The organism is Pasteurella sp. P03HT, assembly GCF_054052285.1.
This window is the reverse complement of record NZ_JBSIUM010000001.1, coordinates 345,638-456,891: the sequence shown is the minus strand read 5'-3', so window position 1 is coordinate 456,891 and position 111,254 is coordinate 345,638. Positions and strand designations below refer to the sequence as shown.

Below are 111,254 nucleotides of genomic sequence, written 5' to 3'. Positions count from 1 at the left end.
TGTGTAAGTGTAGTGATACATTGAGCTAACCAGTACTAATTGCCCGAGAGGCTTAACTATACAACGCTCAAGTATTTTTGTGGGTGTTGGATAAACGGAATTGATACGAAGACGAAGGAAACGAAAGGATAATCAGGCAGCTTGTTTCGAATTAAAGAATGAAGAGAATAAGAGAACATCAACGGAATATCTTGGCGGCGAGAGTGCAGTGGACCCACCTAAATCCATGCCGAACTTAGAAGTGAAACGCTGTTTACGCCGATGGTAGTGTGGGGTTTCCCCATGTGAGAGTAGGGCACCGCCAGGTTTTTTATTTTGTTAGTTTATTTTAAATTAAGTAAGCTAACAAAATAAAAATTTTTTGGTAGCAATAGTGCAGCAGAACCACCTGAATCCATGCCGAACTCAGAAGTGAAATGTTGTAACGCCGATGGTAGTGTGGGGCTTCCCCATGTGAGAGTAGGTCACTACCAAATATCAATTTTGCGGAGCGGTAGTTCAGCTGGTTAGAATACCTGCCTGTCACGCAGGGGGTCGCGGGTTCGAGTCCCGTCCGTTCCGCCAATTATTTGAGCGAATTAAGTTTCGCTTTCTTTCTAGGGGCGTAGTTCAATTGGTAGAGCACCGGTCTCCAAAACCGGGTGTTGGGAGTTCGAGCCTCTCCGCCCCTGCCATTATTTTCTTTTTCCCATCTGTTTTTCTTTAAAGACTTTTGTTAGAAGATGCTTTTCTTTGGATAAGTAAGTAAATACGTTCTAATTTAAAATCAGTACTCTGTTTTTGATGTTTCTGTTAACTAGATTTGTTTTACAATCCTAGAGCTTGTTTCATTAGTTCTGTTTTTACAAACCCTAATTGATTTGTCGTGCTTAGGCCGATACCTCGAATCAATTTTTTTACTGGGTTTTCTCCTGCAAAAAGATCTTTTAAACCTTGCATGGCGATGAGCATTTTGATTGCCTCGGTTTTTTGTTTTCGTTCATAACTACGCAAGTAACGATATGCTCCAATATCTACTCCAAGGGACAAATTATGCTCGATACTCTGTGTGAGTGTCATGACATCTTGAAAACCGAGATTTATTCCCAAACCAGCTAAGGGGTGAATGGTGTGTGCGGCATCACCTATTAAGGCAATACGATTTTGAGCAAAATCACGCGCATAGCGTGCAGTGAGTGGGATTGTTTGACGTTCGCTTTGTAACTTACATAAACCAAGTCGCATGTCGAAAGCGACGGATAGGGTTCGATTAAATTCTTCTTCATCACATTTGCTCAGATAGCTAGCTTGTTCAGCAGGCAGGGACCAGACAATTGAGTTTAAATGTGTTCTATGTAAGGGGAGGAAGGCAAGAATACTATCTTTTGCGAAAATTTGTCGTGCACATTGTTGATGTGGTTCAGCTGTTTCTACATTGCAGACTAAAGCATGATGCCCATAATCACGAAAAATGAGAGGAATATCTGTTTGTTTTCGTACCCAAGAATTTGCGCCATCTGCACCGACAATCAGTTTTGTGGAAAGAAGTTGACCATTATTTAAGGTGATAATGGCATTACTCTCAGTGATGCCTAAGTGTTGTGGAAGTGCGGTTAAGATTTCAACATTTTTTTGTTGTTTCACTTTTTCCCATAAACAATGTTGAATCAGATGATTTTCGACAATATGGCCTAAATGTGAGATTCCTAAACCTTGTGTATTAAATTGGATATTCGCAAAGCTATCTTTTTCCCACACAGACATTGAATGGTATTCTGTTGCTCGTAGTTGGATAAGTGATTGCCAGACATTAAGCGAAGTCAGTAGCTTTTCACTGGCGAGATTTAATGCGCTCACGCGGTTTGTCACTGTATTGATATCCGTTTCTATTGGAAATCCTTCAATGATGACAAGGCGCAGTGGTTGTTTTTCTAAACTGGCTGCGAGAGCTAAGCCTGCCATTCCACCGCCAATAATCGCAAGATCAAATGTTTTCATGTTATTTCCATCCTAATGTTGGTTTGGCAAAATGTTGGCGTAATAAACTTGATTGTGAAAGTGCCAGTAACCCAAGTGTTCGTCCCAGTTGAAAAGGAAGTAAATTATTCGCAAAAATAGATAATAAACTGTCAGTTAGATTTATCATGCGCTGTTGGTCTTGTTGTCTTTCGCGTTCGTATTGTTGTAAGTTTTGGTAATGACCAATATCATCTTGCTGTAAATAGTGTTTGGCGACGACTTTAGCCAATTGCATTACGTCACAAATACCAAGATTAAACCCTTGTCCTGCAATTGGGTGAAGGGTTTGAGCGGCATTGCCGATTAAAGCAATACGATGCTGTATATGTTGTTCTGCCTGATATAAATGTAATGGATAAGAGGCGCGGTGTCCGCATTGCTGTAATTTCCCCAATCGCCAACCAAAACGATCTTGTAGTTGAGTAAGAAAGTGTTGTTGACTACATTGCATTAAGGATTCAGGATTGTGAACGCACCAAACCAATGACATCAGGTTATGTTGCATTGGTAATAAGGCAAGCGGTCCTTCATCAGTAAAACGTTCAAATGCACGGTATTGATGGGGCTGCTGTGGCAAGACATTTGTGATAATTGCGGTTTGTTGATAATCACGCAGCAAATATTGTGAAATCTTTGCTGCGTTTGCGACCAAAGACTGTGAGCCATCGGCTCCTACGAGTAATTGTGCAGTGAATGTGCGGTCATGTTTCAATGTTACTTTTACTTGCGTTTCATGACGCGTAATTTGTGTAATGTCGACAGGGGCGTAATAATCAACATTAGGATAATGTTTGAGTGAGTCTAATAGAATTTGTCCAACTAAGTGCAGTTCAATGACTGCACCAAGCTGAGTGAGATTAAATTCTTCCGCCTTGAATTGTGTTAATCCACTATGCCCTTTATCAGAAACATGGATCGTTTTGATAGGGGTAATGATGGGATGTAGACATTGCCATAATGTTTGTCTATTAGGTAGTCTAATTTGGTCGAAACGTCGACAACTACCATCAGATAAGGCAATGCAGCGAGCATCAAAACCGTGTTGTTGGTGATGCTGTGTTTGCTGTTTTTCTAATACAGCAATCTTGATACGACCTGCAGTTTGGCTACTGAGTGCTAGGGCGAGTGTGACACCCGTCATGGCACCACCAACAATGATTACATCGTAGTCTGTTTTTTGCCGCATTGCATTATCCTATTACTTACTTGCCATTAATCGCTCGATCTCTTCAATTTCTTTCGGTACAGCGCTGGTGAGGTTTTTATTGCCATATTCTGTCATGAGTAAGTTATCTTCAATGCGTACGCCGATTCCTTTGTATTGCTCTGGCACATCAGATTTTTCTGAAATATAGAGACCTGGTTCGACTGTGAGGACCATACCTACTTCAAGTGGACGATCTCGAACTTTACTATTACGGTTGTTATTGTTTTCACCTTTACTATAACTGCCTACATCATGTACATCTAGTCCTAACCAATGTCCTAAGCCGTGCATATAAAACTCGCGATAGGCCTCTGTTTTAATCAGTTCCTCAACATCACCTTTTAAAATCCCTAATCGGACTAATCCTTCTACTTTAATTCGCACCACTTCATCATTTGCTTGTTGAATTGATTGACCTGGTACTAACAATTCAATTGCTCTTTTTTGTGCGCGTAATACGATGTCATAGATGTCTTTTTGTGCTTGGCTAAATTTCCCATTGACTGGAAAAGTACGAGTAATATCCCCCGCATACATTGCAAACTCGCATCCTGCATCAATAAGAACTAAATCCCCGTCTTTAAGTGGCATATCATTTTCAGTGTAGTGAAGAATGCAGGCATTTTCACCTCCTGCAATAATGGAGTTATAAGAAGGGCTACGTGCACCAAAACGACTAAATTCATGCAAAATTTCATGCTCAATTTCATATTCTAAACGGTTTGGACGCGTTTTCTGCATCGCTCGGATATGAGCAAGTGCACTAATCTGCCCTGCTTGTTGTAATAAGGCAATTTCATTTTCCGATTTGAACAAGCGCATTTCGTCTAGGATGGGTTTCCAAGATAATACTGTTGATAAATCTACCGCACTTTCAGTTAAAAGTGCGTCACCCCAAGGGTGTAAGTCTGTGACGTGATAGAGGGCGGTCGTATTTTCTAAAATATGAGTGAATGTTGATGTAAAATCCTCGATCGAAAATGCGTGATCTAAGGCCAATTTAGCTGGTGCATTTTGCACACCTAAACGACGTCCATCCCATGTTTCTCGTAAAGGATCAGAAGGACGAACAAAAATAAACGTTTCTGCTTTCCCCGCTTTCTTGGTTAACAAAAATACCGAGTTTGGTTCATTAAATCCCGTTAAATACCAAAAATAGCTATCTTGACGAAATGGATAAGTACAGTCATTACTACGACGTTTTTCAATTTCTGAAAAAACGATTAATGCGGTATTATCCTGCATTTGTGCGAATAATTGATGACGACGTTGTGCAAATTCTTCTTGGGGAAGGGCGGCCATATAAGCTAAATCCATCTTTGTTCTCCTTATAATCGGATTAGTGTAATACGGGTTTGTGTTCTGTTTGTTGGGGTTGGAAATGTGTGAATAATAAGCAAGCGATAGTGCGGACATATTCAATAATTTCTTCTAAGGCTTCGCTGAGCTCTTCTTTATCCTCATTTTCATCATACCCTAGTTGACAGATGTCATGTAAATCGTCTAATGCCTCGCCAATATCGCCTTTTTCTTTATCGAGTTTAGGTTGCGCTAAACCAAGTCCCAAGAGGAAGTGATTTGCCCATTCAGATAAGCTATCCGCGCGTGCAAAAATATCTTCTTCATCTTCAGGTAGCAAAAGAGCAAAATCAAAGCCATCAATATCGGCGAGTTTTTCACTAATTTGTTGATATAACTGCGTCACTTGTTGTAAAAGTGCGGTAGGATAAGCGTGATTTTCATTGGTGAATTGAAATAACAATGGTTGCCAACTTTGATCGGTGATCCCTCCACACACTAATCCACTTAAAAAACCGTGTAATTCAGCAGGTGAAAGGGCAATATTGGCTGTTTTGAGTTGTTGTGAAACGTCGCTGTAAGACAACATCGATTTTGTCCTTTTTAATCTAGTTAAATGTTTGCAAGCAGTTTACCACTCTCACGTCACGCAACCAATAATTAGACGGATTTTTTTAGCTATGGCATAATAATACATAAAATAATTAAGCTGAATGGAGGCGAGATGTCGTCTAAAAGTATTGAATTGCCTGTGCTTGGACAGGTTTTGCGTTTGAATTGTCCAGAAGAGCAGCATGATTCTTTAAGACAGGCTGCAAAGGCGCTTGATTTACGTGTATCAGAGATGAAAGAACGCACTGGTATTTTACAGTTAGAGCGTGTTTTATCGATTGTTGCATTAAATTTGAGCTATGAGCTATTACAAGAACAGCAGAAAAATACTTCAATTGAGGATTTACTTAAAACACGCATTCAGCAACTTGATCATTCACTTGATCATATTTTGGCACAAAAATCGAACAATTAGGGGATAGTTCGCTGAGTCTGTAATCAGAATGGCGAATTATCGCTAGTCAATAGGGCTAAATTACGTTAGTATAAAATAAAGATTACCTGGGGTGTTTGCCAGTGGGTTATGTCCCTGAGCCGATACTTTTATATTATGAATTAGTTTCTAATTGTTGGTGAGCATGCTTAGTTTTACTAAGAAGCCTAAAGATGATTACAACTGATTCCCTTGAACCGTTGGGTTCAAGGACTGGCGCCTACAGCGGCATCTCGGGTTCTCTTTCTTAGCATTTCAATGGATACACTTTCTTTTTCTCGTCAACACATTCGTCGCCAAATCCGACAGGCTCGTCAAAAACTTACCGCACTTGAACAAGCTCAAGCGGAACAAGCGATTACAAAGCAAGCATTGCAATTAATTGAAACACAACACGCTCAAAATATTGCGTTGTATTTGTCTTTTGATGGTGAGATCTCTACAACATTATTGATTAAACAATTGTGGTTACAAGGCAAGCGGGTTTATTTACCTGTGTTACACCCATTTTGTTCAGGACATTTACTGTTTTTGGCTTATCAGGCAGATACTGCTATGGAACAGAATACATTTGGGATTTGGCAACCCAAATTAAATGTTCAGCGGGTATTGCCTCTTGATGAATTGGATATTATTTTTACACCATTAGTTGCCTTTGATCTACAGGGAAATCGGCTTGGTATGGGGGGCGGATTTTATGATCGTACTTTGCAGAATTGGCAACAGAAACATTTTATCCCTGTTGGGCTAGCACATAAATGTCAACAAGTTGAGTCCTTACCTTGTGAGAGCTGGGACATTCCATTAGAACGGATCTTAGTTGGTTAAGTGTGGTGTAAAGGAAGAGAATAAAAAAAGAGGGCGAATAAAATTCGTCCTCTTTTTTTTGTTTTTAGGTGCTATTATTGTTTTAAGAGCCCATCGGGTTCAGCAGGTTTTTCAATTTCAGTAAATGTCCGACCTTTGTTTGCTTCGATAATTGCAGCCGTTTGTGCAGCTAACTCTTTTAAGTTCATTTTTTCATAAGCTTCTTGCATGAGTGGAAGGGCTTCATAAGTTGCTTGCGCATCTGGATATTGTTGTAACATGCCAACAACGCGATTTGCAACAGCGACATGAGCATCACGTTTAGCATAGAATTTCGCAATAGCTAGTTCATGTCTTGCTAAACTTGCTTTAATGTATGCCATACGTGCTAACGCATCTTGAGCATAAGGGCTGTTTGGAAAATGTTGTACTAAAGTTTGGAAATTAGCAAAAGCTGCTTTGATCGAGGTGCTTTCACGTGTCGCACGATCAACACGGAATAAATCTTGGATATAATTATCACTTAATGCGGAATTTGTGAGACCAGCCATATAGAGTGCATAATCTAAATCGCTACTCGTTGGATAAAGTTGTAAAAAACGATCAACTAAAGTAAGCGTTTGAGTGTAATCTTGCGTTTTGTAATTCGCGTAGATTAAATTTAATAAGGTTTGCTCACTATAATGGCTTCCTGGAAAACGCGTATGAACAGCATTCAAATAACGAATAGCTTGTGAATAATCACCATCTTGTAAGTAAGTTTGACCAGCATTATAAAGCTCTTGTTCAGGGCGTTGTTCAACATCTTTAGAGCCTGAACATGCTGTCACAGCAAATGCAGTTAAAGCAATAAGCGTGAACGATTTTAATTTACGCATTGGATAATCCTTATTTTTACGAGCAATGATAAATGAGTTACAATGACTCAATATTGTATATAACATTATTAAATAAGCAAACTTCATTAACGGATTTTTTTATTTATGGCACAAATTACCCTGTCGGCTGAAGTTCAGCTATCTCAAATGGGACAACGCTTAGACCAAACTTTAGCTGAATTGTTCCCTGACTATTCTCGTTCTCGTTTAAAAACGTGGATTGAAGACGGATTGGTGTGCGTCAATGGGCAAGTGGAAGCTGTGCCACGCATAAAAGTCTATGGTGGAGAACAAATTGATATTACTGTTGAGCTTGAGGATGACACTCGATTTGAGCCAGAAAACTTACCGCTCAATATTGTTTATGAGGATGAGGATATTTTAGTGATCAACAAGCCAAAGGATTTTGTTGTTCATCCAGGCGCAGGGAATACATCGGGTACAGTATTAAATGCCCTTTTATATCACTATCCGTCTATTGCTGAAGTGCCTCGCGCGGGAATTGTCCATCGCTTAGATAAGGATACGACAGGACTCATGGTTGTTGCGAAAACAATTCCTGCACAGACTAAATTAGTACGAGATCTGCAAAAACGCAAAATTACCCGTGAATATGAAGCGATTGCCTGCGGGATTATGACCAAAGGGGGCGTTGTGGATCAGCCAATGGCTCGTCATCCAACAAAACGTACGCATATGGCGGTGCATCCAATGGGTAAACCCGCGGTCACACATTATCGGATCATGGAGCGTTTTCGTAATTATACTCGTTTACGGTTACGTCTTGAAACAGGGCGTACTCATCAAATTCGTGTGCATATGGCACATCTTGCTCATCCATTATTAGGTGATCAGACGTATGGTGGTCGCCCTCGTCCGCCTAAAAATGCCAGTGAAGAATTGATGACGGTGTTACGTGAATTTAAACGCCAAGCATTGCATGCGATTATGCTTCGATTAGCCCATCCGATTACTGGTGAGTTAATGGAATGGCAGGCCCCATTACCCGAAGATTTTGTTGAACTTGTTGAGGCGCTGAAAATTGATTATCAATTACATAAAGACGAACTTGATTATTAAGTAGGCAATACGATGAATGTCATTAAACCTAATTGGTGTGTACCAAAGCATGTTTTTGCGTATAGTACGTTAAGACAGGGCGGAGTCAGTGCGGCACCTTATGAGAGCTTCAATTTGGGTGATCATGTTGGAGATGATGAAAAGGCAGTCAATAAGAACCGCACATTATTAGTTGAAGCATTATCGTTACCCCAAATGCCCACATTTTTAAACCAAGTCCATGGTACGTACGTGGCGACCCTACCTGTAGAAGACAAACGAGTTGAAGCTGATGCGGTATATACTGATCGGGCGAACCAAGTCTGTTTAGTGATGACCGCAGATTGTTTACCTGTGCTCTTTACTAGCCAACAAGGCAATGAGGTCGCGGCTGCACATGCAGGTTGGCGAGGTTTGTGTGAGGGGATTTTGGAACAGACTGTTGCAAAATTTCGTTGTCCAACTGAACAGATTAATGTGTGGTTAGGTCCAGCCATTGGTCCCACTCAGTTTCAGGTGGGGCGAGAAGTAGTGGAACAATTTTGTTTACAAGATGAACAGGCTGCGTTGGCTTTCACACCTGATCTTAGCGCACCCGATAAATATTTGGCTAATTTGTATTTATTAGCGACACAACGTTTAAACAAGCTGGGGATTTCGCAGATTACAGGCGGAGAACACTGTACTTTTCTCGAACAAGATAAGTTTTTTTCTTATCGGCGAGAGAAGCAAACAGGACGAATGGCGACGTTAGTTTGGTTTACAGAATAAGATTGAGAAAAAGCGCGGCAGATAGTGTAAATTTTCTACCGCGCTTTTTTATTGATGAGTCAGCTTTTGATTAGAAAAGTACTTTGATTCCTAAATTAAGCTGATTTTCTTTAAAGTCATGTTGACCACGACGGTGGGTCGTATCTAGCCAGAATTGAACGTAATGGCTTACTTGTGATTCTAAACCTGCTTTATATTCCATCAAGTTATGGGTGCCTTGAATGTAGTTTTCGATGCCATTCATTGATGCCCCATAAGCATTACTGTTATGTAACCAGTTGAATTCAAAGTAAGGTTTAATATTGAATTGTTGAGTACTTAAGTGGCTATCTAAGCTTAACTTGATGCCTAAGCGTGTTTGTACATTGTTGTTACCTAAGCTCTCAACAAGGGTGCCTTGTTGATCTCGATGCTGTTTTGCACGAACTCCTTGCCACATCAGTTGTGCTTGCGGTTGAATCGTGAAACGATGTTCCCAATCGTTTACACGGTACTGGCTGACAGGATAAGTATAACCTGTTTCAATTGATGCATTAAAACCACGAGAATGGTAGTTTTCCTGAGTTAATACAGGATTAATGACTTGGTTTTTAAGCCATTGATGTTGTAGCCAACCATCAACATAGAAGCCCGTATCTTGTTCTATATTTTGATACCAAGTGGCGTAAATTCCCGCTGCATAACCTTGTACTTTGGCACGAGAAACATTCGCGTATCGTGCTTGGATCTTAGTATTTTGTTTTCCATAGCCAAACATTACACCTAGTTTGTAATGAGGCGCAGTGATGATATCTTTACCGAGTTGAATCATATATTTACGCGCTTCAGCTTTATTCTGCAGATCTGCCATTTGATTGCGTGTTGTTCCTTTTACTAAACGTAACCAAAAAGTTTGCTCTGGTGCTTGAGACAGGAAATTATGACGCATTAAACGATCTTCAAGTCTTAAATTGAACAGATGATTCGCTGCATATAAGTTATTGGCATATCCCGCCATTTCTGGTCGATAATTGAGGGCTTGGTGGATGTAATTCGTTAAATACCAATTCTCTTGATGATTTTCCTGACGTTTTTCTAGGTTATAAAGCCATGCGTCTTTGACAAGATAGCGATCGAGCATAAATGCTTGAGGTGCGGAATTCGTTGTTTCAATCACTTTAACATCTACGATTGGTGTTTCCTCATGACTTTCAAGCTGGTCAATGACAACTTGTGTTGAGCCCGTTGCCTTACCTTTAATCAGTAATCTGTCTGTTTCATTCGTACCATTACCTAAAGTTGTAAGGAGGTGAAGTGACCCATCTTGTCCTTGATAGTCGCCTTGAATCGTAACGGTTTTGAACGTTAACGTTGGATCTTGATGGACAAAATTGAAGGAGCCTTGGTTTTCAACATGACCTTTTAACACGTAGTCTGTTGTGAAATCCAATGCGGTATTTTCTTGTAATAATAGGTTTGGTGCAGTTAGACTTCCATCTTTTAAAATGAGCTTGCCTGTCGCAATATTGATCATACGGCTAAATTCAAAGGCATCAGACAATGTCCAAATGTCACCACGCATGATAAGGTGATTAAAGTTGGCAAATTTGCTTTGATCATGAATGGTGCCATTTTCTTCGCCACTCTTTTCTAAAATCAGATGGCTATTATTGGGATTCGCTTTTACGATACCGCCAATTTTTGATCCTGTACTGAGCGTCAAGTTTGATTCTTTACTGCCATTCAAAGTGAGAGCTCGGTTACGTTTTGTAGTGTCTTCACGAGTAAAAAGTAGCTCTCCTTTGTTGGTAAAAGAAACGTGATCACCATGCAATAAAACGAGGGTTTTATCTGGATTACCACTTTCTAGTCTTCCCGTGTTATGCACATCAATTTGCGTTGTATTATGAATAAGTAAAGCTTGATTATCACTTGATTTGATTGTGCCACGATTTTCTACATAAGCTTGGGCTGTATAGTTAATATCTATTACAGCTTCTTTTAAACTTTTAGAGACAATCATCCCTTCGTTGTAGATTTGTGCAGATTTACCATTTTCTAACCATATCGTCGATCCCTGATTAGCAGAGATTACCCCTGTATTACCGAGATTATTGATTTCATAAATCACTTCTGTTGGTGTTTTGATCGTATTACCTGCTGGGCTACGTTTAAAGTAACGTGAACAGATAGCACACTCGTTCCCGCCTTCGCCTTCTGTACGGATTTCACCAGAATTAGTGACCTGCAATTTTTCAAGAATATTTCCCCATTGTGCATCAATACTGCTAGTTGGGTCTGTTCCTTCTGCAACGAGTTTTCCTGTATTGAAAACTTCAATATTTAACGCATTTCGTCCTTCTGCTACGTAAATATTATAGGCGTTAGTTCTGTGGATATTGGCGTGGTTGATAATTTTATAATTTTGAGCAATTTTTGAGCCCATTATATCGATGTCGTATTTCTTATCACGATTACCATGTATTGTAATCTGGCTTGTGTTTTTGGTGGTATCAAAGATTTCTTCTTTAGTACATCCATCGCCACAGCTGGTTGCACTGTCAGTAGAGAAAGCCGAGGTTGTATAGAGCGAACTTAATATCGCTATTGAGATAAGAGAGAGAGTATTTTTCATCATATTTATTTTATTAAAAGTGAAACATTAAAAATGAAATAAGTCTTTATTTTACATAGCCTTATTAATAGGCTGAATAATTTTAAGCCTTTTTGTTTGAAAAATAAACATAAAAGAGAAAAAAGTATGATATTACGTGTGATACGGGATGGAGGTTGGCAATAAATAGGATGAATTCAAAAAATATTGTAGAATTGCATTTCATTATTTAGCACATTCAGTGCGGTCATTTTTATCAGGATTTTGTATGACAGAACACATTCAGCTTGAATTAGAAAAATTGCGTCACATCTTACGCCATCATGAATATCAATATCATGTATTAGATACTCCCCAAATTCCCGATGCAGAATATGATCGCTTGTTTCAGCAGCTAAAACAGCTCGAGAACCAATATCCCCACTTGATTACCGCGGATTCGCCCACAAGACGAGTTGGTGCAAAACCATTGGCAGGTTTTGCGGAAGTCAAACATGAAATCCCAATGCTATCGTTAGATAATGCGTTTTCTGATGAAGAGTTTAAAGCTTTTGTGAAACGTATTGAGGATCGTTTAGTTTTTTCACCAGAACAACTGACGTTTTGCTGTGAACCCAAATTGGATGGATTAGCCGTCAGTATTTTGTATGTAGACGGTAAGCTGGTTCAAGCCGCGACGCGCGGTGATGGCACGACTGGGGAAGATATTACGTTGAATATTCGCACGATTCGGAATATTCCTCTCCAGTTGTTAATGGAGAATCCTCCTGCGCGTTTAGAGGTTCGTGGGGAAGTGTTTATGCCACAAGCAGGATTTGATGCTTTAAATGAGAAAGCATTAGCAAAAGGCGAAAAAACGTTTGCCAATCCACGTAATGCGGCGGCAGGTTCTCTACGTCAACTTGATCCTCGTATTACTAGTCAACGCCCATTAGTGTTAAACGCCTATGGCATCGGTATTGCAGAAGGTGTGGAATTGCCTACAACTCATTTTGCTCGTTTGCAATGGCTAAAATCTATTGGTATTCCAGTGAATAATGAAATTCAGCTTTGTGATGGCATTGAAAATGTCCTGAATTTCTATCGTACGATGATGCAAAAACGCAGCCACTTAGGTTATGACATTGATGGAACGGTCATTAAAGTGAATGATATTGCGTTGCAAGAAGAGCTTGGTTTTATTTCTAAAGCGCCACGTTGGGCGATTGCGTATAAGTTTCCTGCGCAGGAAGAGTTAACGATCTTAAAAGGTGTGGAGTTTCAAGTAGGCAGAACAGGAGCGATTACGCCTGTTGCAAAACTTGAGCCAGTCTTTGTGGCGGGAGTGACGGTGAGCAATGCGACGTTGCATAATGGTGATGAAATTGCGCGCTTAGATATTGCGATCGGTGATACAGTGATCATTCGTCGTGCAGGTGATGTGATCCCACAAATTATTGGTGTGGTACATGATAAGCGTCCAATAGATGCGCAAAGAATTGAATTTCCACCGACTTGCCCAGTGTGCGATTCTGTCATTGTACGTATCGAAGGGGAAGCAGTTGCGCGTTGTACAGGGGGGTTATTCTGTGCAGCACAACGTAAAGAGGCGTTAAAACATTTTGTTTCACGTAAAGCGATGGATATTGACGGAGTCGGAGCAAAATTAATCGAGCAGTTAGTAGATCGTGAGCAAATTCATACACCAGCGGATTTATTTAAACTGGATCTCACCACATTAATGCGTTTAGAGCGAATGGGACCAAAATCAGCACAAAATGCCTTAGACAGTTTAGAAAAAGCGAAAAAAACCACGTTAGCGCGTTTTATTTTTGCTTTAGGCATTCGAGAAGTGGGAGAAGCTACAGCATTAAATCTTGCGAATCATTTTAGAACTCTTGAGGCATTACAAGCGGCCAGTTTAGCACAGTTGCAAGCGGTGCAAGATGTTGGTGAAGTGGTTGCTAATCGTATTTTTGTATTTTGGCGTGAGCCACATAATGTGGCAGTGGTGGAGGACTTATTGGCACAAGGCATTCATTGGGAAACCGTTGAAGTGAAAGCAGTGGGGGATAATCCTTTTAAAGAAAAAACTGTCGTGTTAACAGGAACGCTAACCCAAATGGGACGCACAGAGGCAAAAGCGTTATTACAAAGTTTGGGGGCGAAAGTCAGTGGTAGTGTATCGGCAAAAACGGATTTGGTGGTGGCAGGTGACAGTGCGGGTTCAAAACTGAGTAAAGCGAATGAGTTAGGGGTGCAAGTCATTGATGAACAAACCTTTCTAGCTTGGGCACAACCTTATCTTTAAGACAAATAAAAAACCGCTGAAGTTATGAACTAAAGCGGTTTTTGCTTATTAAACTGCACCGACAGCTGTCAAGTGCGGTCGATTTTAAGCAAATTAAGAAAGGTATTTAGCTTTTAATTCTTTTGCAAATGCCACTTTTTCTGGGCTTAATTCTTTTGTCATTGGTTCACGACAGTAGCCAGACTCAACGCCATCTAGTTTTAATAACTCTTTAATCGTTAAGTATAAACCGTTAGATAAGATGCCTTCGATTAAATCGTTAGTCACATGTTGAATTTCAAGCGCTTCTTTTAATTTGCCCGCTTGGGTTAATTCAAAGATTTGACGTGCACGTACACCATTCACGTTGAAAGTACTACCGATAGCGCCATCCACACCTAAGGCAGCAGCTGGTAACATCATTTCATCGAAACCCGCCCAGATTAAATGATTTGGATAAGCTTTTTTCAAGCGCTCTAACAGATAGAAATCACCTGCGGTGAATTTCACACCCAATACTTTCGGGTTTTTATACAATTCACCAAATTGTTCTACACCGATGTTCACGCCAGTTAAGAATGGGATAGAGTAAACAATCATGTAGTTGCCAGTCGCTTCAATAATACTGTCGTAGTAATGTTTGATTTCAGGGAAGCTGAATTTGTAGTAGAACGGTGTGACAGCAGATAAGCTATCGTAGCCTAATTCTGTTGCATATTTACCTAATTCAATTGCTTCTTGTAAGTTTACGCTACCTACTTGGGCAATTAAGGCAATTTGATCTTTAGCTTCATCTTTTGCAATACGGAAGATTTCTTTTTTCTCTTCGGTAGAAAGCATGAAGTTTTCACCTGTACTTCCTCCTACGTAAAGTCCGTCTACTTTCATTTTATCAATGTTGTAGCGAACGATTTCACGTAAGCCTTTTTCGTTGATTGAACCATCAGCGTTGAAAGAAACTAACAGCGCACTGAAGATACCTTTTAAGTTTTTCATTGGATACTCCTATAAATGTGTTATTTAACACGTTGTTCTAAAATAACGTTAACTGTTTTCTGCTTCGTTTTAGTTGCTTTATCTTCAGTCGCTTGGACGATTAAAGTGTAAATCAAATCTAAGACAAAAAGCTGAGCAATTTTTGTTCCCATTGAATCACCTTGTAATTGCCCTTGACGGTTGCCATTGATTAAAACATGGTCCGCTGCATGCGTAATAGGTGAACGTAGGTTATGTGTGATAGCGATTGTTGTCGCACCATTTTTTTTCGCGATATTCAAGGCTTGGATCACTTCTTTCGAGTAGCCAGAGTGACTGATCCCGACAACCACATCCCCTTCTTGCATTAATGCGGCTTGCATATACATGAAATGGTTGTTGGACGTCGAGTCAACTTGTAAGCCGATACGCATGAATTTATTTTTAGCATCTTCAGCCGTAATCCCCGAAGAACCGACACCAAATAGGAAAATCCGTTTGGCTTTCATCATGATATTGACAACATTTTCTAATTCATGGAAATCCAGTAAATTCACGGTTTCGGAAATCACGTTTGTTACTGCACTTTGTAATTTTGCCGCAATGCTTTTCGGATCATCTGAAGAAGAAATATCCGTATCAAGTAAAGAATGATATTGCTTTTCTCGGGTGGCTAATTCAATAGCAAGCTCTAATTTGAAGTCAGTGAACCCTCTAAAACCCAAGGTACGACAGAAGCGAATAAACGTCGCCTCACCTACATCAAGATGCTTCGCAATATCAGAAAGCGACGACTGACTGAGCAAATCGGGTGAGGCAAGGATGGTGGCAGCAATTCTTTTTTCTGTTTTGGTTAAGCTATCGTGTAGCGCACCAATGGTATCTAAAATTTTTCCACTGACTAACATAGCGTGCTCCTTCAAAGTGCGGTCTGAATTACAGTAATTCGACAGGTACTTTCACCACGAGTTTTTTCAGACTAACAACATGGTGATTGACATTACAGCCTGGTTTATGTGGTTCATATGGCAAGAACACCGCAAACATATTTGGTTTCAGTGTTAATGTACTTTTATACTCAATGTCTGGGGTTAATTGATAGTCATCTTTTTCGTCGTACTCAGTATAGTTAGCGAGTGTTGGATAAACGACGCTGTATTCGATATTTTCTTGACCAGAAATCAGGACTTGCACATCAATATATTGACGATGTAGTTCAGCTTGTTTACTTTCTGGCGCAGCAGTATCGAATGCCATGACATTCATATAAATTTGGTCAGTAAGGTCGTGACGACCTGTTTCTAGTGCGGCTAAGTCTAGCGTTTTTAAATGTTCACAAACATCAACAATTACCTTAGGCAAACCTAATTTAAAGTCATCTCGAGTTAAATCACCAATAAACATATTGTTCTCCTATTTCAAATGGATACCTTGTTGTAAACAATCAGCTACCCACCAAGCTGCACCAATTAATCCCGCATCTTGACCATAGCGTGCATGTTCTACAGAACAATGATAGAAATGTGGCATTTCATGTAAGTATTGTTTAACTAATGGTAAATAGCCATCAGCTAAACCCACACTGCCACCTACAACAACTTTTTGTACATCTAAACTAATCACTAAATCTGCAATGAGGTGTGAAATGGCTTTCGCAGAGCGTTGAATCAGTGCGGTAGCTTTTTTATCATTTTTTCTAAATAATTCAAAAGCTTGTTTTGGCGTGCAAGGAGGGTTCCATTGACTTGATACTGCTTCAATTGCACGACCTGCTGCAACTGCTTCGACACAACCTACTCGACCACAGCCACATACTGGACCATTTGGATCCGCTAATGTGTGACCAATATGACCCGCCACACCATTGGGTTCAGTGAGTAGGCGACGTTCTAAAATAATGCCTCCACCGACACCCGTTGATACGGTAATAAAGACAAAGTTTTGTATAGTGTTTTTGTCTTCATCTTTATATTCCGCACAAGCTGCGGCTTGTACATCGTTGAGTAAACCAATCGGTTTATCAGTATGACGTGCAATGCTTTCTTTTAGTGGAAATTCCGCTAATCCACCTAAATTTTTAGGATTCAGTGCGGTTAAAATACCATGGTTAATAATGCCCGTTGATGCCACGGCGACATAATCGAATTGTCCTGCGTAATGTTGTAAAATTTCGGCTAGCGTATCATGCATTGCTGTTGCCGCATCTGCTTGAGGCGTAGAGATTTGTTGACGTTGTGTAATTTCACCCGCCACGACGATCGCGGAAGCAATTTTTGTACCGCCAATATCTAGTGCTAAACAACGCATAGTTTCTCCTTTTATTCCATCTGCTTATTTGGCTGATTTCACCGCATCAGCGAACCAACTTACAATATGTTCTAAACGGGTCAATGCGGAACCAACAGTAACAGAATAGGCACCAATTTCGATCGCCACTTTAGCGAGTTCAGGGGTATTGTAACGACCTTCAGCCATGACACGACAGCCTGCGGCATTGAGATCTTTGACTAATTGATAATCTGGCTCAGCAGGGGTTTCTCCTCCTGTGTAACCTGACATCGTGCTGCCAATGATTTCCACGCCTAAATTTTGGCAATACATCCCTTCTTCGAAATTCGAGCAGTCTGCCATCGCTAAACAACCTAATTCTTTGATACGTTTTACAATAGCATCACGAGTCGTTGGACGTACGCGATCCGTACCATCAAATGCAATAATATCTGCGCCTGCGGCTGCTAAATCGTCGATATCTTGTAAAAATGGGCTGATACGCACAGGACTTTCATCAAGATCGCGTTTTACAATCCCAATAATTGGCACATTGACAACTTTACGTACCGCTTTTAAATTTTCAATACCTTCAATTCGTAAGCCTGCTGCACCGCCGATCACTGAAGCTTGTGCCATAGCGGCAACGATTTCAGGCGAGTCCATTGGACCATTATCGACAGGTTGGCAAGAGGCAATGAGACCATATTTGATTTGTTCTAAAACTTGTTGATGTGATAATTTTGACATGTTAACTCCAGTCTAATTTTGTCAAAAGAAGATTGACTCCAATTTGTATAGATTAATCTTAGAATTAAAAAATAACAACTAAAATAATAAAAATTTGAGATCTCCGTCGCATATTTACGAGCATTAGTTTTGTGGGGTTATCATTACCTTAACGTTGTACTTTTCAATGCTGTTTTATAAATGTTTTTCTAATAATGCTTTCAACACTTGATACCCTTCAGCATTAAAGTGCAATCCATCTGTACATAAGGCTAAATCTAGCTCACCTGCGGGGTTACAAAAGCTCTGCATTGTGTCAATATAGGTCACATCGGCTGGGCAATGCGTTTTTAAATGACCGTTTAATTCATTTATTTGTGCATTGTTGACAGTCGAAATGTGGTTTACTGGCGTAGCGCCTAATAAGTAGTAATGTGAGTTTGGTGACTGTGCACGAAGATGTTGAAGGATTTGATTTAGCCACACCATCACTTGAGCAGGTGAGTAATCGGGTTCTTTACAGATATCATTCACACCTAAGAACAGGAAAACGGATTCCCCTATGTGTTGGATACGTTGCGGTTTGATGATGACATCAAGATATTGTCTTGTACTCACTCCAGAAAGCCCTAAGTTTGCGACAGTTTTGCCTGATAAAGTTGGGGTACCTGCAGGTAATTCATCCCACATGTCAAAAAGCGAGTGCCCAATTAATGTGATATTGGCTTTTTTACTAAATTCTTTCACTTTGGTTTGATAGCGATAAAAAATATCTTGATCACTTAACATCGGCGCCTCACTTTTCTGACATAAAACGTCATGCATTATATAAAAGGCAGGTTTTTGGTAAACATTTTATGGGGTTTGATGGCGGGAAATATTCAATTTTGTGACGCACCTATCATTTATGAAATAAAACTTCATTTTCTCTATAAAAAATAGTTTTTTCACTTTAGAATGAAAATGTGTGAAATTTATTTCATCATCATTTTAACGTAATCCCAACGTAACCAATAGAGGAGAACTCATAATGAAATTTAAAAAACTACTACTTGCATCTTTATGTTTAGGCGTTTCCGCTTCTGTATTTGCGGCCGATTACGACCTTAAATTCGGTATGGTTGCGGGTCCAAGCTCAAACGAATATAAAGCAGTAGAATTTTTTGCTAAAGAAGTGAAAGAAAAATCTAATGGCAAAATTGAAGTGGCGATTTTCCCTAGTGCGCAATTAGGTGATGACCGTGTGATGATCAAACAATTAAAAGACGGTGCATTAGATTTCACATTAGGTGAGTCAGCGCGTTTCCAAATTTACTTCCCAGAAGCTGAAGTATTTGCGTTACCTTACATGATTCCAAATTTTGAAACATCGAAAAAAGCGTTATTAGATACAAAATTCGGTCAAGGCTTACTGAAAAAAATTGATAAAGAATTAAACTTAGAAGTGTTATCTGTTGCTTATAATGGTACTCGTCAAACAACATCTAACCGTGCAATTAACAGCATTGCCGACATGAAAGGATTGAAATTACGTGTACCTAACGCGGCAACAAACTTAGCGTATGCAAAATATGTGGGTGCAGCACCAACACCAATGGCGTTCTCTGAAGTGTATTTAGCATTACAAACTAACTCTGTTGATGGTCAAGAAAACCCATTACCAACAATCCAAGCGCAAAAATTCTATGAAGTACAAAAATACTTAGCGTTAACTAACCACATCTTAAATGACCAACTTTATCTTGTAAGTAATGAAACAATGGATGATTTACCTGCTGACTTACAAAAAGTGGTTAAAGATGCTGCAGCTAAAGCCGCAGAATACCACACTAAATTGTTCGTTGATGGTGAAAACAGCCTCGTTGAGTTCTTTAAAGGTCAAGGTGTGACAGTGACTATGCCTGACTTAAAACCATTCAAAGCTGCATTGACTCCATACTATGATGAGTATCTCAAGAAAAATGGTGAAGTGGGTAAATTAGCAGTAGAAGAAATTTCTAATTTAACTAAATAAATAGTAATAACCTTATCCCTGTGATGTTTTAAGGGATAAGGTTAATTTTTATTGGGTTGTTGAGGTATCTATGAAAATAATAAATAAATTAGAAGAATGGATTGGTGGTGTGATGTTTATTGGGATCTTTTTGATTCTTTTAGCACAAATTGTCGCCCGTCAAATTTTTCATTCCCCATTTATTTGGAGTGAAGAGCTAGCAAGATTGCTATTCATTTATGTGGGTCTACTCGGTATTAGTATGGGTATCCGTAGCCAACAGCATGTGTATATTGATTTTTTAACTAACTTTATGCCTGAGAAAGTGAGAAAGTTATCGAATTCTTTCGTGCAACTTCTCATTTTTATTTCTATTGTTATTTTTATTCATTTAGGCTTTAAAGTTTGGTTAGATTCCAGTTTTAAAATGGAAGCACTCACTGCTTTCGTATCTGATCTAGTCGGGAGTGAAACAAGCATTTCTGAGAAATGGATGTATGCCGCGTTGCCATTTATTTCTTGTTTAATGTTATTCCGTTTTCTCCAAGCACAAGTTGAAAACTATAAAAATAAATTAAGCCATATTCCTCCGCTTGTTTTTATTATCAGTGCGGTCATTATTTTTGCGATTTTATTTATTGAGCCAGATTGGTATAAAGCGTTACGTATTTCAAATTATGTCAAATTTGGTAGCGATGCAGTATACATCACGTTGATTATTTGGCTTGTCATTATGTTCTTAGGGACACCTGTCGGCTGGTCATTATTTATTGCAACGTTGCTTTATTTCTCAATGACACGCTGGAACATTGTTAACTCGGCGTCATCAAAATTAACGGATAGTCTCAATAGCTTCCCATTATTAAGTGTACCTTTCTTTATTTTAACTGGTATCTTGATGAATACTGGGGGAATTACTGAACGTATCTTTAATTTCGCACGTGCATTACTTGGTCATTATCGTGGTGGTATGGGGCATGTAAATATTGGTGCGAGTTTAATTTTCTCTGGTATGTCAGGTTCAGCGTTAGCGGACGCAGGTGGTTTAGGTCAGTTAGAAATTAAAGCGATGCGTGATGCGGGCTATGATGATGATATTTGTGGGGGGATTACTGCTGCATCTTGTATCATCGGTCCACTTGTTCCACCAAGTATTGCGATGATCATTTATGGGGTTATTGCTAACCAGTCTATTGCAAAATTGTTTATCGCAGGTTTCGTGCCAGGTGTGTTAGTCACGATTGCCTTGATGATTATGAACTACTATGTGGCGAAAAAACGTGGTTATCCAAGAACACCAAAAGCAACATTAGAACAACGTTGCCAAGCCTTCAAGAAGGCAATTTGGGCAGTATTGACACCAGTGCTTATTATCGGTGGTATTTTCTCTGGTCTCTTTACACCAACAGAAGCTGCTGTGATTGCCGCATTCTACTCAATCATCATCGGTATGTTTGTGTATAAAGAGCTTAACTTCAAAATGTTATTCAAAAGTTGTATTGAAGCGATGGCGATTACTGGGGTAACAGCACTCATGGTGATGACAGTTACTTTCTTTGGCGACATGATTGCACGTGAACAAGTTGCAATGAAAATTGCTGAGGTCTTTGTCGCAGTCGCCGATTCGCCTACAACTGTCCTTGTGATGATTAACTTATTATTGTTATTCCTCGGTATGTTCATTGATGCGTTGGCATTACAATTCCTTGTGTTACCAATGTTAATTCCAATCGCAGTACATTTTGGTATTGACCTGATCTTCTTTGGTGTGATGACTACATTAAACATGATGATTGGTATTTTAACACCGCCAATGGGAATGGCATTATTCGTTGTGGCACGTGTTGGTAATATGCCAGTGAGTACAGTGGTAAAAGGTGTACTACCATTCCTAGTACCGATTTTTGTGACACTCGTATTGATTACGATTTTCCCACAAATTATCACCTTTATACCAAATCTTTTAATGCCGTAGTGGCGGAAAGATATGGAGAATTTGAGCCAGCCATCTTGGCTGGCTTTAACTGAAACTAAAAACTTGCCATTCAATGTTGTATCTGAATCGGTATTCATTCTTACTAACCTAACTAATTGAGGTAATAAAATGAAATTTACAAAAACAGCTTTATTTGCAGCTTTAGCCGCAACCGCTTTCGCCGCTCAAGCAGGACAATACCCAGATCTACCTGAAGGAATCAAAGCGGGTGCCGGTGCATTAGTAGGTGATACGGTTTATGTGGGTTTAGGTGGAACAGGAACAACTAAATTCTATGCATTAAATCTTAAAGATCCAAAAGAATGGAAAGAAATCGCAGAATTCCCAGGTGGTAAACGTAACCAACCTGTTGCGGCAGGAGTAAATGGTAAACTTTATGTCTTTGGTGGTTTCCAAGATACTGATGTGGCGAAAAACCAAATCATCAATGATGCTTATGAATACAATCCAGCAGACAATACTTGGATGAAATTGCCAACGCGTTCGCCACGTTCTACCTCTGTTGGTGCGAGTGTCGCAGCAAATGGCGGTAAAATCTATTTTGTGGGTGGGGTAAACCATGAAATTTGGAACGGCTTATTCCAAGACGTGAAAGCAGCGGGTGGCGATAAAGAAAAAGAAAAAGCGATCTTTGATCCATACTTCAATTTACGTGCACAAGATTTCTTCTTCTCACCAGAAATTTTAAGTTATGAGCCAGCCAATAATGTATGGCGTAATGAAGGTTACTTCCCATACGCTGGTCGTGCAGGCGCAGCTGTTGCAATTAAAGATGGTAAATTATTAGTTGTCAATGGTGAAGTGAAAGCGGGATTACGTTCGCCAGGCACTGCGGTGGGGACTATTGGTAAAGATGGTGTGACATGGAAAAAACTTGGCGATTTACCTGCACCAAAAGGTTATGACAAACAAGATGGTATCGCAGGCGGTATGGGTGGCTACACAAATGGTCACTACATTGTGACAGGTGGTGCAAACTTCCCTGGCGCATTAGCGAACTATGAAAAAGGCATTATGGATGCACACCGTACTGGCGGTTTGAAAAAAACTTATCATAAAGCAGTTTATGCTTTAGATGGTAAAACAGGTAAGTGGAAAGTGGTCGGTGAGCTTCCAGCTAATATTGGTTATGGTTTAGCTGTTTCTTACAATAACAAAGTGTTATTAATCGGTGGGGAAACAGATGGTGGTAAACCATTAACTGCTGTTCAAACTATGAGCTTTGATGGTAAGAAATTAACAGTTGAATAAAGCGTACTTGAACAGAGTGATGATTAAGGCGAACGAAAGTTCGCCTTTTTTGTCGTTAATGTGACCGCACTTGATGGCATAACATGGTGTTAGAAACGAGTGGTTAAATCAGTCAGCCATTCTGGGCTTAATTGCACTAACCAAATTTCAATTTGTTTATCGAAACCCGTTAAAACGAATAAGCCAACAATTAATAAGCTCCAGCCCATGACCTTACGCCCTTTTTGTCCTGCATCAGCTAATTTCTCACGTTTTTCGCGGAAGAATTGACGAGATAATAATCCAATCGCAATTAATGGAATGACAGCGCCTAAGCTGAAAATCACCATCACTAATGCAACGCTGGCTAATGCTTCACCTTGGCTTGCAAGCGCGATGGCGGCACCTAACGTTGGTCCGATGCAAGGTGCCCAAACGATACCAAGCAATAAGCCCACGAAGAATTGCCCAGTGGCTGATTCTGGATTAAATCCACTTAACCAAGCTTCGCCTTTGCCTGAAATCACGGATGTATAGCGACTGAAAATCTCTTGTAAGCGTGAGCTAAGTAACCAAAACGCCACAAATAACATCAAAATTGCCGCCGCATAACGTAAATATTCGCTATTTAAGCCTAGCGCTAGACCAATTGAGGCAATGACGGTTCCGACCAACGTGAAGGAAATTGCCATTCCAAAAGCTAGCGTAAATAAACCAACTTTACGTTTTGCCATCGCAGAAGAAGCGACGATCGGTAAGATAGGCAAGACGCAAGGGGAAAGGGTCGTGAGCAGCCCTGCCAATAAACTTAACCCTAATATTGTGATACTAATCTCCATATTATTTCCTGTTTATTGCTTATGGTAATGTGATGAAACGACGTAAACCTTCTTCGCTTGTTTCCGCGATGCTACGGCGTACTTCTTTACCTTCGTTAAAGAGAATTAACGTACTTTGACGTGTCACTTTGAAGTTTTTTAATGCGTCTTTTTGCTCGTCATAATCGACTTTAAATACGGTGTAATCTTTGAATTGTGCTTCGTTTAAGATTGGCTCAAGCACTTTTACTTGGCGTTTGCAAGTCGGGCACCAGTCAGCGTAAACGTCCACTAACACAGGTTTGTGGGTTTGTACTGCAGCATCGAAAGCGGCTTGTTCAAACGGTTTAAAATCAACCGCAAAAACGTGAGCGGATACAAATAACGTCGCTAATAATGTAAAAACTTTTTTCATAAGATTCTCCTTAAATAATGTGAAAATAAATCGGTGTAATTTATTGATTTAGACGAAAGATTGTACAAAGCATTACAAAATTTTTTAAAAAAGCACCGCACTTCATAAAAAAAGCCCAACGCATCGGCATTGGGCTTCAGGACTTAATAGGATTTATTGATTAGCGACGACTTTTCCATCCACATAATCAATCGTCACTAATTGATTCGGTAATAATTTACCAGACAGAATTTGTTGCGCTAATGGGTTCTCAATTTCTTGTTGAATTGCACGTTTCAACGGTCTTGCACCGTAAACTGGGTCATAACCCACTTCACCGATAAAGTCTAAACATGCATCTGTAAAGCGTAATTGATAACCGTGGCTTTCCATACGTTTGATTAAGCGTTGTAACTGGATTGTCGCAATCGCACGAATGTTTTCTTTACCTAATGGATGGAACACAACAGTTTCATCAATACGGTTGATAAATTCTGGGCGGAAATGTTGTCCCACCACAGACATTACCAAGGCTTTCATACTGTCGTAATCGGCATCTTTGTTTTCTTGGATTAAATGTGACCCCAAGTTAGACGTCATAATGACCACAGTATTGCGGAAGTCCACTGTACGGCCTTGACCATCGGTTAAGCGCCCGTCATCTAACACTTGTAATAAAATGTTGAATACATCATGGTGCGCTTTTTCTACTTCATCAAGCAAGATAACAGAATATGGACGACGACGTACGGCTTCGGTTAAGTAACCACCTTCTTCATAGCCAACGTAACCTGGAGGTGCACCGACTAAGCGAGACACGCTGTGTTTTTCCATAAACTCTGACATATCAATACGCACCATGGCATTTTCATCGTCAAACAAGAAGTTTGCCAACGTTTTACACAACTCGGTTTTACCCACACCAGTCGGGCCTAAGAATAAGAAGGAACCAATTGGGCGGTTTGGATCGGATAAGCCCGCACGACTACGACGAATCGCATTCGCCACCGCTTCAATTGCTTCGTGCTGACCAATCACACGTTTGTGCAATTCGTCTTCCATACGCAAGAGTTTTTCTTTCTCACCTTCCATCATTTTCGCCACAGGAATCCCTGTTGCACGAGAAAGTACTTCTGCGATTTCTTCATCGGTAACACGATGGCGGAGTAACGTCATTTCTTTGCCTTCTGCGGATTCAGCTTGGGATAATTGTTTTTCTAACGCAGGAATGACACCATATTGTAATTCTGACATTTTCGCGAAATCACTCGCACGACGTGCTTGTTCCATTTGGGTTTTCGCATTGTCTAATTCCGCTTTAATATGTTGCGTACCAGAAAGTGCGGCTTTTTCTGCTTTCCAAACCTCTTCTAGTTCGGCATATTCACGCTCTTTTTCGCTCAACTCTTGTTCAAGCATCTCTAAACGTTTACGGCTTGCTTCGTCATCTTCTTTTTGTAACGCTTGTTGTTCCAATTTTAATTGGATAATACGGCGCTCTAAACGATCCAACGGTTGCGGTTTTGAGTCAATTTCCATACGAATGCTTGATGCCGCTTCGTCGATCAAGTCAATGGCTTTGTCTGGCAATTGACGATCGGAAACATAACGGTGCGAAAGTGTTGCGGCTGCCACAATTGCTGGGTCAGTAATTTGTACGTGGTGGTGAATCTCATAACGCTCTTTCAAACCACGTAAAATCGCAATGGTATCTTCCACTGTTGGCTCACCAACGAACACTTTTTGGAAACGGCGTTCAAGTGCGGCATCTTTTTCAATATATTGGCGATATTCATCTAAAGTTGTCGCACCTACACAATGCAATTCCCCACGGGCTAAACTTGGTTTGAGCAAGTTACCTGCATCCATTGCGCCATCGGTTTTACCCGCACCAACCATTGTGTGAATTTCGTCGATGAATAAAATCACACGACCTTCTTCTTTCGCAAGTTCATTTAAAACGGCTTTTAAACGCTCTTCAAATTCACCACGATATTTCGCACCCGCAATTAATGCACCCATATCTAAAGAAAGTACACGTTTGTTTTTCAAGCCCTCAGGTACTTCACCGTTGACAATACGTTGTGCTAAACCTTCGACAATCGCGGTTTTACCAACACCTGGTTCACCAATTAACACTGGGTTATTTTTGGTACGACGTTGCAACACTTGAATCGCACGACGAATTTCTTCATCACGCCCAATCACTGGGTCAAGTTTGCCGCTTTCTGCGCGAGCAGTTAAATCAATCGTATATTTATCCAGTGCTTGACGACTTTCTTCTGCGTTTTGGTCATTCACATTTTGTCCACCGCGTACTTTATCGATCGCGTGTTGTAAACTTTCTTTTTTTACACCGCTCTTTTTCAAAATCTCACCGAGGGTTTTATCTTCAAAGGCGGCTAACAAAAATAGTTCAGACGAAATAAATTTATCTTGGCGTTGTTGAGCCAGTTTATCGCAGAGATTCAAAATATTGATCAGGCTACGAGAGACTTGTACATCGCCGCCATTACCTGAAACTTGAGGCAAACGGTTTAGTTCGGTTTGTAACTCGTTACGTAATACGGCGAGATTTGCACCACTTGTCGTTAAAATCGGGGCAATTGAGCCGTCTTGTTGATTTAATAATGCACTTAATAAATGGACAGGTTCGATAAATTGGTTGTCTTTGCCGATCGCTAAAGATTGTGCTTCAGCAATCGCTTGTTGGAATTTTGTCGTAAATTTTTCGATATTCATCTTCACATTCCTCTTTTATTCAATTAAGTAAAAGGGCAATATCCCTTTTGTTCACAAGGATTAAATAAGCGCATTTTTCATTTTTTCAAGCTCGGTTTAGGACTATTTTTAATTTAAAACGATTAAAGTTTAATTTTTCAATAGGTTATAACGAATAAAGTCCGATGGAGTTTTGTCACATTTTGCGAAGACAATCACAGGATGATGATTTACTGATTTTCCCTGCCTGTTATAATGCCAACAATTCATCGTTTTTATAAAGGACAGGAAATGCAGTTTTCCAAAATGCACGGTTTAGGTAATGATTTTGTTGTAGTTGATGCAATTACGCAAAATTTATATTTTTCGCCAGATACGATTAAACGTTTAGCCGATCGACATCGTGGTATCGGCTTTGATCAAATGTTAGTTGTTGAGCCACCTTACGATCCTGATCTGGATTTCCATTATCGAATTTTTAATGCCGATGGGAGTGAAGTCGCACAATGTGGCAATGGTGCACGTTGCTTTGCTCGCTTCGTTACCTTAAAAGGTTTAACGGATAAAAAAAGCATTACCGTGAGTACACAAACGGGCAAAATGGTTTTGACGATACTGGATGATGAACAAGTGAAAATTAATATGGGGGAGCCGATTTGGGAACCCGTAAAAATTCCATTTACTGCGAATAAATTTGAGAAAAACTATATTCTTCGCACTGATATTCAAACCGTTTTGTGCGGCGTAGTATCGATGGGGAATCCCCATTGTGTAGTACAAGTGGACGATATTCAAAACGCCAATGTTGAGCAGTTAGGTCCATTACTTGAGCGCCACGAACGTTTTCCTGAGCGAGTAAACGCGGGATTTATGCAAGTCGTTAATCGCAGTCATATTAAATTACGAGTTTATGAACGAGGCGCTGGCGAAACTCAAGCCTGTGGTAGCGGTGCTTGTGCTGCCGTTGCGGTAGGCGTTATGCAAGGTTTGTTAGACAGCAAGGTACAAGTTGATCTACCTGGAGGAAGCTTAACGATCGAATGGGACGGAGTAGGTAAGCCATTGTTTATGACAGGTGATGCAACGCATGTGTATGATGGGGTGATAAGATTATAGTCTTCTGTTACTTTTCTTTGTTTCGCCAACGAAAAGTAACCAAAAGAAAAGCGACCCAGAAGTGTTGCTATTTCCTCAGGGAAAGTAAAATTTTTTAACACCAAGTTAGCTGTCTTCGCACAAGTGCTACGCAGCCTAACTTGGCTAAAATTTTCCTTTCCCTTCGGGCAACACTAATGGGAATGTAATGCTAATCCCTTTGTGAGTTTTACCTTCATAATTAAATAATGCTCTAATAACGGTGCCCCGTGTAAGCTACCCGAATGCCGCACTTATTTTTAGGAAAGTTAGGCTGCGCAGCACTTGTGCGAAGACAGCTAACTTTCCGTTAAGAAAATAAGTGCAGAATGAGGATAAGTAGCTTAGTCGGGGTGTGCTTTCTTTTGCTTACTTTGCTTTGCACAAGCAAAGAAAAGTAAGTTGCTCTACAAAGCGAAAATCAAACAACGAGTAAGTAAACATGATGCAAAACTTAACCCACGATCAAATAACGGATTACCTAACGCAACATCCAGATTTTTTTCTCGATCATCCAGAACTTCTTGATCATATCAATCTTCATTGCTCGCAAAAAAATACGCTTTCCCTCGTTGAATTACAACTTGAACGCCAACGTCATCGGATCAAAGAACTTGAAGCAGAATTAGAAAAATTCACGCAACTGGCGATTCAAAATAGCGATATTTTCCTTGGCTTATTGCCTTTACAGCAACAGCTGTCGCAAGCGCATAATCTTACCGAGGGGATTCAGAAACTGGATCAATGGGTCAAGCGATTTGACTTACAACAAGCCAAAATTTTATTGTTTACGGATGAGTGGGAAAAACGCACCAGTTTAAGTGATGAGGTATGGTTAGATCGTAAAGCCTTTGAGATCGTGCGTTTGGAACGTTTTGGTTTACGTCGCATTTATCTCGGGCAAATGACTCATAAAGAAAAAACAATGTTGTTTTTGCCAGAGGAATTTCCGATCGGCTCAGTGGCTTGTTGTTTGTTAGGCGGAAAAACGACACAAAAACCGACCGCACTTTTATTGTTTTCGGCGCGTGATGAACGTCATTTTCATAATGGGCAAGATACTGAATTTTTAAAACATCTGGTGGATATTGTGGAATTGCATTTAGGGCGTTGGGTGGATAATTTTAAACGGTAATACACAAAAGGATCGCAATCAGCATGCAAACACAACTTGAGAAATATTGGAATTATCTGCGCATTGAACGCCAAGTTAGCCCGCATACTTTAAGTAATTATCAACGCCAGCTTAAGCGAATTGTTGAGATTTTAGGTGAAAATGGTATCACGAGTTGGTCAGCGATTACACCGAGTGTGGTGCGTTTTATACTGGCGCAGAGTAAAAAAGACGGTTTGCATGAAAAGAGTCTGGCTTTGCGCTTATCAGCATTGCGGCAATTTTTATCTTATTTAGTCCAACAAGGTGAGCTCAATGTGAATGCTGCAACGGGCATTTCAGCGCCAAAGCAAGGTCGTCATTTACCTAAAAATATTGATGCGGAACAAGTACAAAAGTTGTTATCGAATGACAGCAAAGAGCCAATCGATATTCGTGATCGAGCGATTTTGGAATTGCTTTATAGCTCGGGCTTGCGTTTATCAGAATTACAAGCCCTTAACTTAAGCAGTATCAATACTCGCGTGCGTGAAGTGCGTGTGATTGGTAAAGGGAACAAAGAGCGAATTGTGCCTTTTGGGCGTTATGCGTCGAATGCCATTCAACAGTGGCTCAAAGTGCGGTTGCTTTTTAATCCTAAAGATGAGGCACTGTTTGTTAGCCAACTTGGTAACCGTTTAACCCATCGAGCCATTCAAAAACGCCTTGAAGTTTGGGGCATTAAACAGGGGTTAAACAGCCATTTGAATCCGCACAAATTACGCCATTCTTTTGCCACACATATGCTGGAGGCGAGTTCGGATCTGCGTGCTGTACAAGAATTATTAGGGCATAGCAATGTGTCCACCACACAAATTTATACCCATTTAAACTTTCAACATTTAGCAGAAGTGTATGATGCAGCACACCCTCGTGCGAAGCGTAAAAAATAGGAAAACGGCATGAAATTCTACCGCACTTTACAGCCTTTTAAACTGATCAGCTTTGATTTGGACGATACGCTTTATGATAATACTGAAGTGATCCGCTTAGCAGAGCAGCACTTTCTTGCGCAATTAAAACAAGAAAGCCAGCTCCATGATCTCACTGCGGATATTTGGCGTGATTGGAAAAATAGCGTAGCGGAACGCAATCCCCAGTTGAGTGAGAATGTGGTGGAATGGCGAATAGAGGGAATGCGACAGCTTTTGGCGCATCATCAAAAAAGTGCGGTCGACATTACCCGAATTGTGCAATCTGTGATGGACATATTTGTAGAATGGCGTCACAAAATTGATGTGCCAAACCAAAGCCAGCAAGTGCTGAACGCGTTAAAAGCAAAATATCCACTAGTGGCGATTACTAACGGCAACGTTGAGCCGCAACGTATTGGCTTGTCTCAGTTTGATTTAGTATTGCGTGGTGGAGAACAGGGTAGAGCAAAACCTCATCAAGATTTATTTCATCAAACAGCGCAGCGATTCGGCGTGCAACCACAAGAGATTTTACACGTGGGGGATAATTTAATTACAGATGTACAAGGTGCGCTTCAAGCCAATTGCCAAGCGGTCTGGATTAATTTATCAGGCAAAACCTTACGTGATTTCCCTGAAGCTACACTCATGCCAACCTTAGAAATTACGGATTTGAAACAGTTGTTAGTGTTGCTGGAGTAATGGCTTATGAGTGAAGAAACCCTACTGCAACAACGAGAAGAACGGATCCGCTTATGGTTTGAAATGTGGTTACAACAGCAAGATTTAGGTATTGATCAGATCTTCACACCAGAAGTGACTTACATTGAAAGTTGGGGACCGAAATACACCCATCGTACCACCCTTAAACATTGGTTTACGGAATGGAATCGCCGCGGCAAAGTCTTGCGTTGGGATATCAAAGACTATTTTCACAAAGACAATCAAACCATTGTGCAGTGGAGCTTTTGCGATCACATGCATGATGGTCGATGCGAAGCTTTTGATGGTATGTCGTTAATTAAATGGTCTGAGCATAACCAAATTGACTATGTGCAGGAATTTGGTTGTCATCTTGAGCATTATGATCCTTACGAACAAGATGCCAATCCCCATTACCGTTCCGAAAAAAAGCAGTGGTTTTGACGAAAACCACAATCAGAAGAAAAGGGGATTTTTTATGAAGGTGCCCGTCGATTACAAAGGAATAAACCCACAATAATCAACCCCGCACTGATAATATGATAGAAAGCCAGTGTTTCATTTAACACTAACACACCCAATAATGCCGCAAACAACGGTGTGGCATTGGTAAACGCTGCCCCTTTTTCTGCCCCCACCAACGAAATGCCATAATTCCAGAACGCGTAAGATAAAATAGACGGACCAATAATTAAGTAAACAATAATCCAATAATGTGTGGCATTCAGTGTTGTGAAAACATCGCGGTCAAGTTGGATGTATTGCCAGAGAAAGATAGGCGTAAACAGGAATACCGCAATGCCGACTTGTGCTGTTAATAAGATGGTATTTGGCAAGGTCGTAGGCTTAAAGCGAATAATACAACAATAAATTGCCCAACTCATCGACGAACCAATTGCCCAAAGATCCCCTTGATTAATTTCCAGTTGGTATAAGCGATGTAATTGACCATGGCTTAATAGCCAAAGCACACCGATCAAACTCATTATTGCCCCCAATAACGCACTTGGTTTAATAGGATCGCCAAATACTACGCGATTGAGTAACAGGACGAGAATCGGCACAACCGCGAGGTAAATACTGGCATTAAGTGAGGTTGTCGTTTGTAATCCTTGATAGAGAAACACCGGGAAAATGACCACACCTAATAATGCAAGTGCAGTCAGAACTGCCCAATGTTGAAGAATCGTCGATAAAAAAGAGAGAGTACGTTTGCCAAAAAGCAACAATAAGATTAGCGCAGCGGGCAGCCAGCGCGAGTAGTTTAAAATAATCGGGGCGATGTCATGGCTTAACATTTTGCCAAAAAGGTAATTTCCGCCCCAAAACAATGTGGCTAAAATTAAGCAAAAGTAGCCGTAACCTTGTTTTTGTATCATAGTGAACCACGTTGAATGATAATGCCAACATTTTTAGCTTGTGCAACCGCTCTTGGCTTGCTGAGTTTTAAACGTAATGCTTGAATGCCAAAGCGCTGTTGTAATTGATCCGCTACTTCATAAGCAACTCGCTCAATGAGTAAAAAGGGTTTTGATTGAACATAATCAAGAATAAATTCACTGACTTCCGCATAGTTTAAACAATATTGCACATCATCGGTTTCAGCAGCTTTGCGGCTATCCCACGCCATTTCAATATCAAACACCAATTTTTGTTTAATTTGTTGTTCCCAATCATACACTCCAATTTGAGCGAAAACGGTCAGTTCTTCAATGAAAATGTGATCAATCATTCATTTATTCCTTCTTATCGAAAAATATAGTAGGCGTATGCTACCAAGTTTATGTACAATAGACGAACATATTTTTCTTCTTTGCCACCTCTAAGGACGAACTGATGAGCCTCTTCGCGATTTTTTATATGGTGATTGCCTATTTATTAGGGTCTATTTCAAGTGCGATTCTGTTATGTCGTTTAGCAGGATTGCCAGATCCAAGACAGACGGGGTCGCATAATCCCGGTGCAACGAATGTATTACGAATTGGTGGACGTTGGATCGCGTTAAGTGTGCTGTTGTTCGATATGCTAAAAGGCATGTTGCCAGTTTGGTTTGGTTATTACTTAGGGCTCACTCATTTTGAATTAGGTATGGTGGCATTAGGCGCTTGTTTGGGACACATTTTCCCGATTTTCTTTAACTTTAAAGGGGGAAAAGGCGTAGCAACGGCGTTTGGCGCGATCGCACCAATCTCTTGGGGGGTAGCAGGCACTATGCTTGGCACGTGGTTGCTTGTGTTTCTTGTTTCAGGCTATTCCTCATTAAGTGCGGTTTTAACGGCGATTGTTGTGCCTTTTTATGTCTGGTGGTTTAAACCTGAGTTTACGTTCCCAGTGGCATTAGTGTGTTGTTTGCTGATTTATCGTCATCACAACAACATTCAGCGTTTATGGCGCGGAGAAGAAGATAAAGTATGGGACAAATTCAAGAAAAAATCAGATTGAAGCATAAAAAAATACCGCATTGAGTGCGGTATTTTTGTATCTATTTTTATCAGTGTTTCACTTTTGCTAAATAGGCTTGCTCGGCTTGCTCATCGAAAATCTCTTGTTTATCAGTTAAGACAAAGCCCTCTAGTTCTTCTGCGATACTCTTCGCCGCACGAATCATCATGCGTAAATTCATCAAATCATTGCCTTCGGATGGCAACTGCATAAATAACGCGATACCAATAGTAGAAAAATCATTCATGTTGTAATCAAATGTACCAGGTTGTTGAATGTTAGCCACACTGAATAGCACAGGACTGTTTACACTTAAATCCGCATGACGATGATAAATGTGGTGTTCGCCAAATAAAAAGCCTAATTCATCTAAAATTTTGGCTAACTTAGCGCCTTGGAACTGGTAGTTTTCTGGTGCAACGACATACATCATTAAAAAAGCGGGTGATTCTGTTGCGTCAGCTTCTGTGTGGACTTCCGCTTTCGCAGCAGGGACCTCACGGCTTCTTTGTTCAGCTAAACGGGTTTCTTCTTCAGCCAAACGACTTTCTTCTCGTAACGAGGCGAGTGTGATAGAGGGTGATTGTTGCGCTAATTCTGCTAACTGTTGACGTAATTCGTCGGAATGGGTATCAATCCCATCATGTTGTGTTGCAAAGACCTCTGCTTCAGCGAGTGTTGTGAAGGCGGGTGAGGGCGTTGGATTCGCAGGCGGTTCAACACTTGCTTGATAGAGAGGTTGATCGGCATTAGGCAAACTAATTTTAATATTTTCTACCGCCTGTTCGACACTTGCACGTTCTTGTGCCAGTTGTTGCTCAGCTTCGAAGGTGAAAGTGTGTTGTTCTGGTGCAGGCTCAGTTGGTTGGGTTTCACCAGCTAGGGTATCCGTGGTAAGTGTTTCACTGTTTGCTTCGGTTAATGTTGAGGAGACTGGCGTCGAAGAGGGATCTTTTAAACGTGAATCACGCGTAAAGGTATTGGCGTTTTTAAAATATTGTGATTTTTCGCGGCGATTTGCCCACAGTCCATGCACGACTAAGATTACTAAAGCGATAATGCCTAAAATAATTAAAATTGTATTCAAATCCATTACCCATTCCTCGCCATTATTAAAAGGATAAAACAGGCATAAGCTTATCATATTTTCTTACGCTTGTTGAACATTTGTTGGGGCAACTTAACGTGGAAAAAACGTGAAAAATTGATTTTTTTTAAGACACTTTGTATGCTAGCCATCTTGCTTATTTATCAGGAGTGGTAATGTTACAACAATCTGAATTAAAACAAGCCTTTCATTATTTCATGATGGGATGGCATCTGATTAAACAAAAAGGGTTGCGTCGTTTTGTCGTGATGCCTATTTTACTTAATGTCGTGTTATTAAGTGGATTATTCTGGCTTTTTATGACACAAATTGAACGCATGATTGACTATGTCATGAACTATATTCCAGAATGGTTGAGCTGGTTAAGTGCCATTTTATTAGTGCTTTCCATTTTGATGATTTTGATCTTTTTCTATTTTATTTTTACCGCACTTTCTGGTTTTATTGCCGCGCCATTCAATGGATTACTGGCGGAAAAAGTTGAAAAAATGTTGACGGGTGAAAACGTAATTGAAGGCAGTGCGTGGGATTTTGTAAAAGATATTCCACGTATGTTAGGGCGTGAATGGCAAAAATTGCTATACAGTCTACCTAAATTAATTGCACTATTTTTACTCGGGTTTGTGCCATTTTTAGGGCAAAGTATTATACCTGTAATCACCACATTATTTACGGCTTGGATGATGGCAATTCAATATTGTGACTATCCGTTCGATAATCATAAAGTCCCTTTTCCTGTGATGAAAACAGAATTGGCAAATAAACGTACGTTAAGCTTGACATTTGGCGGATTGGTTATGCTGTGTACTTTTATTCCACTCGTGAATCTTGTCGTGATTCCTGTTGCCGTATGTGGCGCAACAGCCATGTGGGTGGAACACTATCGTGATAGACTGGCACTCAATAAACAACGTGAGGAAACTGACAAAGGAACGGCATTACACACAGTGGGAACATCGATAGTGAAATAGTATTTTGTTATAAAATATAGCAAATCGCTATTTTTGGTCTTCGATCAGTTATGTTAAAAAATAAATTATTTTAACCAGTCATCTTCAACGGATTGAACGAAAGGAAAGCAACTATGACAATTTATGCAGATAATTCTTATTCAATAGGGAATACCCCATTGGTTCGTCTTAACCATTTTGGACACGGCAATATTGTGGCAAAAATTGAAGGACGAAATCCGAGTTTTAGCGTTAAATGCCGTATTGGTGCCAACATGGTTTGGCAAGCGGAAAAAGACGGGATTCTGACAAAAGAAAAAGAGATTGTTGATGCAACCAGTGGTAATACGGGAATTGCGTTAGCTTATGTGGCGGCGGCACGAGGTTATCGCATTACGCTCACTATGCCTGAAACCATGAGTGCAGAACGTAAACGTTTATTGCGCGGTTTAGGTGTCAATCTGGTTTTGACCGAGGGGGCGAAAGGCATGAAAGGGGCAATTGAGAAAGCGGAAGAAATTGTTGCTTCTGATCCTCATCGTTATGTCATGTTAAAACAGTTTGAAAATCCAGCTAACCCAGCGATTCACGAGCAAACAACAGGACCAGAAATTTGGCGTGATACAGAAGGGAAAGTGGATGTGTTAGTTGCAGGGGTGGGTACGGGAGGTACAATTACGGGGACAACACGTTACTTGAAATTAGAACAAGGTAAAGCAATTACCGCTGTAGCAGTTGAACCTGCGGAATCCCCCGTGATCACGCAAACTTTAGCAGGTGAAGCAGCTCAACCTGCGCCACATAAAATACAGGGGATTGGTGCAGGATTTATTCCAAAAAATTTAGATCTTACATTAATCGATCGTGTTGAAACGGTTACCAGTGATGAGGCTATTGAAACTGCTCGTCGTTTGATGGCTAAAGAAGGAATTCTGGGGGGGATTTCTTCTGGTGCTGCTGTTGCCGTCGCAGATCGGTTAGCAAAACAGCCAGAATTTGCAGATAAACTGATTGTTGTTATCTTGCCTTCTGCTTCCGAGCGTTATTTAAGTACCGCGATGTTTGAAGGTATTGACGCATAATCGGTTTGTGCTCAATTTATGATTAAAAAGCCCAAGTTGAAAACTTGGGCTTTGTTGTTATTTTCCTGAAGTTGTTGTAGAGGTGTCTTGTTTTTCTGCTCCAAAAGCACCTATCCATCTCTGCCCAGAACCTGAACCAAGGATATACTGGCGATCACCTTTCTTTTTTACTGAATCAATAAAATCAACATAAAACCTTGCTTTGTCTCCTTCGTGAATAACTGGATCTTTTCCTGTGGCTGTAAATGTTAATGTATCTGCACTTTCTCCATCGTATTTTTCTCCATCGGTTATATTGAATAAAACCGTGTTAGAATCATTCACTTTGGTTACTTGACCAGATGGCGAGCCATTTTTGTATTCCAAAGAGATATCTGCATATTTGATATTAGAGATATTATTAGTAGAGTAGAGTAATGCATAAAGGAATCCATTGGATTTTTGATATTTTGCTTGGTATCCGTGAGGCAAAATTTTGTCATTATTCAAATCAGTGTTCTTGCCTCGAATAATTTCAAGGGACGGTATATTGGGGTTTTTATGGTTAATATTACGGTATCCAAAATAAATTGCTCCCAAACCATTTTCACCTAATAAAGTAAATTTATAATTTCCCCCTTGATGAGAATTATCACCAAAATGGAGTGAAATTGTAGAACTTTGCATATTAGGAGATTGAGGGTATTCAATAGTTATTTTATTTGGGTTTTCTGAATTAGGATAGCAACTGTCATCAGTTTGGCAAATACCTCCTTCCCATTTTGCTTTTTTTGTTTCTTCATTTATAGGCGTTGGTGGCAGTGCTTTGGGTGGGACAATATGCTCAGGGTTTACAATATTATTCATTGAGTCATTACTTGAGGAATTATTGGGAGTAACCGAGTTGTTATTTGGTAAATCAGTATTTGACGCGTTTTCTTCTTTGTTAACTTCCGACATGGCTTCAGGAGGGATAGGTTTGCTCTCTTCTCCATAATTCTCTTGTGCTGAAGGAGGCATTGATACTTCTGGTAGTGGTATTGTTGAGTTTTCCGTTTTAGGCGGTGTATTCGGTAGATTGCTTTGAGGCGCTGATTGGAGTTGAGACGTTGGGGTATGATTGCTACCGCAGGCAGTAAATAAAGTCGACAGCCCAATTAAAAGGCTGGTCTTCACGATTGATTTTTTCATGTTAATATCCTTTTAAAAATGTAAAACAACACATCACGATTCCTTGATGATGTTACGCTATTTTACCTATCCTCGAAGCCATTTTCTTTTCATTTTTCGCTTTTCCGATTTATTTTCTTCTAATTTAACCTGATGTTGCATGTGATTTAAGCGGCTGGATCTCAATAGCGAAGTGTTTGATTTTTTTAATGTTTAGCATTAAGGAAACAAGATAAAAGAGGGAGATAGTTGTTGCTAGTACGATATTGGGCAGTGCTATAGAAGGTGTTTGGAGACAAGATTGTGACAAAAGTGCGGTCGATTTTGTTATGAAATAACCGCACATTATTTAAGGGACGCTTTATTGTTGTTTTTCTAAATAAAGCCATTCTGCTACTTGTTTCGCATAGTAAGTTAAGATACCGTCGGCACCTGCACGTTTAAAACACAATAAGGATTCGAGGATACATTCTTTTTCTTTGAGCCAACCATGTTGAATAGCCGCTTGATGCATCGCATATTCGCCCGAAACTTGATAGGCAAAAGTCGGAACTCCAAAATGCGTTTTGACTCGATAGACTAAGTCTAGATAGGGCATCCCGGGTTTGACCATCACCATATCTGCACCTTCTTGTAAATCCAGCGCGACTTCTTGTAATCCCTCATCACTATTTGCGGGATCAAGTTGGTAAGTTTTTTTATCACCACCTTTTAAGTTTGAGGCTGAGCCAACAGCATCGCGGAATGGGCCATAGTAATTTGACGCATATTTGGCAGAATAAGCCATAATCAGCGTATTGATAAATCCAGCCTGTTCAAGGGCAAGACGAATTTTGCCGATGCGACCGTCCATCATATCGCTTGGGGCAACGATATCCGCGCCAGCCTGTGCATGTGAGAGTGCTTGTTTAACTAAAATATCACTTGTGAGGTCATTTAATACATAACCCGTTTCATCGATGATGCCATCTTGACCGTGGAGCGTATAAGGATCAAGTGCAATATCCGTTAAGATGCCCAATTGGTGTGGAAATTTCGCTTTTAGGGCTTTTATTGCCCGTTGTACTAAACCGTCAGGATTATAAGCTTCCTCTGCCATCAATGATTTTTTAGACTGATCGATAACAGGGAAAAGTGCGATAACTGGTACGCCATATTTCACCAATAATTCTGCTTCAATTAACAATTGGTCGATAGTTAAACGTTCTACGCCTGGCATGGAGGGGACTGGCTCACGTAGGTTTTCCCCTTCCAAAATAAATACAGGATAGATCAGATCATCGGCAGTCAAAGTATTTTCTGCCATTAAACGACGACTGAAGTCGTGTTTACGCATGCGGCGTAAACGACGTTGTGGAAAACCAGTAAAAATTTGTTGAGTCATATTCGTTCCTTTTTAATGAGCAAAAGGGGCAATGTTGCCCCTTTTATTGATTTGTTTCTTGACTGTCTCCGTCCTCTTTTGGACGATAAAAACGCGCAACGATAACGCCTAATTCAAATAAGAACCACATTGGAATTGCTAATAAGGTTTGGGAGAAAATATCAGGCGGCGTGAGGAGCATGCCAATGACAAAGGCGGCGACAATAATGTAAGGGCGTTTTTCTTTTAAACTTTCAGGGGTCGTTACGCCAGTCCAACAGAGCAAGATAATCGCAACAGGGACTTCAAAACACACACCGAAAGCTAAGAAAATAGTGAGAACAAAGTCTAAATAGCTACTGATATCGGTTGCAATGGCAACGCCAGTAGGTGCAGTTTTCGTTAAAAAACCAAAGACTAACGGGAAGACTACATAATAAGCAAACGCGACGCCGAGATAGAACAGCACAGTACTAGAAAACAGCAGTGGGTAAATCAGGCGTTTTTCATGTTGATATAAGGCAGGTGCGACGAATGCCCAGACTTGATAGAGCAAATAAGGTACAGATAAAAAGACGGCAACGACCGCGGTTAATTTGATTGGTGTAAAAAAGGGCGTTGCAATATTTGTGGCGATCATGCTTGCCCCTGAAGGTAACACATTAATTAAGGGGGAGGCCACAAAGTTGTAAATATCATTTGCAAAATACACTAATCCACAAAAGACAATGGCAACAAAGATGATCGCACGTAATAAACGATCACGTAATTCCATTAAGTGACTGATTAGGGGTTGAGATTCTTCAACACTCATTATACTTTCTTATCTTGAGTTTTAGATTGAGGTTCTAACGTTGGAGCAAGCACAGGTTCCGCCTCATAGTCGTCAGTATAATATTGTTGAATATGCGCCATTTCATCCTGTTCTTCAGCAAGCTCTGCTAAATCAGCGGGAGAAAGCTCAGCTTGTTCCGTGGTTTCATGAGGCAAGGCATGATCCGCAAGCTGTTCATTTGACGGTTCTGATGTAGGCGTAGTTGGCTCTGCAGCCGCTTTCATTTCTTTGATTTGTTGTTCAATTGTCGTATTCGTTGCGGCTGCTTTTTGTTCCAGCTCGGTACGGATTTTCTCAGCAGACGCTTTGAGATCTTCGACAGTTTGAGATAAATCAGGCGAAAGTTGTTTTAAATTGAATTCTTCTGCTTTTTTAATGCTTTCTTGGAGTTCTTGTAATTTGAGCTCTTGTTTTAACTCATTTTGTACATTCGAGGCTAAACCGCGAATCGTTGCAACCCAACCCATGACAGTTCGAATTGCAACAGGAAGACGCTTAGGTCCTAATACAATTAGTCCAATGACTAAAATCAGAAATAATTCAGAAAAACCAATATCAAACATTATGCCTGTTCTTTATCTTTTGCTTTTTCAGTCGATTGTGCTGTTGTTTCAGTTTCATCTTTTAATGATTTAAACTCAGCATCTTTCGGTTCATCTGCCATCGCTTTTTTGAAGCCTTTTACGGATTCACCTAAATCGGAGCCTAACGTTCTTAATTTTTTTGTTCCGAATAATAATACGACGATTGCAACAATGATAAGTAGTTGCCAAATACTGATGCCACCCATATTTTTTCCTTCTTTTGTTATTAAAAAATAAACGTTCGTGAATATAGCTTTTTTAACCGTTTTGAACAATAGCCAATTCACATTATTTTCTATTTTGTTGCGCTTGATCAGCTCAACATGGTTGAAAATAACCAACAGGCAAGTCCACACGCGAATCCCAACAGAAACGCTTTTAACCCCTGATGTCGAGGTTTGTGGGTAAATGTGCGGTTTAATTTTTCTAATTCTTGTGCAATCACTTTTTGCTGCGCTAGGGCTTCCATGACGTGTGTAGGCAAATCGATCACATGTTCACGCCAATAAGGCAATTTTTGTCTTACTGACTTAGTAAACGCTTTGAGCCCCATTTGCTCATCTAGCCATTTTTGTAGGAAGGGTTTCGCGGTATCCCATAAATCCAGTTGCGGATACAATTGTCTCCCAAGTCCTTCAATATACAGTAAGGTTTTTTGCAGTAAAACCAATTGTGGTTGTACTTCCATGTTGTATTCACGCGCTACATTGAAAAGATTTAATAGCACATGACCAAAAGAAATTTCGGATAACGGTTTTGCAAAAATCGGTTCGCATACTTCCCTGAAAGCTTGTTCAAAATCATCAATATTCGTATCTTTTGGTGTCCAGCCAGATTCAACGTGCATTTCTGCAACACGACGATAATCTCGATTAAAAAAGGCAACAAAACTTTCTGCCAAATAGCGTTTATCATGATCATTCAAACGTCCTACGATACCGCAGTCAATACCGATGTATTGTGGGTCATCGGGATGATTAGGATTCACAAAGATATTGCCAGGGTGCATATCAGCATGGAAGAAACTGTCACGAAATACTTGTGTGAAGAAAACTTGTACGCCACGTTCAGCAAGTAATTTCATGTTGGTACCATTGGCCTCTAATTCCGCAATGTTGGAGACGGGGATACCGTAAATCCGCTCCATCACAATTACATTTTTATGACAAAATTGTTGATACATTTCAGGAATATACAGCATCGGGCTGTTTTCAAAATTAGCACGCAACTGGATCGCATTTGCCATTTCACGTCGTAAATCCAGCTCATCTCGTAATGTTTTTTCGTATTCGCGAACCACTTCGACGGGGCGTAAGCGACGTCCTTCTGTGTTTAAACGCGGAATCCAGCTCGCCACCTTGTACATTAAACTCAGATCAGCGTCGATCATTTGCTGAATATTAGGGCGTAACACTTTGAGTACGACCTCTTTGCCTGCTAAATGTGTCGTTAAGTGCGGTCCATGTTGTTTGAATTTCGCGGTATGTACTTGAGCAATCGATGCTGAGGCAAGTGCGGTATCATCAAAGTTTTCAAACCACGTCTCAAGCGGCGCACCGAGTGCTTGTTCAATTTGTTGACGAGCGATGTTGCCATCAAACGCATCGACCTGATCCTGTAGTAAGGCCAGTTGATCTGCAATGTCGGCAGGAAACAAGTCTCGGCGAGTAGAGAGCATTTGTCCTAGCTTGATCCAAACGGGACCGAGTTCTTGTAAAGCAAGACGTAATCGTAAGCCAAACGGTTTGTCATGATGTTGATTACGTAGCCAAAATAAGCTTTTACGCCAACAACGAATTGGGCGAGTATAGCGATTTGTTGGCAGAGCTTCATCGATGCCATAAACGAGGAACGTTTTGATGATTTTATATAAGTGTTTAATATCGTTTAAATGCATGCGTTATTCCGTATGTGAGGAGCGGTAGGCCCACAGGCTGTTAATTTTTTGTTCTAAACGTGCCGTCTCTTTTTCTAACGTATTGACTTGTTCACAAAAATCAGCAATCGCTAAACTCGGTGAAACGACTTGCCATTCTTCCGTTAAACGTTCTCCCCAAAACTGTTGGCTTTGTGACAGGTGTTGTTTGAACGTTTGCGTTAATTTTCGTAAAACATCGACCGCACTTTGTGCAGGCACATCGCCGATGTAACGCGAAAGCAATTCTGCAGGGTCGCTTTCTAGGAATTCAAAAAGGGCTACCACATCTTGTAACACTTGCAAGTCGCCTTGTAATAAAATCGACTTGTCATTAATAAATTGGCTTAATTGGGATTTTTTCGGCAAATGAAACAATAAGTTGGGGGCAATTTCAATGGCACAATCAGGTGCACCCTCATATTGACTTAGTAAGTCAAGGCGTTGCGTTGAAAAAATGAAATACAGTGGAAGATTGAGTTTCTGAACGTTAACGTGTAGTACTTTGTTGTTCAGTTTACGTAAATAAGGCTCACAATGATCGGTGTGCTGAATTAAGTGGTTGATGATTCCCTCTAATGCTCCGTTGAGTAGTTGAGGGAGCATGAGTTGTTGGAAAAAAGATAGGTTTTTCATATCAGTTACTTACTCACTAAAGAATTTTGGGGCGCAGATTTAGGAAAATCAGATGCCGTTGGGGTCACGTATTTATTTTGTATTCCATCGATTTGTAGCACGAGGAGTAAGACGATGCCAGATAATAAGAGTGAGAGCACACTGGCAGTTGTTGTGATAAAGGTCATTTCTTGAATGAGCGTTAAAGTGTGATATTCGTGCCAAACTAGCACAATCATGAGGGCAAGATTAATATAGAGCAACCAAAGAATCCACCAGACAACGAGGGTCACTGGTGTTGGCTGGTTGCGCCAAGCGTCAGGGTGCTCACTCGCTAGCCAAGTTTCTTTCATCGCTTTATAAGGCATGAATAAATTCGCTATTGGGATAAAGAAATAGACGATACAGGCAGCATCCGTAAATTTGATATTCGTCGCATTGACGACAGTATGCACGAAACGATGAGCACGATAGATCCAACTTAACATCGCGATGCCTAACAGAAAAAAACTGACGATTTTAGTGTAATACAGTATATGATTAAATTGGACTAATTGTTCAACATGACGGAGCAATGTTTGATCGTTGCTCTGTTGTGTTGCGGCATCAATAGCCGTGCTGAGTGTTATATTTAATCCTATTTGTACCGCTTGAATAAGAATATCGAGTCCTAATAATACCAAGACGAAAGTTGACTGTTTTTTTGCTTGATAATTCATCATCGTATCCTCTGTTACGTTTAGAATTTATAGCCTCGATGTAATGCGACAATACCCGCACTTAAATTATAGTAATTCACTTGTTCAAAGCCTGCGTCCACCATCATTTGTTTAAGAATATCCTGTTCTGGATGCATTCGGATTGACTCGGCTAAATAACGGTAACTGTCGCCATCATTCACGACGACCTCACCAATTTTTGGCAAGATATTGAACGAGTAAAAATGATAAATTTTACTTAATGGGTCTAAAATAGGTTTGGAGAACTCCAAAACCAGTAAGCGTCCACCTGGCTTTAACACGCGGAACATCGAGCGTAGTGCTTTATCTTTGTCCGTGACGTTACGTAAACCAAAACTAATAATGACACAATCAAAGGTATTATCAGGGAAAGGGAGGGCTTCAGCATTCGCTTGTACATAGTTGACGTTGCCCACGACCCCTAGATTACGTAGTTTTTCTCGTCCAACCTGTAACATCGAATCATTGATATCCGCAAGAATGACTTCGCCTGTTTCACCCACAATGCGTGAGAATTTTGCCGTAAAGTCACCAGTTCCCCCAGCAAGATCGAGGACTTTATGTCCTTTGCGGACACCGCTGCAGTCAATAGTAAATCGCTTCCATACACGATGAATACCAAAAGACAATAGATCGTTCATTAAGTCATATTTACTCGCGACAGAGTGAAAAACATTGGCAACCATTTTTTGTTTTTCTGATTTTGCCACGGTTTTAAAACCGAAGTGTGTTGTTTCCTCATCGTGAGCGGTGTGTATCTGTTCCACGTGAGATGGGATTGGGTTGTGTTGGTTTGTCATAACGATTGTCCATAACGCTCAAAATTGTGTTAAGGATAACAAAAAAAAGCATAAAGTTCTGCTATTTTCTCAACCTTATCAGCAGGCGTTAAAAACAAACCGCCATAAGTGATTATTATGGCGGTTTAAGAGATATGAGTTCAATCTACTGTGCTTATGGTGTTGTTTCTACGTGTCCGCGTGTACAAATTTTTAACAAAGCATAACCTAAAATAGCAGATAAGCCAGACCCCATTAGGATCCCTAAACGTGCTAAGGCAGTAACATCTTCATTCGTCGTCTCACCACCAAAGGCAAGTCCTGCGAGGAACATCGACATCGTAAATCCAATTCCACAAAGCACGGATACCGCAAAGATTTGCTTGAAGTTAATACCTTCTGAAAGCTTGGCAATACCGAGCTTCACCGCGATAAAACAGAATGAGAAGATACCAAGTGGTTTACCTAGTAATAAGCCGAGGGCTATACCGATTGGTAACGTAGAAGTGAGGTTATCGATTCCCATGCCTAAGAGTGATACTCCCGCATTACAGAATGCGAATAGCGGTAGAATCGCGAATGCGCTCCAAGGTGAAAGAGTGTGCTCAAAATCATCTAATGGGCGTTCCCCTTTTTTGCCATTGAGAGGAATACAAAAACCGATGATCACACCCGCTAAGGTGGCGTGAACGCCTGATTTTAATACCGATGCCCAAAGAATAATCCCGACAATCCCATATGCAGATAATGCTGTGATTTTTAAACGGTTCATCGTAATAAGAATCGCGATCGCAATGCCTGCAAAAATAAAGGCTTGTGGACTCAAATCATGTGAGAAAAAGAGCGCAATAACAACAATTGCCCCTAAGTCATCAATAATTGCTAACGCAAGTAGAAAGATTTTGAGTGCTAAAGGAACGCGTTTTCCTAACAGTGCGACAACGCCCAGGGCAAAGGCAATATCGGTAGCCATAGGAATTGCCCAACCTTGTTGATATTCAGGGTGATTGGCGTTGAATAACATAAAAATGACTGCGGGAATCACCATTCCACCTACTGCCGCGATGGCTGGGAAGATTGCACGCTGGTAGCTTGAAAGTGAACCTTCTAGTAATTCGCGCTTAACTTCCATGCCGACCAGCATGAAGAAAACGGCCATTAAACCGTCGTTTACCCACATAAGTAAAGGTTTATTTATCATGAATGTCCCGATTTGGACACTGACAGGTGTTTGTAAAAAACTAAAGTAAAGATCGCTAAAAGGTGTATTGGCTAAAACAATCGCTAATGTTGCAAAAATAAAAAGTAAGATGCCGCCCGCAGCTTCTTGTTTTAAAAAATTATGAATTGGTGTTAACATTTTTCCCCTCTTATTTTATTTATACTCCCGCTATTTATATCACTTTTTATGCTGAAAAATGAAATAAAATAATGATTAATTGCATATTTATTTATAGTTATCGGCAATGATCTTACGTTTTTTAAGCAAAATTGGCACTGCAAGTGTGATCCTGGGGTTCGCAATGCCTAATTTCGTTTACTTTTTATCCTCTGATTTATATAACCGATTTTTATATAGGTAGCTTCCTAAGAGTGCATGTGCCAGTGCTTCTTGTTTGAGGGCATCAGGTAATTCTTTTTCAGTAAATTCACCTGTTTGACGATCATAGTGGTAACCACGTGGCGCTACTTTAGGCGTTAAAATGACGACATCAGATCCTTTCATCATAGCTTGTGTTTGGTCATATTGCATAAAAGCACGGTTTGGATTGACATCTTGTGTTAAATCATAACCCATCATTGGATAATTTCCGCTAATTCCCGCTAATGAGAGTAGCGTTGTTGGCATATCAATTTGGCTGACTAAACGTGGATCACGCTTTGCTTCGATACCTTCACCAATAAATAATGCAGGAATGTGGAAGTGCTTAATCGGCACTAAGGCAGCGCCACCTACACGTGAATCATGATCCGCGATAACTAAAAAGAGTGTGTCTTGCCAATACGTTGACTGTTTCGCCAATCTAAAGAAATGGCCAATAGCATAATCAGCGTATTTTGCAGCATTATGGCGCGTTTGTTTGGGTTGGGCATACAGTTCAATTTTTCCATCTGGAAATTCGAACGGATCATGATTACTTGAACTGAAGACTAAGCTAAAAAAAGGTTTGCCTTCGGCGTGCAGTTTGGTAAATGTTTCGTGTGCTTTATCAAACAGATCTTCGTCACTTACCCCCCAAGTCGCTTGAAATTTGGGATTCACATAGTCTTTTTCATCAATAATTTCTTGGAAACCATTGCCATAGAAGAAACTAGCCATGTTGTCGAAATGTTTTTCTCCACCATAAATGAAAGAGGTATGGTAGCCCTGTTTAGCAAGGAGTTCAGCGATGGTAAAGAAACCATGTTGGCTATTACTAAGTTTCACGACTGCTCGTGCAGGCGTGGGAGTGAAGCCTGCAGTCACCGCTTCAATACCTCGTACGGAGCGTGTGCCTGTCGCATATAAATTTTCGAATAACCAGCCTTCTTGTGCCAGTTTGTCAAACTCTGGTGAAAGTGGTAATCCACCTAAGCTACCAATAAATTGTGCGCCAAGGCTTTCTTCTAGGACGATTACAATATTTTTAGGTTTACCTTGATAACTCGCTTGGTTTGCGGTCAATGTAGGAATATGTGATGAAATATAATCACTTTCTGGGCGTCCACGGCTTTGTTTGACAATGCGTAACATTTCTTCTGTTTCCATCTTGCCATACAGCGCAGATGAATTGTCTTCATCTTTAAATTGCTGTGCTGCATAGATCACAGAATAGCCTGAATTTAACACTAAGGAATTGACGAGGGCATCGGAAGAGAATGCTACCATTGCAGGATTGATACCACGATGTGCAAAAGTCGATCTCGCTCCAATAAAGGCGACAATGATAACCAGTACCGTGAGGAGCGGTCGGAATTTCCAACTTGGTGAAGCAAGATATTGTACTGCCCAACCCGCAAGTTTCCAATACACTCCTGTTGCGATTACTGTGAGTGTGATGGTGAGGAACATGGCAAGTAAATGTCCCTCTATTAACATGCTAAAGACTTCTTTTGGGTAGATTAAATATTCAATAAATAAGCGGTTTGGTCGGAAATCATAGGTATCAATAAAAGCTGGGGTAGCTATTTCCATAAATAAAATAAATACGCTGCCAAATGTTAACCAGACACGTAGTATTTTTTGCCATATTGCGCCAAGTCGATTGTGATGATACAGCAGCACGGTCAATAAAGCGGGAACACCAAATAAGTAGCAAAGCGAAACAATATCAATACGGACACCTTGCAAAAAGAGGGCGAGCCAACCATCCACTGCATCGATTCGTTCTGCCTGCCATAACGCTAATCCTAAACGTGACAGATTAAAAATAATCAAGTTGACTGCGCTAAAGAAAAAGATTGGAAATAATAAAGTGCGGTGACTTTTTGAGAAGTTTGAATACATAATGCTTCGTCCAATTATCAGTGTACAGAGAAATTCATGGGCATTAGACCATACAGTTGACGGAATAATGGCATATTATCTGCTTTTTCATTTATTTTGTCTGTAAGTTTTATCTGATTGGGTTAGATGGGGAGAGAAAAGAGGGCAGTTTGCCCTCTTACGTTGTTTGGTGTTCGATATCTTTACGTAAAGATACTAGGAGTTGATCAATTTTAAAGTTTTCCGTATCAATAATTTCAAATTTGTATTTGTCGTATAAGACAAAATCCGTTTTCTTTGGAATTTTGCGTAACATATACATCATGAAACCACTGATCGTTTCATAATTTTCTTGACCTGGGAAATGGCTTAAATTTAAAGCACGCATCACATCTTCTAATGGCGTTGCCCCATCGATCAACCACGAATCTTCATCACGACGTACAATTTGTTCTTCTTCATTTGATACTAATTCGCCCATTACAATACTCATGACATCGTTTAGGGTGATGATGCCGACTACCAGCGCGTACTCATTAACAATCACGGCAAAATCTTCGCCTGTTGACTTAAACAACTCTAATACTTCAAAGAGTGACAAAGTATCAGGTACAAACAACGCTTTGCGTAAAAGTCGACTGTCTGTGAGCGACACGCCTTTTTCAACTTGCAAGTACATGGTCAATAAGGTGTGAGATTCGACATAGCCTAAGATGCGATCTAAGCCATTATCACAAATTAATAATTTGGAATGGGAGTTTTTAGTCAGGGTATCTAATACCGCTTGGCGATCAAAAGAGCGGTCTAAAAAGACAATGTGTTCACGTGTTGTCATGGTTGACGTCACGGTTCTTTCTTGCATATCAAAGATATTTTCAATTAAGTAATGTTCTTGTGCGTTGACTACACCAGCTTCAGCCCCAGCCCCGACAATTGCGACAATATCTTCAGGTGTCATATTTTCTTCGCGAATCGTGGAGATACGGAATAATTTAAAAAAGCCATTGGCAATAGAATCAAAAATCCAAACGAGTGGCTTTAAGACAAAGATACAAAAGGTCATAATGTGCACAGTACGCAGGGCGACTTTTTCTGGATTGATCATGGCTAAGCGTTTAGGGACCAGATCAGCTAATAAAATAAACGCTGACGTGACAAAGGCAAACGCTAACCAAGATGCCACATTATCTAACCATTCCGTTGTAATATGGTTTGCTAATGCGATTTCTAAGTAAGGGCGAATCGCACTTTCACCGATTATCCCGCCTAAAATGGCGACCATATTTAAGCCGATTTGCACCACAGTAATAAAGCGACCAGGCTGCGATTGTAATTCAAGGACCAACGCAGCACGTTCATCCCCTTCATTGACTAAATTTTGTAATTTGAGTTTGCGAGCACCTGCTAGGGACATTTCAGCGGCAGAAATAATTGAACTAATAATAATCAATACGCTTAAGCTTAAGATTGCCTCAAATAAAGTCATATCCTATCTCTAATTTGAATATTTAAACATACAGTGTAAGCGGTTTAATCTGTGACTAAACCGCATGAAGAAAGGTGGAAATTAGTTTTCGCTATCGAACCAGCCACGTATAAACTGGATAGAAAAGAAAAGCGTCATGACTAAGAAAAAGTATAACACATAGGCAAGAATAGGATGACCTGCGGTTTCTCCTTCATCGACTGCTTTAATACTGACGGCATTACGAAATTCATCAAACATTACCAAACGCCAGCCGTAATATTTAATTTGAACCGTTTTTTCTTCTTTGCTGAGAGCCTCTGCTTCAGCGTGCACATTGGCAGAGCCAAATTTAAAATAGAACGGGAAGCCCCATCGGGTATCTTCATTTCGGTACACCATGATTTTCCCATCTTGATGTTGTGTATTAATGAAATATACATCGCGTGTTGGACCATCTGCTGGGTTGGCTTTAGTAATTGGACCATCTTTATCGACGCGTTTGACTTCTACCCCAGTGACTTTTGTTACATCATAACTTGGTGTCACAAAATTCACTGCTGCCGCTAAAAATAGATGAAATAAGAAAATCACCGTGAGAAAAAAGAATTTAAAAAACTTGCGCATCATCCCTTCCTTAAAGAGTAAGTAGATTATTTATTGTACATTAATTTTGAATAAACGTTCAAAGTTTTGCGTCGTTATTTCAGCAAATTGTTCAAACGACACGCCTTTTAATGTAGCCAAGTATTCACATACTTCACGTACATAAGCGGGCTGATTTTGTTTTCCTCGATAAGGCACGGGCGCTAAATAAGGTGAATCTGTTTCCACTAATAAACGATCAAGCGGGACTTGACGTACCACTTCGCGCAACGCTTCCGCATTTTTAAAAGTGATGATGCCAGAAATCGAGATATATAAACCTAAGTCTAAGCCTTGTTTTGCCATCTCCCAATTTTCAGTAAAACAATGCAGTACACCACCGCACTTATCTGCCTGTTGTTCCGTTAAGATGGCAATGGTGTCTTCCCTTGCACTACGTGTATGGACAATCACAGGTTTATTTAATTGGTTGGCAATTTGGATTTGTTCGGCAAAAACTTGTTGTTGTAACGCTTTATTTTCTGCACTGTAATAATAGTCTAGTCCCGTTTCACCAATTGCGATCACTTTCGGATCTTGCGCTAAATGTAATAAGCGTTCGCGGTTAAACGTTTCTTCATCTAAATTGAGTGGATGTACCCCACAAGCAAGCGACACATTATCAAATTGTTTTAGCGTATCATAAACTTGTTCGAAACGACTTAACGTCACCCCAACAGCCAGAAGATGTTTTACTTCTCGTGCTTTGGCTTTAGCGACGACATCTGCCACATTATTGTGTACGTTTTCATAATCTAAGGCATCTAAGTGGCAATGTGAATCAACAATAAACATCTTGTTTTTATCCTTCAAATACTTCTGTAATTAATCGAGTTAAGCCATCTAATAAGAGCAATTCTTGATTAACGGCATTAATTTGGGTGAGATCAGTACGCACTTTTTGCATAATTTTTGTTGCTTTTAATAATTGTTGTGCGCTGTACTGACTACTAAATTGTGAGACACCAGCGGCGAGATCTTGGCAAAGCCAACCTTGTTGAATATGTAGCTTGGCTTTTAGGGCGTCCGATAAGAAGGCTAAAAGCCAATCAAGTTGGTGGAAAAGGATCGCTTTGTCAAAGTCGGGAAGCAGCTCAAGTGGTGAACGTTTACGATAAAATAGCCAAAATTGACGCAAAAAGTCTCGACGTTTTTCCAGCAGACCTTCAGTTAATACCATTTTGGCAAGCAGTGGGCGTCCATAACTGATACGAAGAGCGGTTTGTATCTCGGCGAGTTCAGCAACACATTGTTGTTGTAGCCAGTCTAGTGCCATTGTTGTGTCAGGCGTCTTGATAATCGTCACTTGGCATCGACTGTAAATGGTTGGCATGATTGTTGAGGAAGCATCAGCCTGCAATAAAAAATAGGTGTTAGGTCGCGGTTCTTCCAATGTTTTTAATAAGGCGTTAGCCGCAGCTTCAGTTAAACGTTCTACACCTTGTATATACACCACTTTATTGCCATGCTGTTGGGCGTGCTGGTGAATTTTATCATTAATTTCACGGACCTGATCTACACCAATATCTTTGTTTTCAAGAGGGGCGAGGGTGTACACATCTGGGTGATGATGGGCAGTAAATAAATGGCAGCTATGGCATTGACCGCATGGCTGGTGAGCTTGAGGTTGTTGGCACATAAGCCAGTGCCCGATTTGTTCAAGTAAGTGTGCTGTACCGAGTCCTTGTTCTGTTTTGAACAGTAAAGCATGGTGCCCGTGCTGTTGTTCAAAGGCGCGGAGAGTTTGTTGGTAATAAGGCTCAAGCCAAGGATAATGTCGCATAATCGGATTATCTACTGTTTACTTAAGTGTATTGAGCCAATCTTTGACTGTTTTTTGTACTGCAGCACTCACTTGCTCCATATTTTGTGACGCATCAATACATCTTGCTTTCGGATTATGATGTACTAAGTCTAAATAGCGTTGACGAGTGCGGTGAAAAAAATCGAGATGTTGTTGTTCTATACGATCGAGCTCACCACGTCCCTTTGCACGACGCAATCCAAGCACAGGATCAATATCTAAATAAAGAGTTAAGTCGGGTTCAAAATCACCCAAGACGGTTTGTTTTAGGGTAGTCAATAGACGTTGATCCAATTGACGTCCTCCGCCTTGATAGGCTTGTGATGACATATCGTGACGATCGCCAATCACCCATTTCCCCGCAGCAAGAGCTGGCTTGATCACATTTTCTACTAATTGAATCCGGGCGGCATAGAGCATTAATAGTTCGGCTTTGTCTGTGACAGGTTCTTCCGTTTCATGTTTGATTAACTGACGTAATTTTTCCGCTAAAGGCGTGCCACCAGGTTCACGTGTAAAGACAATATCATGAATTCCTTGTTCGTTTAGTGCACGTACAATACTATCACGGGCGGTGGTTTTGCCAGCCCCTTCAATCCCTTCTAAGACGATAAATTTACCTGTTTTCATGTTATTTTCCGTTTTGTTGAGTACGATACCACTGTAAATATTCTTGCACAGCACGATTGTGCTCGGCTAACGTTTTACTGAATTTATGTCCACCAGAACCATCTGCAACAAAGTATAAAAAGGCCGTTTTTTCTGGTTTTGCCACCGCCATCAAGGCACTTTCACTTGGCATGGCGATCGGTGTGGGAGGGAGACCATCAATGAGATAGGTATTATAGGGTGTCATCGTTTCGAGGTCTTTTTTACGAATATTACTATCGTATTTTTCACCCATACCGTAAATCACCGTGGGATCCGTTTGTAAACGCATTTTCTTATTCAGACGATTAATAAAAACAGAAGCAATTTTGCCTCGTTCTGCGGCGACAGCGCTTTCTTTTTCGACAATAGAGGCAAGAATAAGCATGTCATAGGGGGTGTTTAAGGGTAAGTCTTTATCCCTCTGTTGCCAAGCAGATGCTAACGTGTTTTTCATGCGTTCAACGGCGCGTTTTAATAAAGCGAGATCCGTTGAATGAGCGGTGTAGTGATAGGTATCTGGATATAACCATCCCTCTAATTTTGAGGACCCATTGTTTGTTTGATCAGCATAAGGAATATCCAGTAAGGCGAAAATATCCTGCTCTGTTTTGTGTTGTAAAGTTTGGTTTAAGTGAGGTGCGTTTTCTAATGTTTTTCGCCATGTTTTGAAAGTATCGCCTTCAATAAATTGAATGCTAAATTGCGCTTCTTTACCTGAATTGAGTCGTTGTAATAAGCTTTCAACAGTCGTCATTCCCGCTAATGAATAGGTTCCCGCTTTGATTTTGTTCAGTTCGGGCGTGAGTTTTAATAAATAAGGGAGTAACGTTGCGTCATCGAGCAATTTTTCTTGCTCAAAGAGATGAGCAAGCTTTTGTCCTGTTGTACCACGTTCAATTGTCAGTAATTGATCATCGCTGACTACATTGATTGACTGAGTTTTAAATTGTTGAATTTGAGTATAGATGAACAGTATTGCACCGATACCGATTATCATAACAAAAGATAAAAAGCCGAATAATTTTTTCATTAAGAAATGCGTCTCACTTGTTCACCACACTAAAATTGTTGCGATTATAGCATAAGAAATATCGATATTGAGACACTGAGGGAAGCAAAAGTGCGGTGAAATCTCGATAGATTTTTACCGCACTTTGTGGTTGTCATGTTATGTGTTAGAACAACACACGTGTACGAATGGTTCCATCAATTTCTTTTAATTGATTGAGCAGAGTATGTGCATTGTCAGTTTCAACATCAATCACAACGTAACCAATCGTGGGTTCTGTTTGTAAATATTGCGCGGCAATATTCACGTTAGCAGCGACGAAGACTTGGTTAATTTTATTCAATACGCCTGGTTTATTGTGGTGAATATGCAGTAAACGTTTTGCGCCACTGTGTTCTGGTAAGGAGACTTCTGGGAAGTTGACCGCAGAAAGTGTAGATCCATTATCAGAATATTTAACAAATTTTCCAGCCACTTCTGATCCAATATTTTCTTGAGCTTCAGAAGTCGATCCACCAATATGGGGAGTTAAAATGACGTTATCAAAAGCACGTAATGGCGAAACAAACTCCTCTTGGATAGAGGCAGGCTCTACTGGGAATACGTCTAATGCTGCACCGCGAATTTTACCTGACTCGAGCGCTTGAGCTAACGCGTCGATATCGACGACGGTTCCTCGTGCAGCATTAATTAAAATCGCACCGTCTTTTAGTTGAGCAAGACGTTCAGCGCTCATTAAGTTTTTCGTTGAGGCATTTTCTGGCACATGTAATGAGACCACATCGCTCATGGAAAGCAATTCTTCTAATGTGCGTACTTGTTGTGCATTACCGAGTGGAAGTTTGTTTTCAATATCGTAGAAGAACACATGCATGCCTAGTGACTCGGCAATCACACTCAATTGTGAGCCGATATGACCATAGCCAATGATGCCCAATTTTTTACCACGTACTTCATGTGAACCCGCAGCAGATTTGTTCCAAATACCACGATGCACTTCCGCATTGGCTTGTGGCACGTTACGCATTAAGAGCAAAATTTCACCTAATACTAATTCTGCAACAGAACGAGTGTTGGAGAAAGGGGCATTGAAGACAGGAATGCCACGCTGTTTTGCGGCATTTAAGTCCACTTGGTTTGTGCCAATACAAAAACAGCCAATAGCAATTAATTTTTGTGCGTGTTCTAATACGTCAGCCGTTAAGAACGTACGAGAACGAATTCCAACAAAATGCGCATCTTTGATGGCTTCTTTTAATTCTTCATCGTCAAGGGCTTTTTTATGGTATTCAATATTCGTGTAGCCAGCGGCTTGTAACACTTCAATCGCACTTTGGTGGACACCCTCTAGGAGTAAAAATTTGATCTTCGCTTTATCAAGAGAAACCTTGGTTGTCATATCTGCTTTTTTCCTTCGTATTGATGTTGTTATTCGATCGTTTGCACACCGTCTGGCGTCCCGACAATAATGAGATCAGCAGGACGAAGCGCAAAAATACCATTTGTCACTACACCTGCGACATTATTGAGTTCTTTTTCGATTTCCATTGGGCTCATAATTAAAAAATTATGGACATCTAAAATCACGTTACCATTATCGGTGACCACACCCTCACGGTATTCTGGCGAACCGCCTAAGGCAACAAGTTTACGGGCAACTTGTGAGCGTGCCATTGGAATGACTTCAACAGGGAGGGGAAATGTTGCCCCTAGGATATCGACTTGTTTACTTTCATCGATAATACAAATAAATTTTTTCGCGAGTGCGGCAACGATTTTTTCACGAGTCAATGCCGCACCGCCCCCCTTGATCATCATTTTTTGTGGGTTCACTTCGTCTGCACCATCAACATAAATGTCCAAACTTGATACATCATTTGCACTCAATACTTCAATACCTTGTTTTCTGAGTAATTCTTCAGATGCTTTTGAAGCAGCAACGGCGCCTTTAATTTGATCTTTCATCGAGCCTAACGCTTCAATAAAACAATTGACAGTCGAGCCACTTCCTACGCCCACGATCGTATCAGGTTTGACGTATTGTAAGGCTGCTTTTGCCGCTTGTTTTTTCATTTCAAGTTGATTCATTTTTAGTCCTTTTACTCGCTTAATGAGAAATAATGTCTTATTGCCAATATGAGTATGGCATTTTATCAAAAGAAAATGTTACGTAATCGTTTGCGTATCTTGTAATCACGCCATACTTTAATCCTATTCACGTGGATTAACAAGCTTATTGTGGTAAAAATTGTTCTAACAATTCATTTAAAAAGAGTTTGCCTCGTTCTGTCACTTGCCAGTATTCTGCATGTTGCACAATATACTGTTTAGATAATGCCCACTGGAGTGGTTTTTCAACGTCAGCGAACTGCAGTCCAGTATATTGTTCAAATTCGGCTTTTGGGACAGGTTCTAACAAACGAAAACGATTCATAAAAAATTCAAAAGCGCGATCCGCCGCATCAACGGGTTTTTCTTCGTATAAGTATTCGCCTCGCAAATAACCTTTAGGGTGTTTCGTTTTGCTATAACGAAGGATCTCGCCTGATTCATTGCTGACTTTACCGTGGGCACCACAGCCAATGGCGAGATAATCACCAAAGCGCCAATAATTCAAATTATGTTGGCATTGGTAATCGGGTTTAGCATAAGCGGAGGTCTCATACTGTTTATAACCTGCTTGGGTAAGTAATTGATGACCTTGTTCAAAAATATCCCAGAGTGCATCGTCGTCAGGTAATGTCGGTGGGCGATACGCAAAGAGCGTGTTGGGTTCAATTGTTAGCTGGTACCAAGAAAGGTGTGGCGGATTCAGCGCGATAGCTTGTTTTAAATCGTCTAATGCTTCTTCGAGGGTTTGATTAGGTAACCCGTGCATTAAATCAAGATTGAAACTTTTGAGTCCTGAAACCTGCGCAAATTCGACCGCTCTTTTCGCTTCTGCTGCAGTGTGAATACGTCCTAATCGTTTCAATTTATCGTCATTGAAACTTTGTATCCCCATCGAAATGCGCGTGACTCCAGCGTTGACATAACCACGAAAACGTTCTGCTTCCACTGTTCCTGGATTAGCCTCTAACGTAATTTCAATGCCTGGCTCAAATGGAATGAGCTGTTTTATTTCACTAAGCAAACTGTGTATCGTCTCTGCTGAAAACAGACTGGGTGTTCCACCACCGATAAAAATCGTGTGGAGCTGACGTCCCGCTATGCTGTGAGAAAAACGTTGTAAATCCTGTCTTAGATCAGCCAATAAATGTTTAGCATACTCTTGTTCGGGAATTTTCCCTTTTTGTGCATGCGAATTAAAATCACAATAGGGACATTTTTGCACGCACCAAGGGATATGAATATACAAACTTAATGGAGGGAGAGTGAGCTTCACTTAACGTACCACCACCGCGGTCCCGCTTGCCACAATCATAAACATACTTTTCCCGTCACCGTTAATTGATGTGTAGTTGACTTCGACGCCCACAATCGCATTTGCGCCTAAGCGTTGTGCATTTTTTTGCATTTCTTCAAGGGCTTCTTGGCGAGCTCGCGTAATTTTGGATTCATAGGCTCCAGAACGTCCGCCAAGGATATCCGTGATACCTGCAAAAAAATCGCGAATAAAGTTTGACCCTGCGACGACCTCACCAAAAACCACTTGTTTATATTCAGCAATCTGTTTACCTTCTACATTTGGAGTTGTCGTAATAATCATTTTATTTCCTTTTTATTGTGTCTATTATTGAACATCTTTGTGTCATTTTTCTAATCTTCTGCTAGAGTGCAGCCTGTTATTCATATCAAGGGTATGATATCCCCTGATTAATTACTTTTAGCGGTTAATTTGTTTTTTAAGACTGACAGCGCTTTTGCTCGATGTGAAATTTTTTTCTTCTCAGCAGTTTCAAGTTCAGCAAAAGTACAATTCACCTCTGGGCTGAAAAATAAACTATCATAACCAAACCCATTTTCGCCCTTTTCACTGAAAGCAATTTCACCAAAACATTCTCCTTCGGCAATAATCGGAGAAGGATCGGTTTCATGTTGTAACATGACGATACAACTCACAAATTTTGCTTGGCGTTTATCTTGTGTGACGTGGGCTAATTCCGCGAGCAGTTTATGGCGATTTTGTGCGTCAGCAGTGTCATCGTCAACCCCTGCATAACGCGCAGAATATAAGCCAGGAGCTCCCCCTAATGCCTCAACAACGAGACCTGAGTCATCAGCAATTGCAGGTAAACCTGACATTTTGCTTGCATAACGTGCTTTTAATAACGCATTTTCCACAAAAGTTAATCCTGTTTCTTCGGGACTTTCGATGCCTAAATCCGTTTGTGCAATGACATCAAAACCGAAATCCGCTAGGACATCTGACATTTCTTTGACTTTACCTTGATTGCCTGTTGCTAATACGACTTTTTGTTTCATGTAAACATTCTCATGGTGAATAAAACGTGAAGAAATTATACGCTTTTCTACTCAAGAAACCAAAAAACAAAAAAAGCGGAATGGTAGAATTCCGCTCATGCTATAAGGAAAAGTTAAGACCGTTATAATGTGATACGGGCTTTGTTTTTTTCTAGCGTCGCTGGACCAATTCCTGGTATCTCAAGTAATTGTTCTAACATCGTAAAGGGTCCCTGAGTTTCCCGATATTCAACAATGGCTTCCGCTTTTTTCGCACCAATACCGACTAACGCAGCCTGAATTTCGTTTGCCGTTGCTTGATTAATATTGATTTTATTGATAATTGTCTCAGGTGTGACGGGAGGGGCAGTGCCTGATGTCTGGGTTAGGGTGGAGTGAGTTGAAGGAGCGGTTGCCGCGTAAGTCGGGAGACTGCTAGAGAATATGACAAAAGTGAGGCAAGAGAGAACCAGTGAGGTTAATTTCATACGATTTCCTTTAATGTAATAGAATTAATCATAAATGTGTTGAATTTCAACAAAAAGGAATCTTACTGAAAAAGTCAAAATTGGCTAAATATGCCATGTATTTTTGCGATCTCGATCGTAGAAAAAAATGAGAAAGAAAAAAGCGAGAAGGTTATTCTCGCTTTACTTTTGATTGGTTTATTCTGTGACTTCTGTAATTCGCAATTCTTTTGGCACTTCAAATACCGTATTTTCCTCACAACCTTGTAATTCTTCCACTTCAGTGACACCTAATTGCTGAAGGCGTTTTACAACAGATTGAACGAGTACTTCTGGTGCAGAGGCGCCTGCTGTGATACCAATTGTCTTCACGTTTGCTAGCCATTGTGGATCAATATCATCTGCTTCATCAATGAGTTTTGACATGACGCCCATGCGAGAAGCTAATTCGGCTAAACGATTTGAGTTAGAGGAGTTTTTAGATCCCACAACAATGACCAAATCAGATTGTTGTGCGAGTTCTCGTACCGCTTGCTGACGGTTTGTCGTCGCATAACAAATATCATTTTTACGTGGTCCTTGAATAGCTGGATATTTTTGCTTTAATGCTTCTATGACCTCACTGGTGTCATCAATGGATAACGTTGTTTGTGTCATAAAAGTTAAATCTTCTTCTTTTTTTAAACCAAGTTTTGCAATATCTTCGACACTTTCGATTAAGAAAATGCCTCCTTCAGGATTATCGTATTGTCCCATCGTCCCTTCTACTTCTGGGTGCCCTTCGTGACCGATTAAAATCGCTTTGGTTCCTTTTCGGCTGGCACGAGCCACTTGCATATGGACTTTAGTGACAAGAGGGCAAGTCGCATCAAACACTTTCAAATTACGTTTTTTTGCCTCTTGACGAACCGCTTGTGATACACCATGTGCGGAGAAAATCACAATCGCACCATCTGGTACTTCATCTAATTCTTCAACAAAAACCGCGCCACGCTCACGCAGTCCATTCACAACAAAACGATTGTGCACGACTTCGTGACGAACATAGATAGGTGAACCGTGAATCTCTAAAGCAGATTCAACAATACTAATCGCACGGTCAACACCTGCGCAGAAACCACGTGGATTGGCTAAAATAATTTTCATTATTTTCCTCTATTTTGTTGATTTGGATGGGGGCTCAGACTCATGACGGTTTTTGATCGCATCTAGAATTAAAAGCCCTGCACCAATTGAAATTGCAATATCTGCGACATTAAAAACTGGGTAATGATAAATATCCCAATAAAAGTCTAAAAAATCTACAACAAAACCATGGTAAGTTCGATCAACCATATTGCCCAATGCACCACCAATGATCAGGGCATAGGCATAATTTTGCAGTTTTTGTGATGCCTTATTCTTGTACAGAAAATATACAAGCATCATAGAAATAACACTCGCGAGAACAATGAAAAGATGTTTTTGCCAGCCACTATGTTCCGCTAAGAAACTGAACGCCGCACCGTAGTTACGCACATATGTTAAGTTAAAAAAAGGGAGAATATTGACACTTTCATATAAAGCAAAGTGTTGCACAATGAGATATTTTGTTCCTAAATCAAGTACAAAAGCAACAAGACTTAGCCATAGAAATGACAGCCCTGTTTTAGTTTGTGTCATCAGCACTGATAAAAATCCTTAAAATTGCAGAGGCGAACTGTTAGGTTCGCCCTGATGTAAATGTCCTTGCTATGTTGGGCAAGTCAGTTTCACTGCCCAATGTTCAACTTAAGCAAAATGTCTTACTTCACCATTGCCCTCAACATTTTCAATACAGCGAGCACAAAGCGTTGGATGAGTTGAGTTGACACCAATGGTATCCGAATAATGCCAGCAACGTGGACATTTTTCGGCTGCAGAACGAATGACGCTAACGGCTAATCCTTTCACTTCACCTTCGGAAACGTCGGCTTGAGCAAGAGGTTTGACTTCCGCTTTAGATGTCATTAATACAAAACGTAATTCATTTTGTAATTGGTTTAATACTTCAGCATGTTTTTCATCGGCGTAAATCGTAAGTTCTGCTTCTAATGCGGAACCAATGATTTTGTCATTACGCGCCTGTTCTAATACTCGGTTCACTTCGTTACGTAATGTAATCACTTGTTGCCAATAAGCATCATTCATTGTTTCATGGGCATCTAATGCAAATAACCCTGAGTAAAATTCTTCAGTGAAAACAAATTCCGCACGCTCACCAGGTAAGTATTGCCAAATTTCATCTGCAGTAAAGGATAAAACAGGGGCAATCCAACGGACTAACGCTTCAGCAATGTGCCATAACGCAGTTTGGCAGCTACGACGTGCAAGGCTGTCAGCTTTCGTCGTATATTGACGATCTTTGATGATATCTAAATAGAATGAACCCATTTCAACAGAACAGAATTTCATCAAACGCTGAATAACAGTATGGAATTGGTAGTTATCGTAAGCGTCTTTAATTTCATTTTGCGCTTGTAATGCACAGTCGACAGCCCAACGGTCTAAAACCATCATTTGCTCAGGTTTTACTAAGTCACGTTTAGGATCAAATCCATTTAAATTAGCTAATAAGAAACGTGCTGTATTACGAATACGGCGATAAGTATCACCCGCACTATTTAAGATATTATGTGATACGGCGATTTCCCCCGTATAGTCTGTTGAAGCAACCCACAAACGTAAAATATCCGCGCCATTTTTGTTCCATACTTCACTTGGTAAAATCACATTACCAAGTGACTTAGACATTTTGTAGCCTTTCTCATCCACAGTAAAACCGTGAGTCAGAACTTGTTTATAAGGCGCTTTATTATCAGTTGCAGTAGAAAGCATGAGGGAAGACATAAACCAACCACGGTGTTGGTCAGACCCCTCTAGATACATGTCTGCTTCATTCCCATTAAATTCTGGGCGATCTTTTACCACGGAGAAATAGGTTGAACCAGAGTCAAACCAAACATCTAGGGTATCTGGTACTTTGATGTATTGCTCTGCCTCGTCACCAAGTAATGTTTTAGGATCAAGATCCCACCATGCTTGAATACCTTTTTCTTCAACGCGTTTAGCAACCTCTTCGACTAATTCCACTGTGCGTGGGTGAAGTTCTTCAGTTTCTTTGTGGATAAAGAGTGCGACAGGGACACCCCAGGTACGTTGACGAGAAATACACCAGTCTGGGCGATTTTCAACCATTTTTTCAATGCGTGCTTGTCCCCAGCTTGGAATCCAGCGTACTTTTTGGATTTCACGTAAGGCTTGTTGGCGTAAACCTTGTTTTTCCATGCCAATGAACCATTGTGGTGTCGCACGGAAAATGATTGGGGTTTTATGACGCCAACAGTGTGGGTAGCTGTGTTTAATCTTACTGAATTTTAATAATGCTCCAACCTCTTGTAGTTTTGCTACAACCAGATCATTGGATTCAAACACGCCTTTACCCGCAAAGAAAGGAACATCAGCTTTGAATAAACCGTCATTACCAATTAAGCCCGCCATCTCGATCCCATTTTTCATCGCGATGATATAGTCATCATGACCATGATCAGGGGCAGTATGGACAAGACCTGTGCCACCATCAGTTGTCACGTGATCGCCTAAAATAAATGGGACATCATATTCATAGAACGGGTGGTTAAAGCGCAACCAGTTTAGATCCGCCCCTTTAGCTTCACCTAATACATCGAATTGTTCAATATTCGCTGCTTTTACAACATCTTCAACGAGATCTTTCGCTAAAATGACACGTTCTGTTCCAAATTGGACGAGTTGATAATCCAAATTTTCGTGGAGGGCAATCGCGCGGTTAGATGGAATGGTCCATGGTGTTGTTGTCCAGATCACTGCTGAAATAGTACCAGTGCCTTTTCCGACGGCTTGAAATTTTTGTTCTACTGTTGTTGGATCGACTGCATTAAAGCGCACATAGATGGAGGGTGAAACACGATCTTCATATTCCACTTCCGCTTCTGCTAAAGAAGACGCACAGTCTAAACACCAATGTACTGGTTTGGAACCTTTGTAGAGGTGACCATTTTCGACGGCTTTACCAAAGGCGCGGATAATGTTTGCTTCAGTATGGAAATTCATAGTGAGATACGGATTATCCCAGTCACCTAATACGCCCATACGGATAAAATCAGCTTTCTGTCCTTCTACTTGTTCTGCAGCATAGCGACGGCAGGCTTCACGAAATTCTGCTGCTGAGATTTTTTCATTAGGTTTACCCACAATACTTTCTACTTTTAATTCGATCGGTAACCCGTGGCAGTCCCAACCAGGAATATAAGGTGAATCATAGCCTAATGCTGTTTTTGACTTGATAATAATATCTTTAAGAATTTTATTAACGGCGTGACCTAGATGGAGTGAACCATTTGCGTAAGGAGGACCATCATGCAAAATAAATGATTTTTTGCCTTTCGAGGCTTCACGGATTTTTTGGTAGAGGTTGTTTTCATACCAATGTTGTAACATTTGTGGTTCACGCTTCGCGAGATCACCACGCATAGGGAAACCTGTTTCTGGTAGGTTTAAGGTATTTTTATAATCAACTGTCATTGTGATATCCCAATTAATAAAATTAACTAATCTGTTACCGATTGCTGTAGGCTGAAAAATTGTTTTGCTGTGTCCACATCCTTGGCAATTTGCTGTTTTAATGCCTCAAAAGTGGGAAATTTAAATTCGTTACGGATTTTATGGCAAAATTCTACTTCAATACACTGACCATAAATATCATCTTTAAAATTAAATAGATGAGTTTCTAATAGCTGTACCGCACCATTGATTGTCGGTCGACTTCCAATGTTTGCCACGCCCAGATAAATCATATTATTTTTTAATCGCACTTTGACGGCGTAGACACCTTTAACGGGATTAACTTGGCGGTGTAGTGGTATATTGGCAGTAGGAAAACCGATTGTGCGACCAAGCTTATTACCATGTGCAACACGTCCGAAAATACGATAAGGTTTGCCTAGCATTTTGGCCGCATGTAACAAGTCATCCTGAGCTAATGCTTCACGAATTGCAGTGCTACTAATACGTAGTTGCTCAACACAAAAGCTATGATTATCTTCAACGATAAAACCAAATGCTTCGCTGGCTTGTTGTAATAGCGTAAAATCGCCCTGTCGTTTTGCACCAAAACGGAAATCATCCCCAATACTTAAAAATTTCACGTTTAATTTATTGACTAACCAATCTTTGATGAAGGTTTGTGCATCTTGTTCAGCAAAGTATTGGTTAAAACGAATACAAATCACATAATCAACTTCTGCTTTGGCAAGATAATGTAATTTATCACGTAACCGCATTAAACGTGCGGGCACTGCCTCACCAGTAAAATATTCGCGTGGTTGTGGCTCAAATAACATCACCACAACGGGTAAGTTTAACGCATCAGCTTTTTGGCGTAAGTGCTTCAAAATCGCTTGATGACCTAAATGGACACCATCGAAATTGCCGATAGTTAGCGCGCAGCCAGATAAATTTTTAGGTAAATTATGGATGCCACGAATGAGTCGCATTGGAATTGTTATCCGTTCGAAATTTATAAGCCAAAATAATCCGAACATTATAAGCATAAATTAAGCAAATAGGCGATATTTTTTTATGCTTATCCTTTGCTCATTACGTGTCGTTTTCGTATGCCCACTAAGACCAACATACCAAAATAAGCAATCACAGCTAAACCGATTAACCATAAGAGCCAATGTACACGGCTTAAGAAACTCATTGCATGCCATTCAAGCAACGTTGGCGTGTGATACCAAACGAGCCCCCCCATAACCGATGCAGAGAGCAACACCTTCCCTAAAAAGACTGCACTTTTCTGACTAAAATGGTAAACGTCAGCCCGAGCTAGCCCACGGTATAATAAATACGCATTAAGCGTTGCCGATAAGGCAGATGCCATAGCCAGCCCTACATAACTAAATGGAATGGCAAGTAAGTTGAATCCCATGTTGCTGATCATCGCGATGATGCCAATTTTTACTGGTGTTTTCGTATCTTGGCGAGCATAATAGCCATTTGCTAAAATTTTAATCAGCATGAAACTGAGTAGCCCTGCATTAAATGCCCATAACGAAAGAGACGCCGCTTGTACGTCACTTAACCCAAAATGCCCACGCATGAACAAGACAAGTAGAAGTGGTTGGGCTAAAATTGCGATCCCTACCATTGCTGGCACACCAAGGAGTAAGATCATACGAACTCCCCAATCCATTGTATGACGAAAATCGACCGCACTTTGTGCCGCATTCTCATTACGGTTTACATGGTGACGTGCCAATGTGGGTAAAATAACCGTTGAGATAGCGATACCAAATAGACCGAGTGGAAATTCTAATAGGCGATCAGAGTAATAGAGCCAGCTGATTGATCCTGTCATTAAAAAACTCGCGATTAGAGTATCAAGTAGTAAGTTAATTTGACTGACGGATACACCAAATAATGCGGGGATCATCAACGTTCGAATTTTTTTGACGCCTTCATCGTGCCAAGCCCATTTGGGTTTGACCAATAAGCCTGCTTTTTTCAAAAATGGAATTTGGAATAAAAATTGTAATAGACCGCCCACAAAAATACCAATTGCGAGCGCAAGATCAGGATTGTCCATTCGTGGCGCGAGGAAAAGTGCGGTACAAATCATCGCAATATTGAGTAACACAGGCGAAAAAGACATGACACCAAACTTACCAATCGTATTCAGAATTGCACCAGAGAGTGCAACAAACGTCACGAACCAGAGATAAGGAAACGTGATTTTTAGCAGCAAAGAGGCTTGCTCAAATTTGACTGCATTCGGTCCATCATTGAGCCAATCGAGAAACCACCCTGTACCAAAAATCGCAGCCACAATAGGTGAAAAAATCATAGCCAGCACAGTCACAATAGAGACCAATCCGCCTAAGGTTCCAGATACTTTGCCAATAAATTCACGTGTTTTATCAAGGTCACCCGATTTTTGATACTCGGCAAGAACGGGAACAAAGGCTTGTGAAAATGCGCCTTCGGCAAATAAGCGTCGTAAGAAGTTAGGGATCTTATTTGCGAACAAGAAAACATCTGCTGCTACACCAGCACCGAGTAAGTTGGCGATAACGATATCTCGTATTAACCCTAAAATACGTGATAGTAAGGTCATGGTACTGACAACGATGCCAGATTTTAATAATCCTTTGCTCAAAATAATGTACTCAAGGTGATGGTCTGAAGAAAATTTATGTAATTGTATAGAAATTTTGTTTTTACGCTATATTCTAAGTGAAAAAACTGCTAAAATCTCGCCCACATCGTTTGGTGAGCCATATTGAGAGTGCTTGATTGATATAACGATGCAAAAACTTTCGGTTGTGTCTCACCGAAACCAACAACAAATTTTCAGTGATAAAGGCAATTTGTCATTGACAAAAGCATAGAAAATAGGCATATTTTACGCCTTTAATTTATCTCGTTTACTAACACATAATTTTAGGAGTTTGACCTTGGCTAATATCAAGTCAGCTAAAAAACGTGCGATTCAATCAGAAAAACGCCGTCAGCACAATGCAAGTCAACGCTCAATGATGCGTACTTACATTAAAAAAGTTTACGCAGCAGTAGCAGCAGGTGATAAATCAGTAGCAGAAGCAGCATTCGTAGAAATGCAAAAAGTTGTAGACAGAATGGCTTCTAAAGGTTTAATCCACGCAAACAAAGCAGCTAACCACAAAGCGAAATTATCTGCACAAATCAAAAAATTAGCGTAATTTTTCGATTTTTAGTAAAAATAAAACCGCGCCTTATCAAGGGGCGGTTTTTTATTTTGCGTAAAATATGTTCTGGTGAGTTTATTAGATTATTTATTAAAGCGTTTACGTCGACGGTGGTACTGCAATGTATTGCTCACGGTTTTTAGCACTTTTGTTGGTTTGGTTTCCATCGGTTTGCGATAGGTTCTACGGTAATGACTGAGGAAATAATGTACTGAACTGGCGAGTAGAATCCCCGCTAAAAAGACGATAATTAGCTCCCCATATAATTGGTGAAAAATTTGATCGATTTTATTTTGCGTGGTTTTACCATACTTGGCATCAAAAGTGACACGCAAAAAACCTTCTATGCCGTGAGAGGAATAAATGGGTTCCACAATTTGTTGTGCATTATTCTCGTTGTCCTCTACTGTTGTATCATTTAATCCCAACGTTGCTCGTAAGCTTTTAGAATGATTGGTTTGAGCTAATAATTCTCCATTATTGGCATAGATCGATGCATCAAGTACAAATTCTTCTTTAGCAAACGCATTGAGATTCTCTGTAAGTTTTTCTGTACTGGCGTTATTGACCAGCAACATAGAAAATAGATTCGCCTGCTGCCTCACTAATAGATGCGATAAGTTAGAAACTTGGTTTACGCTGGCTAATTGCGAGCCAATTTTGAATTGTTGAACGCCAAACAAAATGACCGCCATCGTAGCGCAACAAAATAAGATGATCGATGTGATCATCGTGAGTTTAATCAGTTTTTCTTTCGTTAAATGCAACTTCTTTTTTCCTAAACGTCAGTAAATAGGCTAGAATACCAGCACATTATTTTCATCACAATTTACAGGATTTCCTATGCAAACACAAAACCTTGCAATGATAAGGCAACGTTTTCCTACTTTTCCTCGTGCGCTAATTGCAGATCAAAAATTGACTGATGGTGAGACAAAATTCATTCTGTATGGCAGTCAGCTCAATGATGAGCGCTTGCTACAATTTCAGCAAAAGTGCGGTGAGAATTTTGTTATTTTAGATGGCTGGACAGTTTTACACAATACCGTCGTATTATTGCAAGGAACATGGCAAGCACAATGGTTGACCAATGCGCATGACTTGGCATTAGATGCCGCGAAAATGGATTTTTCTCCTCGTTTGCAACAGCCTGGTTTATTGGTTATGGACATGGATTCTACTGCTATTCAAATCGAATGTATTGATGAAATTGCTAAATTAGCTGGTACAGGGGAATTAGTGTCAGCGATTACGGCACAAGCCATGCGTGGTGAATTAGATTTTGAGCAAAGTTTGCGTCGTCGCGTGGCCACTTTACAAGGCGCGCCAGAAGAGATTCTTACTCAGGTTCGAGAGCGTTTACCCTTAATGCCTGGTCTTGTCGAGACGATTCAGGTGCTGCAACAGTATGGTTGGAAAACTGCGATTGCATCAGGGGGATTTACGTATTTTACCGACTATTTGAAGACATTATTAAAGCTTGATTACACCGTCTCAAATCAGTTTGATATTCAAAATGGAATCTTGACAGGGAAAGTGAAAGGTGAAGTAGTGGATGCTCAGTATAAAGCACGGACTTTGCAACAGTTAGCACAACAATATGGAATTGCTCTAGAAAATACGGTGGCGATTGGGGATGGTGCAAATGACTTAGCGATGCTTGCGGTTGCAGGTTTAGGGGTAGCATTGCATGCCAAACCAAAAGTACAACAGCAGGCGCAAATTGTGGTAAACTTCGCTGACTTTAGCGGGCTTTTATGCTTATTGAGTGCGGCCCAGAGATTAATTAAGGAGTAAACTATGCCTTCTTTTGATATTGTGTCTGAAATTACGTTACATGAGGTACGTAATGCAGTGGAAAATGCGAACCGTGATTTAACAAATCGTTGGGATTTCCGTAATGTACAAGCCTCTATTGAATTAAATGAAAAAAATGAAACGATTAAAGTATCGAGTGAGTCAGATTTCCAAGTTGAGCAACTTGTCGATATTTTACGTAATGCCTGCATTAAACGTGGTATTGATTCCAGTTCGCTAGATATTCCAACAGAGTATGAACATAGTGGTAAAACATACAGTAAGGAAATCAAGCTAAAACAAGGCATTGAAACTGAAATGGCGAAGAAAATTACTAAATTAATTAAAGATGCTAAGTTAAAAGTACAAACGCAAATTCAAGGTGAACAAGTGCGCGTAACTGGAAAATCTCGCGATGATTTACAGGCAACGATTCAGCTAGTAAAAAATGCGGAACTTGGCCAACCTTTCCAATTTAATAATTTTAGAGATTAATCAAGAAAAAAAAGCCGAAGCATTGTTGCTCCGGCTTTTTTGCTCTGTTTTGTGAGTATTATTTACTCATGATTCGTAATGATCTTAAGATAAAGATTAATAAACTTGCGCCGAGTACGCCAAATAATAAACCTGCTAGTGAGAAGCTGCCTGCTGCTTGCGCTGAACCAATTTCTAACACATCACCAAAAATCCAACGACCAAGTGATGAGCCAATAATCCCGATGATGATATTCATAAGCAGACCCATGTCACTTTTCATGACTTTCTCTGCAATCCAACCAATTAATGCCCCGACAATGATAGCCGAAATCCAACCCATATTTTTCTCCTTATGAGTAGTCAATAGAAAAATTAAAATCAAATCATTGATTTAAAAAATGGCAGTGTAAATAAGTAATGTGCGATGTTTTCTATACAACAATACATTTCTTATGCAAAAATACCATAACAGAATTTAACATAAATGCAACAAATCTGGCTTGAATATACTCAAAATTACTTTTCTTGACATTATTTTTAGCAAAATGAGCTGATTATATGGATTGTTAGAATAAATTGATGGGGAGGATTAGGCTTATTGTGGAATAAAAAAGTAGAATGAATATTACTTACTTTGTATTTTTCAATACTCATTGAAGTTAAGTGTAAATAGGTATTTCGGAGAGATGGTGCCCCCAACAGGACTTGAACCTGTGACCAATCGATTATGAGTCGACTGCTCTGACCGACTGAGCTATAGGGGCGGTCTTATAGAACTGAAAACTTGGGAATTATAGATAAATCCTTGAATAAAGTCTAGGATTTGGTTTCTGCATGTTTCAAATTTAAACAAAAAAGCTGTTAATACCATTAACAGCTTTTTGGTCTCTCATAGATTATTCATCTAAGAAGCTTCTGAGGGTTTCTGAACGACTTGGGTGACGTAGTTTACGTAAGGCTTTTGCTTCAATTTGGCGAATACGTTCACGTGTGACATCAAACTGTTTCCCCACTTCTTCTAAGGTATGATCAGTATTCATATCGATACCAAAACGCATTCGTAGGACTTTTGCTTCACGAGGCGTTAGCCCTTCTAATACTTCGTGTGTCGCGACTTTTAAGCTTTGTGCTGTTGCAGAGTCTAATGGAAGCTCAAGTGTTGAGTCCTCGATGAAGTCGCCTAAATGTGAATCATCGTCATCACCAATTGGAGTTTCCATCGAAATAGGCTCTTTGGCAATTTTAAGGACTTTGCGAATCTTGTCTTCTGGCATTCCCATGCGTTCAGCAAGTTCCTCCGGTGAGGCCTCACGACCCATTTCCTGCAACATTTGACGTGAAATACGATTTAATTTATTAATCGTTTCGATCATATGTACAGGAATACGAATTGTTCTTGCCTGATCCGCAATAGAGCGTGTGATTGCTTGGCGAATCCACCACGTTGCGTAAGTTGAGAATTTGTAGCCACGACGGTATTCGAATTTATCTACCGCCTTCATTAGGCCAATATTCCCTTCTTGAATTAGGTCTAAGAATTGTAGACCACGGTTAGTGTATTTCTTCGCAATAGAAATGACTAAACGTAAGTTCGCTTCTACCATTTCTTTTTTAGCACGTCGTGCTTTTAATTCACCAGCAGAAATACGTTCACACACTTCACGAATCTGTTGTACGGTGAGGTTAGTTTGGCGTTCAATTTCTAAGATGTTGTCAATGTGCTGACGAATTTCGTCTTCGTGTTTAGCTAATTTCTCTGACCAACTTTTACCTGATGACACGGCTTTGATTAACCAAGCATCTTGATTTTCATGCCCAATGAACACTTTTTGGAATTGTTCTTTTGGCATTTTGGCTTTATCAACAACAATTTTTTGGATGCTACGTTCTTGTTGACGGACCGAACGCATCATATTGCTCATTAAGTTGACTAGCGTATCAAATTGTTTTGGTACTAAGCGGAATTGTGTGAAAACATCTGCTAATGCTTGAATTTGATCTTTTGATTTTTTACTCGTACGACCATGTTTCTCAATGATAGCAACGGTTTTTTCATGTTGCGTTCTTAATTCTAAGAATTTTTCACGCGCGACTTCAGGATCGATAGAGTTATCTGAATCACTATCATCACTGCTGTTTTCTTCTTCGCTCTCTTCTTCCTCTTCTTCCTCTTCTTCATCGTTCAATGGAACGGCAACAGAGTCAGATTCTTCATCTTCATCAAAAGATTCTTCTATTTCTGTGACATCACCTTCTGTGATGGCATTAGGATCAACGAAGCCCGTAATCAAATCCGCTAAGCGAACGCCACCTTCTTCAACTAAATCATATTGTTCGAGTAAATAGGTGATGGCTTCAGGATAAAATGCAATAGCACTTTGTACTTCGTTGATGCCTTCTTCAATGCGTTTTGCAATATCAATTTCGCCTTCACGTGTTAAGAGTTCAACACTACCCATTTCACGCATGTACATACGAACAGGATCCGTAGTGCGCCCAATTTCTGCTTCAACACTTGATAGAACTTGAGTCGCTTCTTCAACGGCATCTTCATCTGCAATCGCTTCATTCAGCATAAGATCATCGGCATCAGGTGCAGTCTCTAGCACTTGGATACCCATATCGTTAATCATCTGAATAATATCTTCAATTTGTTCAGCATCGACTAATTCTTCTGGAAGATGATCGTTGACTTCCGCGTAAGTGAGATAGCCTTGCTCTTTGCCCTGTGCGATTAACAATTTCAATTGAGATTGTGGATTTTGATCCATAATAATATATCCGCCTTGATTGAGTAGTTATGAAGATAAAATACGGTTGATTTTATCATTGTTATCATAGATTAACTATGCTTTTTGTTGTTTTTTCATTAATAATTGTGTTAGCTTTTGTCGTTCACTTGTATTTAATCCCTCTGCACGATCTTTAGCAATGAGGGCATCGATTTCTTGTTCTATGAGCTGGAAATAAAAGTAACGCAATGTATCTTTGAATGTTTCTTCAATTTTTTCATCTTCAACAAGATGATCCCAAACCGCCAAAATTTCAAGAGCCTTACAGTGTTCTGTATCACGCCAATATTCCAGAATCTGCCCAGTGGTGATGCCGACTCGCTCTCGACAAAGTGCGGTCAGTTTTTCGAATAAATCGAGTCCCGATTCATTCAGTATTCGCAATGGCGTCAAATCAGGAACGAGTTGCGCAAGCTCTGGATTTTGCAGTAATAATCCGATTAATAAGCGCATTGGTGTTCTTTTGACAGCTTGTGGAGGAAGATTAATTTTCACCTCGGAATATGTGGGGATCAGGCTTTCTAGCTGAGCTTGATCCAAAATACCGAGTTTTTGAGCTAGGGTATTGCGTAGGGATAAACGTAGCATTTCACCTGGAATTTTTTTGATTAGTGGGACAGCTAACGCCGCTAATTTCGTTTTTCCTTCTTTGCTAGTAAAGTCCACTTGTGGTGATAAACTTGAGAATAAAAAATCACTGAGCGATTGTGCTTTTTGAATGTAGTTTTCGAATCCAGCTTTACCGTGTTGACGGATAAAGGAATCGGGGTCTTCTCCTTCTGGGAGAAAAATAAATTTCAGCTGTCTACCATCTTCTAAATAAGGTAAAGCATTCTCAAAGGCGCGCCACGCAGCTTCCCGACCTGCACGGTCGCCATCATAGCAACAAATTGCTTGTTCTGTTGTACGAAAAAGTAATTGAATTTGTTCTGCGGTAGTTGCGGTTCCAAGGGAAGCCACGGCATAGTTCACCCCAAATTGTGCGAGTGCAACCACATCCATGTAACCCTCAACGACCAGTAACATGTCAGGACTTTCGTTGACTTGTAAGGCTTCATATAGTCCATATAGCTCATTCCCTTTATGGTATGTGACGGTTTCTGGCGAGTTGAGATATTTCGGTTTTTCATCATTTAATACTCGGCCGCCAAAGGCAATGGTTCTCCCTCGTCGATCTCGAATCGGGAACATAATACGATGACGAAAACGATCGTAGATTTTCCCTTGTTCATTGCGTGAAAGCATACCGAGATCGAACAGTTTTTGTTGATCTTCATTGGTTCTACCAAAGCGTTGTAACACGGCATCAAAACTATTCGGCACAAAACCAATTTGGAAACGTGCGATAATTTCAGGTGAAAGCCCACGTTGTTGCAGATAGCTTTGTGCAGGGATATGTTGTGGCAACTGCTGTTGATAGAACTGTGCAATGTCTTGCATGAGCTCGTACAAGTTACGCTTAGTTTGATAATTGATTTGCTTACTATTAAAGTGCGGTTTATTTTCACGCGGAATTTCTAAACCGAGCAGACCAGCAAGCTCTTCAATGGCTTCGATAAATTCTAATTTATCGTATTCCATTAAGAACGAAATCGCATTCCCATGCGCACCACAGCCAAAGCAATGATAAAACTGTTTTTTCTGACTAACTGTAAATGAAGGTGTTTTTTCGTGATGAAACGGGCAGCAGGCTTGGTAGTCTCGACCCGCTTTTTTGAGCTTAACCCTTGAGTTGACAAGATCCACAATATCTGTTTTTGCTAACAGATCATCAATAAATGTGCGTGGAATTGAGCCTTTCATCAAGTTTATGCCCTTTAGTTAGAAAGTAAAATGGAGCGTATTAAATGAAACAAAACCGTGATACCTCGTCGGTTTCACGGTTTGTATAACTCGAGTTTTAAATACGTTATATCGTATTAGTATAAACGTGTGTTACGTGCATTTTCACGAGCAACGCGTTTTGCATGACGTTTAGCACGTGTTGCGTTTTCACGTTTACGGATAGTAGTTGGTTTTTCATAAAATTCACGGCTGCGAACTTCTGCTAAAATACCAGCTTTTTCGCAAGAGCGTTTAAAACGACGTAATGCAACGTCAAATGATTCGTTTTCACGTACTTTAATTACAGGCATAAGCCAATCACCTCAATGGAATTAATTTTGCAATTGCTAATTTATTTTACCGTTTGGAATAAACGGCTTATTCAATAAAGGTCGCAATTTTAATCTACTTTTCACTTAAAAGCAAAGGGAAGTTTGATCTTTTGCGTAAAAATCATTGTAAACTGGTGAAAGGACAATAAACAAGGTAAAATTCCATCATTCATTAAACGGTAAAGGAATAACAAATGCGAGTATTAGGCATTGAAACATCATGTGATGAAACAGGCGTAGCAATTTATGATGAAGAAAAAGGGTTAGTCGCGAATCAGCTTTATACCCAAATTGCGTTGCATGCTGATTACGGTGGTGTGGTGCCTGAATTAGCCTCGCGTGATCATATTCGTAAGACTGCTCCTCTTATCCAAGCCGCATTAGCTGAAGCAAATTTAACACCTGAAGATATTGATGGCATTGCTTATACGTCAGGTCCAGGACTCGTAGGAGCATTATTAGTGGGCGCGACGATCGCGAGATCCTTGGCTTATGCTTGGAATGTACCTGCAATTAGTGTGCATCACATGGAGGGGCATTTATTAGCCCCAATGTTAGAAGAACATCCACCTGCATTTCCTTTTGTGGCATTGTTAGTTTCTGGCGGGCATACGCAGTTAGTGCGTGTGGATGGCGTCGGTCAATACGTGTTGCTAGGCGAATCGATTGATGATGCGGCAGGAGAGGCATTTGATAAAACCGCAAAATTGCTCGGTTTAGATTATCCAGGTGGGGCGGCATTATCTCGTTTAGCTGAGAGTGGTAAGCCCGATCGTTTTATTTTTCCGCGTCCGATGACGGATCGTCCTGGTTTAGATTTTAGCTTCTCGGGTTTAAAAACGTTTGCGGCGAATACGATTACGCAAGCAATTCAAGAAGAAGGCGAGCTCACGCCGCAAACTAAGGCGGATATTGCCTATGCTTTCCAGCAAGCCGTTGTTGATACATTGGCGATTAAATGTCGTCGTGCACTGAAAGAAACGGGCTTTAAACGGTTAGTCATTGCGGGTGGAGTGAGTGCAAATAAACAGCTTCGTTATCATCTTGCACAATTAATGCAACAGCTAAAAGGAGAAGTGTTTTATCCTCAGCCTCAGTTTTGCACCGATAATGGTGCGATGATTGCCTATACAGGCTTTTTGCGCTTGAAACAAGGTGAGCAACAAGAGTTAGTCATTGACGTGAAACCACGTTGGGCAATGACAGAATTATCTGCAATAACAACAAATGAAGGGTGAGAAATCACGATGGTTCAACATAACTTAAACGCAGTACGTGCTGCTGCAGTAGGCTGCGGGGTTACGCTCTTGCTTATTGCAATTACTGTATTCATGCTGCCAACAGAAGAATTGATTGATTATTTAACATTAGCGGGGCGTTTAGTCGGTGGTGGTACGACATTGGGTATTTTGATGTTAGCGACCTTACCCCCTTTAACTGGTGCAATTTTTTATTTTATTTGGAAATGGGCCTTAAAATAAGACGGGAAAAGTATGGCAAAGCTCTATTTTTATTATTCAACAATGAATGCGGGAAAATCGACAACGTTGTTGCAATCCTCTTATAATTATAAAGAACGTAATATGAATACGCTGGTCTATACTGCGGCGATTGACGATCGTTTTGGTGTGGGAAAAGTGACATCACGCATTGGTATTAGTCAAGATGCGCGACTTTTCCATAAGGACAGCAATTTATTGCAAGAAATTCAACAACATCTTGAACAGGAAAAACTGAATTGCATTTTAGTTGATGAAGCACAATTTTTAACTAAGGCACAAGTTTATCAATTGAGTGAAGTCGTTGATCAATTAAATATCCCTGTGCTGTGTTACGGTTTACGTACGGATTTCCAATCTGAGTTATTTGAAGGTAGTCAATATTTATTGGCTTGGGCAGATCAGTTGGAAGAGCTCAAAACGATTTGTTATTGTGGGCGAAAAGCTAACTTTGTTTTACGCTTGAATGAAGAGGGCGAAGTCGTACGGGATGGTGCCCAAATTCAAATAGGCGGGAATGATACTTATCTATCAGTATGTCGCTTACATTATAAAGAGAAAATTGCACCTTAAGTTGAGGCTAGACTGCACAAAAGTGCGGTCAATTTTTGAAAAGTTTTAATGAGAAAAGGCGGTGTTTGAAACCGCCTTTTTATTAATTAACGCATTGTTACAAATTCTTCAGAACCTGTAGGGTGGATTGCGACAGTATTATCGAAATCAGCTTTTGTTGCCCCCATTTTGATCGCCACCGCAAAGCCTTGGATCATTTCATCGACACCAAAACCAATACCATGTAAACCAACGATTTTCTCTTCTTTACCAACACAAACGAGTTTCATTCGGCAAGGTTGACGATGCTGTGTAATCGCACTGTACATTGGGGTGAAAGAAGACTTGTAGACTTTTACTTCATCAGCACCATATTGTTCGATTGCTTTTGGTTCCGTTAAACCAACCGTGCCGATTGGCGGGTGGCTGAACACAACCGTTGGAACAAGATTGTAATCTAAATGCTCATTGGGTTTATTGTTAAATAAACGCTCTGAAAGACGACGACCTGCAGCCACTGCAACGGGGGTTAATTCAATCCCGCCTTCAATAATATCACCTACTGCATAAATGCCTTTCACGTTAGTGTTTTGGTATTTATCGACTTTGATGAAACCACGTTCGTTTGTTTTCACGCCTGTGGCTGCAAGGTTGATGACATCCGTTGCTGGTTCACGACCAATTGCCCAAATTAAGCAATCCACTTCTTGCGTACGACCATCTTCTAATTTAATAGTTAATGAACCATCTGCGTTTTTGATCACTTCTTGTGGAATGGCTTGTGTGTGTAGTTGAATACCATCTTGTTGTAACACTTCTAATAATGTGTCCACAATTAATGGATCGAAAGTACGTAATGGCGCGTGTTGACGAACGAATAAATGCGTTTCAACACCAAGACTATTCATTACACCCGCAAGTTCAACCGCAATATAACCTGCGCCGACAACTGCAACGCGTTTTGGTAAGGCATTTAAAGCAAATACACCATCAGAATCAATACCATATTCTGCACCTGGAATCGCAGGACGGCTTGGGCGGCCACCTGTTGCAATCAAGATATGATCCGCAGTAATGTGTTCGCCATTCACTTCAACAGTATTGGCATTCACAAATTTAGCAAAACCTTGAATCACATCTACATTATTTTTCGCTAATACATTGTTGTAAGAATTATGAATACGACCGATATACGCTTGACGGCTTTCGACTAATTTGGCGAAATCAAATTTATTGACCTGAATGTCAAAGCCATAATCTGGCGCATAAAGGTTGATCGCTTCTGCAATTTGCGCACCGTACCACATTACTTTCTTCGGCACACATCCTACGTTAACACAAGTACCACCTAAGTGTTTTGCTTCAATAATGGCACATTTTTTGCCATAGCTTGCCGCACGGTTAATTGAGGCTATACCACCGCTACCGCCCCCGATAGCAATATAATCATAATGTTTGGTCATCGTTCGATTCCTTCTAATAAGTGGTTACGATAAATTTATCTATTGTGCAGAATAACAATATACAACGCAAAGAGGCATTGTATATTGGTTCGATTGGTAATTGCTTATTCTGGTGTAATCCAATTTACAGACCAACTACCCGTTCCTTCTGGCACAAGGGTTTCAGTTAAATAAGGCAGAATTTTTTTCATTTGCTGTTCAAGTGTCCAAGGTGGATTAATCACGATCATTCCACTTGCAGTCATACCACGTTGATCTGAATCTGGACGTACGGCTAATTCAATTTGTAGAATTTTACGGATCCCCGTATTTTCTAAATTTCTCACCATACGTTTAATTTGTTGGCGTAATACAACGGGATACCAAATCGCATAAACACCGGTCGCAAAGCGTTTGTAGCCTTCTTCGATCGCATTGACGACGAGATCATAGTCTTCTTTCAGCTCGTAAGGTGGATCGATAAGCACTAAACCACGACGTTCTTTCGGTGGTAGCGTGGCTTTCACTTGCACAAAACCGTTATCACGTTTAGTCGTGACATTCTCAAATTCCTTAAAATTATTACGCAATAAAGGGAAGTCGCTTGGGTGTAATTCTGTCAGCAATGCACGATCTTGTGGGCGTAACATTGTCGCTGCAATGAGTGGTGAACCAGCATAGTAACGAAGCTCTTTGCCACCATAATTGAATTTTTTGATGAGTTTAATATAACGAGCGACTTCTTCTGGTAAATCATCACGCTCCCAAAGGCGTCCAATACCCTCCTCAAATTCGGCTGTTTTTTCTGCTTCTTCACTGAATAAACGATAGCGACCTACGCCTGCATGAGTATCTAAGTAATAAAATCCTTTTTCTTTTGCTTGTAAATTTTCAATGATGAGCATTAACACGATGTGTTTGAGCACATCAGCATGGTTGCCAGCATGGAAGCTATGACGATAACTGAGCATAAATATTTGCCTTTAATATAAGCGAGTAGAGTCTTTACCGACATTATAAAGCAAATTAACGTGATCACCACTACTCCTTTTTCAACAGGGGGGATTTTGTCTTTTTCGTAACGATATGATGAAGTGCGGTATCGGGAAGTTGTGGTCATATGGATGTTGATAACACATACAAGATGTTCAATCAATTCATCCTGAGGGTTTGTGATCAGATTCTCAAAATGACATGGTAGAATTTTACTTTATGGTGACGTATTGTTACATTTTGCCTATTGTTATCCATATTGAGAAAGTGAGTATGAAGAAAAAGGCATTGGCGTTCATGATGTTTGCCTTATTCGTTTCCCCCATTATTCGCGCAACAGCATCGGCTTCCCCTATACAGCCTCACGCTGAGAAAACAGTAAGTCCTGTTGTACGTGATACCACTACTCTGTTTCAAGAAGGGCAAAATGGGGCTCAAAAGTATCGCATTCCTGTCTTATTTACCACAAAAAATCATGTGGTGATTGCGGCTATCGATAAACGTCATCAACATGCGGAAGATTGGGGAAATATTGATACGGTCATTCGTCGTAGCTTAGATGGTGGGAAAACCTGGTTAGGTGAACAAGTCATTTTAGATTTACCTAGCCAACATTATGGGCAAGAAAACGCTGCTTTTTCTATTGATCCTCTCATGGTTCAAGATAAAAAAACGGGACGTTTGTTTTTGTTTGTCGATATGTTCCCTGAAACAAAAGGTTTTTTTGGTATTAACCAACATCCTTCAGCGGAAGGAACAGGGTATAAAAAGATTAACGGACGATTTTACCGCGAGTTAACGGATCAGGCGGGTAATTACTATACTGTACGAGAGAAAGGTATCGTTTTTAATTCGAAGAATAAACCAACCAATTATCGTGTCGTTATCGAAGGGCGTCGTGAGATTGGATTCAATGATTTAGGGGATTTATACCAAGGCAAAAAATGGCTTGGGAATATTTTTTTACAAACGAATGCCGCTACCTCCAAAGCCGCGCCACTAAAAACGAAAATAACCAGTTATTTATGGATGATGTACAGTGATGATGACGGTCAAACCTGGTCTAATCCACGGGATCTGACGGCATATGTGAAAGCAGATTGGATGCGTTTTTTAGGGACGGGACCTGGTAACGGGATTCAATTGAAAGATGGTTCATTAGTCATGCCGATTTATTATACGAATCAACAGAATAAACAATCAGCAGCCGTGATCATTAGTCAAGATGGGGGAAACACCTGGGTTCGTGGTGAGTCGCCAACAGATCGTATTTTGCATGCAGCAGGTGGGTCTCGTTTATTAAATAATAGTCATTATGAATTAACTGAATCCCAACTCATTCAGTTAGATAATGGTGATTTGAAAATGTTTTCACGTAATTTGAATGGCAAAGTACATATTGCGACCAGTAAAGATGGTGGATTTACATGGCTAAATAAACGAGAGTTTGATGAAGTTTTATTAGATCCTTATTCACAAATGTCGGTGATTAAATATTCTAAACGTATTGGTGGAAAAGAATATGTGCTGTTTGCAAATCCTCATTCTACAAACCGTATTCGCGCCAATGGTAAAGTTTGGCTAGGTGAAGTGAAGCAAGATAGTTCGATTAAATGGCTCAATTCAACAACAATTAGTACAGGTCATTATGCCTATAACAGTTTAACGGAATTACCAAATGGTGATATTGGTTTGCTTTATGAGGAAAGCGCAGAAAAGATACAATTTGTGCGTTTAAGTTTGCAAGCATTATTACACCAAAGTCAGAAATAAGCAGCAATAATGAGAGAAAAGAAAGCCACTTCATCGAAGTGGCTTTCATGTGCGGTCTATTTTAGAAAAGTTCTTGCCGTTCATTGCTCGCAGGAAGATGGCTTGGCGTCGTCACATTAGGGGGAATGTAATAGCCTTGTTCTTCTACATACGTCCGTTTCGGCTCCGTTCCCTGAATAAAGTATTCTATTTGTCCACCACTGCTTGTTAACAATCCCGAACCAGTATCAATGCGTTTCTCGATAATGTTTGGTGGTGGTGCTAATTTACGTTCAGGGATATCAGATAAACTGACTTGCATATAGGCTTGCCATGCGGGCATTGCTGTTTTTGCTCCTGTTTCACCGCGACCTAAATTACGTTTATTATCATCAAACCCAACATAGACCGCAGTGGTAAGATTGGCACCAAATCCCGCATACCAGGCTACTTTGGAATTATTGGTTGTTCCCGTTTTGCCGCCAATGTCTTGTCGTTTAAACGCTTTTGAAAGTCGCCAACTTGTACCGACCCAACTTTTACCTGGTTCACCATAAATTGCCGAGGTCAATGCGCTACGCACAAGAAAGGCTAATTCACCGCTAATCACTCGTGGTGCATATTGTGTTTCAGACTGTTCTGTTTTGGCATCAGCCATAAAGTGCAGATTATTTTCATCAATACTTTGGTTAGCAAGTGGTTGTAAATCAGGTATATCTGGAATGATCTCGCCTGCACCATCTTCGCCACCTTCATCGGATACATCAACATTTAAATTCTCGGTTAAACTCAGATCATAGTTTTTAAACGCGTCCAGTTTCTCTGTTTCACCATATAAGACAGGGATATCATGACAAGTTACGCAAGCAATTTTAGGATTCGCTAAGAAAATTTCTTTGCCAGTGTTGTCTAAGATGCGATTAATGATAAATGGTTCAATTAAGAAACCACCATTATCAAATACAGCATAGCCACGTGCCATTTCTAGTGGCGTAAAAGACGCCGCCCCTAATGCTAATGCTTCACTAACAAAGAACTGATCTTTTTTGAAACCAAAGCGCTGTAAAAATTCGGCAGTAAAGTCAACGCCTGCCATTTGCATAGCGCGAATAGCAATCATATTTTTCGATAGACCTAATCCTACGCGTAAACGCATTGGACCATCGAAGCGATTTGGGGAGTTTTTGGGTGCCCAAGGTTTTTGTCCCGCTTTTTTCAATATCAATGGAGAGTCTTGGAGTACGCTTGATAATGTCAGACCTTTCTCTAATGCGGCTGAATAAATAAAGGGTTTGATAGAGGAACCAACTTGTACTAAGGACTGTGTTGCACGGTTGAATTTGCTTTGTTCAAAACTGAATCCACCAACCAATGCTTCAATTGCTCCGTTATCGCTATTTAAAGAGACTAATGCAGAATTGACCTCTGGAACCTGTGCCAGAATCCACTCACCGTTATCACGTTGACGGATCCAAATTTGATCTGCGACTTGAGGTGTTTTTTTACCCGCCCAACGCATGGCACTGTTTGGTAAGTTCATTTTTTCGCCAGAGGCGAGCAACAGTTCAAGACCAGATTTATTGGTTGCTAACACGGCAGCAGGTAAGAGCGGTTCTGTATTGGGGAGTTTTTTTAAGAAACCCAAGATGCGTTCTGCTTCCCAAGGCGCCTCATCTTTTTTCCAAAGTGGTGCACCGCCACGGTAACCATGACGCATATCATAATCAATTAAATTATCGCGTAAGGCTTTTTGTGCTTGAGCTTGATCTTTGGATAGTACGGTTGTGTAAACTTTAAAACCACTTGTATAGGCTTTTTCTTCGCCGAAACGTCTTACCATTTCTTGACGCGCCATCTCTGTCACATAATCTGCACGAAAGTCAATTTGTGCACCATGATAACGAGCTACAATTGGTTCTTTGAGTGCCGCATCATATTCCTGTTGAGTGATATATTTCGTTGTGAGCATACGCCCCAATACTACATTGCGTCGCTCTGTTGCACGTTTTAATGAGTAGATAGGGTTCATAGTAGAAGGGGCTTTGGGTAGCCCTGCAATAATTGCGATTTCTGATAATGTCAGTTGATCCAATTCTTTACCAAAATAGGTTTTAGCAGCAGCGGCAACACCATAAGAGCGGTAACCTAAATAAATTTTGTTTAAGTACAACTCTAAGATTTCATTTTTGCTGAGGGTATTTTCGATATCGATCGCTAAAACGGCTTCTTTGGCTTTACGCTCAATGGATTTTTCTGGTGTTAAAAAGAAATTACGTGCCAATTGTTGTGTAATGGTACTCGCACCCTGTGAGGCGCCGCCTTTTGTGATCGCCACTGTCACGGCGCGTGCAATACCAATCGGGTCTAAACCATGGTGTTCATAAAAGCGTGCATCTTCTGTCGCCAGAACCGCGTTGATCAATTGCTGGGGAATACGCGCTAAAGGAACTGGAATACGACGTTGTTCTCCTACTTCACCAATGAGTTTTCCATCCGCCGTGTAGATTTGCATTGGTTGTTGTAGTTCAACTGTTTTTAAACTTTCTACATCTGGTAAATCTGCCTTTAAATAGACATATACCGCGCCTACCGCGACACAGCCTAATACGAACAACGTTAATAGGGTGCTTAATATTAATTTTGCGATCCGCATCGAAAGATTCTCTCTTGGTTAGTGCTTGCTTCTCAAAAAGCTCAAAAAATTACTGACAGTATAAAGATAACCAGACTAAATCCAAAGCTAAAAGTTCAGCAAAAATGTAAATAATCCGTAAAGAGAAGGAGGAATTATGTGGCAAAATAAAACCATAATGATTAACGTGGGTGTGTGGAAAAGTGGGCAATCTCTTGAGTGTGTTTGGTTTGATTTAGCGCATCATGCACAGGTTTTTTATTCAACTGTTGAGCATCTTTCCGAAATAGAAAAACATATTCTAAGTCATTTTCCCCCAAAAACATCTATTCAGTTAATGTTTATTAGTGCTATTTCACCCCATCAAATTTGGACGAAAAACATATTACTCCCTCAGTCATTGTCCAGCTTAGAATGCGAACAGCAATGTTGTTTTTTGTTAGCGCAGGAGCTGGATATCCCACTTTCTGAACTTTGGTTTGACTACAGCCAGAAGACAGTTAAACAAGGTTGTCAATTAACTGTGTTTGCGATTCAAAAAGCGATTGCACAGCAATATTTAGCTCCATTATCTAAATTAAATATCGAAGTATTAGATAATCTGGCACATGCTATTCTACGAGGTTTACAATTTTTAGCACAGAGTACAGAACAACAGAGTCAACTATTTTTATATCAAGATGAATTCGGCAGTATTGCAGTTTTAGAAAAATCGCAACAATTGTATGTCTTACAACAACGATCTTCAAATTTGATGACGCTCTATGAACAATTTTGTACGCGTTTTAACGAAGAACCAGACTGCGTTTTTGTTTATCAGCGTACTCCTACTTTATCTATGTTACCAGACGGCTGGCGTGAAATTCGCTCTGATTTACCTGTGATTGCTTTAGGCAATGCGTTATGGGGACAAGATACGGCATCGTTAATGAAAGAATAAATTGAGAGAAGAGAGGAAAAATGTGGCATATCAAATCAATTTGTTACCGTGGCGACAGAGGTATTATCGACATCAGCTCCGTTTATTTGTATTGCATACTGGATTGGCTTTACTGTGTTTTTTGAGTGGTTATGTTGCGTTTTCTTTTTTGTCAGAAACACTGACAAAAAAGCAAACAGAGTATTCGACTCATTTGCAACAGATTGATGACACTTTACAAAGTGTGTCACATCATGTTGAACAACTCCGTCAGCGTTATCGAGTCAATGAGACATCAATTCTAGTCAATGAAAACCTGTTAACACACGTATTAAATGCACTGGCTGGATTACCTTTAGAAGAGGGGGAGTTGATTGAATTACGTTTATCCGAAGGTGTTTTAGACGTGCAAGGTTATGTCGTCAACCAAACTGAATTTGAGCATGTACACCAGTTTTTCTTAAATCACCCGTTATTTCAAAAAACGGAGTTAACTCATTTTCAGCCTGAACCGACACAAATTTCATTTCAGTTTGAACTATTGATTATGGAGCAATGACATTGAAGTATTTTGTTCATTCGGATAGATGGTTAATCAAGCTATTGCAGTTACCCACTATAAAACGTTTTTTGTTATTGATGTCCTGTGTGATCTGTGGATGGAGCATTCTTGTATTCCAATTAACGATGCAATATCAACACACTAAGCAAATAGAGCGTATGGTATTGCAGCGACAAGAAGAGTTACAACATCAACAGCGGATTTTAGCTACATTAAAGCAAAATACACAGGAATCCGTCCTGACTCCTGAGTTAACGAATGAGATCAGCTTGATCAACCAGCGTATTCAACGTATTTCAGAACCCATTAAACTTCAATCATTACAGTGGTCATTTCAGTCTACGCCTCAATTACATATGCAAATTGAAAGTAATTTTGAGGATTTTCAGGATTTTTTTAGGACGCTTTTACGGGATGTTCCACGGCTTATGCTGTCTTCGTTGGAGCTTAGAAAAGCAGAAGATAAGCCTGACGTTTCAATATACTGTGAAGTGTTATTACAATTACAGCAAGGATAAAAATAAAAATGAAAAAACTTACCGCACTTTTATTCCTCATCGTGCCATGTCACCTCTACGCTGATCCCTTTGATAAAACAACACGGCAGGAGACAGCGATTTCTAATCAAAAGCGGGAGCTTGTCGTTTCGTCTTCCTGTGAGGAAGCGTTATCTCCCTTTTTTGCAGACAATCCTATGCATGAGCTGAAATTAGTGGGGGTGTTACAGCAGAACGAGGAATGGCAAGCCCTTTTTATCAATCCAGATAAACAACTGCATTCGATGTTTGTCAATCAATGGTTCAGTAAAGACAAGATGCAAATAATAAAAATAGAGCCCAAAGGGGTGACGCTATCTTATTGGAAAAATAAGCAATATTGTACTGACCAAGCAATATTATTCATTAAATTATAAGGACAGTATGGGATTTATGAAACATTGGATTAAGTGTGGTTTATTTGGGTTAAGTGTTGCTTTTGTTGTTGAGGCGCACGACAGCACGTCTAGATTCTCGATTCGTTTAATGCAGGCACCTTTGGTTGAAACATTGCAACAACTTGCTTTACAACAGGATAAAAACTTAGTTGTAGATGATGAGCTTGATGGCGCCTTGTCAATGAAATTAGACAATACGACATTTGAAAAATTTTTACATTCAGTTGCTAAAATTAAACAGCTTACGTTACAAAAAGAAGGCGAGTTATATTATTTGAGCAAGTCTCTCCGTTCGAGCATGAGCCCCATAGAAAAAACATCTCCCTTATATGCTGCTCAGATTGTGGCAGAACCAATTAAATTGCACTATGCCAAAGCAGAAGAAGTGATGAAGTCCTTAACTTCAGGAAGTGGTACCTTATTATCTGCACAGGGCAGTATCAGCGTTGATGCACGTAGTAATGTGTTATTGATTCAAGACAATATGACTTCATTGCGTAATATTAAGAAGTTAGTTGCAGAAATGGATAAACCTGTTGAGCAAATTGTCATTGAGGCACGTATTGTGACGATGACAGATGAAAGTTTAAAAGAGCTTGGTGTACGCTGGGGGATGTTTAATCCTGTAGAGCACGCACACCGTGTTGCAGGAAGTTTAGAAGGGCAGGGATTTCATACTCTCAGTGATCAATTGAATGTGAATTTCGCGACTAATACTACCCCAGCTGGTTCAATTGCCTTGCAACTGGCTAAAATTAATGGACGATTACTTGATTTAGAGTTAACGGCTTTGGAACGAGAAAATAATGTTGAAATTATTGCGAGTCCTCGTTTACTGACGACAAATAAAAAAAGTGCCAGTATTAAGCAAGGTACAGAAATCCCGTATGTGTTAACTTCAGGTAAACATAATACGCAATCTGTTGAGTTTCGAGAAGCCGTATTAGGACTGGATGTTACGCCGCAAATATCAAAAGATAATACGATCTTGTTGGATTTAGTCGTCAGCCAGAATGCATTAGGACCTCGCGTTGCCTATGAGAAAGGTGAAATTGTCTCCATTGACAAACAAGAAATTAATACACAAGTTTTTGCTAAAGATGGTGAAACAATCGTTTTAGGTGGCGTGTTTCATGATACGATAACTAAAGGCGTAGATAAAGTTCCTGTGCTTGGTGATATACCAGTACTAAAACATTTGTTTAGTAAAGAAAGTGAACGCCATCAAAAACGAGAATTAGTGATTTTTGTCACCCCCCACATTTTAAGAGAAGCAATCGTAAATATTGAACCTGATCACAAGGGAAAAGAGGGGAAACACTTATAATCGCGAATAAATTACACTTTCGTATGAAGCGAGTGAATCAAACAAATAAATCACCCATTAAGGTTGAAAAAGAGGGTGATTTATTGCGATAATCTCAATTATTTTTTGGGTGATCTTTCTGCGACCAATTTAGGTCGCCTCTCTATTTTGTAAAAGATCATAATTATCAATGTTTTAATGAAAAAGAAGAAAAATTAGAGATGGCAGAAAAGCGTAATATTTTCTTAATCGGACCAATGGGCGCAGGCAAAAGCACGATTGGTCGACAACTTGCACAATTATTAAATATGGATTTCGTCGATTCAGATGGTGAAATCGAACAACGTGCTGGCGCAGATATCAGCTGGATATTTGACGTTGAAGGCGAAGCGGGTTTTCGCAAACGCGAAGAACGTATCATTAATGAATTAACGCAAAGACAAGGTATTGTACTTTCTACTGGCGGTGGAGCCGTATTATCAAAAGAAAATCGTAATCATTTATCCGCACGAGGTATTGTCATTTATTTAGAAACGACCGTTGAAAAACAATACCAACGTACACAACGTGATAAAAAGCGCCCGTTATTACAAGAAGTCGATGATCCTCGTCAAGTGTTGGAGGATTTAGCTAAAATTCGTAATCCTTTATATGAAGAAATTGCTGATATTACGTTGCCAACAGATGAACAAAGTGCAAAAGTGATGGCAACACAAATCATGGATCTAATCGATAATCTTAACGGTTAAGTGAGCAAAATAGGGCATAAGATGTTAAGTGTGAATGTTGAGTTAAAAGAACGCCGTTATCCAATTTACATTGGGGCGGGTTTATTGTCTGATGAGCGTTGTTATCCGTTAAATGCGGGTGATAAAGTCATGATCGTGACTAACCCAACTATCGCACAGTATTATCTTACTGACGTGACCCACACTTTAGAAAAAAAAGGATGTCACGTTGAACATGTCCTCTTGCCTGATGGTGAGCAATATAAAACACTTGATTCACTTAATCTTATTTTTACGGCACTTTTGAAAGCCAACCACGGACGTGATACGACAATCATCGCTTTAGGGGGTGGGGTGATTGGTGATGTCGCGGGTTATGCTGCGTCAAGTTATCAACGTGGTGTTCGATTTATCCAAATCCCGACAACTTTACTTGCGCAGGTAGATTCTTCTGTGGGAGGAAAAACGGCCGTTAATCATGAATTAGGTAAAAACATGATTGGGGCATTTTATCAACCTTGTACTGTGATTGTGGATACCTTGACACTACAACGTTTACCGAAACGTGAAGTCAATGCAGGTTTGGCGGAAGTAATTAAATATGGCGCTATTTTGGATGCGACATTTTTCTCATGGTTAGAACAGCACATTGATCGTTTAGTTGCGCTTGAACAAGAATATTTGCAATACTGTATTGCTCGTTGTTGCCAAATAAAAGCAGAGGTTGTAGCACGTGATGAAACTGAAAAAGGTGATCGTGCCTTACTTAATTTAGGTCATACATTTGGTCATGCTATTGAGACTCATTTGGGCTATGGGAACTGGTTACATGGCGAAGCAGTAGCCGCAGGCATGATGATGGCGGCTGTATTATCAGAAAAGTTAGGTCATTTGGCGCATGAAGATGTTGCCCGTCTTGAGAAATTACTCGCTCGTGCAAATTTACCTACGGTCTCTCCAGATACGATGCAAGCTGAAGATTATTTACCACATATGATGCGTGATAAGAAAGTATTAGCAGGTAAATTACGTCTTGTTTTATTGAAAGCGCTGGGGCAAGCTTATGTAGCAACAGATATTGATCATGCACTTGTATTAGATGCGATTCGTTGCTGTTCACAGGTCGATTAAACGCATGCCGCCTTGCCGAAAACAGCCTGTTAAAGCAAAACGCTTAGGCTTCAAAAAAAACACTTCATTACCAACATTAAAATACCGTCCATTTTTAAAATGGGCGGGGGGAAAATATCGTTTAGCGGATGAAATTAATAAAGTTTTGCCCAAAAAAAATAAATGCTTAATTGAACCTTTTGTTGGTGCGGGTGCAGTATTCTTAAATACTAATTTTGAACGCTACATCTTGGCAGATATTAATCCTGATTTGATCAATTTGTTTAATTTGGTTAAAACAGATGTTGAACGTTATATTGCATCATGTAAAGTTGTCTTTTTTCACCCTGATGCAAACACGAGCGCATATTATTATGCACAAAGAGCCAAATTTAACGCCTCACGAGACACTTTTGAACGTGCAGTGCTCTTTTTGTACTTAAATCGCTTTTGTTTTAATGGATTATGTCGTTATAACTCAAAAAATGAATTTAACGTGCCTTTTGGTGCTTATAAAAGACATTATTTCCCAGAAACTGAATTGCGTTATTTTGCTGAAAAAGCGCAGAAAGCGGAGTTTATTTGTGCAGATTTTCAACATACATTTTCTTTAGCGGATGATAAATCTGTGATCTATTGTGATCCGCCTTATGCACCTCTTATCCAAGAAAGTAATTTTACCAACTATGCGGGTAATGAATTTTCTTTTCAACATCAAAAACAGCTTGCAGAGCTTGCACATAAAACCGCAACGGAACGTCATATCCCAGTCGTGATTTCAAATCATGATACAAAATTTACACGTGAAATCTACCATGCGGCTAAATTGAAAGCGATAAAAGTTCAACGTTCAATCAGTCATCAATCAGAACGACGTGTCAAAGTCGCAGAATTAATTGCTGTTTTTCAGACGATAGTGAAATAGAATCCTATTGTTTGAACACATACACATAAGTCTTCTTAGTCTGTGTTTACTTAGTTGAAGATAGGTTAGGATTGATTGTGAATTTGAGTGTTTTTACTTCAGGATAATTGACGTTAACCATCGCTAATAAATGGTTTTGCTGAAACATTAATGCTTGTCGCACCATTGCATTTGCAACTTCTATGTACAACGTTTCTTGTTCTAAATTGGCAACGTGATATAAGCCTTGATAGTGTTTTGGGAAGTGTTGTTGTAAATGTAAGTTTAATTCATTGAGAAACAACCCTTTTTTCATAATTTTAGCTAAATTTGAATTTTCTAGTAGTTCAGTGACCTTTACAGGTTTTTCATATCTCATCGGCTTGTTTTCTCACTTTTTACCTCAATCTTTATGACATTGTAGCGAATTTCCGCTACAATACGAAAGATTTTTGGCAAGCAGGTATCATGATGATTTTAACAAAAGGTAAGCATAATTTTTGGTCGCAATTGCTTTTAAGTATGATTGCAATTTTAGCTTTACCGCAGGCACAGAGTTTACTGAATCAAACGAATGTCACAAATGAAAATTATCAAAATACCCAACTCATCCAGCATCAGAATACGCGTTCTGTCACAATAGTACAACAAGTTCAGTTACAACAAAGAAAGGCTGTTGTTACCTCTCAAGATTCTCAGCATCTGTTAAAAAATGAACCGCACGTTCTGGTTATTTTTGCGTATTCCCTCCCTCTAATTCGTGCGGGTCCGACTTTTTCTTCCTAATATGATGACACGGGCTGTTTTTTGTTAAACGGCTGATAATTTTATTGATTTATATTGAACTAGAAGAAAAAGATTATGTTTAGAAGTATTCTCACAAAAATTTTTGGTAGCCGTAACGATCGTATTTTACGTCGTTTAAATAAAATTGTTATTAAGATTAATAAGTTAGAACCTGAATTTGAAGCGTTAAATGATGAAGCATTAAAGGCAAAAACGGCAGAGTTTAAAGCGCGTTTAGCACAAGGCGAGACATTAGAACAGCTTTTACCTGAGGCCTTTGCTACAGTGCGTGAAGCGAGTAAACGTGTTTTAGGTATGCGTCATTTCGATGTGCAATTATTAGGCGGTATGGTGTTAACTAACCGTTGTATTGCGGAGATGCGTACGGGGGAAGGGAAAACGCTCACGGCAACTTTACCTTGTTATCTTAATGCGTTGACAGGGAAAGGTGTGCATGTTGTGACCGTGAATGATTACCTTGCCCGTCGTGACGCTGAAACAAACCGCCCACTCTTTGAGTTTTTAGGCATGACGGTGGGGGTGAATGTACCAGGTTTATCACCTGAACAAAAGCGTGAAGCGTATGCCGCTGACGTGACCTATGCAACGAACAGTGAATTAGGTTTTGATTATTTACGTGATAATTTAGCACACAGCGCAGAAGAGCGTTTTCAACGTTATTTACACTATGCTTTAGTGGACGAGGTTGACTCAATTTTAATTGATGAAGCGCGTACGCCATTGATTATTTCTGGACAAGCGGAAGACAGTTCAGAATTGTATATGACCGTAAATAAACTGATTCCAAATTTAGTCAAACAAGATAAAGAAGACAGCGAAGAATACCAAGGAGAAGGGGATTTCACGTTAGATTTAAAAACCAAACAAGCGTACTTAACAGAACGTGGACAAGAGAAAGTAGAAAATTGGCTAACGGCACAGGGCTTGATGACGGAGCAAGAATCGCTTTATTCCCCTTCTAAAATTTCACTATTACATCATGTTTATGCGGCATTACGTGCGCACACCTTGTTTGAGCGAGATGTGGATTACATCGTGAAAGACGGTGAGATTGTGATTGTTGATGAGCATACGGGACGTACGATGGCAGGTCGTCGTTGGTCTGATGGTTTACACCAAGCGATTGAGGCAAAAGAAGGCGTACGCATTCAGAGTGAAAACCAAACTGTTGCTTCGATTACTTACCAAAACTATTTCCGTTTATATGAAAAATTAGCGGGTATGACAGGTACTGCAGATACTGAAGCTTTTGAATTCCAACAGATTTATGGTTTGGAAACAATAGTGGTACCGACTAATCGTCCAATGATTCGCGATGATCGTACGGATATTATGTTCGAAAATGAAGAATATAAGTTTAATGCGATTATTGATGATATCAAAGATTGTGTTGCACGTAACCAACCTGTTTTAGTAGGAACAATATCGATTGAAAAATCAGAATTATTATCTAACGCGTTGAAAAAAGCGGGGATTAAACACAATGTATTGAATGCAAAATTCCACGCACAAGAGGCAGAAATTGTAGCAAATGCGGGTTATCCGGGCGCGGTAACGATCGCCACGAATATGGCGGGACGTGGTACGGATATTGTGTTAGGTGGTAACTGGAAGGCAGAAGTCGCGAAGTTAGATAATCCTACTCAAGAACAAATTGATGCGATTCATTCTGCTTGGCAAGCACGCCATGATATTGTGAAAGCCGCGGGTGGATTACACATTATTGGGACTGAGCGTCATGAATCTCGTCGTATTGATAATCAGTTACGTGGTCGTTCTGGTCGTCAGGGGGACCCTGGTTCTTCTCGTTTTTATTTATCTTTAGATGATGCGTTGATGCGTATTTACTTGAATGAGGGTAAATTAAACTTAATGCGTAAAGCATTCAGTACAGCAGGCGAAGCGATGGAGTCTAAAATGCTCACGAAAGTGATCGCTTCTGCACAAGCAAAAGTTGAAGCGCATAACTTTGATGGGCGTAAAAATTTATTAGAATTTGATGATGTAGCCAATGACCAACGTCATGCGATTTATGCACAACGCAACACATTACTCGATAATGAAAATATTTCGGATACGATTGACGTTATTCGTGAAGATGTCTTTAATCAAGTGATCGATCAATATATTCCGCCACAATCATTAGAAGAAATGTGGGATGTGCCGGGGTTGGAACAACGCTTAAAACAAGATTTTGCGTTAGATTTACCTTTAGCTAAATGGTTAGAAGAGGATAACCATTTTGATGAGGATGCATTACGTCAGCGCGTGCTAGAAACGGCAGTTGCCGAATATAAGCAAAAAGAAGCGATTGTGGGTGAACAAACAATGCGTCATTTTGAGAAAGGCGTGATGCTACAAACATTGGACGAGCTGTGGAAGGAACACTTGTCTGCTATGGATCATTTACGTCGTGGTATTCATTTACGTGGCTATGCACAGAAAGATCCAAAGCAAGAGTATAAAAAAGAGTGTTTCCAAATGTTTACCGATATGCTTGATGCTTTGAAATTAAGTGTGGTGACTACACTAAGCCGCGTTCAAGTACGCACACAAGAAGAAGTCGAGCAGGCAGAGCGTATACGTCAAGAAACGGCTCGCCGTGAAAATGCAGCGATGCATTATAGCGGCGATAGTGATGAACAGCATGAAGATCTTTCGAACGAACGTCGTGTTGGGCGCAACGAACTTTGTCCTTGTGGTTCGGGCAAAAAATATAAGCATTGCCATGGCAGCAAAGCAAAATATTAATTTGCTTTTGTATATCAGTTGAGTTGAAAAGTGCGGTGTTTTTCACAATTTTGTTGAAAATCATGCCGCACTTTTTATGATTAGGATGTAATGTATGACAAAACCTTTAGTTCAAGTTGCCGCAGGGATTATTCGTAACGAGTTTGGTCAAATTTATTTAACACAACGTTTAGAAGGTCAAGACTTTGCACAGGCTTTAGAATTTCCTGGGGGGAAAGTCGATGCAGGTGAAACACCTGAGCAAGCATTAAAACGTGAATTAGAAGAGGAAATAGGGATTCATATTTTGCATGCAGCCTTGTATGAGCGTTTTCAATTTGAATACCCCACGAAACGTATTTCCTTTTATTTTTATTTAGTGGATGAATGGTTTGGTGAGCCTTTTGGACGTGAAGGACAAGAAGGTTTTTGGGTTGCACAAAGCGAATTGGATGCGGGGCAATTTCCACCTGCGAATGCGAAACTTATTCAACGTTTGCTTGCTGAAAGTACAGTGGAATAACTCACCGATTTGATTCCACTCATCCCAATAGAAAGACATAAACCCTGCGATTGCAGGGTTTATTATTTACTGTATTGGATTATTTTTGACCCATTGCAGCTTTCATTTGTTTAAGCTGTTCGGTTGCTTGGTTACAACTTTGCTCTTGCATTTGTTTTGGCATCGCAGCAAATTGTTGTTTCGCTGCATCATATTGTTGTTTGATCATAGCAGCTTGTTCTGCTGGAACATTTTTAAGATATCCTTCATATTCTGTGAAATATTTTTCACAAGCTGGTGATAAATCTGCTGCAGATGCAGTCATAGCGATACCAGATAAAGTGATTACTGCGAATAATTTTTTCATAAATGAATCCTTAATAAATGATTTTATGTTATAGATAAAAATTTGCCAAAGGCGATTTATTATACTATTTGGGTATAGTTAAATATACTGTTTTTTGAAATTTTGACCAAATTGAATGAAGCAAAGTCACGATAAAGAAAAGTCACGATAAAGAAAAGTTATGCACATTAGCACTGTACATCAATTGATGAGGGAGGTGGGAGACAAATTGTGATACTTAATTCGGCGATTTTTTCCCAAAGATCTGCACTGAAATCCTGCTTTGCTAAACGTTCTAACTCGGCGAGCTGCTGGAAAATGAGGTAAAGTTGTTTATAGGTTAAACGTTGGAATGCTTGTGTAAAAAGCGGACGGCGGGTTTGCCACACTTTTAAATGGTCGAATTTTTCACGAAGTTGTTGAGTTGGTAAGTGTGCTTCAATCGCGATGCGATGTGTCGGTTTAGCGAGTTCTAATAATGTCATAAGCTCGCGCTGTAATGTACGTAGAAGAATAATGGGTTGGATGTCTTCGCCTTTTAATCCTTCCAAAATACGTAGTGCACGTTTTGTTTTTCCTTCTAATAAAGCATCTACCCATTGAAAAGGAGTAAAGACAGAAGCTTGTTCAACAGTTGTCTGTACACGTTGATAAGTTAATTTATTGTCAGGGTAGAGTAAAGCCAGTAATTGTAGGCTTTGTTTGAGTGCCAATAAATTATTTTCATGGTTATAACAGAGCAATTGTACCGCTTGTTCTTCAATGTTAAGCCCCATTGTTGTGGCTCGGTTATAGATCCAACGTGGAAGTTGTTCAAGATTTGGTGTTTGACAATTCACTAAAATGGCGTGTGGTTCGTAGTGATTCAGCGCGATAAACCATTTTTGCTTTTCTGTCATTTTTGTCAGTTTCGGGAATTGTAATACCAGTAGCACATCTTCATTGAGTAAGCTGACTAATTCTTGTAAATCTTGTTGGAGAGGTGCGGTAAGATTTTCAGGTAAATTGAGAAACAGAATTTGTTTTGTAAAAAATAGCCCCATGGACTGACACCGTTCAAAGATATCATTCCAATTAGTATTGGTATCAATTTGAATGATGTTTTTTTCATCAAATCCTTGGCTTAGCGCAGCTTGACTGATCAGATCTTGGCTTTCATTTAATAATAATGGATCTTGACCCACTAAATAATAGGCTCTAGCGAGCCTATTGGTGAGCGAAGCATTGAGCTGTTCAGTAAAAATACGGTTCATTTTTATTTTTGAACTTGGTGTTGCAGCGCAACCATTTTGGTGATGAGTTGGCGTGCTGCTTGCTCTCGCATATCATGCCAAATCACCTCTTTTTCCGCGGATTTTGCTAAGGCTGCACGTGAGTTATCAAAGAAAGTGCGGTTGACTTTAGCGGAAATTGGGAATGGCGCTTTATTCGGTAGTTTTACGACCGCTTCAACTTCTAAAAGCTGGACTTTTTCTGCTTCACGTCCATGTTTAAAAATTGATGCTACTTGGTCATGAGTACTAATTTTATTTAAACGCAGTACTGGAACCTGTGCTTTCGCGTTGACCAGTGTAATGTTATTTAATTGCAGCTGTTTTCTTAAAACAATCGTCATTTCACTATAAGGATCGCTACTTTCTAATGTTAATGTACGCAATTCTTTTGGAATTAAACCACCATTTTGAAATTGGAAGCCACAGGCGGTCAAGAAGCTAATGCTGCTAATGAGTAGCAAGCGTTTAAGTTGTGTTAACATAGTTCAATCCTTAGTTTCCCTCTTAACTTTCCCTCTTATAGAAAGAGGGAAAGTTAAGATAAATAGACATTATTTTGCAACAAAGCTCAATAATTTACCTGGTACATAGATGGTTTTCACAATGTTCAAACCATCTAAGTGTTTACTTACGTTGCTATCAGCTAATGCTACTTGCTTGATATCTTCTTCAGACATATCTGCAGGCACAGTCACTTTAGCACGTACTTTACCGTTTACTTGTACCACAACTAATTTTTCATCATCAACCATTGCCGCTGCATCTGCTTCCACCCAAGGTGCGAAGTCGATCGCTTCGGCATTGCCTAATTCTTTCCATAATTGGAAACAAATGTGTGGTGTGATTGGGTAAAGCATACGTACAACGGCACTTAACGCTTCTGCCATAATCGCACGATCTTGTGCTTCTGTTAATGGCGCACGAGTTAATTTGTTCATTAACTCCATAATGGCAGCGATTGCAGTGTTGAATGTTTGACGACGACCAATATCATCGCTCACTTTCGCGATAGTTTTGTGTACATCACGACGTAATGCTTTTTGGCTCGCTGAAAGTGCGGTCGGTTCTACTGCAGTTTCCGCTGGATTTTTGTTGTATTCAAATACTAAATTCCATAAGCGACCTAAGAAGCGTTTTGCCCCTTCTACACCAGATTCTTGCCATTCAAGAGTCATTTCTGCTGGTGAAGCAAACATCATAAATAAACGTACCGTATCCGCACCATATTTTTCCACCATTTCTTGTGGGTCAATACCGTTATTTTTGGATTTTGACATTTTAGTCATACCAGAGTGAACCAATTCACGACCTTCTTTATCAAAGGCTTTTAAGATACGACCTTTTTCATCACGCTCAAGCGTGACTTCCGTTGGCGATACCCAAATACGCTCATTCGTTGGTGAAGTGTAATAGAACGCATCTGCTAATACCATCCCTTGACACAAGAGTTTCTCTGTTGGCTCATCGCTTGTTACGAAACCTGCATCACGCAATAATTTATGGAAGAAACGGAAATACAATAAGTGCATTGTCGCGTGTTCAATACCACCGATATATTGATCCACTGGTAACCAGTAATTCGCTTCTTCTTTGTCTAACATTGCTTCTGCAAATGTAGGTGACGTGTAGCGTGCGTAGTACCAAGATGATTCCATAAAGGTATCAAAAGTATCTGTTTCTTTTAATGCAGCCTGACCGTTGTAAGTGGTTTTTGCCCATTCTGGATCCGCTTTGATTGGGCTTTTCACGCCATCCATTACCACATCTTCAGGCAATACAATTGGTAAATCTTGTAATGGTGCTGGCACTACATCGCCGTTTTCTAAAGTCAGCATTGGAATTGGCGCACCCCAGTAACGTTGACGAGACACACCCCAGTCACGTAAGCGGTAGTTGGTTTGTTTTTTACCTACGCCCATTTGTGCGAGTTTATCGGCGATCGCGTTAAACGCATTATCAAAGTCTAACCCATCAAATTCAGCTGAGTTCACTAATTTACCATGTTCTGTGAAGGCGGCTTTATGAAAATCCCAGGCTGAATTATCTAATGGTTGAATGACTTGTTTAATCGGTAAATCATATTTCAACGCAAATTCATGATCGCGTTCATCATGACCAGGTACGGCCATGACCGCACCAGTACCATAATGCATTAATACAAAGTTTGCGACCCAAACGGGGATTTTGGCTTGTGTGATTGGGTGAACAACATATAGACCCGTTGCCATCCCTTTCTTTTCCATCGTAGCCAGTTCAGCTTCTGCCACTTTGGTGTTTTTACATTCTTGAATGAATTGCGCTAATTCTGGGTTATTTTCCGCCGCTTTTTCTGCTAAAGGGTGCGCTGCTGCAACAGCAACATAAGACACACCAAAGAAAGTATCAGGGCGTGTGGTATAAACGGTTAAGCTATCTTCAGAATTGTCTAATTTGAATGTGATTTCAACCCCTTCTGAACGACCGATCCAGTTACGTTGCATTGTTTTTACTTGATCTGGCCATAATGGAAGGTTGTCTAAGTCACCTAATAATTGCTCTGCATAATCAGTGATTTTGATAAACCATTGTGGAATGTCTTTTTGTTCCACAGGGGTATCACAACGCCAACAGCAACCTTCGTGAACTTGTTCGTTCGCCAATACAGTTTCATCGTTTGGACACCAGTTCACCGTAGAGGTTTTTTTGTACACTAAACCTTTTTTGTATAACTCAGTGAAGAACCATTGTTCCCATTTGTAGTATTCAGGTTTACACGTAGTGACTTCACGATCCCAGTCAAAACCAAAGCCCAAGATTTTGAGTTGGTTTTTCATATAATCGATATTTTCGTAAGTCCATTTTGCAGGTGCCGTTTTGTTTTTGATTGCAGCACCTTCAGCTGGCAAACCGAATGCGTCCCAACCCATTGGTTGTAATACGTTTTTCCCGTTCATACGTTGATAGCGTGAAACTACATCACCAATGGTGTAGTTACGCACGTGACCCATATGCAGACGACCTGATGGGTAAGGGAACATTGAGAGACAGTAATATTTGGGTTTATTAGTATCTTTGATGGCTTTAAATGTTTTATTTTTAGCCCAGTATTGTTGAACTTCTGGTTCAATTAAATCGGGACGGTATTGTTCTTGCATAATGTTACCTTTGCTCTTAACCGCACTTTGCGGGACGAATTTACTTAAGAAAATGTGATATAGGATAGCGTAAAATGGGGAAAATTGACACTAAAGTGAAAGGATTTTTTGCGTTTTAACCGCACTTTCCGCTTAATTAGAAACGTGCGGTACTCACTGTTTGATTTTTAAGGTTGTAATGACAGAATTTCAGGCGTGTATTTGAGTTTACGAATCGCTTCGACAAATTGCTGATTGTCCACAGATTGTTTCGCCACAATGTTCACTACACGATCTTTAAAACTGGCTTTTGTGGATACGACTCCATCAATATTACGTAATTCTTTATTCACGAGATAAACACAAAGCTGACAAGTCATTTCTTTAATATGAATAGACACCTGCTTTTCGTCTGCATTCACGCTCGGCGCTGTAGCGTAGCTGATATTAAACAAAGAGAAAAACAAGAAAAATGCACAGAGAATTTTTTTCATAACACACCTTTTATTCTAGGAAATAAGGCAATAGTGTTGGATAAAGTAAGAAAAATAACATGGTCGCGAACACTATTGCATACAAGATAATCAGGCTTTTACGTGACAGATATTTTGTGCAGATGATTTTTTTGGAAAACGTGAGCAACCAAAAACCATAACCAAATGCGACTAATGAAACCACGAGCATGGGAATGCGTAAATAATCGTATTCGTGCAAACTGACGAGCCACGTTGAAGAGACGCCAAAAGCCAAATAGACCAAAGGCGCAATGCAACATAACGTTGAGGTGACCGCAGCAATCACTGCAGTCACACAAGTCGCAATAAAGCTCTTGTTATAGTTCTTTTGAACTGAATTCATAGCTGAACTCTTTCGGATCAAAAGAATTTAACGGATCGCCGCCAATTTCAGCATACGGATAACCAAAGTTATTCAATGGTGCAATTTCTGGCAATGGATAAAGCTCGAAATCACGCGCGTGATTGTAGCCCACCCAGTTCATTTCCCAGTTGCCAAATAAATAGCGAGATACGGCTTGCGTATCAGGGGCATTCACTGCTTTTTTCTCGGCTAAGCGCATTTTAGTCACATCGGCAGGATCGACGGGTACCCAGCCAAAGCCAGCTAAATAAAATTCAGCCCGACAATGTTGTCCACCACTCACTTTCGCCAATTTATTCTCATCAGCACTGCCAAACGCGCCTTTGGAGTATTTGCCCATTTTTACCGCTTGACCTAAGCGTAAGCCAAAAATTTCACGCGCAGGAATGTTTGAGGCACGCGCTAAAGCAACAAACACTGAGTTGATATCAGTACATTTTCCTTTTAGGACACCTGTGGTTAGGATTTTTTCTACATCGCCATCACCGCAGCCTAATACTGAGTTATCGCGTTCCATGTTGTTGACGATCCATTGGTGGATTAATTCGGCTTTTTTCAGTGGATTAGTTTCGTTACCCACGATTTTGTCTGCATATTCTTTTACAATGCCGTCAGTTTTGATGTGTGTTGTTGGTTTTAAATATTCCAAAACATCAACAGAATATTGAATTTTATGTGGCACTTTATAATCTTTTAGCGCACCTTGCAGCATAGGTTCGCGATCTTTAGTTTGAATCACTAATTGGATTTTTAAATTGCGTTTATCTGCATTTTCATCCCAATTTGCAAATAAGGTTTTTGCACCATATTGGTTATTTTCAGTGATATAGGCAGATTTGTAATTGCCTTCAAATTTCACTGATTTCACTTCTTGGTATTCATTGTTGAATGGCAGAGGGACCCATAAGTTTGTTTCCCCCGCGGAACCTTTTGGTACAGCCAAATTAAAGGACTTGGTGAGTTCGTAAGTATGGATATCTGTGTGATAATTTTGTTGAACAGAAGTTGCAAGAGCAACAGTTGAGCAGGTAGCAAGCAGGGTTGCAAAAAGTTTTTTCATGGAATTGTCCTGTATAGATAAATAAACATAACATGTTATATGCATCTCGTCTTCATTTGCTTTTTTTATCAGCAATGAATGTTGCACAGACTACCTTAAAATGAACAGAAAAGAAACTGGTTAATTAAAAATCAGTGTAATTTTTTAGCGCAGGTTGTGTGAAATAGTGCTTATCTTCCCAACGCAGCATTGTCATACGATTATTCCATACACAGCCCGTATCTAAGGCATAGATATTAGCAGGCGTTGGTGTGTCAACGAGACTTGCCCAGTGTCCAAACACAATCGGCGTGTTTTGATAGAGTGGGTTATCTAAATTAAACCAAGGGGTGAGTGCTTCTGGTGCAGAGTCTGGCGGTTGTTTGCAATCGAAATCCAAACGATGATCCCAATAACAAAAACGCATTCGCGTGAATACGTTAATGCTGTAACGTAGGCGATCTAAGCCTTGCAGATTGTCGTCCCAACGATCAGGATGATTTTGGTACATATTTTCGATCAAATAGCGATAATCTCCGTCGCGTAACACGTCTTCCACTTCGTTGGCACATTGCTTAGCGGTCACCAGATCCCAATCAGGTGAAATACCTGCGTGGACCATCACAAAATTGTGCTGTTCATTGTGAACGAGCAACGGCTGATGACGTAACCAGTCAATTAATTCGTCAAAATCAGGGGCATTGAAAATGGCATCCACACGATCGCGTGGTTTCACACGTTTAATACCAAGTGCGGTGGAAATTAAGTGCAAATCGTGATTACCCAACACCGTTTTGGCGGATTGACCAAGGGATTTGACAAAGCGTAAGCACTCGAGAGATTTATCTCCACGAGCCACTAAATCACCGACTAAATAAAGCTGATCCTTTATCGGATCAAACTGTACTTTTTCGAGTAAAAGCTGTAATTCGTCGTAGCATCCTTGTAAATCACCCACCAAATATGTCGCCATTTTGCACCGCACTTATTCCATTAATCGTCTAAATTTTCAATCACGTCGTCTTTGTTGACATCGGCTGGTGGATTGTCTGCTAACCAGTTGGCTAAGCGAGCATAATCCGCAATCGATAAGTTTTCTGCACGCGCGGTTAAATCAATGCCTAATTCAGTCAGTTGTTCTGCGCTGAATAAGGTGGATAACGCATTTCGTAATGTTTTACGGCGTTGATTAAACGCTTGACTACATACGCGATTTAACCAATATAAATCTTTTACGGGGTGCGGCAATGCTTTGTGTGGTACTAAACGCACCACTGCTGAATCCACTTTCGGCGCAGGTTTAAATGCGGTTGGTGGCACTTCAAGCACAGGCATGACCTGACAGAAATATTGCGCCATGATCGTCAAACGACCGTAAGCTTTGCTATTTGGACCTGCACATAAACGTTTTACTACTTCTTTTTGTAACATAAAGTGCATATCTTGAATGCAATCGTGATACTTAAATAAGTGGAACATCAACGGTGTAGAAATGTTGTAAGGTAAGTTACCAAACACACGCATTTTTTGATTTTTTTCAGCAAGTTTAGCGTCTTGATACAACTGACCAAAATCAAACTGCATTGCATCCGTTTCAATCACCGTAATTTTGTGATGTAAAAAAGGGTGGTGGCGTAAACGCTCTGCTAAGTCGCGGTCTAATTCCACTACAGTTAAGTGATCGACTAAATCCCCCACAGGCTCAGTTAATGCCCCTAAACCTGGGCCGATCTCAACTAAAAATTGATCTTTTTGGGGATAAATTGCCGTAACAATACTTTGAATGACATTATCATCATGTAAAAAGTTTTGCCCAAAACGCTTACGGGCGGTATGTCCTAAATGTTTTTTTGAATTCATATTTTCTCAATTGTGTAGAGTGATCACGATTAGCAAAATTGTGATCTATTATAAAGCAAAATCCCAGCGAATGTGCTGGGATTTCTCAATTAATTCAGGCGTTATTTTAAGTAACGAATCTCGGCGTGTTTACGTAGCGCTTTGACCCAATCTCTTTCTACATCTTTTACTTGTTCATTGACCAATTGCTCATACGCTTTTTGGCGATATGCATCAATTGTGCGGTCACTGTCACGCACGGAGGTTACTTCTAAAATATGCCAACCAAATTCAGTTTTAAATGGGGCGGAAATGGTTCCTGTTTTAGTTTGGAGTACGGCTTTTTGGAACGGACCCACGTAAGTTTCAGGAAAAGCAAATCCTAAACTTCCACCATTTGCACCAGAAAGGTAGTCTTTTGAATACTGTAAGGCCGCATCTGCAAAACTGGTTTTACCCGCTAAAATATCAGCACGAATTTGTGTCAATTGTGCTTTAGCTTGTGCATCATTTAATAATGGATTTAATTTCAATAAGATATGACGCACTTCGTATTGTTTACCAGAGACTTTTTTCTCTGTCCCTTTTGCTTTAGCCTGTTGCAAAAGTTGTTGGCTTAACGCTTCTACCTGTTCTCTTTTCACGTCAATGCTTTGCCCGATCGCTTGGTTGCGTACTTCGCCCATCACCATTTGATTTGCAATTTGTTGACGATACGCGTTATAGCTAATACCTTGATAATCCAAGGCATCTAATAATTGACCAAAAGTAAGACCGTTTTGAGCAGCAATGCCTTCGATAATTTGGTCTACTTGAGCATAATTCACTTTAATTCCCGCGTTCTCGATAGCTTGTTGCACAAGAATGTCGTCAATCACTTTATCTACTGCTGCTCTGTGATCGCCTTTTTTACCGAGATGTTTTTTAACTTGGCTTTCTAAAACGGGAACACCATTTACGGTAGCTACCACACGCTCAGCGGCTTGTGTTGTTGAAATAGCAAACAATCCGATGACAGCGACAAAAATAGATTTGATGTGAATGGTTTTCATGCGTTATTCCATTATTTTAAATAAGTTAAAGATGACAGTGATTAGAGTATCAATTTTATAAAAGGTTCACAAACTTTATTTAGTCGGTGACAACAATGCAACTTCATAGCAATGATCAAATTTCATGGTACGGACTTGTACAGCTTCATTACGGCTGGTAGGAACATTTTTACCCACATAATCGGCTCGAATAGGCAATTCACGATGACCACGATCAACAAAGATAACTAACTCAATTTTGGCGGCACGGCCGAAATCAACCAAGGCATCTAATGCAGCACGGATAGTTCTACCCGTGTAAAGCACATCATCAACCAAAATGACTTCTTTATTTTGAATACTGATGAAATTTGAGGCGCCGCTGTAGGTTGGCGTTTGGGAATGGGGTTCGGCATATTCAAGATCATCACGATAAAAAGTAATATCCAAATCAATAGAAGGTAAGTCAACTTTGGCTAAATCTGCGATTTTTTTCTTTATAAGTTCCGCAATTTCAGCACCGCGTCGTTTAATGCCGACGATGACGACATTGTCTAAGTTTTGATGTTTTTCAATGATTTCGTGTGAGATACGGGAAATGGTACGGAGAAATTGGTTTTCATCAATAATGATTTTTTCCATAATAATCGACCTAATTAAATAAGAAAATTTGGGCTCTAAAATAGCATAAAAGAAGTCAATATCCTATAGGGAAATAAAGTGAGGAACGCGTAAACTTTTGAAAAAATCACCGCATTTTTCGCTTATTTGCGATAAAGTGCGGTGAATTTTGTGATTATTTTGAATGACGTTCTTTGAGTTTACCAATCACATCTGCCCAATTTAAATCGGCATCTTGTAGTAATACCGTCAAGTGATAAGCCAAATCTGCCGCTTCACAAATGGTTTCATTACGATCTTTAACCGTTGCCGCAAGCGCTGTTTCCACGCCTTCTTCGCCTACTTTCTGCGCAATACGTTTTGTGCCTTTTGCATAGAGTTGAGCGGTGTAAGAACTTGCTGGATCAGCACCTTTACGCTCCGCAATCAAACGTTCTAACTTACTAAAGAAAATCCAATCAGGTTGGGTTGCATTGTCAAATTGATAAAAACAACTTTCTGCGCCTGTGTGGCAAGTTTCCCCGATTGGATTGACCAAAATCAGCAATGTATCGTTATCACAATCTAGGCTCATATCCACCACATTTAAAAAATGCCCAGAGGTTTCACCTTTTGTCCATAAACGGTTTTTAGTACGCGAAAAAAAGGTTACTCGTTTTTCCGCGAGTGTTTTTTCTAGCGCCTCTTGGTTCATATAACCCAACATTAACACTTCACAAGTGGTTGCATTTTGGATAATGACAGGCAGTAAATTATCGACTTTTTGCCAGTTGATTTGTTCTCTATTTAACATGACGCTCTCACCTCAATATTCTCTTGTCTTAAATATGACTTCAATTCCCCAATATCAATAATGCGTTTATGGAACACGCTGGCTGCGAGTGCGCCATCAACATTGGCTTCGATAAATGCATCTCGGAAATGCATCATTTCGCCTGCGCCGCCTGAAGCGATTAGGGGAATGTGGCAAACTTCGCGCACTAATTTTAATTGGGCGATGTCGTAGCCTTGGCGGACGCCGTCTTGGTTCATCATATTTAATACGATTTCACCTGCGCCACGTTGTTGTACTTCTTTCACCCAGTCGAGTAATTGCCAATTGGTTTGGCGAGTGCGACTTTCATCGCCTGTATATTGATTGACCCAATATTTGCCCGTTTCTTTTTCAAACCAGCTGTCGATGCCTACCACGATGGCTTGCACGCCAAAGCGATCGGCTAAGCGGTTGATTAAATCAGGATCGGCAAGTGCGGGTGAATTTATGGAAATTTTATCTGCACCAAAGGCAAACAGTTTTTCCGCATCTTCGACACTTTTAATCCCACCTGCCACGCAAAATGGAATATCAATCACTTGTGCCACACGCTCCACCCAGCTTTTATCAATGGTTCTACCGTCCGAAGAGGCGGTAATATCGTAGAAAACTAGCTCATCTGCACCTTCTTCAGCATAGCGTTGAGCAAGTGGCACAATATCGCCAATAATTTCGTGGTTGCGGAACTGGACACCTTTCACTACTTGTCCATCACGCACGTCTAAGCAAGGAATTATGCGTTTTGCCAACATGCGATCGCCTCCTGCACATTAAATTTGCTTTCTAATAATGCACGACCAACAATCACACCAGCCACGCCAGTGCCTTTTAATGCTTCAACATCTGCTAGAGAGCCAATTCCTCCTGATGATTGGAATTGAATGTTTGGGAATTGTGCGCAGATTTCTTGATAAAGTGCCACATTTGAACCTTGCAAAGTCCCGTCTTTGGAAATATCAGTACATAACACGTGTTGCAAGCCCACTTCGCTAAAATCCGCAATTAGGGCTTCTAACGAAACACCGCTATTTTCTTGCCAACCGCTTACGGCAATCTGTTTTTCACCTTGAGCATTAATATTCACATCTAACGCCAACACGAATTTTTCGGCACCGTATTTTTTAAACCATTGTTTGACCATTTCCGGTTGTTTGACCGCAGTTGATCCAATGACGACGCGGTTCGCACCAACAGCTAATAAATCGGCGACATCTTGTTCGGTGCGGATACCACCACCTACTTGAAGCGGGCAATTCACCGCCTTGATAATCTCACCAATCAGTTGTGTTTGACGTTTATTCGGATCTTTTGCACCGGTGAGATCTACCAAATGTAATTGCTTTGCCCCTTGCTCAACATAGGTTTGGAATTGGGCTATCGGATTATCGGAATAAAGGGTTTTCTGCCCGTAATCACCTTGATACAGACGCACCACCTGACCGTCAATCAGATCAAGTGCGGGGATAATTTGTGATGTTTTCATTGTGTTTCCTGTGTTTATTCTTAAAAGTGTTTTCACAAATCACGACTTAGACGCTTTCTCAACTCGTTGTAATTGATTTCGCAAACTACGCTTAAATGCTTCTGCTAAAGCATCACAATTGATTGCAAGCTCCAACTCCTCTCTCGTTAACTCTTTCTCAGAGCCAGAAAGTAATTTATTTAAATGTTTAATGGTTAAATTTGGGTAGGGGCATTGGATGCGTTGTACTAAATCCAGAGTTTTAATTTCACCTTCTTGCAAAACTCGAACATACCAACCAGATAATCCTGAATGTCTTACTACATGGTGAGTATCTTTATTGCCTGTGTTTTTCGATAAACGATCGCAAGGTTTACGCGGTTGAGAAACCTCCACAATTGCAGTACCAATTTGATAGCGATCACCCACGCAAACATTCTCTTCATTCCACCCAGATACAACGAAATTTTCACCATAGATTGCAATACCTTGGTAATCAAACTCCTTGTTAATTAGTGCGGTTAATTTCTGGAAAGATTCATCTGACATAAAAAACAGAGCTTTATCCACGCCGCCATGATGTGCGGTTAAACCCACCTCATTGCCTTCAGCGCCAAGTTGATGAACTTTCACCATAGGCACAGGTCTTTTGCGGATAGCCGTTTCTAATGTAGAACCATCTGAAAAAGTTAGGGTTTCTACACCACCGACTTTAATCATCAAAATTTCAGATCGCATTAACAATTCTCCACAAAGTTACGCAAAAATAACGCCCCTGCTTTACCTGAACGCTCAGGGTGGAATTGTGCGCCATAAAAATTGTTATGCTGAATGACTGCAGAAAAAGGCACACCGTAATCGCAAGTGGCAACGGTATGCGAATTCGGCAACACGCCATAACTATGCACAAAATAGAAATAGCTATCTTGCTCAATGCCTGCAAATAACGGGTGATCAGCAACATAATGCACTTTATTCCAGCCCATATGAGGTAACGGCAACTGACAATCAGGCAATTTTTCTGTTCTGCCTGACATCAGTTTTAACAAGTCCAAATTGCCCTCTTCGGAATATTCGGTCATTAATTGCATACCTAAACAAATTCCCAAAACAGGCTGAGTTAAGTTGTGAATAACTTCAATTAAGCCCAAATCTGCTAGATTTTGCATCGCTGCTTTAGCAGTGCCGACACCAGGTAGAATCAATTTATCAGCAGAGCGGATTTGCTCGATATTATCAGTAATTTCTGCGTGATAACCCAAACGATCAAAAGCAAATTTGACTGAAGAAAGGTTAGCGCAACGGGTGTTGATGATGGTTAGTTTGGGCATATTAACTAATTCCGAATTCTTTATATGCATTATCACTATAATAAGATAATGGGGTTAAGGTGTTTTTTGAATGAATAGAGAACTGAGATATTGCATCTAAAATTGGTAATTTTTTAAATGGAATATGTATACATTTTACTTTTCCTGCACAAATTGCATTTGCTAAAGAATTAGGCCAATATGCTGACAATTTTTGTGGAGCCTGTATTTTCTCAAAGTCTGTATAGCAAACAATAATAGGTAAACCTAATTCTATAGCTATGTCAATTTCATAGTTAAGCATTTCTCGATCATTTCTAGTATCATTTGATAAAATTAATATGAAATTTTTCGATTCATTTAAACGTTCTCTTAGTCTTCTCTTCAACGTATCTTTCTGACTTGAATCCTTAACAGAATATGTTTTTTTATGACTGTCACTAAACTTAAAATCATTAGAGTGACTTTTCCAAGCTTTAAGCAGATTGAAATACTGTATATCACTCTCATATGGAGTTGTCGTATCTTGCCCATCAAAAGCGACATAAGTTCCATTTCTATATGCCATTTTTTATCCCTTTTATATTAAACAAGTTTATATCGTTCATGTTATTTTCATGAATGACAATAACTAATTTTGATTTTTTATGGTTAAATCTCATAGGACTTAATTTAAATGTCCAAAGAATAATACGAAGTAGATCTTCATCAGAGATTGGATTGTTTTCTTCAATTCTTGTTATTCCTGAGCCAAAAATTGGTATGACTACTGTTCTTAAAGCATAAAGCTTGTCAACTTTTTTCCAAAAATTCATTAAGAATGTAATATATTCGTCAATTGTTAAAACTGCACGGTTATCTTTATCGAATTTTGAAAATGCTGTTAGCAAATACTTATCATTATAAATAATCGTTGTACCCAAATCGTATTTCTTATCTTTTCCCACTTTTCTTGTTTTATCTAATTGATATCTCTCATTTTTTAGCTCATTATCTAGAAAACTATCAAAAGTATTAACATTTTTTATATTCTTTTCTATAAACTGTCCATTGATTGTTCTTTTTGCAATTAACACATTATCCACTAAGGTATCAAAGTGCTCATTAAAGCTGATTGCAATCAAAGAATTATCATCCTCTTCAAATAAATTGCCTTTTTTAATTTCAACTGTTGTTCCATCTATTTCTAAAGATATCTTCTCTAAAGAATTTGCTTTATATAACTTATATATGAAGATAGTAAATAATAAAAATAAAAAAATAATTCCAATATGTGTCTTTCCGTCTTGTGGGATTTCCCAAAAATATAAATATGTGCCTGCTAACATACTTAAAATTGAAACTATATTGGTATAAGAATTCCATAGTTTTTTATCTATAATTTTAACTTTCATATATATAAAAACTCCTTTAAGTGTTAGTTTCTACAAATGATTAAAATCTATTAAAAATTAACCATACTTTAAGTCATATGTAATAAGTCTATATATTTTTCAGATTACAAAACTCCCTTACTACTCGGCAACTCATTCCCTTCTACCTTAATACACTGTCTCAACGTGCGACCAAACACTTTAAACAGGCTTTCGATTTTGTGGTGGTCGTTGTCGCCTTTCGTTTTTAGGTGCAGGGTTGCCATTAAGGTATAAGCGATAGATTGGAAAAAATGCTCCGTCATTTCGGTGCTGAAGTCGCCCACTTTGTCGCGTTTAAATTTGGCTTTGAATTTGAAATATGGGCGACCGGATAAGTCCATCGTACATTCTGCTTTGCATTCGTCCATTGGCAACACAAAACCGAAGCGTTGGATGCCTCGTTTGTCGCCGAGGGCTTGTTTTAATGCCGTGCCGAGCGCAAGTGCGGTGTCTTCAACGGTGTGGTGTTCGTCAATCCATAAGTCGCCTTTGCAGCTCACATTCATTCTAAAACCGCCGTGGGTAGCGATTTGATCGAGCATATGATCGAAAAAGCCCACGCCCGTTTTGATGTCGTTCATCCCTGTTTCGTCCAGCCACACTTGCACTTTAATATCTGTTTCTTTGGTGGTGCGAACCACTTCCGCATAGCGTGGTGTTCGATCGGCAAGTGCGGTCTGTTTTGGCAAAAGTTTTTCAACAATCAGATCCCAATTGAGTTTCTCTCGATCATATTGCAACGCACGAATGCCAAGGTTTTCCGCCAGTTGCACATCGGTGTATCGGTCGCCAATCACAAAGCTGGTGGCAGGAGCGAACAATTTTTTATCAATATATTTTTTCAATAATTTGACTTTAGGCTTACGGCAATCGCAGTTATCTTCTGGTTTGTGTGGACAAATTAACACTTCATCAAATTCAATGCCTTGAGACTTAAATAATGCCATCATTGCATTGTGCGGTTTGTCAAAATTCTCTTGTGGAAAAGATGGCGTGCCTAAGCCATCTTGGTTGCTGACCATCACAAAACGGTAAAAAGGTTTGAGCTTCAACAGCGCTGGAATGACATTCGGCTCAAATTGCAATTTTTCTAAACTGTCGATTTGAAAATCGGTTTTCGGCTCATCAATTAAGGTGCCGTCGCGGTCGATAAAAAGAATAGATTGTTGTGTCATATTGTTATCCTGTTTGTCTTTTGTTCTGTTTGTATCTTATGCAATTTGACGAATAGCTTCAATCACTTGGCGGTTTTCTTCCACAGTACCAACAGTGATACGAATGCAGTTTTCTAACATCAATGCGCTGTGTTGATTACGTAAGATAATGCCCTGATCCCAAAGGGTTTTAAATACCTTTTGCCCATCCTGAAATTTCACTAAGACATAGTTGCCGTCGCTTTCGAAGACGTTTTCAACACAAGACAATGTGCGAAGTTCGGTTTCAAGTGCGGTACGATTTTGCAAAATTTCTTGCACTCGTTGTGTCATCACTTGTAAGCCGTCTGTTTGTAAGGCTTGAGCAGCAATATCAGCCACAGGCACAGGCAATGGGTAAGGCGCAATAACTTTTTGTAGCACATCGATTAATTCTTTGTTCGCAAGAGTAAAACCACAACGCAAGCCCGCTAATGCAAAGGCTTTGGATAGGGTGCGGATAATCGCCAAGTGCGAGTAATTTTTTAGCTCTGTGACCATTGTCGCTTGTGGGCAAAATTCAATGTAAGCTTCGTCAACCACCACAATGGCTTTCTCTCTCGTCATTTCTAATAAAGCTAACAAATCTTCACGATTCACTAACGTACCCGTTGGATTATTCGGGCTACACACAAACACAACTTTCACACCTGAAAGATTGCGTTCAATTTCCGGTAAATTCAGCTGAAAATCGGCGGTTAAAGGTACGGTTTTTAATGCAATGCCACAGGTTTCGGCGCTTACAGAATACATTCCATAGGTCGGTGGGCAGTAAAGCACGCTATCTTGCGCCTCACAAAAAGCACGGATAATCAGCTCGATACTTTCATCACCGCCTCGGCTGACTAGCACATTTTCAGATTTCACCCCTGCATAGTTGGCATAGCCTTCAATTACTGCTTGAGGCTGTGGCTCGGGATAGCGGTTAAAAGTGCGGTGAGTTAAATCAAAATTTGGCGAAGTTGGGTATTCATTCGCATTCAACCAAATATCGCCTTTACCACCCAAACGGCGTGCGGATTGATAAGGCGTTAAGGCTTGGATATTTTTACGTGAAAGTTGTGAAATCGGCATATTGTGTTCCTGCTTAATTATGTGTTTTTAATAAAATAAAATGTTCGATAAGTTTAATCATGAGCTCTTTTTGCTCTGGCAAGCTTTCTGCTACTAATAGGGCCAAGGCGACTAATGTATTATCATTAATGAGTTGCTCAACAGGTTTTTCCAACAATCCCTGATTCAGGCGTAAGTACCATAAAAATAAAAAGGATCCAGAACGTTTGTTACCATCTGCAAATGGATGGTTTTTAATCACAAAATACAGCAAATGTGCGGCACGACTGGCAACATTTGGATAAAACCACTCCCCACCAAATCCTTGCTCAATAGTTGCAATAGCAGAAGCCAAACCATCAGAACGCAGTTGACCAAACAACTCAGTCGCTTCCCCTTTTTCAATCAAGGTTTGTTTTAATTGATCAATTGCTTGTAATACCTCATTAAAAACTAAGGCTTTCATTTCTGGCTGTTTGACTCGATTTTCAACCAAACTTTGTTCATCGTAAGCCTGCAATAAACTCCAAGTTCGGGCATAGTCTTGCACTACGCTAATGACTGCTTGCCCGTCGTCATTGATTAAGGCTTGATTAGTCAGTGTACGGCTTAATAAGGCAACAGCCTGACTAAATTCAATCCCTTTTTCTTGTAAACGACGTTCATTTATCGCATAGCCCTGCACTAAAAATTGTTTTAAGGTCTGTGTTGCCCATTGGCGGAATTGAGTCGCTCGTTTAGAACTAATACGATAGCCTACGGAAATAATGGCATCTAAGTTGTACAGTTTTCTTTGACGTTTAACTTGGCGATTCCCTTCTTTTTGAACTTGTAAGAAATTCTTACAAGTTGATATTTCATCCAACTCACCTTCAGCATAAATATGCTGTAAGTGCATAGTGATATTTTGTGGTTTAACTTCAAATAAGTCCGCCATCTGTGCTTGAGTTAGCCATACCGTTTCTTGTTCAAAAGAAACCTGTAATGCAATTTTGCCGTCTTCGCTTGTGTAGAGCTGGATTTGATTGTTCATTTATTTTCCTTAATAAACTGTATAAAAT

The 111,254-nt window shown here is 40.0% G+C and carries 110 protein-coding genes, 3 tRNA genes, 2 rRNA genes and 1 other RNA gene; 39 read left to right on the top strand and 77 right to left on the bottom strand.

Annotation, left to right across the window (positions count from 1 at the left end; translation table 11 throughout):
- Positions 1-190: 190 nt before the first annotated feature.
- The 4 genes from rrf (ACWIT3_RS02240) (at position 191) to ACWIT3_RS02225 (ending at position 674) form a co-directional block, all read left to right on the top strand.
- Positions 191-307 (top strand): 5S ribosomal RNA (gene rrf, locus ACWIT3_RS02240).
- Positions 308-360: 53 nt separating this feature from the next.
- Positions 361-476, top strand: a 5S ribosomal RNA gene (gene rrf / locus ACWIT3_RS02235).
- An 11-nt stretch (positions 477-487) separates the two neighbouring features.
- Positions 488-564, top strand: a tRNA-Asp gene (locus ACWIT3_RS02230).
- Positions 565-598: 34 nt separating this feature from the next.
- Positions 599-674 (top strand) — tRNA-Trp (locus ACWIT3_RS02225).
- Between the two features lie 133 nt (positions 675-807).
- Here ACWIT3_RS02225 and ACWIT3_RS02220 read toward each other — a convergent pair.
- From ACWIT3_RS02220 to ACWIT3_RS02205, 4 genes are read right to left on the bottom strand one after another with little or no spacing between them, the layout of a single operon-like run.
- On the bottom strand, positions 808-1,977 hold the full coding sequence (locus ACWIT3_RS02220; RefSeq protein ID WP_457161185.1) for an FAD-dependent monooxygenase: 1,170 nt from the start codon (positions 1,975-1,977) through the stop codon (positions 808-810).
- Position 1,978: 1 nt separating this feature from the next.
- Positions 1,979-3,184: a 2-octaprenyl-6-methoxyphenyl hydroxylase gene (gene ubiH / locus ACWIT3_RS02215; protein ID WP_457161184.1), complete on the bottom strand. Its 1,206-nt coding sequence runs from the start codon at positions 3,182-3,184 to the stop codon at positions 1,979-1,981.
- Between the two features lie 12 nt (positions 3,185-3,196).
- Positions 3,197-4,522, bottom strand: a complete 1,326-nt coding sequence (gene pepP / locus ACWIT3_RS02210) for a Xaa-Pro aminopeptidase (RefSeq protein WP_457161183.1) — start codon at positions 4,520-4,522, stop codon at positions 3,197-3,199.
- Between the two features lie 22 nt (positions 4,523-4,544).
- Positions 4,545-5,093 (bottom strand): YecA/YgfB family protein, encoded by a 549-nt coding sequence (locus tag ACWIT3_RS02205; protein WP_046339679.1) that lies wholly within the window; start codon positions 5,091-5,093, stop codon positions 4,545-4,547.
- Between the two features lie 135 nt (positions 5,094-5,228).
- On the opposite strand from ACWIT3_RS02205, the gene ACWIT3_RS02200 reads away from it, so the two are divergent.
- The 3 genes from ACWIT3_RS02200 to ACWIT3_RS02190 all read left to right on the top strand — a co-directional run bounded on the left by ACWIT3_RS02200 (position 5,229) and on the right by ACWIT3_RS02190 (position 6,377).
- Positions 5,229-5,531, top strand: a complete 303-nt coding sequence (locus ACWIT3_RS02200; RefSeq protein ID WP_046339678.1) for a cell division protein ZapA — start codon at positions 5,229-5,231, stop codon at positions 5,529-5,531.
- Between the two features lie 80 nt (positions 5,532-5,611).
- A non-coding RNA gene (gene ssrS, locus ACWIT3_RS02195) (6S RNA) lies at positions 5,612-5,793 on the top strand.
- 14 nt (positions 5,794-5,807) lie between these two features.
- A complete protein-coding gene (locus ACWIT3_RS02190) occupies positions 5,808-6,377 on the top strand; it encodes a 5-formyltetrahydrofolate cyclo-ligase (RefSeq protein WP_046339677.1) in 570 nt (189 codons plus the stop codon).
- A 74-nt stretch (positions 6,378-6,451) separates the two neighbouring features.
- On the opposite strand, the gene ACWIT3_RS02185 is transcribed toward ACWIT3_RS02190, so the two are convergent.
- A complete protein-coding gene (locus tag ACWIT3_RS02185; protein WP_457161182.1) occupies positions 6,452-7,234 on the bottom strand; it encodes an outer membrane protein assembly factor BamD in 783 nt (260 codons plus the stop codon).
- A 105-nt stretch (positions 7,235-7,339) separates the two neighbouring features.
- Here ACWIT3_RS02185 and rluD point away from each other — a divergent pair, with 105 nt between their 5' ends.
- Positions 7,340-8,314: a 23S rRNA pseudouridine(1911/1915/1917) synthase RluD gene (gene rluD / locus ACWIT3_RS02180; RefSeq protein ID WP_457161181.1), complete on the top strand. Its 975-nt coding sequence runs from the start codon at positions 7,340-7,342 to the stop codon at positions 8,312-8,314.
- Positions 8,315-8,326: 12 nt separating this feature from the next.
- Positions 8,327-9,064, top strand: coding sequence for a peptidoglycan editing factor PgeF (gene pgeF / locus ACWIT3_RS02175; protein ID WP_457161180.1), 738 nt, complete (start codon positions 8,327-8,329; stop codon positions 9,062-9,064).
- A 70-nt stretch (positions 9,065-9,134) separates the two neighbouring features.
- On the opposite strand, the gene ACWIT3_RS02170 is transcribed toward pgeF, so the two are convergent.
- The gene (locus tag ACWIT3_RS02170; protein WP_457161179.1) at positions 9,135-11,681 is read right to left on the bottom strand and encodes an autotransporter family protein; all 2,547 of its coding nucleotides are present in this window, start codon (positions 11,679-11,681) and stop codon (positions 9,135-9,137) included.
- Positions 11,682-11,925: 244 nt separating this feature from the next.
- Here ACWIT3_RS02170 and ligA point away from each other — a divergent pair, with 244 nt between their 5' ends.
- Positions 11,926-13,947: an NAD-dependent DNA ligase LigA gene (gene ligA, locus ACWIT3_RS02165; protein ID WP_457161178.1), complete on the top strand. Its 2,022-nt coding sequence runs from the start codon at positions 11,926-11,928 to the stop codon at positions 13,945-13,947.
- Positions 13,948-14,040: 93 nt separating this feature from the next.
- On the opposite strand, the gene nanA is transcribed toward ligA, so the two are convergent.
- The 6 genes from nanA to ACWIT3_RS02135 all read right to left on the bottom strand — a co-directional run bounded on the left by nanA (position 14,041) and on the right by ACWIT3_RS02135 (position 18,687).
- Entirely contained in the window at positions 14,041-14,922 is an 882-nt protein-coding gene (nanA, locus tag ACWIT3_RS02160; protein ID WP_457161177.1) for an N-acetylneuraminate lyase, read from the bottom strand.
- Between the two features lie 20 nt (positions 14,923-14,942).
- Positions 14,943-15,809, bottom strand: a complete 867-nt coding sequence (locus ACWIT3_RS02155) for a MurR/RpiR family transcriptional regulator (RefSeq protein ID WP_457161176.1) — start codon at positions 15,807-15,809, stop codon at positions 14,943-14,945.
- A gap of 28 nt (positions 15,810-15,837) precedes the next feature.
- Positions 15,838-16,305, bottom strand: coding sequence for an N-acetylneuraminate anomerase (nanQ, locus tag ACWIT3_RS02150; RefSeq protein ID WP_457161175.1), 468 nt, complete (start codon positions 16,303-16,305; stop codon positions 15,838-15,840).
- A gap of 9 nt (positions 16,306-16,314) precedes the next feature.
- Positions 16,315-17,208, bottom strand: coding sequence for an N-acetylmannosamine kinase (locus tag ACWIT3_RS02145; RefSeq protein WP_457161174.1), 894 nt, complete (start codon positions 17,206-17,208; stop codon positions 16,315-16,317).
- 24 nt (positions 17,209-17,232) lie between these two features.
- Complete coding sequence (locus ACWIT3_RS02140; RefSeq protein WP_457161173.1) at positions 17,233-17,919, bottom strand: N-acetylmannosamine-6-phosphate 2-epimerase; 687 nt, start codon at positions 17,917-17,919, stop codon at positions 17,233-17,235.
- A 174-nt stretch (positions 17,920-18,093) separates the two neighbouring features.
- Complete coding sequence (locus ACWIT3_RS02135; RefSeq protein ID WP_457161172.1) at positions 18,094-18,687, bottom strand: SGNH/GDSL hydrolase family protein; 594 nt, start codon at positions 18,685-18,687, stop codon at positions 18,094-18,096.
- A 241-nt stretch (positions 18,688-18,928) separates the two neighbouring features.
- Between ACWIT3_RS02135 and ACWIT3_RS02130 the strand changes: the two genes are divergently transcribed.
- From ACWIT3_RS02130 to ACWIT3_RS02120, 3 genes are all read left to right on the top strand, one after another.
- Complete coding sequence (locus tag ACWIT3_RS02130; RefSeq protein ID WP_457161171.1) at positions 18,929-19,912, top strand: sialic acid TRAP transporter substrate-binding protein SiaP; 984 nt, start codon at positions 18,929-18,931, stop codon at positions 19,910-19,912.
- A gap of 70 nt (positions 19,913-19,982) precedes the next feature.
- The gene (locus ACWIT3_RS02125; RefSeq protein WP_457161170.1) at positions 19,983-21,866 is read left to right on the top strand and encodes a TRAP transporter large permease; all 1,884 of its coding nucleotides are present in this window, start codon (positions 19,983-19,985) and stop codon (positions 21,864-21,866) included.
- 129 nt (positions 21,867-21,995) lie between these two features.
- Entirely contained in the window at positions 21,996-23,138 is a 1,143-nt protein-coding gene (locus tag ACWIT3_RS02120) for an N-acetylneuraminate epimerase (RefSeq protein WP_457161169.1), read from the top strand.
- Between the two features lie 89 nt (positions 23,139-23,227).
- Here ACWIT3_RS02120 and ACWIT3_RS02115 read toward each other — a convergent pair whose 3' ends face one another.
- The 3 genes from ACWIT3_RS02115 to clpB form a co-directional block, all read right to left on the bottom strand.
- The gene (locus tag ACWIT3_RS02115; RefSeq protein WP_457161168.1) at positions 23,228-23,956 is read right to left on the bottom strand and encodes a cytochrome c biogenesis CcdA family protein; all 729 of its coding nucleotides are present in this window, start codon (positions 23,954-23,956) and stop codon (positions 23,228-23,230) included.
- Between the two features lie 19 nt (positions 23,957-23,975).
- On the bottom strand, positions 23,976-24,350 hold the full coding sequence (locus tag ACWIT3_RS02110; protein ID WP_457161167.1) for a thioredoxin family protein: 375 nt from the start codon (positions 24,348-24,350) through the stop codon (positions 23,976-23,978).
- A 153-nt stretch (positions 24,351-24,503) separates the two neighbouring features.
- The gene (gene clpB, locus ACWIT3_RS02105) at positions 24,504-27,071 is read right to left on the bottom strand and encodes an ATP-dependent chaperone ClpB (RefSeq protein WP_457161166.1); all 2,568 of its coding nucleotides are present in this window, start codon (positions 27,069-27,071) and stop codon (positions 24,504-24,506) included.
- 270 nt (positions 27,072-27,341) lie between these two features.
- Between clpB and dapF the strand changes: the two genes are divergently transcribed.
- From dapF to ACWIT3_RS02080, 5 genes are all read left to right on the top strand, one after another.
- Positions 27,342-28,166 carry a diaminopimelate epimerase gene (dapF, locus tag ACWIT3_RS02100; protein ID WP_457161165.1) on the top strand — a complete coding sequence of 275 codons (825 nt, stop codon included), beginning with the start codon at positions 27,342-27,344 and terminating at the stop codon, positions 28,164-28,166.
- 463 nt (positions 28,167-28,629) lie between these two features.
- Positions 28,630-29,319, top strand: coding sequence for a DUF484 family protein (locus ACWIT3_RS02095; RefSeq protein ID WP_457161195.1), 690 nt, complete (start codon positions 28,630-28,632; stop codon positions 29,317-29,319).
- Between the two features lie 23 nt (positions 29,320-29,342).
- Positions 29,343-30,230, top strand: coding sequence for a tyrosine recombinase XerC (gene xerC / locus ACWIT3_RS02090; RefSeq protein WP_457161164.1), 888 nt, complete (start codon positions 29,343-29,345; stop codon positions 30,228-30,230).
- A gap of 9 nt (positions 30,231-30,239) precedes the next feature.
- A complete protein-coding gene (locus ACWIT3_RS02085; RefSeq protein WP_457161163.1) occupies positions 30,240-30,953 on the top strand; it encodes an HAD-IA family hydrolase in 714 nt (237 codons plus the stop codon).
- 6 nt (positions 30,954-30,959) lie between these two features.
- Positions 30,960-31,397 (top strand): nuclear transport factor 2 family protein, encoded by a 438-nt coding sequence (locus ACWIT3_RS02080; protein ID WP_424409330.1) that lies wholly within the window; start codon positions 30,960-30,962, stop codon positions 31,395-31,397.
- A 32-nt stretch (positions 31,398-31,429) separates the two neighbouring features.
- Here ACWIT3_RS02080 and ACWIT3_RS02075 read toward each other — a convergent pair whose 3' ends face one another.
- Positions 31,430-32,332, bottom strand: a complete 903-nt coding sequence (locus ACWIT3_RS02075) for a DMT family transporter (protein WP_457161162.1) — start codon at positions 32,330-32,332, stop codon at positions 31,430-31,432.
- Positions 32,329-32,685 carry a dihydroneopterin aldolase gene (folB, locus tag ACWIT3_RS02070; RefSeq protein WP_457161161.1) on the bottom strand — a complete coding sequence of 119 codons (357 nt, stop codon included), beginning with the start codon at positions 32,683-32,685 and terminating at the stop codon, positions 32,329-32,331. Before folB ends, ACWIT3_RS02075 begins: the two co-directional genes overlap by 4 nt.
- Before the next feature lie 104 nt (positions 32,686-32,789).
- On the opposite strand from folB, the gene plsY reads away from it, so the two are divergent.
- On the top strand, positions 32,790-33,395 hold the full coding sequence (plsY, locus tag ACWIT3_RS02065; RefSeq protein ID WP_457161160.1) for a glycerol-3-phosphate 1-O-acyltransferase PlsY: 606 nt from the start codon (positions 32,790-32,792) through the stop codon (positions 33,393-33,395).
- A 49-nt stretch (positions 33,396-33,444) separates the two neighbouring features.
- On the opposite strand, the gene zipA is transcribed toward plsY, so the two are convergent.
- A complete protein-coding gene (gene zipA / locus ACWIT3_RS02060) occupies positions 33,445-34,488 on the bottom strand; it encodes a cell division protein ZipA (protein WP_457161159.1) in 1,044 nt (347 codons plus the stop codon).
- Between the two features lie 170 nt (positions 34,489-34,658).
- Here zipA and cysZ point away from each other — a divergent pair, with 170 nt between their 5' ends.
- Both cysZ and cysK read left to right on the top strand, forming a co-directional pair.
- Complete coding sequence (cysZ, locus tag ACWIT3_RS02055) at positions 34,659-35,474, top strand: sulfate transporter CysZ (RefSeq protein ID WP_457161158.1); 816 nt, start codon at positions 34,659-34,661, stop codon at positions 35,472-35,474.
- Positions 35,475-35,587: 113 nt separating this feature from the next.
- Positions 35,588-36,535, top strand: a complete 948-nt coding sequence (cysK, locus tag ACWIT3_RS02050; RefSeq protein ID WP_457161157.1) for a cysteine synthase A — start codon at positions 35,588-35,590, stop codon at positions 36,533-36,535.
- Positions 36,536-36,592: 57 nt separating this feature from the next.
- On the opposite strand, the gene ACWIT3_RS02045 is transcribed toward cysK, so the two are convergent.
- The 28 genes from ACWIT3_RS02045 to murJ all read right to left on the bottom strand — a co-directional run bounded on the left by ACWIT3_RS02045 (position 36,593) and on the right by murJ (position 65,642).
- Positions 36,593-37,705: a hypothetical protein gene (locus tag ACWIT3_RS02045; RefSeq protein WP_457161156.1), complete on the bottom strand. Its 1,113-nt coding sequence runs from the start codon at positions 37,703-37,705 to the stop codon at positions 36,593-36,595.
- 340 nt (positions 37,706-38,045) lie between these two features.
- Positions 38,046-39,068 carry a porphobilinogen synthase gene (gene hemB / locus ACWIT3_RS02040; protein WP_457161155.1) on the bottom strand — a complete coding sequence of 341 codons (1,023 nt, stop codon included), beginning with the start codon at positions 39,066-39,068 and terminating at the stop codon, positions 38,046-38,048.
- Between the two features lie 43 nt (positions 39,069-39,111).
- The gene (tatC, locus tag ACWIT3_RS02035) at positions 39,112-39,861 is read right to left on the bottom strand and encodes a twin-arginine translocase subunit TatC (RefSeq protein WP_457161154.1); all 750 of its coding nucleotides are present in this window, start codon (positions 39,859-39,861) and stop codon (positions 39,112-39,114) included.
- The gene (gene tatB, locus ACWIT3_RS02030; protein ID WP_457161153.1) at positions 39,861-40,445 is read right to left on the bottom strand and encodes a Sec-independent protein translocase protein TatB; all 585 of its coding nucleotides are present in this window, start codon (positions 40,443-40,445) and stop codon (positions 39,861-39,863) included. The genes tatC and tatB overlap by 1 nt, the downstream gene beginning before the upstream one ends.
- Entirely contained in the window at positions 40,445-40,672 is a 228-nt protein-coding gene (gene tatA, locus ACWIT3_RS02025; RefSeq protein WP_046339644.1) for a Sec-independent protein translocase subunit TatA, read from the bottom strand. Before tatA ends, tatB begins: the two co-directional genes overlap by 1 nt.
- Positions 40,673-40,779: 107 nt before the next feature.
- Complete coding sequence (gene ubiB / locus ACWIT3_RS02020) at positions 40,780-42,363, bottom strand: ubiquinone biosynthesis regulatory protein kinase UbiB (protein ID WP_457161152.1); 1,584 nt, start codon at positions 42,361-42,363, stop codon at positions 40,780-40,782.
- A 3-nt stretch (positions 42,364-42,366) separates the two neighbouring features.
- The gene (locus ACWIT3_RS02015; protein ID WP_457161151.1) at positions 42,367-43,017 is read right to left on the bottom strand and encodes a ubiquinone biosynthesis accessory factor UbiJ; all 651 of its coding nucleotides are present in this window, start codon (positions 43,015-43,017) and stop codon (positions 42,367-42,369) included.
- A 5-nt stretch (positions 43,018-43,022) separates the two neighbouring features.
- The gene (locus ACWIT3_RS02010; RefSeq protein ID WP_457161150.1) at positions 43,023-43,718 is read right to left on the bottom strand and encodes a DUF4328 domain-containing protein; all 696 of its coding nucleotides are present in this window, start codon (positions 43,716-43,718) and stop codon (positions 43,023-43,025) included.
- 17 nt (positions 43,719-43,735) lie between these two features.
- Positions 43,736-44,536 carry a bifunctional demethylmenaquinone methyltransferase/2-methoxy-6-polyprenyl-1,4-benzoquinol methylase UbiE gene (gene ubiE / locus ACWIT3_RS02005; RefSeq protein ID WP_457161149.1) on the bottom strand — a complete coding sequence of 267 codons (801 nt, stop codon included), beginning with the start codon at positions 44,534-44,536 and terminating at the stop codon, positions 43,736-43,738.
- Positions 44,537-44,690: 154 nt separating this feature from the next.
- Positions 44,691-45,875, bottom strand: a complete 1,185-nt coding sequence (gene nhaA / locus ACWIT3_RS02000) for a Na+/H+ antiporter NhaA (protein WP_457161148.1) — start codon at positions 45,873-45,875, stop codon at positions 44,691-44,693.
- 177 nt (positions 45,876-46,052) lie between these two features.
- Positions 46,053-48,002: an LTA synthase family protein gene (locus ACWIT3_RS01995; RefSeq protein WP_457161147.1), complete on the bottom strand. Its 1,950-nt coding sequence runs from the start codon at positions 48,000-48,002 to the stop codon at positions 46,053-46,055.
- A gap of 157 nt (positions 48,003-48,159) precedes the next feature.
- Positions 48,160-49,467 carry a hemolysin family protein gene (locus ACWIT3_RS01990; RefSeq protein WP_457161146.1) on the bottom strand — a complete coding sequence of 436 codons (1,308 nt, stop codon included), beginning with the start codon at positions 49,465-49,467 and terminating at the stop codon, positions 48,160-48,162.
- An 81-nt stretch (positions 49,468-49,548) separates the two neighbouring features.
- Positions 49,549-50,073 (bottom strand): DUF1523 family protein, encoded by a 525-nt coding sequence (locus tag ACWIT3_RS01985; protein ID WP_457161194.1) that lies wholly within the window; start codon positions 50,071-50,073, stop codon positions 49,549-49,551.
- Between the two features lie 30 nt (positions 50,074-50,103).
- Entirely contained in the window at positions 50,104-50,886 is a 783-nt protein-coding gene (locus ACWIT3_RS01980) for a YchF/TatD family DNA exonuclease (RefSeq protein ID WP_457161145.1), read from the bottom strand.
- A gap of 7 nt (positions 50,887-50,893) precedes the next feature.
- Positions 50,894-51,877, bottom strand: a complete 984-nt coding sequence (locus ACWIT3_RS01975) for a DNA polymerase III subunit delta' (RefSeq protein ID WP_457161193.1) — start codon at positions 51,875-51,877, stop codon at positions 50,894-50,896.
- A gap of 15 nt (positions 51,878-51,892) precedes the next feature.
- Positions 51,893-52,525, bottom strand: a complete 633-nt coding sequence (gene tmk, locus ACWIT3_RS01970; protein WP_457161144.1) for a dTMP kinase — start codon at positions 52,523-52,525, stop codon at positions 51,893-51,895.
- Position 52,526: 1 nt separating this feature from the next.
- On the bottom strand, positions 52,527-53,576 hold the full coding sequence (gene mltG, locus ACWIT3_RS01965; protein ID WP_457161143.1) for an endolytic transglycosylase MltG: 1,050 nt from the start codon (positions 53,574-53,576) through the stop codon (positions 52,527-52,529).
- A gap of 145 nt (positions 53,577-53,721) precedes the next feature.
- On the bottom strand, positions 53,722-54,954 hold the full coding sequence (gene serA / locus ACWIT3_RS01960; protein WP_457161142.1) for a phosphoglycerate dehydrogenase: 1,233 nt from the start codon (positions 54,952-54,954) through the stop codon (positions 53,722-53,724).
- A 29-nt stretch (positions 54,955-54,983) separates the two neighbouring features.
- Positions 54,984-55,643 (bottom strand): ribose-5-phosphate isomerase RpiA, encoded by a 660-nt coding sequence (gene rpiA, locus ACWIT3_RS01955; RefSeq protein ID WP_457161141.1) that lies wholly within the window; start codon positions 55,641-55,643, stop codon positions 54,984-54,986.
- A 145-nt stretch (positions 55,644-55,788) separates the two neighbouring features.
- Positions 55,789-56,940 carry a radical SAM family heme chaperone HemW gene (gene hemW, locus ACWIT3_RS01950; protein ID WP_457161140.1) on the bottom strand — a complete coding sequence of 384 codons (1,152 nt, stop codon included), beginning with the start codon at positions 56,938-56,940 and terminating at the stop codon, positions 55,789-55,791.
- On the bottom strand, positions 56,941-57,264 hold the full coding sequence (locus ACWIT3_RS01945; RefSeq protein WP_046339630.1) for a YbjQ family protein: 324 nt from the start codon (positions 57,262-57,264) through the stop codon (positions 56,941-56,943).
- 107 nt (positions 57,265-57,371) lie between these two features.
- Positions 57,372-57,980, bottom strand: a complete 609-nt coding sequence (gene rdgB, locus ACWIT3_RS01940; RefSeq protein WP_457161139.1) for an RdgB/HAM1 family non-canonical purine NTP pyrophosphatase — start codon at positions 57,978-57,980, stop codon at positions 57,372-57,374.
- A gap of 122 nt (positions 57,981-58,102) precedes the next feature.
- Positions 58,103-58,447, bottom strand: a complete 345-nt coding sequence (locus ACWIT3_RS01935) for a ComEA family DNA-binding protein (protein WP_457161138.1) — start codon at positions 58,445-58,447, stop codon at positions 58,103-58,105.
- A 177-nt stretch (positions 58,448-58,624) separates the two neighbouring features.
- Complete coding sequence (gene ispH, locus ACWIT3_RS01930; RefSeq protein ID WP_457161137.1) at positions 58,625-59,572, bottom strand: 4-hydroxy-3-methylbut-2-enyl diphosphate reductase; 948 nt, start codon at positions 59,570-59,572, stop codon at positions 58,625-58,627.
- A gap of 9 nt (positions 59,573-59,581) precedes the next feature.
- Positions 59,582-60,088 carry a signal peptidase II gene (gene lspA / locus ACWIT3_RS01925; RefSeq protein ID WP_457161136.1) on the bottom strand — a complete coding sequence of 169 codons (507 nt, stop codon included), beginning with the start codon at positions 60,086-60,088 and terminating at the stop codon, positions 59,582-59,584.
- A 108-nt stretch (positions 60,089-60,196) separates the two neighbouring features.
- On the bottom strand, positions 60,197-63,007 hold the full coding sequence (gene ileS / locus ACWIT3_RS01920) for an isoleucine--tRNA ligase (RefSeq protein WP_457161135.1): 2,811 nt from the start codon (positions 63,005-63,007) through the stop codon (positions 60,197-60,199).
- 26 nt (positions 63,008-63,033) lie between these two features.
- Positions 63,034-63,978: a bifunctional riboflavin kinase/FAD synthetase gene (gene ribF / locus ACWIT3_RS01915; protein WP_457161134.1), complete on the bottom strand. Its 945-nt coding sequence runs from the start codon at positions 63,976-63,978 to the stop codon at positions 63,034-63,036.
- A gap of 89 nt (positions 63,979-64,067) precedes the next feature.
- Entirely contained in the window at positions 64,068-65,642 is a 1,575-nt protein-coding gene (gene murJ / locus ACWIT3_RS01910) for a murein biosynthesis integral membrane protein MurJ (protein ID WP_457161133.1), read from the bottom strand.
- Positions 65,643-65,940: 298 nt separating this feature from the next.
- On the opposite strand from murJ, the gene rpsT reads away from it, so the two are divergent.
- Positions 65,941-66,204 (top strand): 30S ribosomal protein S20, encoded by a 264-nt coding sequence (gene rpsT, locus ACWIT3_RS01905; RefSeq protein ID WP_046339622.1) that lies wholly within the window; start codon positions 65,941-65,943, stop codon positions 66,202-66,204.
- A gap of 89 nt (positions 66,205-66,293) precedes the next feature.
- Here the strand turns inward: rpsT and ACWIT3_RS01900 are convergent, their stop codons facing one another.
- Positions 66,294-66,977: a YtjB family periplasmic protein gene (locus ACWIT3_RS01900; RefSeq protein ID WP_457161132.1), complete on the bottom strand. Its 684-nt coding sequence runs from the start codon at positions 66,975-66,977 to the stop codon at positions 66,294-66,296.
- 76 nt (positions 66,978-67,053) lie between these two features.
- Here ACWIT3_RS01900 and serB point away from each other — a divergent pair, with 76 nt between their 5' ends.
- Positions 67,054-68,007: a phosphoserine phosphatase gene (gene serB / locus ACWIT3_RS01895; RefSeq protein ID WP_457161131.1), complete on the top strand. Its 954-nt coding sequence runs from the start codon at positions 67,054-67,056 to the stop codon at positions 68,005-68,007.
- A 3-nt stretch (positions 68,008-68,010) separates the two neighbouring features.
- Positions 68,011-68,502 carry a YajQ family cyclic di-GMP-binding protein gene (locus ACWIT3_RS01890; RefSeq protein WP_046339619.1) on the top strand — a complete coding sequence of 164 codons (492 nt, stop codon included), beginning with the start codon at positions 68,011-68,013 and terminating at the stop codon, positions 68,500-68,502.
- 58 nt (positions 68,503-68,560) lie between these two features.
- On the opposite strand, the gene ACWIT3_RS01885 is transcribed toward ACWIT3_RS01890, so the two are convergent.
- The 5 genes from ACWIT3_RS01885 to rpsU all read right to left on the bottom strand — a co-directional run bounded on the left by ACWIT3_RS01885 (position 68,561) and on the right by rpsU (position 73,411).
- Positions 68,561-68,824, bottom strand: a complete 264-nt coding sequence (locus ACWIT3_RS01885; RefSeq protein ID WP_457161130.1) for a GlsB/YeaQ/YmgE family stress response membrane protein — start codon at positions 68,822-68,824, stop codon at positions 68,561-68,563.
- A 347-nt stretch (positions 68,825-69,171) separates the two neighbouring features.
- Positions 69,172-69,248 (bottom strand) — tRNA-Ile (locus ACWIT3_RS01880).
- A 132-nt stretch (positions 69,249-69,380) separates the two neighbouring features.
- Entirely contained in the window at positions 69,381-71,255 is a 1,875-nt protein-coding gene (rpoD, locus tag ACWIT3_RS01875) for an RNA polymerase sigma factor RpoD (RefSeq protein WP_457161129.1), read from the bottom strand.
- 75 nt (positions 71,256-71,330) lie between these two features.
- Positions 71,331-73,079, bottom strand: a complete 1,749-nt coding sequence (dnaG, locus tag ACWIT3_RS01870; protein ID WP_457161128.1) for a DNA primase — start codon at positions 73,077-73,079, stop codon at positions 71,331-71,333.
- Between the two features lie 116 nt (positions 73,080-73,195).
- On the bottom strand, positions 73,196-73,411 hold the full coding sequence (rpsU, locus tag ACWIT3_RS01865; RefSeq protein WP_005717672.1) for a 30S ribosomal protein S21: 216 nt from the start codon (positions 73,409-73,411) through the stop codon (positions 73,196-73,198).
- Between the two features lie 215 nt (positions 73,412-73,626).
- On the opposite strand from rpsU, the gene tsaD reads away from it, so the two are divergent.
- Genes tsaD through ACWIT3_RS01850 form a run of 3 tightly spaced genes read left to right on the top strand, consistent with a single transcriptional unit; the run spans position 73,627 to position 75,504 of the window.
- The gene (gene tsaD / locus ACWIT3_RS01860; RefSeq protein ID WP_457161127.1) at positions 73,627-74,670 is read left to right on the top strand and encodes a tRNA (adenosine(37)-N6)-threonylcarbamoyltransferase complex transferase subunit TsaD; all 1,044 of its coding nucleotides are present in this window, start codon (positions 73,627-73,629) and stop codon (positions 74,668-74,670) included.
- A 9-nt stretch (positions 74,671-74,679) separates the two neighbouring features.
- Positions 74,680-74,913 carry a hypothetical protein gene (locus ACWIT3_RS01855; protein WP_457161126.1) on the top strand — a complete coding sequence of 78 codons (234 nt, stop codon included), beginning with the start codon at positions 74,680-74,682 and terminating at the stop codon, positions 74,911-74,913.
- A 12-nt stretch (positions 74,914-74,925) separates the two neighbouring features.
- Positions 74,926-75,504, top strand: a complete 579-nt coding sequence (locus tag ACWIT3_RS01850; protein WP_457161125.1) for a thymidine kinase — start codon at positions 74,926-74,928, stop codon at positions 75,502-75,504.
- An 86-nt stretch (positions 75,505-75,590) separates the two neighbouring features.
- Here the strand turns inward: ACWIT3_RS01850 and gorA are convergent, their stop codons facing one another.
- Entirely contained in the window at positions 75,591-76,946 is a 1,356-nt protein-coding gene (gene gorA, locus ACWIT3_RS01845; RefSeq protein ID WP_457161124.1) for a glutathione-disulfide reductase, read from the bottom strand.
- Between the two features lie 104 nt (positions 76,947-77,050).
- Positions 77,051-77,896 carry a 23S rRNA (adenine(2030)-N(6))-methyltransferase RlmJ gene (locus ACWIT3_RS01840; protein ID WP_457161123.1) on the bottom strand — a complete coding sequence of 282 codons (846 nt, stop codon included), beginning with the start codon at positions 77,894-77,896 and terminating at the stop codon, positions 77,051-77,053.
- A gap of 295 nt (positions 77,897-78,191) precedes the next feature.
- On the opposite strand from ACWIT3_RS01840, the gene ACWIT3_RS01835 reads away from it, so the two are divergent.
- A complete protein-coding gene (locus tag ACWIT3_RS01835) occupies positions 78,192-79,691 on the top strand; it encodes a sialidase family protein (protein WP_457161122.1) in 1,500 nt (499 codons plus the stop codon).
- Between the two features lie 61 nt (positions 79,692-79,752).
- On the opposite strand, the gene ACWIT3_RS01830 is transcribed toward ACWIT3_RS01835, so the two are convergent.
- Entirely contained in the window at positions 79,753-82,323 is a 2,571-nt protein-coding gene (locus ACWIT3_RS01830) for a penicillin-binding protein 1A (protein ID WP_457161121.1), read from the bottom strand.
- Positions 82,324-82,459: 136 nt separating this feature from the next.
- On the opposite strand from ACWIT3_RS01830, the gene ACWIT3_RS01825 reads away from it, so the two are divergent.
- The 8 genes from ACWIT3_RS01825 to ACWIT3_RS01790 all read left to right on the top strand — a co-directional run bounded on the left by ACWIT3_RS01825 (position 82,460) and on the right by ACWIT3_RS01790 (position 88,786).
- Positions 82,460-83,242, top strand: coding sequence for a competence protein ComA (locus tag ACWIT3_RS01825; protein ID WP_457161120.1), 783 nt, complete (start codon positions 82,460-82,462; stop codon positions 83,240-83,242).
- A gap of 22 nt (positions 83,243-83,264) precedes the next feature.
- Positions 83,265-83,780, top strand: a complete 516-nt coding sequence (locus ACWIT3_RS01820) for a hypothetical protein (protein WP_457161119.1) — start codon at positions 83,265-83,267, stop codon at positions 83,778-83,780.
- A complete protein-coding gene (locus ACWIT3_RS01815) occupies positions 83,777-84,301 on the top strand; it encodes a hypothetical protein (protein WP_457161118.1) in 525 nt (174 codons plus the stop codon). Before ACWIT3_RS01820 ends, ACWIT3_RS01815 begins: the two co-directional genes overlap by 4 nt.
- 8 nt (positions 84,302-84,309) lie before the next feature.
- A complete protein-coding gene (locus ACWIT3_RS01810) occupies positions 84,310-84,696 on the top strand; it encodes a pilus assembly protein PilP (protein ID WP_457161117.1) in 387 nt (128 codons plus the stop codon).
- Between the two features lie 7 nt (positions 84,697-84,703).
- The gene (locus ACWIT3_RS01805) at positions 84,704-86,044 is read left to right on the top strand and encodes a type IV pilus secretin PilQ (protein ID WP_457161116.1); all 1,341 of its coding nucleotides are present in this window, start codon (positions 84,704-84,706) and stop codon (positions 86,042-86,044) included.
- Between the two features lie 200 nt (positions 86,045-86,244).
- Positions 86,245-86,772 (top strand): shikimate kinase AroK, encoded by a 528-nt coding sequence (aroK, locus tag ACWIT3_RS01800; RefSeq protein WP_046339606.1) that lies wholly within the window; start codon positions 86,245-86,247, stop codon positions 86,770-86,772.
- Between the two features lie 21 nt (positions 86,773-86,793).
- Positions 86,794-87,882 carry a 3-dehydroquinate synthase gene (gene aroB, locus ACWIT3_RS01795; RefSeq protein WP_457161115.1) on the top strand — a complete coding sequence of 363 codons (1,089 nt, stop codon included), beginning with the start codon at positions 86,794-86,796 and terminating at the stop codon, positions 87,880-87,882.
- Between the two features lie 4 nt (positions 87,883-87,886).
- On the top strand, positions 87,887-88,786 hold the full coding sequence (locus tag ACWIT3_RS01790; protein WP_457161192.1) for a Dam family site-specific DNA-(adenine-N6)-methyltransferase: 900 nt from the start codon (positions 87,887-87,889) through the stop codon (positions 88,784-88,786).
- Between the two features lie 46 nt (positions 88,787-88,832).
- On the opposite strand, the gene ACWIT3_RS01785 is transcribed toward ACWIT3_RS01790, so the two are convergent.
- Entirely contained in the window at positions 88,833-89,144 is a 312-nt protein-coding gene (locus ACWIT3_RS01785; protein WP_457161114.1) for a DciA family protein, read from the bottom strand.
- Between the two features lie 89 nt (positions 89,145-89,233).
- Between ACWIT3_RS01785 and secM the strand changes: the two genes are divergently transcribed.
- The 3 genes from secM (at position 89,234) to mutT (ending at position 92,825) form a co-directional block, all read left to right on the top strand.
- Positions 89,234-89,551 carry a secA translation cis-regulator SecM gene (secM, locus tag ACWIT3_RS01780; protein WP_457161113.1) on the top strand — a complete coding sequence of 106 codons (318 nt, stop codon included), beginning with the start codon at positions 89,234-89,236 and terminating at the stop codon, positions 89,549-89,551.
- Positions 89,552-89,626: 75 nt separating this feature from the next.
- The gene (gene secA / locus ACWIT3_RS01775; protein WP_457161112.1) at positions 89,627-92,323 is read left to right on the top strand and encodes a preprotein translocase subunit SecA; all 2,697 of its coding nucleotides are present in this window, start codon (positions 89,627-89,629) and stop codon (positions 92,321-92,323) included.
- A 94-nt stretch (positions 92,324-92,417) separates the two neighbouring features.
- The gene (mutT, locus tag ACWIT3_RS01770) at positions 92,418-92,825 is read left to right on the top strand and encodes an 8-oxo-dGTP diphosphatase MutT (RefSeq protein WP_457161111.1); all 408 of its coding nucleotides are present in this window, start codon (positions 92,418-92,420) and stop codon (positions 92,823-92,825) included.
- Positions 92,826-92,904: 79 nt separating this feature from the next.
- On the opposite strand, the gene ACWIT3_RS01765 is transcribed toward mutT, so the two are convergent.
- The 21 genes from ACWIT3_RS01765 to rhuM form a co-directional block, all read right to left on the bottom strand.
- Positions 92,905-93,171, bottom strand: coding sequence for a DUF5339 domain-containing protein (locus ACWIT3_RS01765; RefSeq protein WP_046339599.1), 267 nt, complete (start codon positions 93,169-93,171; stop codon positions 92,905-92,907).
- 167 nt (positions 93,172-93,338) lie between these two features.
- Positions 93,339-94,403, bottom strand: a complete 1,065-nt coding sequence (gene holA / locus ACWIT3_RS01760; protein WP_457161110.1) for a DNA polymerase III subunit delta — start codon at positions 94,401-94,403, stop codon at positions 93,339-93,341.
- Positions 94,404-94,405: 2 nt separating this feature from the next.
- Entirely contained in the window at positions 94,406-94,906 is a 501-nt protein-coding gene (locus ACWIT3_RS01755) for an LPS-assembly lipoprotein LptE (RefSeq protein ID WP_457161109.1), read from the bottom strand.
- A gap of 69 nt (positions 94,907-94,975) precedes the next feature.
- Positions 94,976-97,558, bottom strand: a complete 2,583-nt coding sequence (gene leuS, locus ACWIT3_RS01750) for a leucine--tRNA ligase (protein ID WP_457161108.1) — start codon at positions 97,556-97,558, stop codon at positions 94,976-94,978.
- 167 nt (positions 97,559-97,725) lie between these two features.
- Positions 97,726-98,031: a heavy-metal-associated domain-containing protein gene (locus tag ACWIT3_RS01745; RefSeq protein ID WP_457161107.1), complete on the bottom strand. Its 306-nt coding sequence runs from the start codon at positions 98,029-98,031 to the stop codon at positions 97,726-97,728.
- A gap of 10 nt (positions 98,032-98,041) precedes the next feature.
- Complete coding sequence (locus ACWIT3_RS01740) at positions 98,042-98,395, bottom strand: hypothetical protein (protein ID WP_457161106.1); 354 nt, start codon at positions 98,393-98,395, stop codon at positions 98,042-98,044.
- On the bottom strand, positions 98,370-99,476 hold the full coding sequence (locus tag ACWIT3_RS01735) for a transglutaminase-like domain-containing protein (RefSeq protein ID WP_457161105.1): 1,107 nt from the start codon (positions 99,474-99,476) through the stop codon (positions 98,370-98,372). The genes ACWIT3_RS01740 and ACWIT3_RS01735 overlap by 26 nt, the downstream gene beginning before the upstream one ends.
- Before the next feature lie 124 nt (positions 99,477-99,600).
- Entirely contained in the window at positions 99,601-100,428 is an 828-nt protein-coding gene (apaH, locus tag ACWIT3_RS01730) for a bis(5'-nucleosyl)-tetraphosphatase (symmetrical) ApaH (RefSeq protein WP_457161104.1), read from the bottom strand.
- 20 nt (positions 100,429-100,448) lie between these two features.
- On the bottom strand, positions 100,449-101,315 hold the full coding sequence (gene rsmA / locus ACWIT3_RS01725) for a 16S rRNA (adenine(1518)-N(6)/adenine(1519)-N(6))-dimethyltransferase RsmA (protein ID WP_457161103.1): 867 nt from the start codon (positions 101,313-101,315) through the stop codon (positions 100,449-100,451).
- 101 nt (positions 101,316-101,416) lie between these two features.
- Positions 101,417-102,346 carry a peptidylprolyl isomerase gene (locus ACWIT3_RS01720; RefSeq protein ID WP_457161102.1) on the bottom strand — a complete coding sequence of 310 codons (930 nt, stop codon included), beginning with the start codon at positions 102,344-102,346 and terminating at the stop codon, positions 101,417-101,419.
- Positions 102,347-102,421: 75 nt separating this feature from the next.
- Positions 102,422-102,967 carry a bifunctional pyr operon transcriptional regulator/uracil phosphoribosyltransferase PyrR gene (gene pyrR, locus ACWIT3_RS01715; protein ID WP_457161101.1) on the bottom strand — a complete coding sequence of 182 codons (546 nt, stop codon included), beginning with the start codon at positions 102,965-102,967 and terminating at the stop codon, positions 102,422-102,424.
- 154 nt (positions 102,968-103,121) lie between these two features.
- Entirely contained in the window at positions 103,122-103,739 is a 618-nt protein-coding gene (gene hisIE / locus ACWIT3_RS01710; RefSeq protein WP_457161100.1) for a bifunctional phosphoribosyl-AMP cyclohydrolase/phosphoribosyl-ATP diphosphatase HisIE, read from the bottom strand.
- On the bottom strand, positions 103,733-104,512 hold the full coding sequence (gene hisF, locus ACWIT3_RS01705; RefSeq protein WP_457161099.1) for an imidazole glycerol phosphate synthase subunit HisF: 780 nt from the start codon (positions 104,510-104,512) through the stop codon (positions 103,733-103,735). The genes hisIE and hisF overlap by 7 nt, the downstream gene beginning before the upstream one ends.
- Positions 104,494-105,243, bottom strand: a complete 750-nt coding sequence (hisA, locus tag ACWIT3_RS01700; protein WP_457161098.1) for a 1-(5-phosphoribosyl)-5-[(5-phosphoribosylamino)methylideneamino]imidazole-4-carboxamide isomerase — start codon at positions 105,241-105,243, stop codon at positions 104,494-104,496. The genes hisF and hisA overlap by 19 nt, the downstream gene beginning before the upstream one ends.
- Positions 105,244-105,282: 39 nt before the next feature.
- A complete protein-coding gene (locus ACWIT3_RS01695) occupies positions 105,283-105,960 on the bottom strand; it encodes an MOSC domain-containing protein (RefSeq protein ID WP_457161097.1) in 678 nt (225 codons plus the stop codon).
- Entirely contained in the window at positions 105,960-106,553 is a 594-nt protein-coding gene (gene hisH / locus ACWIT3_RS01690) for an imidazole glycerol phosphate synthase subunit HisH (RefSeq protein ID WP_457161096.1), read from the bottom strand. Before hisH ends, ACWIT3_RS01695 begins: the two co-directional genes overlap by 1 nt.
- A gap of 1 nt (position 106,554) precedes the next feature.
- Complete coding sequence (locus tag ACWIT3_RS01685) at positions 106,555-107,100, bottom strand: TIR domain-containing protein (protein ID WP_457161095.1); 546 nt, start codon at positions 107,098-107,100, stop codon at positions 106,555-106,557.
- Positions 107,090-107,926: a macro domain-containing protein gene (locus ACWIT3_RS01680; RefSeq protein ID WP_457161094.1), complete on the bottom strand. Its 837-nt coding sequence runs from the start codon at positions 107,924-107,926 to the stop codon at positions 107,090-107,092. Before ACWIT3_RS01680 ends, ACWIT3_RS01685 begins: the two co-directional genes overlap by 11 nt.
- Before the next feature lie 104 nt (positions 107,927-108,030).
- The gene (gene hisB / locus ACWIT3_RS01675) at positions 108,031-109,122 is read right to left on the bottom strand and encodes a bifunctional histidinol-phosphatase/imidazoleglycerol-phosphate dehydratase HisB (RefSeq protein ID WP_457161093.1); all 1,092 of its coding nucleotides are present in this window, start codon (positions 109,120-109,122) and stop codon (positions 108,031-108,033) included.
- Between the two features lie 36 nt (positions 109,123-109,158).
- Positions 109,159-110,214, bottom strand: coding sequence for a histidinol-phosphate transaminase (gene hisC / locus ACWIT3_RS01670; protein WP_457161092.1), 1,056 nt, complete (start codon positions 110,212-110,214; stop codon positions 109,159-109,161).
- A gap of 13 nt (positions 110,215-110,227) precedes the next feature.
- Positions 110,228-111,226: a RhuM family protein gene (rhuM, locus tag ACWIT3_RS01665; protein ID WP_457161091.1), complete on the bottom strand. Its 999-nt coding sequence runs from the start codon at positions 111,224-111,226 to the stop codon at positions 110,228-110,230.
- Positions 111,227-111,254: the final 28 nt, after the last annotated feature.

Coding starts and splice junctions, on each gene's coding strand:
- aroB (WP_457161115.1), top strand. CDS start 86,794: ATGTTAAGTGTGAATGTTGAGTTAAAAGAACGCCGTTATCCAATTTAC.
- mutT (WP_457161111.1), top strand. CDS start 92,418: ATGACAAAACCTTTAGTTCAAGTTGCCGCAGGGATTATTCGTAACGAG.
- plsY (WP_457161160.1), top strand. CDS start 32,790: ATGAGCCTCTTCGCGATTTTTTATATGGTGATTGCCTATTTATTAGGG.
- ACWIT3_RS02045 (WP_457161156.1), bottom strand. CDS start 37,705: ATGAAAAAATCAATCGTGAAGACCAGCCTTTTAATTGGGCTGTCGACT.
- ACWIT3_RS01840 (WP_457161123.1), bottom strand. CDS start 77,896: ATGCTCAGTTATCGTCATAGCTTCCATGCTGGCAACCATGCTGATGTG.
- ACWIT3_RS02085 (WP_457161163.1), top strand. CDS start 30,240: ATGAAATTCTACCGCACTTTACAGCCTTTTAAACTGATCAGCTTTGAT.
- holA (WP_457161110.1), bottom strand. CDS start 94,403: ATGAACCGTATTTTTACTGAACAGCTCAATGCTTCGCTCACCAATAGG.
- ACWIT3_RS01785 (WP_457161114.1), bottom strand. CDS start 89,144: ATGAGATATGAAAAACCTGTAAAGGTCACTGAACTACTAGAAAATTCA.
- ACWIT3_RS01995 (WP_457161147.1), bottom strand. CDS start 48,002: ATGTATTCAAACTTCTCAAAAAGTCACCGCACTTTATTATTTCCAATC.
- rsmA (WP_457161103.1), bottom strand. CDS start 101,315: ATGAATTCAAAAAAACATTTAGGACATACCGCCCGTAAGCGTTTTGGG.
- ACWIT3_RS02010 (WP_457161150.1), bottom strand. CDS start 43,718: ATGATGAATTATCAAGCAAAAAAACAGTCAACTTTCGTCTTGGTATTA.
- ACWIT3_RS01830 (WP_457161121.1), bottom strand. CDS start 82,323: ATGCGGATCGCAAAATTAATATTAAGCACCCTATTAACGTTGTTCGTA.
- ACWIT3_RS02080 (WP_424409330.1), top strand. CDS start 30,960: ATGAGTGAAGAAACCCTACTGCAACAACGAGAAGAACGGATCCGCTTA.
- tatC (WP_457161154.1), bottom strand. CDS start 39,861: ATGAGTGTTGAAGAATCTCAACCCCTAATCAGTCACTTAATGGAATTA.
- secM (WP_457161113.1), top strand. CDS start 89,234: ATGATGATTTTAACAAAAGGTAAGCATAATTTTTGGTCGCAATTGCTT.
- ACWIT3_RS02200 (WP_046339678.1), top strand. CDS start 5,229: ATGTCGTCTAAAAGTATTGAATTGCCTGTGCTTGGACAGGTTTTGCGT.
- ACWIT3_RS01695 (WP_457161097.1), bottom strand. CDS start 105,960: ATGCGATCTGAAATTTTGATGATTAAAGTCGGTGGTGTAGAAACCCTA.
- ACWIT3_RS02075 (WP_457161162.1), bottom strand. CDS start 32,332: ATGATACAAAAACAAGGTTACGGCTACTTTTGCTTAATTTTAGCCACA.
- ACWIT3_RS01735 (WP_457161105.1), bottom strand. CDS start 99,476: ATGAAAAAACTTTTTGCAACCCTGCTTGCTACCTGCTCAACTGTTGCT.
- aroK (WP_046339606.1), top strand. CDS start 86,245: ATGGCAGAAAAGCGTAATATTTTCTTAATCGGACCAATGGGCGCAGGC.
- rpsU (WP_005717672.1), bottom strand. CDS start 73,411: ATGCCTGTAATTAAAGTACGTGAAAACGAATCATTTGACGTTGCATTA.
- serB (WP_457161131.1), top strand. CDS start 67,054: ATGCAAACACAAAACCTTGCAATGATAAGGCAACGTTTTCCTACTTTT.
- ACWIT3_RS01945 (WP_046339630.1), bottom strand. CDS start 57,264: ATGATTATTACGACAACTCCAAATGTAGAAGGTAAACAGATTGCTGAA.
- ACWIT3_RS02115 (WP_457161168.1), bottom strand. CDS start 23,956: ATGGAGATTAGTATCACAATATTAGGGTTAAGTTTATTGGCAGGGCTG.
- ACWIT3_RS01685 (WP_457161095.1), bottom strand. CDS start 107,100: ATGGCATATAGAAATGGAACTTATGTCGCTTTTGATGGGCAAGATACG.
- rpoD (WP_457161129.1), bottom strand. CDS start 71,255: ATGGATCAAAATCCACAATCTCAATTGAAATTGTTAATCGCACAGGGC.
- rdgB (WP_457161139.1), bottom strand. CDS start 57,980: ATGAAACAAAAAGTCGTATTAGCAACAGGCAATCAAGGTAAAGTCAAA.
- ubiH (WP_457161184.1), bottom strand. CDS start 3,184: ATGCGGCAAAAAACAGACTACGATGTAATCATTGTTGGTGGTGCCATG.
- ACWIT3_RS01835 (WP_457161122.1), top strand. CDS start 78,192: ATGAAGAAAAAGGCATTGGCGTTCATGATGTTTGCCTTATTCGTTTCC.
- leuS (WP_457161108.1), bottom strand. CDS start 97,558: ATGCAAGAACAATACCGTCCCGATTTAATTGAACCAGAAGTTCAACAA.
- pepP (WP_457161183.1), bottom strand. CDS start 4,522: ATGGATTTAGCTTATATGGCCGCCCTTCCCCAAGAAGAATTTGCACAA.
- hisA (WP_457161098.1), bottom strand. CDS start 105,243: ATGAAAACATCACAAATTATCCCCGCACTTGATCTGATTGACGGTCAG.
- ACWIT3_RS02135 (WP_457161172.1), bottom strand. CDS start 18,687: ATGTTAAGTGATCAAGATATTTTTTATCGCTATCAAACCAAAGTGAAA.
- ACWIT3_RS01980 (WP_457161145.1), bottom strand. CDS start 50,886: ATGTTTATTGTTGATTCACATTGCCACTTAGATGCCTTAGATTATGAA.
- ACWIT3_RS02015 (WP_457161151.1), bottom strand. CDS start 43,017: ATGAAAAACCTATCTTTTTTCCAACAACTCATGCTCCCTCAACTACTC.
- ACWIT3_RS01985 (WP_457161194.1), bottom strand. CDS start 50,073: ATGCGCAAGTTTTTTAAATTCTTTTTTCTCACGGTGATTTTCTTATTT.
- ACWIT3_RS01850 (WP_457161125.1), top strand. CDS start 74,926: ATGGCAAAGCTCTATTTTTATTATTCAACAATGAATGCGGGAAAATCG.
- ACWIT3_RS01810 (WP_457161117.1), top strand. CDS start 84,310: ATGAAAAAACTTACCGCACTTTTATTCCTCATCGTGCCATGTCACCTC.
- nhaA (WP_457161148.1), bottom strand. CDS start 45,875: ATGTTAACACCAATTCATAATTTTTTAAAACAAGAAGCTGCGGGCGGC.
- ACWIT3_RS02185 (WP_457161182.1), bottom strand. CDS start 7,234: ATGCGTAAATTAAAATCGTTCACGCTTATTGCTTTAACTGCATTTGCT.
- clpB (WP_457161166.1), bottom strand. CDS start 27,071: ATGAATATCGAAAAATTTACGACAAAATTCCAACAAGCGATTGCTGAA.
- ACWIT3_RS01720 (WP_457161102.1), bottom strand. CDS start 102,346: ATGAAAACCATTCACATCAAATCTATTTTTGTCGCTGTCATCGGATTG.
- apaH (WP_457161104.1), bottom strand. CDS start 100,428: ATGGCGACATATTTGGTGGGTGATTTACAAGGATGCTACGACGAATTA.
- ACWIT3_RS01990 (WP_457161146.1), bottom strand. CDS start 49,467: ATGACTTTATTTGAGGCAATCTTAAGCTTAAGCGTATTGATTATTATT.
- ribF (WP_457161134.1), bottom strand. CDS start 63,978: ATGCGACTCATTCGTGGCATCCATAATTTACCTAAAAATTTATCTGGC.
- ACWIT3_RS01755 (WP_457161109.1), bottom strand. CDS start 94,906: ATGTTAACACAACTTAAACGCTTGCTACTCATTAGCAGCATTAGCTTC.
- hisH (WP_457161096.1), bottom strand. CDS start 106,553: ATGCCCAAACTAACCATCATCAACACCCGTTGCGCTAACCTTTCTTCA.
- xerC (WP_457161164.1), top strand. CDS start 29,343: ATGCAAACACAACTTGAGAAATATTGGAATTATCTGCGCATTGAACGC.
- gorA (WP_457161124.1), bottom strand. CDS start 76,946: ATGACCAAACATTATGATTATATTGCTATCGGGGGCGGTAGCGGTGGT.
- ACWIT3_RS02220 (WP_457161185.1), bottom strand. CDS start 1,977: ATGAAAACATTTGATCTTGCGATTATTGGCGGTGGAATGGCAGGCTTA.
- secA (WP_457161112.1), top strand. CDS start 89,627: ATGTTTAGAAGTATTCTCACAAAAATTTTTGGTAGCCGTAACGATCGT.
- ACWIT3_RS02120 (WP_457161169.1), top strand. CDS start 21,996: ATGAAATTTACAAAAACAGCTTTATTTGCAGCTTTAGCCGCAACCGCT.
- rluD (WP_457161181.1), top strand. CDS start 7,340: ATGGCACAAATTACCCTGTCGGCTGAAGTTCAGCTATCTCAAATGGGA.
- nanQ (WP_457161175.1), bottom strand. CDS start 16,305: ATGTTTATTGGTGATTTAACTCGAGATGACTTTAAATTAGGTTTGCCT.
- hisB (WP_457161093.1), bottom strand. CDS start 109,122: ATGACACAACAATCTATTCTTTTTATCGACCGCGACGGCACCTTAATT.
- ACWIT3_RS02110 (WP_457161167.1), bottom strand. CDS start 24,350: ATGAAAAAAGTTTTTACATTATTAGCGACGTTATTTGTATCCGCTCAC.
- ispH (WP_457161137.1), bottom strand. CDS start 59,572: ATGAAAATTATTTTAGCCAATCCACGTGGTTTCTGCGCAGGTGTTGAC.
- ACWIT3_RS02140 (WP_457161173.1), bottom strand. CDS start 17,919: ATGTCAAAATTATCACATCAACAAGTTTTAGAACAAATCAAATATGGT.
- ACWIT3_RS02095 (WP_457161195.1), top strand. CDS start 28,630: ATGCAAAACTTAACCCACGATCAAATAACGGATTACCTAACGCAACAT.
- hemB (WP_457161155.1), bottom strand. CDS start 39,068: ATGACTCAACAAATTTTTACTGGTTTTCCACAACGTCGTTTACGCCGC.
- ACWIT3_RS02125 (WP_457161170.1), top strand. CDS start 19,983: ATGAAAATAATAAATAAATTAGAAGAATGGATTGGTGGTGTGATGTTT.
- ACWIT3_RS01740 (WP_457161106.1), bottom strand. CDS start 98,395: ATGAATTCAGTTCAAAAGAACTATAACAAGAGCTTTATTGCGACTTGT.
- ACWIT3_RS02190 (WP_046339677.1), top strand. CDS start 5,808: ATGGATACACTTTCTTTTTCTCGTCAACACATTCGTCGCCAAATCCGA.
- ACWIT3_RS02130 (WP_457161171.1), top strand. CDS start 18,929: ATGAAATTTAAAAAACTACTACTTGCATCTTTATGTTTAGGCGTTTCC.
- ACWIT3_RS01745 (WP_457161107.1), bottom strand. CDS start 98,031: ATGAAAAAAATTCTCTGTGCATTTTTCTTGTTTTTCTCTTTGTTTAAT.
- tatB (WP_457161153.1), bottom strand. CDS start 40,445: ATGTTTGATATTGGTTTTTCTGAATTATTTCTGATTTTAGTCATTGGA.
- ligA (WP_457161178.1), top strand. CDS start 11,926: ATGACAGAACACATTCAGCTTGAATTAGAAAAATTGCGTCACATCTTA.
- tatA (WP_046339644.1), bottom strand. CDS start 40,672: ATGGGTGGCATCAGTATTTGGCAACTACTTATCATTGTTGCAATCGTC.
- dapF (WP_457161165.1), top strand. CDS start 27,342: ATGCAGTTTTCCAAAATGCACGGTTTAGGTAATGATTTTGTTGTAGTT.
- ubiB (WP_457161152.1), bottom strand. CDS start 42,363: ATGCATTTAAACGATATTAAACACTTATATAAAATCATCAAAACGTTC.
- ACWIT3_RS01680 (WP_457161094.1), bottom strand. CDS start 107,926: ATGAAAGTTAAAATTATAGATAAAAAACTATGGAATTCTTATACCAAT.
- ACWIT3_RS01935 (WP_457161138.1), bottom strand. CDS start 58,447: ATGAAATTAACCTCACTGGTTCTCTCTTGCCTCACTTTTGTCATATTC.
- ACWIT3_RS02205 (WP_046339679.1), bottom strand. CDS start 5,093: ATGTTGTCTTACAGCGACGTTTCACAACAACTCAAAACAGCCAATATT.
- rhuM (WP_457161091.1), bottom strand. CDS start 111,226: ATGAACAATCAAATCCAGCTCTACACAAGCGAAGACGGCAAAATTGCA.
- ubiE (WP_457161149.1), bottom strand. CDS start 44,536: ATGACAAACCAACACAACCCAATCCCATCTCACGTGGAACAGATACAC.
- cysK (WP_457161157.1), top strand. CDS start 35,588: ATGACAATTTATGCAGATAATTCTTATTCAATAGGGAATACCCCATTG.
- cysZ (WP_457161158.1), top strand. CDS start 34,659: ATGTTACAACAATCTGAATTAAAACAAGCCTTTCATTATTTCATGATG.
- ACWIT3_RS02155 (WP_457161176.1), bottom strand. CDS start 15,809: ATGTTAGTCAGTGGAAAAATTTTAGATACCATTGGTGCGCTACACGAT.
- ACWIT3_RS01885 (WP_457161130.1), bottom strand. CDS start 68,824: ATGGGTTGGATTTCGGCTATCATTGTCGGGGCATTAATTGGTTGGATT.
- nanA (WP_457161177.1), bottom strand. CDS start 14,922: ATGAAAAACTTAAAAGGTATCTTCAGTGCGCTGTTAGTTTCTTTCAAC.
- ACWIT3_RS02170 (WP_457161179.1), bottom strand. CDS start 11,681: ATGATGAAAAATACTCTCTCTCTTATCTCAATAGCGATATTAAGTTCG.
- ACWIT3_RS01765 (WP_046339599.1), bottom strand. CDS start 93,171: ATGAAAAAATTATTCGCAGTAATCACTTTATCTGGTATCGCTATGACT.
- serA (WP_457161142.1), bottom strand. CDS start 54,954: ATGACAACCAAGGTTTCTCTTGATAAAGCGAAGATCAAATTTTTACTC.
- dnaG (WP_457161128.1), bottom strand. CDS start 73,079: ATGAAAGGCTCAATTCCACGCACATTTATTGATGATCTGTTAGCAAAA.
- tmk (WP_457161144.1), bottom strand. CDS start 52,525: ATGAAAACAGGTAAATTTATCGTCTTAGAAGGGATTGAAGGGGCTGGC.
- ACWIT3_RS02145 (WP_457161174.1), bottom strand. CDS start 17,208: ATGCGTTGTTTAGCACTAGATATTGGCGGTACAAAAATTGCTTCCGCG.
- ACWIT3_RS01805 (WP_457161116.1), top strand. CDS start 84,704: ATGGGATTTATGAAACATTGGATTAAGTGTGGTTTATTTGGGTTAAGT.
- hisF (WP_457161099.1), bottom strand. CDS start 104,512: ATGTTGGCAAAACGCATAATTCCTTGCTTAGACGTGCGTGATGGACAA.
- hisC (WP_457161092.1), bottom strand. CDS start 110,214: ATGCCGATTTCACAACTTTCACGTAAAAATATCCAAGCCTTAACGCCT.
- ACWIT3_RS01855 (WP_457161126.1), top strand. CDS start 74,680: ATGGTTCAACATAACTTAAACGCAGTACGTGCTGCTGCAGTAGGCTGC.
- zipA (WP_457161159.1), bottom strand. CDS start 34,488: ATGGATTTGAATACAATTTTAATTATTTTAGGCATTATCGCTTTAGTA.
- hisIE (WP_457161100.1), bottom strand. CDS start 103,739: ATGTTAAATAGAGAACAAATCAACTGGCAAAAAGTCGATAATTTACTG.
- rpiA (WP_457161141.1), bottom strand. CDS start 55,643: ATGAATCAACTTGAAATGAAAAAACAAGCGGCAAAAGCAGCCTTACAA.
- folB (WP_457161161.1), bottom strand. CDS start 32,685: ATGATTGATCACATTTTCATTGAAGAACTGACCGTTTTCGCTCAAATT.
- tsaD (WP_457161127.1), top strand. CDS start 73,627: ATGCGAGTATTAGGCATTGAAACATCATGTGATGAAACAGGCGTAGCA.
- ACWIT3_RS01815 (WP_457161118.1), top strand. CDS start 83,777: ATGACATTGAAGTATTTTGTTCATTCGGATAGATGGTTAATCAAGCTA.
- lspA (WP_457161136.1), bottom strand. CDS start 60,088: ATGACACAAACTAAAACAGGGCTGTCATTTCTATGGCTAAGTCTTGTT.
- pgeF (WP_457161180.1), top strand. CDS start 8,327: ATGAATGTCATTAAACCTAATTGGTGTGTACCAAAGCATGTTTTTGCG.
- ACWIT3_RS01890 (WP_046339619.1), top strand. CDS start 68,011: ATGCCTTCTTTTGATATTGTGTCTGAAATTACGTTACATGAGGTACGT.
- ileS (WP_457161135.1), bottom strand. CDS start 63,007: ATGACAGTTGATTATAAAAATACCTTAAACCTACCAGAAACAGGTTTC.
- mltG (WP_457161143.1), bottom strand. CDS start 53,576: ATGAAAAAATTATTCGGCTTTTTATCTTTTGTTATGATAATCGGTATC.
- pyrR (WP_457161101.1), bottom strand. CDS start 102,967: ATGGAAAAAATCATTATTGATGAAAACCAATTTCTCCGTACCATTTCC.
- ACWIT3_RS01825 (WP_457161120.1), top strand. CDS start 82,460: ATGTGGCAAAATAAAACCATAATGATTAACGTGGGTGTGTGGAAAAGT.
- ACWIT3_RS01790 (WP_457161192.1), top strand. CDS start 87,887: ATGCCGCCTTGCCGAAAACAGCCTGTTAAAGCAAAACGCTTAGGCTTC.